A 113,019-nucleotide genomic window follows, 5' to 3' on the forward strand; every position below is an offset into this window, starting at 1 on the left:
GGCCGCCGAGCCGGTCCGCCAGGCGGCCCGCCTCGTCCGGGTCGCCGCAGACCACGGCGGTGAGCCGGCCCTGCGGCGCCAGCAGCCCGGTGACCGGGTCGTAGAGGTCGCCGGACGGGGCGGTGGTGACGGTGGCCGGCCGGGTGGTGCGGCTCAGCGCCAGCACCCGCACCGCGCGCTGCGCCGACGGGCGGGAGAAGGAGTACGCCATGGCGATCTCCTCGAAGTGGCGCAGTGGAAACAGCATCAGGGTGACCGCGCTGTACACCGTGACCAGTTGGCCGACCTCGACCTTGCCGTCGCGGGCGAGCGCGGCGCCGTGGACGACCAGGGCGAGCAGCAGCAGGCCCGGCAGCAGGACCTGCACGGCGGAGATCAGCGACCACATCCGGGCGCTGTGCACCGCCGCCACGCGGACCTCCTGCGAGGCCCGCCGGTACCGCCGCAGAAACAGCTCCTCGCCGCCGATGCCGCGCAGCACCCGCAGCCCGGCCACGGTGTCCGAGGCGAGTTCGGTGGCCCTGCCGCCCTTCTCGCGCTGCACGTCGGCCCGCCGGGTGGCGCGCGGGAGCAGCGGCAGCACGGACAGGGCGAGGAGCGGCATCGCGATCGCCACGAGGACACCCAGGGACGGCAGGTAGACGACGAGCCCCACGCTGATGACGACGAGTACGGTCGCGGCGGCCAGGAACCGGGAGAGGGACTCCACGAACCAGCCGATCTTCTCCACGTCCCCGGTCGACACCGCGACCACCTCGCCCGCCGCGACCCGGCGCGTCAGCAGCGCGCCCAGCTCCGCGGTCTTGCGGGACAGCAACTGCTGGACCCGCGCGGCAGCGGTGATCCAGTTGGTGACGGCGCTCCGGTGGAGCATGGCGTCGCTGACCGCCGTCGCCACGCCCAGCAGCGCGGTCAGCCCGCCGGCCAGCGCCAGCCGGCCCCCGGAGCGGTCGACGACCGCCTGCACGGCGATGCCCACCGCGAGCGGATACCCCGCGATCGAGCACTGGTGCAGCAGCCCCCACAGCAACGCCTTGAGCTGGCCGCCCAGCTGACTGCGGCCCAGCCAGAACAGGAAACGGGGACCGGAGCGGACGTCGGGATCACCGGGGTCCGGATACGGAAGGTCGCGAATGTGCATGACATCCCAAAGGATCGGAAGAAACCGGGCCCGCGAGGCGCCGCGCGAGCGCACCGGGGCAGCAGTGGGTCACCTGCGGGCTGCGCAGGCGGGGGAACCAAACCGTGCAAGCTTCGCCCGACACCGGGGCCGCGGCAAACGGTTTTATGCGGATGCGGGTGCATACGGCCTCCGGCCTCCGCACCGCCCCGGAGCGGGTAAAGATTCGGCACGCTTTCCGTCGGGCGGACCGGGAGCGGACGGGCGGGCCCCGTACCGGGTGCGAGCATGGACGCATGCGTATAGCCGGTGCGGTACGAGTGGTGGCCTCGGCGGCCGCCTGCGGTGTTCTGCTCATGACCCTGACGTCCTGCGGGGGCGACGGGCACGACGGCGCGAAGAAGCGCGGAACCGCGAAGCGGTCCGCCGCCGAGCAGGGCCGCACCGCGTCCCCGACCACCGGCCTCGCACGCATCCCGGATGTCGGCGACCGGCTCCAGTCACAGATCCCGGCCGACTCCCGCCAGGTCGTCGCCGTCTACGGGGCCGGGAAGAACTCCGCGGACTCCACCGTCGTGCTCTACACCAAGTCCGGCTCCACCTGGGACAAGGCCGCGGGCTGGAAGGGGCACAACGGCAAGAAGGGCTGGACGGCGGACCACCACGAGAACGACAAGCGCAGCCCTGTCGGCGTCTTCACCCTCAGCGACGCCGGCGGCGTGCTCGCCGACCCCGGAGCCCGCCTCCCGTACACGCGGACGGCCTCCCTCCAGGCACCGCACTCCTGGCCCGATACCCACTGGCACGACTTCGACTACGTCATCGCCATCGACTACAACCGCGTCAAGGGCACGCCCCCCAACGACCCGACGCGCCCCCAGGGCCAGACCAAGGGCGGCAGCATCTGGCTGCACATGGACCACGGCAGCGGTACCTCCGCCTGTGTCAGCGTCTCCAAGGAAGCCATGGAGAAGCTGCTGCGCACCCTGGACCCGAAGCAGCACCCGGTCGTGGTCATGGGCGACCGCGCCAGCCTCCGCGCCTGACGGTCCCCGACCGGTCTCAGGCCGGTCCGGGGCGCGTCGCCCACTCCAGCTCCATCAGCACCGAGTGGTACGAGCGGCCCGTCGCCCGGTCCATGCCGATCTCGCACATCCGGTTGGCCGAGAGATACGCGTCGTACGCGTGGGGCCGCACCTCGGCGGCCTCCTTCGCCGTCGCGGACGCGGTCAACTCCTTGTGCAGCATGCCCCGGTCGCCCGCGAAACCGCAGCACGCGGCGTCGTCCGGGATCACCGCCTCGTCCGTGCAGGCCGCCGCCACCGCCTGCAGCCGGTCCACATTGGCGAGATGCTCCATCGAACAGGTCGGATGCAGTACGGCCGCCTTCCTCGTCCGCAGCACCGTCAGCTCCGGAAGCAGTTCGTCCGCCGCCCAGACCAGGGAGTCGACGATCGTCAGCTCCCGGTGCAGTTCCCGGTTCGCCTCGGTGAGATACGGAACCACCTCCTGGGCGATGCCCAGCGTGCAGGACGAGGCGTCCACCACCAGCGGCAGCTTCCCGCCGGCCGTCCAGCCCCAGGCGGCCTCCACGATCCGGTTGGCCATGACGGCGTTGCCCGCGTCGTAGCCCTTGGAGTGCCAGATGGTGGCGCAGCAGGTGCCGTTGACATCGTCCGGAATCCACACGGGCTTTCCCGCCCGGGCCGACACGGCGACCACCGCCTGCGGCAGCGACGGCCCGCGATATCCCTCCGGGCTGCCGAAGATGCGGTTGACGCAGGCCGGGTAGTAGACGGCGCTCGCCCCCACCCTGCGGGTACGCGGCAGCTTCCGCGAGGCCGCCCCGGGGATCTCCGGCAGCCACTCCGGGACCAGATCCGGGTGCACCACCCGGCGGGCGAGCCGGGTGACGCCCTGGAGCAACCGGTCGTCGATCCTGCTCGCCGCGGCCACCGCCAGCCGGGCCGCCGTCTCCGCCGCGCCGAAGCGCCGGGCGGCGAGCGCGGCGATCCGCTCCTCGCGCGGCGAGTGCCGCTGATGGCGGAAATCCTTCATCATCGCGCCGGTGTCGATGCCGACCGGGCAGGCCAGCTTGCAGGTGGAGTCACCGGCGCAGGTGTCCACGGCGTCGTAGCCGTAGGAGTCGAGGAGGTTCGATTCCACCGCGGAGTCGGCGGGCTGGCGCATCATCTCCCGGCGCAGCACGATCCGCTGACGCGGCGAGGTCGTCAGATCGTGGCTGGGGCAGGTCGGTTCGCAGAAGCCGCACTCGATGCACGGGTCCGCGACGGGCTCGACCTTCGGGATGGTCTTCAGCCCGCGCAGATGGGCCTTCGGATCGCGGTCCAGGACGATCCTCGGGGCCAGCACCCCGTCCGGGTCGATGGCCTGCTTGGTGCGCCACATCAGCTCGGTGGCGCGCGGACCCCACTCCAGTTCCAGGAAGGGAGCGATGTTGCGGCCGGTGGCGTGTTCCGCCTTGAGCGATCCGTCGAACCGCTCCACCGTCAGCCGGCAGAAATCCGCCATGAAGGCGGCGTAGCGCTCGACGTCGGACGGGCGCGCCGCGTCGAACGCCAGCAGGAAGTGGAGGTTGCCGTGCGCGGCGTGACCGGCGACGGCGGCGTCGAAGCCGTGCTCCGCCTGGAGCGCCAGCAGCGCCTCGCAGGCGTCCGCCAGCCGGGACGGCGGTACGGCGAAGTCCTCCGTGATCAGCGTCGTGCCGGAGGGACGCGAGCCGCCGACCGCGGTGACGAACGCCTTGCGGGCCTTCCAGTAGCCGGAGATGGTGGCCGCGTCACGGGTGAACTCGTTGGTCACGGAGGTCACCGGCCGGACCAGCTCCAGCCGCCGCACCACATCGGCCGCCGCCCGCTCGTACGCCTCCTGGCCCGCCTCGTCGGGCGCCCGGAACTCCACCAGCAGCGCCGTGGTCTCCCTCGGCAGCCCGGCCCAGTCGGCGGGGACGCCCCGCACGCTGACCGAGGCACGCAGCGTGTTGCCGTCCATCAGCTCGACGGCCAGGGCCCCCGCCTCGTTGAACAGCGGCACGGCGGCGGCAGCGGCGGTCAGCGACGGGAAGAACAGCAGCGCGGTGGAGATCCGGCGGTCCAGCGGCAGGGTGTCGAAGACGACCTCCGAGATGAAGCCGAAGGTCCCCTCGGAGCCGACCATCAGACCGCGCAGGATCTCCACCGGCGTCGAGCCGTCCAGGAACGCGTCCAGCCGGTAGCCGTTGGTGTTCTTGATCTCGTACTTGGCGCGGATACGGGCGGTGAGCGCGGCGTCGGCCTCGATCTCCGCCTTGAGCGCCAGCAGCTCCGCGCACAGCCGCGGCTCCCCGCGGGCCAGCTCCTCGTCGGCCGCCGGATCGCCGGTGTCCACGACGGTGCCGCTGGGCAGCACGAAGGTCAGCGAGGAGACGGTGCGGTACGAATTGCGGGTGGTGCCCGCGGTCATCCCCGAGGCGTTGTTGGCGACGACTCCGCCGATCGTGCACGCGATCGCGCTGGCCGGGTCGGGGCCCAGCAGCCTGCCGTACCGCGCGAGGGCGGCGTTGGCCCGGACGACCGTCGTCCCCGGCCGGATACGGGCCCGGGCGCCGTCCTCCAGGACCTCGACGCCCGCCCAGTTCCGCCGGACGTCGACCAGGATGTCCTCGCCCTGCGCCTGCCCGTTGAGGCTGGTACCGGCGGCGCGGAAGACAACGCTGCGGCCCTGGCCGTGCGCGTACGACAGGATCGCCGAGATGTCGTCGAGGTCCTCCGGGACGACGACCACCTGCGGCACGAAGCGGTACGGGCTGGCGTCGGAGGCGTACTTCACCAGGTCCGAGACCTTCCAGAGCACCTTCTCGGTGCCGAGCAGGGCGGTCAGATCGGCGCGCAGCCGCTCCGGCGTACCCCCGGCCCGGTCCTCGGGGACGCGGTCGTGGGAGGGCGGGCGCACCGCGGCGGGGCGCAGCGTGTCGGGGTCCGGCTCCAGCAGCGGCATCGTGTCTCCTCCTCGGCGATGTGGCGGTCCCGCGGCCCGTCGCCGCGTCCCGTCCAGGTCAGCAGCGGCGTTCCGGCATCCCGTTGACCAGGGCGGTGAGCAGGCCGCCCAGCACCTCGCGCTGGTCGGCGGTCAGTGGAGCCAGGATCTCCTCCGCGGCCGCCCGGCGCGCGTCGCGCAGCGAGCGCAGCGTGGCGACGCCCTCGTCCGTGATCTCGATCCTGACCACTCTGCGGCTGGCCGGATCGGGGACGCGGCGGACCCGGCCGCCGGCCTCCAGCGCGTCCACCAGGGTGGTGACGGCGCGGGGGACCACGTCGAGGCGCTGGGCGAGATCCGCCATCCGGGGCGGGCCCTCGTAGTGCGCGACGGTGCGCAGCAGGCGGAACTGCGCGGGCGTGATGCCGATCGGCTCCAGCTGGCGGCTCTGGATGCGCTGGAGCCTGCGCGTCAGCCGCAGCAGTTGTTCGGCGAGCAGGCCGTCCGGGTCGGGGGAGTCCATGGCGCTCACCGTATCAGGACTCCGCTCATTGTGAATAGAGGTAACAATGAGCTATGCTCCCTTTCGGCTCGACCGTCGAGGGCGCGGTAACCGCCTCCGGACGGCCCTGCCCGCACCCGGCGCCCGGGCGCGCCGCTCCGTCGGCCGCGCCCCGGCGCCCCCGTTGCCGCATGTCCGACGAAGGAGCCCATGAAACCCGACGAACCCACGTGGACACCCCCGCCGCGGGACGGCAGCCAGCCGCCCGCGGACCTGCGCCGCATCCTGCGCCTCTTCCGCCCGTACCGCGGCCGCCTCGCGGTGGTCGGACTGCTCGTCGGCGCCTCGTCGCTGGTGTCGGTCGCCTCGCCGTTCCTGCTGCGCGAGATCCTGGACACCGCCATCCCGCAGGGGCGGACCGGGCTGCTCTCGCTGCTCGCCCTCGGCATGATCCTCACCGCCGTGATGAACAGCGTCTTCGGCGTCCTGCAGACCCTGATCTCCACCACGGTCGGCCAGCGCGTCATGCACGACCTGCGCACCGCGGTCTACGCCCAGTTGCAACGCATGCCGCTCGCCTTCTTCACCCGGACCCGGACGGGCGAGGTCCAGTCCCGGATCGCCAACGACATCGGCGGAATGCAGGCCACCGTCACCTCGACGGCGACCTCCCTCGTCTCCAACCTCACCGCCGTCGTCGCCACCGTCGTCGCCATGCTCGCGCTCGACTGGCGGCTGACGGTCGTCTCGCTGCTCCTGCTGCCGGTCTTCGTCTGGATCAGCCGCCGCGTCGGCCGTGAACGCAAGAAGATCACCACCCAGCGCCAGAAGCAGATGGCCGCCATGGCCGCCACCGTCACCGAGTCGCTCTCCGTCAGCGGCATCCTCCTCGGCCGCACGATGGGCCGTTCCGACTCACTGACCCGCGGCTTCGCCGAGGAGTCCGAGCGGCTGGTCGACCTCGAGATCCGCTCCAGCATGGCCGGACGGTGGCGGATGTCGACGATCGGCATCGTCATGGCCGCCATGCCCGCCGTCATCTACTGGGCGGCCGGCCTGGCCCTCCAGTCGGGCGGCCCCGCCGTCTCCATCGGCACCCTGGTCGCGTTCGTCTCGCTCCAGCAGGGCCTCTTCCGTCCGGCGGTCAGTCTGCTCTCGACCGGTGTGCAGATGCAGACGTCCCTCGCGCTCTTCCAGCGGATCTTCGAATACCTCGATCTCACCGTCGACATCACGGAGCCGGAGAATCCGGTGCGCCTGGACAAGATCCGGGGCGAGGTGCGGTTCGAGAACGTCGACTTCAGCTACGACGAGCAGAGCGGCCCCACCCTCAGCGGCGTCGACGTGACCGTGCCCGCAGGCGCCGGACTGGCCGTCGTCGGCCCCACCGGCTCCGGCAAGTCCACCCTCAGCTACCTCGTGCCCCGCCTGTACGACGTGACCGGCGGCCGGGTCACCCTCGACGGGGTCGATGTGCGCGATCTGGACTTCGACACCCTGGCCCGCGCGGTCGGCGTCGTCTCGCAGGAGACCTACCTCTTCCACGCCTCGGTCGCCGAGAACCTGCGCTTCGCCAAGCCCGACGCCACCGACGAGGAGATCGAGGCCGCAGCCCGCGCCGCGCAGATCCACGACCACATCGCCTCCCTCCCCGACGGCTACGACACCCTCGTGGGGGAGCGCGGATACCGCTTCTCGGGCGGCGAGAAACAGCGCCTGGCCATCGCCCGCACCATCCTGCGCGACCCGCCGGTGCTCATCCTGGACGAGGCCACCAGCGCCCTCGACACCCGCACCGAACACGCCGTCCAGGCGGCGATCGACGCCCTCTCCGCCGGCCGCACCACGATCACCATCGCCCACCGGCTCTCCACCGTCCGCGACGCCGACCAGATCGTCGTCCTCGACGGCGGCCGCACGGCGGAGCGCGGTACCCACGACGAACTCCTGCGACTGGACGGGCGCTATGCGGCACTGGTCCGCCGGGACACGGAGATGGCCCCGATGACGACCTGACCGGCCGCGCGGCGGCGTACCCGCCGCCCGCCCTTCAGACGAAGACGGGCTCCTCGGCGACCGGAGCGGCGGCGGACGCGCCCGCATCCCGCACGGCGCCCCCTCGCCCGCGCCCCAACAGTCCCAGGACCTCCCGCACGGCGGACCGTCCGGCGCGGTTGGCGCCGACGGTGCTGGCGGACGGCCCGTAACCGACCAGATGGACACGCGCATCGCGCACGGCCCGCGTGCCCTCGACGCGCACCCCGCCCCCGCGCTCACGCAGCCGGAGCGGGGCGAGATGGTCGATGGCGGCACGGAAGCCGGTGGCCCAGAGGATGACGTCGGCCTCGACAGCGCGGCCGTCGTCCCAGGCCACACCGGTCGGAGTGATCCGGTCGAACATCGGCAGCCGGTCGAGAACCCCGGACTCCCGGGCCCGCCGTATCGCGTCGTTGACGGGCAGCCCGGTCACACTCACCACGCTCTGCGGCGGCAGCCCCCGCCGGACCCGCTCCTCCACCATCGCCACGGCAGCCCGCCCCTGGTCCTCCCCGAACGGCCCCTCCCGGAAGACGGGCGGCCGGCGCGTCACCCAGTGCGTCTCCGCCGCCACCTCGGCGATCTCCATCAGATGCTGCGTACCGGACGCCCCGCCCCCGACCACCACCACGCGCTGCCCGGCGAACGCGGCCGGGCCCGGATAGCCGGACGTGTGCAGCTGCCGGCCCCGGAACGTCTCCTGTCCCGGATAGCGCGGCCAGAACGGCCGGTCCCAGGTCCCCGTCGCGTTGATCAGCGCACGAGCCGCGTACACCCCCTCGGACGTCTCGACGAGCAACCGGCCCCCCTCGCCCTCGCGCACGGCACGCACGTCCACCGGCCGGTGGACCCGCAGCCCGAAGGTCCGCTCGTACCGGTCGAAGTAGGCGCCGATCACCTCGGACGAGGGCCGCTCGTCGTCCGCGCCGGTCAGCTCCATGCCCGGCAGGGAGTGCATCCCGTGCACCTTGCCGTACGTCAGCGAAGGCCACCGGAACTGCCAGGCGCCGCCGGGCGCCGGAGCGTGGTCCAGGACGACGAAGTCGCGGTCCGGCTCCAGCCCGCCGCGCCGCAGGTGGTAGGCGGCGGACAACCCCGCCTGCCCGGCACCGATCACCACGACGTCCACCGACCGCACCCCAAAATCGTTCACGCTTCTACCAACTACGCAGCCCCCGAGGAACTTCCCCACGCCCACCCGCCCCCGACGCGCAACCCCGCGCGGTCAACGGCTTCGCCCGGCGATGACGGCAGGATGGACCCCATGTCTGCTGCCTTCACCACCACCGTCCTCCACCTCACGACCGGCTCCACGGAGACCGTCACCGACCTCACCCCGGACTGCGAGCGCTTCCTCGCCCGCGCGGCCGCCGACCGCGACGGCCTGCTCAACCTCTTCGTCCCGCACGCCACCGCCGGAATCGCCGTCCTGGAGACCGGCGCCGGCAGCGACGACGACCTCCTGTCGGCCCTCCACACCCTTCTCCCCGCCGACGACCGCTGGCAGCACCGCCACGGCACCCCCGGCCACGGCCGCGACCACGTGGTCCCGGCCCTGGTCCCCCCGCACGCCACCCTCCCGGTGATCGCGGGCCGCCTGGAACTGGGCACCTGGCAGTCGGTATGCCTCGTGGACACCAACGTTGCTAAAGACAACCGTCAGGTGCGTCTGAGCTTCCTCGGCTGACCAAGATCGTTCAGCTGGGGCGTGCCGCCGATTCTCCGTACCATGCGCGCTCGAACGGAGAGAAGAAATGCGCGGTACGGACCTCAATGCGATCGAACGACCCTACGACGGATGCGGCAAGTGCCTGCTCGGAGTGCGGCGGCTGTCGCGCGTGAAGCTGGCGACGTCTTCGCCTGAGCGCCAGCGCGAGAACGTGCTCGCCGCTGCCGCCTCCGTCGGTGCCCACATCATCGGCTGGGCGGACGACTGGGAGGTCTCCGGAGCCACCGATCCCGTGACCCGCCCCAGCCTGGGCCCGTGGCTCCGTGACGAGAGGGGCCCGTACGACGGCTTGGTCGCCGCAGCGGTGGACCGGCTCGGCCGCAACGTCGTCGACTGCCTGAACACCGGCTACAAGATGCGCGACGAGAAGAAGATGCTCGTCACGTACGGGCACGACGGAGCCTGGAACCTTGACGACCCCGCCGACGAGAACCGTTTCACCATGGAGGCGTGGGGCGCGCAGATGGAACTGCGCGCGATCCAGCGCAGGAACCGTGACGCCACCGTCAAGACCCGCGCCGCCGGCCGTCCCAAGGGCAAGCCGTCGTACGGCTTCCAGTACGTGCGGAAAGTGATGGGAGGGAAGATCGACCAGGTCGAACTGCATCCGCACGCCTCTGAAGTGCTGCGGGAGGTCGCCCGCCGCATCCTGGCTGATCCAGACAATGTCACGTGCAGCAGTGAGGCCGCGCGTCTCAACCGTGCCGGGGAACTGTCACCTGCGGATCACCTGGCGGTGATGTACGGCAAGCCGGCAGGAGGCCGGCCGTGGTCTCCACAGAGTCTGAAGAACATCCTTCTGTCGGAAGCTGCTCTCGGGTACCTGATGCACCGCAACAGGCCCGTCCTCGGCAGGGGGGACGGTAACCCCGTACGGCTCTGTGAAGGCCTGTGGGATCGGGCCACTCACGAGGCAGTCAGGAGCGCCATCCTCTCGCGGAAGGCCCCTTGGACCCGCCGTTCCAACCGTGAATACCTGCTGACCACCGTCGCCCTGTGCGGACAGTGCCATACGCGTCTCTATACCCAGACGTCGAAGGGCGCCCCTCCGCGCTACACGTGTACGGCGCGGAACAAGGGCTGGCTGCAGGCGCAGCACTGCCGACCTGCCCCGCTCATCAACGCCCATCTTCTTGACGCCTACGTCGAGGAGTGGTTCCTCCGGGAACTGGGTGACGGGATGATCTACGAGACGGTGTACGACCCGGGAAACGGCGTCGCCGAGCGCGTGGCCGAGACCCAGGCCAGCCGTAAACGACTGCGAGCCGACCGTGAAGCCGGGCTGTACGACGCCCCGGACGACGCCGCGTGGTACCGGGACCGGTATGCCGCGCTGGGACGGGAGTTGGCCGCTCTTGAGGTTGAGCCACAGCGGGCAGCCGGCATGGTGCGGCGACCGACCGGCGAGACGGTCGCAGATCGTTGGTTCCGCGCTGCGGATGTACAGGCGCGAAAGGAGATCCTGATCGACTTCGGTGTACGGGTGACGCTATTTCCGGCCAGTGCTCCCGTTCGCTGGGTGCCCGGCTTCATTCACGGCCCCGAACAGGACCGGACGGCCCTGCTTTAGGGAAGAGGCTCCCGGGTGGCGCTGAGCGCGCTGCCCGGGGGCGTCATCGTCGGGCTGCCGGGGCCGAGCGGTGATGCGCCCCCTTACAGGCTGATGTCGGCCGGGCCAAGCCGACCTTCTCCGGGATCCTCTGGGCGTGATGCACGGCGACGAGGTGAGTGATGTGACACAAGCTGCAGAGCGGTGGATGCGTGAGAAGGCAGTGGCGGAACTGTACGTCGAGGAGATGGATTCCGGTGCGCAGTGGTTGATCGGGTCGTGGGATCGGCGGATAGACCGAGCGATCGCCGAGGCATTTTCGGCGGAACGATATTTCGGTGCTGCCGAATCATGCGAGTTGGTACAGATTCTTTTGACCGATGAGGTGTTGGTGCGCATCGCAGACGCTGGTGCCGTGCACATCGGCTGCGTCGGAATCGGGGTGGCTGCGGGTGGGCAGTGTCCCTGTCGAGATGGCGCAAGCTCTGGATCGAGCGAGCCGTACGGGTGTCTCTGCGGCTGCCACTTTGGCGGTGTATGTCGGAAGCTGATGGCGCGGAACCACCGAGGGGGAGTGCCTCATGCGGCGTTCCTGTTCCACCTCCAAGCCGTGCCAGATCTCGGGCCAGTCTTCATGCGGTCGAGGTCCTGGGCGTTGAGTCTTTGGCTTCGAGATCTGGTCCGTAGCGCTGCTTTGGGGAGCGGAGCGTTGGAGGCGCGGATCCGGCTTCGTAAAACAGATGTCCGTACGCGGTCGGGCGTTGAGGTGGCTCTTTCTCAACCAGTAGGGCAACGCCTCCCTGGGGGGAACCCGGCAGTGCCATTCCGGTTGGCCGCATAATGCGAGCTTTGCAGCCCCGAGGGGTGGAGGAGGGTGCAGAGCTTCCTGTGCTCCAAGCGCAACGATCGTCTGATCAGACAGGATGGCAGACAGCTTGGCGTCACTTGGCTTCCCACTGACCACGCGGCCGGCTACCGGCTGCTGCTCGACCTGCCCGCCGAGTATCGGCTGCTCCTGAGTGCCGGGCTTCCCGAGGACGAAGAACAGGTTGACGAGCAGACCCACGAACTGCAGTCCCTTCTCAACAGCGTGCCAGAAGACAGCGACTTCGCGTTCGCCTCTTGGACCCGGATGCGGGCGCTGGCGCGAGTGCTCCGCCAGTATCTCGAACAGCACCACGAGCCCAAATCGAGCAAGAATCTGAAGCTGCCGGCCGATGTACGGGATGCCCCACTGACCGCTGATGGCTCGGCGTCCGCATACGGCGGACTCGCCACCCCTGGACCCGTCAGGGAAGGCCCCACCCAGTGACCAACGCCGCCCCCAGGGGTATCGACTACCTGCCCATGGAGCTGTGTTCAGCGCCTGGGGCGCTCAGCGGCGTTGCGCCAGTAGTCGGAGAGCATCTCCCCCGGCCACGCCGGCTGGCGTACGGGGCCGTGGGGCCCCATTTCCTGAAAAAACGGCGCCAGGTCCAGGATCGGTGTCCCGTCCACGGCGTCGAGGTCCGTCACCAGGAGGTCGCGGCCTTCCACACCGAGCAGCCTTGGGTAGCTGATGGCCAGTTGGTTGGGCCTGCGGTGATTCCGGTGCACGAAGGTGCCGGTCGCAGGCCACCGCGTGTCACCCCGTGGGCTGCGTGCATGGAGCTGAACATCGTCCGGCCGGGCAAGGTGGAAGCGCCACGTGACCGTCAGGTGGGAGAACTCCTCGATGCCTTGCAAGGTTTCGAGGGGATACGCCCCGTTGAGTCTGATGACCGCTTGGACTCCGCCCTGGTAGTCGTCCTGGACGCGAGTGTGGCCACCGACGACAGAAGCGACTGGTTCGACCTCGTAGGTTTCCATCGACGCTCTTCCCTCTCCTCCGGTGTGGCGTGTGCTGTGGTGGTCGGTTGTGGCCGTTGACCCGTCTCCCCGTCACCCTATGGCGCGCAGCATCTCCGCGGCACGGCGGTCGAGTTCGGCGACGCGGCGGCCTCCGCGTCGTCGTACGGGGGAAAGGTCGCTCTGCATGCGAACGATGACATCGCGGGCGCGTCCGGACTGGATGCCGGCCATGGCGGCGAGGGCTTGTTCCCAGGTGGCGCACGCCTCGTCGAGGTGCCCCTGGCGGACCTGGACCGCTCCGAGGTACCCGAGGGTCACACTGTGGGTGCGGGCGTACTGCTGCCTTCGGCGTGTGGCGACGCTGTGCTTGAAGTGGGCCTCGGCGTCCTTGGAGTCGCCCAGGTCTCGCAGGGCGCAGGCGGTTTCGTGGGCGAGCGAGGCTTCCTGGAAGAAGCCGACGCGGTCGGGGGCGGTCTCGGTATCGGCGCGTGCGAGGTCGCTTTCGGCGCGGCTGATGGCGGCGAGGGTGCCGCGGCGGTCGCCGTCGGCGGCCAGGGCGCGGGCGTGCACGATGGCGAGGAGGGCCTTCTCGCGGAAGCTGGCCTGGGCGTAGTGCGTGCGGGACATCGAGGCGTCGGTCAGGTCGAGGGCTCGGCGGGGGTGTCCGAGGTCGACTGCCTGGTGGGCGAGAGCGCGCAGGATGTGGCCGCCGAGAGGGCCGTCTGCGGCTTCGGCCGCGAGGCGTGCGGCGAGGGTGAGGTAGCGCTGGGCGGCGCGGTGTTCGGAGGCGTCGAAGGCCATCCACCCGGCGAGGTAGGTCATCTCCGCCACGGCCGAGTACGTATCCCGGCGGTGCTGTTCGGTTCGGAAGGTGCTGCCCAGCAGTGGGACGGCCTCGTCGCGGAGGTGCCCGGCCAGGGCCGAACGTCCCGAGGCTCCGCCGCGTTGCTGGTCCCGGGCGGAGTAGAAGGCGGTCAGCCCGCGTACGTCGTCGATGTCGCCTTGCGTTACGCGCCGGGGCGAGGTCGCTGGGCGGGAGGAGGCTTCGGCCGGCGCGGCGGCCCACCACGCGGCGGCGGGCAGGGCCAGGCCGGCGGCCGAGTAGGCGGTGGTCGCCAGCAGCTTGCGTCGATGCATGTCCAGGTCGTCGCTTCCCAGCTCGGCCAGCACGGTCAGAGAGTCGACGCTCCAGTCGCAACCGTTGTCGCCCGCGCCGGTCGGCCCGTCTTCCAGTCCGAGTTCGGCGAGGGTGAGGCGTCGGCCGAGCCTGCGGGACAGCGTCTCGGCCAGGATATGAGGTGTTCGCCCGGAGGGCTTCGTGCCCTGGACCCACATCGCGATGTGGGAGCGGGAGACGGCCTCCAGTTCGCGTGCGCCGCTCTCTGCGGCAACGCGGGCAACGGCGGCGGCAGCTTGAGGCTGGGACCAGCCTGCTTCGCGCAGGAGTGCGGCAAGGGCTTCGTTTCGCTCACGGGCCATGAGGCCCCCCTCGGTTCCGAAATGATCTTTGACGCCTTTGACGGGCTTGCCCGCCACGCAGACGTACCCCTCGACGGGGATTCGCGGTTCGCTCAACGTAGCGGCTGCATTACTCACGATGCTCTGGGGTCGGCTGCCGCAGGTATCACCATCGGGTCAATTTGGCTTGAATCGAACGGGAGTTGGGTCATGCATTCCTTACTGGCCACGCGACAGGCTTCCTCAAATAGCCGCTACCGCACACGGGGCAGATGCCTGGGGCCGGGGCGGGATCAGAGGGTCGCTGCTGCCGAGACGGTTCTGCTCGTGTTGGGCGAGGACTCGCCCGTTCCTGAGAGCGCCGCCGATGTGGAGGACCTCGTCCTGCGGCTGCGAGGGCACGTGCAGCACCTCGGCCCCCTGGCGTCACCGAGGGAGCCGGCCCTCCGGCAGGCGCAGCAGCTCTGCTCGGAAGGTCTTCCCGACGGCTACGTGCCCAGCCGAGTTCATCTCGTCAAACTTGCCAGGGCCACCCAGCAACTACTCGCCGTAGCGGGGAACGACCGCGCTCTCACGGTGAAGTCGCCGGGCCGATGGCGGTGGTGGAGGCCGTCGCTGAACGTATGGCGGGGGTCCGTTTTTGCTCTGGCGCTTGCCGTTTTGGTGCTTGCCGCATCGGTGCCGCGCAGGTGACTGGCACCGGGGCCGCCCTCATTGCGCTGATCCTCGGTCCGACGGCCTGGCTGGTCGTCCGTGATGGCCGTACGCGCAGCCACCACTCCCAGAAACGATCCCCTTCTCGGGGCCTACGGAGATTTCTACGATGACGCGTCATCCACGTATCGAGCGGTACGGCCTGATCGGCGACCTGCAGACCAGTGCGCACGTCTGCGACGACGGATCGGTCGACTGGCTGTGTCTGCCCCGCTTCGACTCGTCGGCGGCCTTCGCGCGACTGGTCGGTGAGGAAGAGCACGGCAGTTGGCGGATCGCACCGGCCGCGTCGTTCGACGACGGCCACCAGGTCGCCGCCGAGCGCAGCTACCGAGGGGACTCCCTCGTCCTGGAGTCGGTCTGGCGCACGCCGGATGGGGCGGTTCGTGTGACTGACTTCATGCCGCCGCGCAAGGGCGAGCCGCAGGTGATCCGGATCGTCGAGGGCCTGACCGGTGAGGTGGCGATGGTGTCGGCCATGCGTCCGCGCTTCGGTTACGGCCGTGTCCACCCGTGGATCCACGAGGTCGCAGGACGCATGGTCGCCGAGGCCGGCGCGGACGCGATATGGCTCGACACCGGTATCCAGCAGGTGGAGAAGGACGGCGTGATCGTCAGCGCCTTCACCATCGCCGCCGGGCGCAGCGCCGCGTTCGTGCTGAGCTGGTGTCCGTCACACGGGCCCGCGCCCGAAGTCCCGGAGCCGGAAGCGGCTCTCGCGGCGACGCTCGCCTTGTGGGCGGACTGGACGCGGCAGTGTGCCTACGCCGGTCCCTATCGGGACGCCGTGGTCCGGTCGCTGATCACGTTGAAGGCAATGACGTACGCGCCGAGCGGAGGGATCGTCGCGGCTCCGACCACGTCGCTGCCGGAGGAGATCGGCGGCAGCCGGAACTGGGACTACCGCTACACCTGGCTGCGGGATGCTTCGACGACCCTGGCCGCCCTCCTGGGGACCGGGTACCTGGAGGAGGCGCAGGCGTGGCGGCGGTGGCTGCTGCGTGCCGTGGCCGGAGACCCGGAGAACCTGCAGATCATGTACGGGATCACTGCGGAACGCGACCTGCACGAGAGGGAGCTGCTGTGGCTGCCCGGGTACGAGGGCTCCGCACCCGTACGAGTCGGAAACGGTGCCGCGGAACAGCTCCAGCTCGATGTGTACGGGGAAGTGATCGAGACCCTGTACCTCGCACACCTGAGCGGCGTCGCCCACTGCACCGACACCGCGCTGCTCCACCAGCGGCTCGTCGAAGCGCTGGCCCGGCGGTGGCAGGAGCCCGACGAAGGGATCTGGGAGATCCGCGGCACGCGCCGGCACTTCGTGCACTCGAAGGTGATGGCCTGGGTCGCGGTGGACCGCACCATCCGCCTGGTCGAGGCCGGCGCGCTCGACATGGACCTCGTCACCCTCATCGACCTGCGGGACACGATCCACCAGGAAGTGTGCGAGAAGGGATTCGACCCGGAGCGCAACACGTTCACCCAGTTCTACGGTTCCGAAGAACTGGACGCGGCCACCCTCCTCATCCCCGTCGTGGGCTTCCTGCCGGGCGACGATCCCCGTGTCATCGGCACCGTAGACGCGGTGCGCCGGGAACTGAGCACCGCCGACGGGCTCGTGTGCCGATACCCAACCGCAGGCGACACCGCCGGGGTCGACGGACTGCTCGGTGACGAGGGCGCGTTCGTCCTGTGCTCCTTCTGGCTGGTCGATGCCCTGGCGCTGACCGGTCGTGTCGACGAGGCGACCGACGTGTTCGAGCACCTGCTGACGCTGCGCAGTGACCTCGGGCTCCTGGCCGAGGAGTACGACCCGACGTGCCAACGCCAGCTCGGCAACTTTCCCCAGGCGTTCAGCCACATGGGGATGATCCAGAGCGCGGAGCTCCTGGAGCGGCTCGGTGCCTCGTCCGTACCGGCCACGGACACCTCCTCGCCTCCGAACCACGGTACGGGTCGGGCCCGCAGGGGTCTGACGGCACTGCGCGCGCAGCCGCCGACACCGTCTTGACGTGCGGCGGCGCCGACCGGCCGGCGCCGCCCACCCCCACTGGGACGCGGACGAGCGATCCGGCCCATCCGCAGCCCGAACGGCATCGCCCTGTGGTGCCGAAGCCGACGCCAACCCGTCTAAGCCCCCTTCCACCGGAGTGATCCGTTGAGCACCCACCCTGCGACCAACCCGCACGCATCGAGGACGACGGCCGACGAGGGCCGCGACGACATCGCCTGGCTCCTGAGCGAATTCGCCACCGACACGAACGGCGTCACGCACGTGGTCCTGCTGTCGCGGGACGGATTGCGGTTGCTGGACAGCGAGGCCGAGGAAGACTGGGCGGACTCGTTTGCCGCAGCGGTCAGTGGCGTCGTCTCCCTCGCGGCGGGGCTCACCGGCCCCGGTGGCGGGAAACGCCCGGCCAGGCAGGTCCTGATCGAACGGGACGACTGCCTCATCTTCGTGCAGAACGCCGGACGGAGCGCCATCCTCGGCAGCCGGCCTGGTGGCGTGGACACGGTCTTGGCAGTGGTCGCCGCCGCGGATTCCGACGCGCACACCATCGGGTTCAGCATGGGGCGCCTGGTCGGCCAGCTCGCTCCATACATGCTGACCCCCCTCTACGCCGACTCAGAAGAGGAGGCCACGACGAGTACATGCGGGCTTACGTCCTGACAGGTGTACGTACACGGCCTCGTCCCACGCTCGCCGGAACCGAGGAAGTCCAGAGCAGCCGCCTCGCCGGGGCTGAGCTGAACAAAGGCTTACAACCACCTCGCTCGCAGCTCCACGGAGAAGGAGATTCCGTGACTCAGCTCATCACCACCAGCGCACCGATCACACCGTTGAGCCCAACCCTGCGGCAAGTCGTCCATCACCTCATGGCGGGACTCACCACCGCCCAGATCGCCGTGGAGCAGGGCATAGCGCTCGAAACGGTGCGTGGGTACGTGCGCGACATCAGAGAGCGTCTCCACTGTCCGCGGCGCAGCAAGACCTGGGTGATCGTTCACTTCGCCCTGGTGTCGGCTCAGGCCGAACCGCCCACGACGGATCGGCCCGCGCCGACGCTCGACGCAAAGCAGACGTTGCTACTCCGGGCAGTAGCGGAGCACAGCACCACCCGCGACATCAGTCGTGCCGCCCGGATCGCCCCCGACGACCTGCGCAGCGCACTCGACGTGCTGCACGCCGCGACATCCACCACGGACGTTACCGAACTTGTCGTCCGCGCCCACGCCTGGGGCCTTCTGCCGAGTCGGCGAATCGATGTGAAAGGCAGGAGCGAACAGTGAAGACCTCCCCGCCGGCCGCCGGGGCTTCCCGATTGGACCGACCACGCAACCCTCTTCCACCGTACGAGATGCGACCCCTGCGCACCGACGCTGAGCGAGCCGAGGCCGCCGCCCTCGTTCAGGACAATCAACGCATCCTCGCAATACCCGCTGACATGAGCGCTTCCGCCTTCTACCAGGACCCGGCGACGCCAGCGGTCGGCCTGTTCGAGAATGGACTGCTGCTGGCCTGCATGACCGCGCGGCGCGTGCCCGATCTCGGCTGGGGCAGCGGCCCGTGTCTCTTCCTGGACCAAGTCCACATGCTGCCCGAGCAACTCGACGACACTGCCCGGTTGATCACGCTCTGGGCATCAGACGCCGCAGCCCGAGAGGATCTCCCGCTCGTACGAACGGAGATGCCGGCCCGCGGCGCCCTTGCCGCAGAGCCCCTCGCCAGTCGTTTGCGTCGGCTCATCGACCTTGGCTGGGACCTACGGGGACCGAGCCCCGGCCGGGACGGTCACCGAGTGGCCCGCCTCGAACTCGTTGCCGAGCAACGTTCCGGCCTCGGCGTCCTGATCGATGACGACGTCCGCATGACGTTCGCAAGCCCGCCTGACCGGAGTGACGCATGACATGACGACCGGCGAACTCCACCGTTTCCAACGAATCGAAAGCGCCGTTCCACACCGTCCTCCGCACCTGCTCCACCGACACTTCGGAGACACCACATGACCCAGCGGACGACTTCCATCATCACCCCCCTCACCCCTACCGAGCGCAAGGTGCTGGAGGAGATTTCCCTCGGCCGAGCGCCAGCGGCCGGCTCCGCGAACCTGAACATGACGCCAGGTACGTTCGGCCGACACTCCACGCTGATCGGCCACAAGCTGCAGGTCAAGAAGCCGTCGCTCAAAGTGCAGATGGGCTTCGTGACCGGCGAACTTCCCCGGCCCGCACCTCTGCCGCCGCCTGAGCCGTTCACTGAGAAGGAACGACTGCTGTGGCAGGCCCATGCCCTGCACCACACGGTGGCCGCGATCGCCCACCACACCGGGATCGACCAGTTCGACCTGCCGGGCTACACCGCCCACCTCATCGCAAAGGCAGAGGCGGACAACGAAGCGCACCTGATCCGCCTCGGCCACGCCTACGGAATCCTCACCACCGACGATGTACCCGCGCCGTCGCCGACGTGAGCCGGAACCCCGCTTTGACCCACCACCCACAGCACCTCTCCGAAAGGGAAGGCGACCGAGTGCCGGGCTTGGGCCCTGTCGGCGAACGCTTCCTCGACAGCAGCCACGAAGTCCTTTTGCACCATCCGGTCCACCACGACTGCGACTCGTCCAGCACCTCCTGGACGGCGACGCTCTCGGCGTCCGTGTACAGCCTCCCCTGGGCGGGTTCGTCGGGCTGACGCCGTGGGGCGAGGCTGCGGGGCATGGCGCTGATGTCGGTGGGCTCAGTGGGAGGCGGGGACTGCTTGTGCGCGGTGATGATCCTGCTGGCTTATTCCGTACCCAGCAGGATCGTCACCAGCTGCAAACGGCGGCATCCCTACGACGGGCGTGGCGGAACGTGTTCCCTCAGTGCAACGGACCCGGACGGTTCCCAGGGGGATGTTGGTGTGCCGTCCGGGTCCAGGCCGTACGGCCACAGCCTGTGGAAGATGCTCGACGGTTCCCCCGGGTGGGTCAGGGCGTAGATGTTGCCGTGGTCGGCGGCCTGTCGGTAGAGGGTTTCGGCACCGTCCCGGTCCCCGGCCTCTTCCCGCATCTTGGCCAGGTAGGTCAAAACTCCGGTGTCGCCGTGGTCGGCGGCCTGTCGGTAGAGGGTTTCGGCACTTTCCCGGTCCCCGGCCTCTTCCCGCATCTTGGCCAGGTGGGTCAGGGCGTAGGTGTCGCCGTGGTCGGCGGCCTGCTGGTAGAGGGTTTCGGCACGTTCCCGGTCCCCGGCCTCTTCCCGCATCTTGGCCAGGTGGGTCAGGGTGTAGGTGTCGCCGTGGTCGGCGGCCTGCCGGGCGAGGGTTTCGGCACCGTCCCGGTCCCCGGCCTCTTCCCGCATCGCGGCCAGGTAGGCCAGGGCGTGGGTGTTGCCGTGGTCGGCGGCCTGCCGGGCGAGGGTTTCGGCACCGTCCCGGTCCCCGGCCTCTTCCCGGATCTCGGCCAGGTCTGTCAGGGCGTAGATGTTGCCGCGGTCGGCGGCCTGCCGGGCGAGGGTTTCGGCACCGTCCCGGTCCCCGGCCTCTTCCCGCATCGCGGCCAGGTAGGCCAGGGCAAAGGTGTCACCGTGGTCGGCGGCCTGCCGGGCGAGGGTTTCGGCACTTTCCCGGTCCCCGGCCTCTTCCCGCATCTTGGCCAGGTTGGTCAAAACTCCGATGTCACCGTGGTCGGCGGCCTGCCGGTAGAGGGTTTCGGCACCGTCCCGGTCCCCGGCCTCTTCCCGCATCGCGGCCAGGTAGGTCAAAACTCCGATGTCACCGTGGTCGGCGGCCTGCCGGTAGAGGGTTTCGGCACTTTCCCGGTCCCCGGCCTCTTTCCGCATGGTGGCCAGGTAGGCCAGGGCAAAGGTGTCGCCGTGGTCGGCGGCCTGCCGGGCAAGGGTTTCGGCACCGTCCCGGTCCCCGGCCCTTTCCCGCATTGCGGCCAGGTCGGTCAGGGCTCTGGTGCTGCCGTGGTCGGCGGCCTGCCGGTAGAGGGTTTCAGCGCCGTCCCAGTCCCCACCCCCCTTTCGCGCCCTGGCCAACTCGGTCAGGGCCTCGGGGTCGCCGTGGTCGGCTGCGCGTCGGAAGAGGTGGTGGCTCCATTGCAGGCGATGTCGCTCTTTGGCTGCCTTGGCGAGGTTGTTCAGGTCGTCGGGGTGAGTGAGGTGGGTGTGTGCGGCATGCCAGAAGGATGCGGGTGGGCACAGGTGGCGGCGGATGGCGCGGCCGTGTTGTTCGAGGTAGTCGGCGAGCCGGAACACCGGGCCTGCGGGGGTGGGCGGTGTGGTGCCGGCGTCGGTGGTGGGGGTGGGCGGGCGCCGTGTGGGCCGGGGCGTGGTGCGGCGCAGGGGTGCTTGCTTGCCGTGAACTTTTTCGGCGAGTTCGGCGTAGGCCTGTTCGGCCCAGTCGTCGGCGAGCTGGTCGTAGTCGTGGTCGCTGAGGTAGTCGAGGGCGGCGTCGGTCAGGAAGGCCTGGGGGATGTGGAGTCCTGTGCCGAGCCGGCGGGCGTCCATCGCCGCTTCCAGGAGCGCGCGGGCGGCAGCCTGGCGGGGCTGTTCGTAGCGGCGCAGGAGCTCGGGGGCTCCGGCCAGGTCCTGGGTGATCCGGCCGCCGTTCTGGTTTCGGGTGAGAGCATCGGCCAGCAGGCTGTCGCCCTGCTCGGCAAGGGCTGTCGCGGTGGCCAGGGCCGCGGTATCGAACGTGTCGGGGACGCTCACGGTGTGTCCGGCCATCAGTTCCCGCACCAGACTGTACGGATCGTCCTGGCCCGGTGTGGGCGGGACAGTGTAGTCGTATGCGTACTCGGGCCACAGCGTGCCCAGGACCAGGACCGGACCGCGTTCCTCGTCGAGCAGCAGCTGGCGCACCGCCGCCGCGATCCGCTCGCCGAACTTCCGGTCGCCGAGGTAGTGCTGTGCCTCGTTCAGCCATACCACCGTCCGCGGACCGACCCGGTGCAGGTCCTCAAGGGCGGCTTTGGCGCGGGTCGGATCGAAGGGATGCCATAGCCGCCATCCCTTCTCGGCGAGCGGCTGCACGGCCTCCCAGCATGCCCGGGTCTTCCCCGTCGACGAGGTCCCCACCAGGACCACAATTCCACTGCGGCCTGCTGCCGCCGCCGTGACCGTGTTGGCCAGCACCTGGTCGTGCTCGCGCCGCGCATACCCCGGCAGCGCGCGCGCACCGTCGGTGCCCGTCGGGCTCTTGCCGGGTCCGGCTGGGTGGACTTCCAGTTCGTGCGGATCCCACTGCCCGATCGGCCGGCCCGGCCCGGACAAGTCGGCGGAGGCGGTGCCTGTCTCCCCGGCCGCGATCCGCCGCAACTGCAGCAGCTCCTCTTCCGACAACTTCAGCACGTTGGCCAGCACCCTCACCGTCTGCACCGACGGCACCCCCTGATTGGGGGAGAGTGCGTTCGACACCGTCGTACGCCCCAGTTCCGCTCTCCTGGAAAGTTGCGTCTTATCCAGGCGGGCGCGGGCCCGTTCCCTATCCAGCCTTGAGCACAGCTCGGACAACGCACGTCGACGGTTCGGATCATCGAGCATGTGACGGTCTCCAAGTGATGCGTGTGCCCGTGTTCATCTTCGTTCAGGTGAACCATGGCGCACAGCGGTTCTGCGAACTTCTCCCCTGTCAACGCCCCGCTGTGTCCAGGGAGTCTGTCGTGACCGTCGCTGTTGTCCTTCTCACCATCGCTGTCGTCCTCCTTGTCGCTCTGCTGTCCGCTCTCGGCGCAGGGACGCTTGCCCGGATCGACGGCGCTAGCTGGCCAACAGCCTGCACCCGGGCTGCCGGCACCTTCGCCGCCGTCCTCGCCCTCGCCGCCGCCATCACCGCAGCCCTCTCCCCCCTCTTCAGCTGACGGCCAGCACTCCCACGTATTCGAAGGCCGATCATTTGCGGCCGGTGGCGATCCTGCCGGCTTTACTTGGTCACGCGGCGAGGGAGAGGCCGAGGCGGGCAAGGCGGCTGGCACGGATACGGTCGAGCGAGTGGTCTTTCCACCAGGCATCGAGGCGGATGAGGGTGAGCGCAGCGGCGGAGAAGACGCGTTCCACGTGGGTCTTCTGGAGGACGAGGCACCGGGCACGTCTCATGCCGGTGACCGCGACGGCCTGGTGGATGTTTCCCTCGACGCCCGCGCGGGTTGCGTACTCGGCTCGCTACTGGTCGTCGGACTGCTGGAGGCGGGCATGGTCGAGGACTTCTTGCACCTCGCGTGGTTGCAGGGAGAGGGTCCGACCGCCGGTCTTCGAGCGGAGGCACTTGTCTCGCACCGGGCAGGGGCGGCATCGCGCCGAGACCGATCTGGATCAGGGAGCCGACGCGCGGGTGGTCCGCAACGGGGCCGGTCAGGTTGTAGGCGTAGGGAGTGCCGGCCCGTTCGCCAGCGACGACGACGCTCCGGTCCTCGGGGCTTTCCGGGCATGGGGAGTCTCCTGGAAGGCGTGCAGGAAGACGCCGGGGGCTCGGTGCCCCTGCGGCGGTCTTCACGATGGACGAGGGCGTCGGTCGGCCGCAAGGCAGTGGAACGGTGCTCCCCGTACGTTGTGCGCCCGCCAGTCAGGCCCACAGCTCCCGGACGGCGTGAATGACGCGTTCGACGTCGTGGTCGGTCATCGCCGGGAAGCACGGCAAGGACAGCTGGCGGGCAGCGGCGCGCTCGGTAACCGGCAGCGGCCGGTGGACCATGCCCCGGTAGGGGGCCAGAAGGTGGACGGGCTTGAAGTGGACGCTGGTGGAGATGTGGTGGCGCTCCTGCAGCGCTGCCGCTACCTCGTCGCGGTGCAGGGGTGCGGTGTCAGGGTCGATGAGGACGGCGTAGAGGAACCAGCCGTGCTCGACGCCGGGCAGGACGACGGGTGTTGTCAGGCCGGGTAGGCCGGCGAGGGCGCTGGTGTAGGCGGCGGCGATGTCGGCGCGGCGCCGGGTGAACTCGGGCAGCCGGTCGTACTGGACGACGGCGAGGGCGGCGGTGAGGTCGGACATGATGTATTTCAGGCCGGGAACGGTGACCTCGTAGTCGGCGGTGTTGCGCTTGCCGTGCCGCTGCCAGGCGGAGGAGTCGATGCCGTGCCGTCCCAGCAGACGGGCCTGCTGGACCAGTTCGCCGCGGCCGACGAGGAGGCCGCCTTCCCCGGCGGCGGCGACCTTGTTGGCGTAGAAGCTGAACGTCGACAGGTCGGCGGTGCTGCCGGCGGGCAGCCCGTCGCGGCTGGCGTGCAGGGCGTGAGCGGCGTCCTCGATCAGCAGCAGGCCGTACCGGTCGGCGAGCTGGCGGAAGGCACGCATGTCGCACATCTGGCCGCCGTAGTGCATGACGATGATGGCCCGGGTGAGCGGGGTGATCGCGGCTTCAACCGTCTCGGGAGTGACGCACAGGGTGGCGGGGTCGACATCGACCACCTTGGGGCGGGCACGAACCTGGCGCAGCGCGTTCAGGGCGGCGCAGAAGGTCAGGCTCGGCGTGATGACCTCGTCGCCGGCGCCGATGCCGGCGGCGAGGAAGGCGAGGTGGAGGGCGGCGGTGCAGGAAGTGACGGCGAAGGCGTCCTCGACGCCCAGGCGCTCGCGCGCAGCGTGCTCCAGGCGGGTGGCCTTGGGGCCGTGGGTCAGCCAGCCGGAGCGGAGCGTATCGACGACGCTGGCGATCTCCTCGTCGCCGATCATCGGCCGGTTCCACGGCAGGGGGGCAGCCGCCGGGTCGAGGTTCTGGCTCATCGCAGGCTCCAGGTGGCGTTGGTGTAGTCGGCGTGCAGGCGGGTGCATTCGGCGCTGCGCAGCGCGCGGATGCGGCCCTGGGCCAGGGAGTTCTGCAGGCCGGCGAGGTTGTCGTACTCGGGCAGGTCGGGGTCCTCAAGCTCCTTGGACGCCACGGCGGCGGCGACCTCGCGCACCCCGTGATCCAGGGGGGTGGGGCAGGCGCCGGGGAAGGCGGCGGCCAGCCGGGCGAAGCTGGTGCGGTAGTCGCGGGCGTCCGCCTCGTCGCGCTCGGGCCCGGCGTCGACGCACGTTCCGGGAACGGCGTGCTCCACGGCGGCGGCGATCTGGGCAATGGTGTAGTTCTCCGCCTCGGCGCCCACGTTGAAAATCCGGTGCCCGGCCGGGGTGGCGAGGACCTGGGCGAGGACGTCGGCGACGTCCTCGACGTGGACGAGGGGGCGGCGCTGGCCGCCGCCGTTGAGGGGGATGCGCCCGGTGGCGACGGCCTGGGCAGTCATGCGGTTGGCGACGGAGTCCAAGCGCTGGCGCGGGGAGCGGCCGTGCACCGTGGCCAGTCGCAGAACGGTCAGTGCCCGGTCGGCCAGCAGCCCGCCCAGGGTGCGCTCGGCCAGGACCTTGGTGCGGGCGTAGATCCCCAGGGGGTTGGGCACGGTTTCCTCGTCGACGGTGCCCTCGCGGCGACCGTAGACGCTGCAGGAGGAGAAGAGGACGAAGTGCTCCACGCCAGCCGCGCGGGCCGCCTCGGCGGCCAGGACGGCCGAGGCGTAGTTGAGCTCGACGGCCAGGACCTCGTCGAGGGCGCAGGCGGGCTCGCCGACCAGGCCGCCGAGGTGGACAACGGCGTCGGCGCCGGTGGCCGCCCGGTGTAGCGCGTCGCCGTCACGCAGATCGGCGTGGACGAAGGTGCTCGCGGACGGAAGGAGGCGGGCGGGGTCGTCGCCGCGGCTGTAGATCAGGCCGTCGACGACGGTGACGCGGTGGCCCAGTTCGGTCAGGTGATGGGCGGCGACAGTGCCCAGGTAGCCGGCGCCGCCGAGCAGGACGATACGCATGTGGTGCTCCTCGGAAAGATGGGGACGATCAGGCTGCGGAGGTCTCGCCGACCAGGACAGGGCTCGCGGTCGGACCGGTCGACGGGCCGGGGTACGCCGCTCGGCCCAGGGCAGTGCCGCGCAGGTCGGCCAGGCGCGGAACGGGCAGGAGGTTGAGTTCCTCGGTGGGGTGCAGCAGCCCGCGCTCGCAGGTCTCGGCCACCCACGCGGCGCACGAGGCTCGGGGAAAGGCGAGGTTGAGACCGATCTCGCCCTTGGGCAGCACCCCGTTGAAAGGAACGGAGATGTCCTGGCTGTTCCAGTACGCGTACACGGACGTCGCCTTGGCCTGCTCGAACACCGGAAAGAGCGCCGGGTAGCGGGGCAGTGTGCGCATCTCGCGGAAGACGAGCTGCCCGGCCAGGTACGGCGCCATGACGGTCAGGGTGTCGAAGTCGGCGCCCGCGTACCGGAAGGACACCGCGCCCGCGTCCCGGCCCGGGCCGAGCGCGGCGCAGGCGAACAGGTGCGGTAGGCGACGACGTACGTAGGCGTCGGCGCCCAGGGCGAGCGCGGGGTCGACACGGTCGATCAGCTCGGTGAGCTGCGCGCGGTCGGGATTGAACAGGGCCAGGTCGAACAGGCGCCCCATCGTCTTGACGGCGGCGAATGCGAGTTCCTTGTAGAGGCGGTTGTTCATCTCCCCTGCCAGTGCATACCCCTTGGTCTCGGGGCTGGTGGAGTACAGCAGGAGGTACTCGGACAGGACCTCGAAGTACAGGTAGCCCAGGAACGGCATGTGCGGGACGGCCTGGACCAGCTGGTGGAAGAACGCGGTCGTGGAGGTGGTGTGCTGACCGCGGGCGTCGGCGAGCAGCAGGTCCAGGAAGCCGGCCGTCTCGCACACCCTTGCCACGGCGCTCTGCCGGAGGTGCTCGTCTTCGCCCTCGGCGAGGAATCCGCGGTGGGCCAGGTAGGTGTCCATGTGAATGCCGCCGAGGCGCAGGTAGTCCAAGCCCTTGGCCGGCGCGGGTGCCTCGGGGCGGACCTCGAACACGAGGGTCTTGGTGTCGGGTTTGGTCCGCAGCAGGTAGGAGCCGAGGTTGTGCGGGCGCAGCCCGTCGGCGGTGACGGTCAGCGGGGCGCAGTACAGGGCGCCAACCAGGCAGCCGGCGGAGCCGTGGAGTTCGCCGGTGGCGCGGATGGCGTCCAGGTACGGGGTGGTGTGCATCAGGTGGATGGGCCGGCTGCTGGTGAGGGAGGCGAGCATCTGGTTGCCGGTGGGGGCCAGCAGGTGTCCGTTCGGGGCCTCGCGGTGGAGGGTGAGCCAGTCGTCGGTGCTCTCGGCGAGCCCGGTCGGCCCCGGCAGGGCGGTGTGGGTGGCGTAGTCGGTGTGGACGGCGTCCCAGGCGGTGTGCACGAGGGTCGTCCCCCTTCTCTTCTAGCGGGTCAGGATGGTCACGGCGCGGGTGAGGGCGTCGCGGTGTCCAGCGCCGTGAAGGCGGGCGCGCTCGGAGTGGACGACCAGGCTGTGCGCGAAGGGCAGCAGCCCGTCGGGGACCGTCACGCGCAGGTAGGTGAGGTCGGGCCACCACCGCGTGAGCGGCAGGCGGTAGCGGTCCAGGCAGTCGGCGGCCTTGAGTAGGTCAGTCAGTTGCGGGGTCTGTTGGTAGGCGGTGTGCTGAGCGGGGCTGAAGGCGTCGTAGGGCAGGTTGTGCACGGCGATTGCCGCAGCCGCCTCCTCGCGCAGGGCTGCAGGGACGTCCTGGCCGAGGACGGCGAGGACCTCCTCGGCGTGCTCGGTGAACCAGTCGGCGCCCCGGCGGCCGTGCTCGGGGTCGGTCCGGTCGTCGTGGCGGCGGCAGTCGTGGAGGGCAGCCGCAGTGCACAGCGCGGCGGTGTGCGGCCCATCGAGATCGTGGACGCGGGCGAGGAGGAAGGCGAGGATGCCGGTGCGGGCGCAGTGGCTGATGCCGTGCAGACCCTCGGCCTGCACGGGGCGGGTGAACCAGGCCGGGTCGGGGACCAGCACCTGGATGTCGTCCGCCGCGAGCTGCGGGAGGTCGGCGGCCGGGGGTGGGTTGCCCGCGATCCAGTCGAGGGTGGTGGCGTCCATCCTCTGGTGCTCCGGCAGCATCCGGCCGACGGCCAACTCATGCAAGCTGAATTCGGGTTGAGCGGGCACAGCAACTCTCCCCTCCGGAGTGGACGGTCAGGCGAGGGCGAGTTCGCAGGCGGTGACCGCGGTGGCACGGCCGATGGCAGCCGCCGTCAGCAGCGCCTCGGTCACGGTCACGGCGTGCGCGCCCTCGGCCAGGGTCACCAGGCCGCGAGGGCCGGCGCCGAGGAGGGCGTCGCGCATCAGCTTGTGCTCGACGGTGAACGGGGGCTCCTGCTCGGGCAGCGTGATCAGGCGGGCTTCGCCACCTTGGACGCCCGGGAAAGAGTCGGTCGGGGCCAGGGAGGCGGTGTTGGGGTGGTGGGTGAGGGTGCCCGCGACGGTGTCGGCGGTCAGGACTTCGGCCACGGTGTGGACCTGGACCTGGCGGTGCTTGAACGGGGTGATCCAGTCGGCGTGGTGGTGGGCGAGGACCCCGCCGCGCAGAACCGTGGTGGCGGTGGCGGTGTCCTCGTGCGGGCCGGCCAGGGTGCGGGTGGCGGCGGTGACCGACTCGATCGGCGTCCCGGCGAGCCAGGAGACCAGGTCGATGTCGTGGACCAGCAGGTCCAGGGCGACGCCTACGTCAAGGACCCTGCCGGAGTAGGGGCCCTGGCGTCGGGTCTCCAGCTGCCACAGCTCTCCGAAGTCCCCGCCGTGAAGGAGCCGGGCCAGCTCCGCGAGCGGGGCTTGGTGTCGTTCGGTGTGCCCGACGGCGGCGAAGGTCCCGGTGCTCGCGAAGGCGTCGTGGATCCGGCGGGCGGCCGTGCCGGTGGGTGCCAGCGGCTTCTCGATGAGGGCGGGCACGCCGGCCGCCGCGAGGAGGAGGGCGTAGTGCTCGTGTGTCGCGCTCGGGGTGGCGATGACGCAGTAGTCCAGTTCCAGGCGCAGCATCTCCTGAACGTCGCGGTACAGGGGGATGTCGGGGAAGGCGGTGTGCCTGGCGGGGTCGAGGTCGCTGACGGCGACCAGGTCGATGCCGGGCAGGGCGGCCATGGTGCGGGCGTGGACGGTGCCCGCCCAGCCCAGGCCCACCACGCCGGTACGCAGCTTCGTCACGGACTCTCTCCTTCAGATCCGGGGGTGGGTCACCGGGGGGCGGGGGCGCTCCAGGCGGCGATGCGGCTGGTGCTGGTCTCGGCGCGCATCCAGTCGGGGATGGCGTTGGGGGTGGTGCGCACCCAGTCGACGTAGCTGTCGATGCCGTCCGCGGCGCCGATGGCCGGCTGCCACTCCAGGACGGTCCGCATGCGGGTGGTGTCGGCGCAGGCGCCGAGCGGGTCCTGGGCGACGCGGGGGGCGTCGACGATCCGGGCGCCGGGGAAGTGCCTGGCCACGTGCTCGGCGACCTCGCGAACTGCGGTCTGGGCGCCCGTGCCGAGGTTGAGGGTCTGCCCGGATGCCGCGGGCGCGGTGAGGCAGATGCGCAGGGCGTCGGCGACGTCGTCGCGGTGGATGAAGTCGCGAACCTGGCGGCCGCCGTTGTTGAGCAGCAGCTGCTGGCCCAGCGCGGCGTACATGGTGAACTGCGCCACCACCCACGAGGCGGCGCCCGGCTTGGGAACCTGCCCGGGCCCGTAGACGGAGAACGGCCGCAGGATCGTGTAGTCCCGTTCGGCCAGGTCCAACAGCTGCCGGGTGTGTCCCTCGGCCCACAGCTTCGAGTTCGCGTAGATGTTCAGAGGGTTGAGCGGCTGGTCCTCGGCGAAGTAGCCGGCCTGCTGGCCGGAGGGCTCGTGCGGGGCACCGTGGCCGTAGACCTGGGCGGTGGAGAGCAGGACGAAGCGGCGCACGTTGCGGGCGGCGGCTACGGCGCGGAGCAGGGTGTCGGTGCCCGTCAGGTTGGAGCGGACGGCCTTGTGCGGGTCGGTGGTGCAGCCGTGGACGGAGGAGTGGGCGGCGGCGTGGACGACGTAGTCGGCTTTGGCAACCATGCGGCGCACCAGCGGCTCATCGTTGATATCGCCGACGGTCAGTGCCGCGTCGGTGGGGCCGGTGCCCAGCAGGGCCAGGGTCGTGGGCCCGTAGGCGCTGAGATCGTCCAGGAGGGCCGGGTGCGCGCCGGCGCGGGTCAGGGTGGCGCGCAGCGCGGTGCCGATGAACCCGGCGCCGCCGGTGATCAGGACGCGGGCACCGGTCAGGTCGTTCGTCTGAGCAGGCACGGGGGTCTCCTCGTGGAGGTGGAGAGGGTCAGGAGCAGATGAAGTGGCCGGTGTACTTGGTCAGGGCGAAGTAGCCGGCGGTCTCGATGGCGGCTTGGACGTGGGCGTGCACGCGGTGTTCGAGTTCGGTGAAGAACGCCGGTGGTAGCCCTTCGCCCGGTTTGGAGCCGGCGCAGCAGTGGTTGCAGCTGCGGTAGAAGGCCATGAACTGCTCGGCCTTGCCGAACTGGAGCTGGTCCTGCCAGTCCACGCGCTCGACGGACGTGAAGTGCCCGGCAAGTTGGTCGGCGCCGTTGCTCAGGGAGATGCGGGCCTTCGGCGTGGCGCGGATCAGCTGCTGGGGAGCGTTCATCTCACGCAGCGCAGCGAAGTGGACGTTCCACATCTCGACCATGGAGTCGTTGCGGTCGGTGGCGAGCACGAACCGACCCCCAGGGCGCAGGACCCGGCGTACCTCGGCGAAGCAGGCGCCCAGATCGGTGACGTAGTGCGCCATGTAGACGGCCATGACCCGGTCGAAGCTGTCGGTGGCGAAGGCACCCAGGTCGTCCGCACTGCCCTCGACGAACTCGCACGGAGTGGCCACGCCGTCCAGTCGCTGCCGGGCGGCCTCCAAGGCGGCGGGGGCGATGTCGAAGGCGGTGAGATGGCCAGCGGCCAGGTAGGGGCGGATCCGGGCCAGAATTTCGCCGTTTCCGCAGCCCAGGTCCAGCAGTTCCTCGGTACCGCGCAGGTCCAGGGCCCTGATCAAGTGGTCGTGCAGAGCCAGCGGGTTGGTGCGGAACCGATCGTGGGCCAACTGCTTCGCGTCGAGCTTGCTGGTGTTGGTGAAGTAGCTGTCGCGGGCGTCCTCGGCCCGCAGTTCGAAGTGCTTCTCGGGGATGACCTTCAGAGCCAGAGCCTCCAGCTCCGGGGTACTGAAGTCCAGGGAGGTCTCGGTGAACGACAAGGCGGTGCTCCGATCGTGGCCGTGCCCGGTGGCAGATCCCCTGCCGCGACCTCAGGCTGACCTCACCCTGACTTCCGCCCAGCCACGCGTGGAAGCCACTTCGGCGGTGCCGTTGGGGTGCGGTGAGGAGCACTGTCGGAGCACCGTTTGACGCTCTTCCGCGCCGGGTTCCGAGCCGCTAGCGTCGCCCGGATATCCACCCGCGCGGGGCTTTTGCAGGAGGAACAGTGGGGAAGATCCACCGGTTAGTCATCGCACGTCAGGCCCGGAACATGAACCGGCCTGATCTCGCCCGCGCACTGCGCAGACTGAGCGTCGAGCGCAAACGCCCTCTGGGAACCGCCCCGTCCGGCGTCCTACGCTGGGAGGACGGCCGCGAACCGGAGGTGGAGACGCAGAGACTGCTGGCCGAGCTGTTCGACATCGACCCGCACCTCGTCGACACCCACCCCTGGCCCCGGTGGCTCGAGTGCGACCCGCTTCAGCAGTACAGCGACTTCCCCTGGACCCCGCAAGGCGCGTTGGACGCGCTCAGAGACTCAGTCGGGAGCGACATGCATCGCCGGTCCTTCATCTTCGGCTCGTCGGCCCTGACCGCCGGCCTGTTCTCCTGGCTCACCGCCGACCCGGCAGCCGCGGGCGAGATCACCAGCGGCAAGCGCATCGGCGAGGCCGCCGTCACCCACATCGAGCGTAAGGTCCGCGCGCTGCGCCGCACCGACGACGAGGACGGCGGCGGCACCCTGATCCATGAGACCGCGGCGGCCAACGACATGGTCGCCGACCTGCTGACCCACCGCAGCTACTCCTTGGACCACGGCCGGCGCCTCTACGCCGCAGCGGCCGACCTGGAACGCATGCGCGCCTGGGCCATCTTCGACATCCACGGCACCTGCGACGACCGGATCTTCAAGTCCGCCCTGCACTCCGCGCACAGCGCCGACGACCAGGCCCTGGGAGCCCACATCCTCACCTTCTGGGCCGCCGCCGCCTACAACTGCGATCGCCCCGTCGAGGCCGAGTCGATCGCCAGCGCGGCCCTGAGCACCGTGCGTGGCAAGGCCTGCCCTCGGGTGCAGGCCCTCGTCCACGCCCGCCGCGCCCGCGCCCGTTCGCACCTCGGGGACGACCGCTGCTGGTCCGACCTCGACCAGGCCGAGCGCTATCTCCACCGCGCGGAGCAGGACCCCGACGAGCACGAGCCCGAGTGGGCGTACTGGATGGACCTCGCCGAGTTCCAGGGCTCGCGGGCCTCCACCCAGCTGGCCATGGGGCGCCCGGGCGACGCGGAGGCCACCTTCGCGGCCGCCGCGCGCGCCTTCGACGGCGGAGCGGTGCGAACGCACGCTCTCTACCTCACCCGCATGGCCGGCGCGCAGTGGCTCCAGGGACATCACGAGCAGGCGTGCGGCACTGCGCACCAAGCCCTGGATCTCACCGGCCAGATCAGTTCGCAGCGCACCGTCGGCCCTCTCCAGGACCTCGTCGCCATCATGGCCTCGCACAAGGCTGCCCTGCCGGCCGTACGGGAACTTCATGAACGGATCGCCGCCGGCGGCTGACACCGCACACCCCCAGGGCGCGCCGGGCAGGTCAGACGATCGGTGGGCGGCCGGCGCGCGTCAGCCGCCAGACCGTGCGCCACGACATCGCCCGCCGCTCCCCGGCACCCCCGCGCAGTCCCTCGGCGAACCCCCGGAACCAGACTCCGAGGCTTCCTGATGACCGGAACCGCCATACGCTGATCAGGATCCAGGTGGCCAGGTAGACGGGGATGAGCGGAGCGGGCAGGCGGCGGCGCGCGACCCAGACCCGGTTGCGGGCCACCATCCGGTAGAACGGCTTGTGCCGGGCGGGGTTCGTCGCCGGGTGGTGCACCTCGACGTCCCCGGCGTACCAGCCGATCCGACCGAGGTCCCACAGGCGCCACGAGAGGTCGATACCCTCGTGGAAGAGGAAGAAGCGTCCGGGCCAGCCGCCCACCTCCTCGTAGTCCGCGCGGCGCACGAGGACGATGCCCTCGGCCATGACGGTGACGACCCCCGAGCGCCGGGCGTCGCCAGATCGGAGCCGTGGAACCCATCGTCCCAGCGTCTGGCCGGTGGCAGGATCAGCGATGCGAGGCTGGACGTAGGCGGCCCGCGGGTGCTGGTCGAACTCGGCGATCAGCCGAGAGATGGTGTCGGGGGTCGGCAGGACCGCGTCGTTGTCGAAGAACAGCACGAACTCGGCGGCACCGTGCGCAGCCAGGGCATCCGCTCCGACGTTGCGGCCTTCCGGAATGCCGGTGTTCTCGGCAAGTGTGACGCTTTGCACCCCGTCGGGGACGTAGTCGGGTTCCACGCCGTTCCCGACGATCACGACGCGGAGGTCCACGTCCTTCTGGGCCAGGACCGAGGACATCGCCGTTCGGAACTCTTCGTCGCGATCGTTCATGGTGAGCACGACGACGTCGACCGTGCGCTTGGGTACTTCCCTGCTCACCTGGACCTGTCCTTCGTTCACTGGGCCTGCATCGCCGTGTCCGCGAGGGTGCTCGCTGCTGTCGGGGGGGCACGAGATGGTCTCGGAGCTTGTCCTGATTGCACGGCCCAGCGCAGCGTAGCGCCCAGAGCACCTGCGGAAGAACTTGGCAGGTTGGCTACGTGGCGCGATTTCGAACTTCAGCTGAACGTGTCACTCGACGGCGACTCTCGCGGGGAAGGCCGGGCTCGTGGGTGCTTCGCGGCCAGTCTCTTGGAAACGACGGCCAGCCGCGGCTCCGGTCCGCCGCGAGGACGGCACGGCAAGACGGCGGCTGCCCTGTCCGGCGATCGCGCCGCAGCCTGCGGAGTCAAGACCTCGGCCAGGGTGTCGCTGTGCAGGTGTCGTACGCGTCAGGTGCTCCGGGGTTGATGACGTCGCTCACGCGTGGCAGCTGATCTGGGTGCTGTCCCCGGCAGGTGTCAAGGGGCGCTGTGCTCACCGAAGCCTCCTTCCCGTCCGGTTCGGACGCCGTTGGCAAGGGCGCGCTCACCTACTTGCCCGGCGTCTGCTGGACGAGAAGAGGACAGAGGGCGGCAGATTCTGAGAGTTCGACGTCGTTGACCTCGGCCTCGGCAGCGAGGAACTGGTGGCCGAGGCCGCCGAGACCCTCCGCTCCTGGGAGTGGCTTGCGTAGGCGTGCGCCACGTGGACAAGCCACTGCGCGTCGGCATCCAGGTCTCTGCGCGAGGTGGTCTGCGCCGGCGGGGCGATATCGGAGGCCAGTTGGTTGGCAGCGAGGTTGGCGAGCGCTTCTTTAACGACGGCCGCCTCGATTTGTGCCGAGCCTTGCTCGGTTCTGGCGTCGAATATATTCCGAGCTGCGTCTTGGGACTCTAGGGAACGGTACGGTCGCAGTGCCAGGATCCCGTCGCTGATTTCAACAACGCGTCGCTGTAGGTGAAAGGCAGTATCTGCTTCGGATGGATTCTCGGTGAGTGGCCGAGCGGGCGACAGGACGATATGCGGCATCGCTTTTGCAAGATCATGCCACAGGGGTGCGAGAGCTTCGAAGGAATCCCTTTCCCAGCGCCGGCGGCGCATGTGTCGAATCGGGTACACCACTGCGGGCAGGGTCAGACCGAGGCAGATCAGCGCGACGGCGAGTGCTGGAGACGTCACGCCGACCGCGCAGCGTACGGCACTGAGTGAGGTGCACCTCTCGCCATTGCCATTGAGTTCGGCCCCGGCCCCCAGCCCCAGATGGACCAGTTGAAGGGTCTTGTAAGTGAGGTGGATCAGCGCGAACCCGGAGCCCACCGCCGCAGTACGCAGGCCCACACGCACAGCGGTCCGTCGCGTTGTCGTTGCCTGACGAAGTGCCTGGACCACAAAATTGATGTCCGTTGCTCCGACGATGGAGGTGTAAAGGAGTGAGTAGAGAGCGTACGCGTGTGCCGAATGGTCGGTTGCCTGCTCGTACGCGAACAGGCAACCGATGCCGGCGAGGGCGATAGCCAGCCATTTGAGACGTGATCCGATGAGCTGTCTTGCTCTGGTCGGGCCCTGGTTGAGCTGGAGCGAAACAGCCAAGACTGCTGTGGTGGCTGCCAGCGATGAGCCGTCGCTGAGAATACGGGTTCCGTGAGGCACGGCTGCCTCGACGGTACGTTCCACCAGCGGCGCATACGTGGACAGGAATACGGCGAAGGAGCTGAGGAGCGCGCCCATGGCCCACGTGCCGGCGGGTCGCGGCTTTCTCCTGCCGAGTACCCAGAAGCAGCTAGCACCTGCGAGCAGGGTGGCCGCGCCGAGGAAGAAGATGCTCACGGGCCGCTCTTACGTCTTCTGAAGGGCTGGGCGAAGAGAGCGTCCCAGCGCTCCGGGGCCAGGCTGGGATGAGGGGGCGGGGCCTCTCGGTCCCGGTAGATGCGCCAGCGGATCACCGACGCCATCATCTCGGCCTCGCGCTCTTCGTCGGTCGAGTACCTGGTACGGCCCGCCATGCGCATCATCAGTGCTGGGTTGAGCCCGATGAAGCGGGCTGTCTTCGCATCGACTTCCAGGTTCCCCGGATGATCGCAGTACACGTGGCACAGCTCATGCGTGAGGATGTGGCGCTGGTGGTGCACGGAAGTCCCCTCCTCGTAGAAGAGGAGATCGGCATCCGGGGTCTCGATTCGCATGCCGCACGGTGCGTCGACTGCGCCGAGTGTGGACAGCGGCCTGATGGATATCGGCTTGCCCCGGCGTTCCGCTATTGCATCGCGCAATGCCCGAGTGGTCGCCGGGTAGGGGAGACGGAGGCGTTCGACTTGTTCCTCGCACCACTGGCGCAGCCGCAACTCCGTCATGTGCGACGAGGGCATGGCACTCACTTCCCAACCCCTAGATCCTGACTTCGGGCTAGAGCCCGGCTCCGGTTCGTGAGTGGGCGTGACGAGAATGCCAAAGGGGAGCAGGAAGCCGCACTTCCGGGAACTCACAGTTCCGATTACGGTGTGTGATATAAGGTAGGGCTTGTCGCGCGATTGACGCATCGCCCCGGCCTCTCTGATCCCGCGTGTGCGCCCTGGAATCTCACGTGCGGCCGACTGGTCTCAGGCTGATCACCTCTCTCCTTCCTGGTTACGCTGAATGACTGATTCATGATCCGCTGCCAGCCTTGCGGTGCAGGGTATGGCGTAAGTCACAGGGCCTCGGAGGCTATTTTCGGACTAGGGATCTCGTCGGGCCGGGTGAGGGTGAGGGTATGGGCGGTGATCGTGATTCACTTCCGATGCTGTTGCGCACGTGGCGGAACCGCACGAAGGCCAGTGATATCCCGGGTCTGATGGTCGCCGGCCGGAGAGGCGAGTTTTTGACGCAGCGCGACGTGGCCCGTTTGGCGGGAGTGAGTGAGCGTTGGTACGGCGCCTTCGAGCGCGGCGTCGAAGCCGAGTATTCACCGGACTTCCTCGACCGGATCTCGTCCGTGCTCGGATTAAGCCCTGCGGAACGCCAGACTCTCTACCTCAGAGTGCTGGGTCATCCGCCGGCCCTTTCCGGATCGGTAGTAGCGGGGGCGGACCCGGAGAATGCGGGGATTCTGCAGCAGTTCCTGGACAACCAAGGGCTGGCGCCTGCCTTCGCGACCGACCTCGCGTGGAATGTGATCGCTTACAATGAACCATTGCTGCAATGGTTTCCACGGGTCTCGACCGGGGCGAATCAGATGCGGTGGATTTTTCTGGCGCCGGAGGCTCGCGAGCAGCTCGTTGCCTGGCGGCGGGACTGGGCGCGTCCGCTTCTCGGGCGGATTCGCTACGAGCGGGCTCATCATCCGGAAAACGAAGCGCTGGCCGGGCTCGAGCGTGACATTCTCGCGGGGTCGCCGGATGCGCAGGAGATGTGGGATCTGCACGAAGTGGCGGATCATTCACACGGCCGTCTGCGGCGGCTCAGGCTGCCGTGCCATGACGGACGTGAGGTCGCCGTGCGTATTGCCGCGATGCGGCCGATGTCCGGAGAGTCCCTCTACGTGAACGTTCTGCTGCCGGCCCCTGGAGGCGCCGGCAGCGTCTGATCTACTGCTCGCCGGGCGGGTGAGGCGCCGCAACGGGGCTTTTGTTCTCACTCGTCGTCGAGCAGGTCCGAGATATCCGCCGCCTCCGGTACGCCTTCCAGCTTGCGGGCCTGTTCGATCACTGTGCTCACCATGTCCAGGCTCGACGTGCTCAGTCCGTCGGCGCGCAGGGCAACCCGGAGCACGTTCTGGTCGTGCATGGCGGCCACCAGCCGGATCTCCGCGCGTTGCCGCTCGGCCTCCTCCTCGTCGAAGAAGTAGCCGGAGGGTACTCCGAAGAACGCGGCCAGTGCCCGGATCGTCTGCATCTTCGGATTCCGGTTGTTTCCGCGGCGCAGCTGCTGGATGGCGCTCGCGGAGATGCTCACGCCGGTAGCCTCCCGGATGCCCTGGGACACCTCGGCGTACGTGTACGGGCCGCGGCCTGCCGGGTGTACTTCCCGAAACAGGTGGTCGAGCAGCTCCGCGAAGCTGCGCTCTTTCTTCTCCGTCATCTCCCCTCCTCCGTCGCCGACCAGCCTAACCACTCCAGTGGAGAACGCGTCTCGGATACCGGTACTGCGGTTGACGCGACTCCGCCACCAGGGTGTACGTTTTCCGGCATCTTAATTCAGTTCAGTGTTGCATGCCTGGTCAGGGGCGGTTCGAAGGTGGTGGACTTGAAAGAGCAGTCGCCATATGGTTCTGGTCCGATCGGGCTGCCAGACGCAGCACGGGCCAGGAGAGGAGGAAGCGCCATGCACGCGCACGGGCCGTGAGATCCGCCGGGGTGAAGTGAACCGGCGCCCAGGAGCTACCAACTCCCGAGCGCCGGGTCGGCACCCCGAAGGGGCCATTCACATCTCGCGGGCGGCGGGGCTTTTGCACGAGAACCGCCGCTCGCGCTCCTACGAACAACGGAGTATCGCATGCTCGCCACGCCGAGCGGTATCCCCGCATGCCCGGACACCGACCGCCTCCGCCGCCTTGCGGATCAGCTCACCGGCATGATCCCGGGCGCGTCCACGATCCGCGTCAGCCTCACCAGCCCGCAGCACGCCTGGCCCCACCCGCACGCGATCGTCAAGGACGCGGCGGGCCGGACCATGGAGGTGAGCAGGACGACCGCCCGCATCGCGGCGCGGTGGATTCTGCGGGTCTGGCCGGAGTCGGACTGGACCCACCCGCACACCCTCGACCTCGCCGACGCGGTCCTTACCCGCAGCGACCGGGTTCCCGCCGCCGACCGGGGCCGCTGACATGGCGCGGATACGAACGATCAAGCCGGAGGCGTTCGTCTCCGAGTCGCTCGCCGAAGTGACCGTGGCGGCCGAGCGGACCTTCTTCGGCCTCCTCACCCAGGCTGACGACCACGGCCGCCACCGCGACAACGCGGCCATCATCGCCGGGCTGCTCTGGCCCCTGCGGGCTGAGCACACCTCGGTCCACGTCGAGGACGACCTCCACCAGCTCGCCACCGCCGGTCTGATCTGCCGGTACACCGGCTGCGACGGCCGCCGCTACCTGCACATCGTCACCTGGTCCGAGCACCAGAAGATCGACAGGCCCAGCCAGTCGCGCCTTCCGTCCTGCCCGCATCACCAGGCTGCCGACCGGTGCGCACCCTGCAAGGGCACCTGTGCCAAGGCCGCCGAGAAGTCGCCGAAGCCTCCGCGAGGGCTCGCCGGGGATTCCCCGAACCTTTCCGCCACCCTCGATGCAGCCGGGCAGCACGACGCGACACCTCGCGATGACACAGACAAGGCTTCCGCTGCCCCGCAGGGCGCCCTCGCCAGCCCGGACAACACAGTCGGCCGGAGACAGGAAGAAACGGCAGGTCAGGGCACCTTCCCCGAGTCCTCCCCGAGCCTTCCCCGAAGCCTCGACGAGGGCTCGGCGCCTGGATCTAGGATCTTGGATCCTGGATCTCTTGTCCCTACGGGGCGCGCCGCGCCCGCAGCTGGCATCTCGGCGCAGCAGCTCGTCGGCGAGTACGTCGCGGCGTGCGGTGAGCGTCCGCCCCGCGACGTGATCGGCCACCTCGGAAGGATCACCAAGCGGCTGCTCGACGAGGGCATCAGCCCGGAGCACGTACGGGCGGGGCTGGCGAAGTTCGCTGCCAATCCGAAGCACCCGAGCGTGCTGACCAGCATGGTCAACGAGGCCATGAACGCGCCCTCGGCCGGTTTGGCACGGCCGGGTATCCGGCCTAACGTGCCTGCCCACCAGGCGTGGACCAACCCGTCTGACGCTGCCGCCGCCTACGCCGAGGAGCTCTGATGGCCACCAGCCGCCGAGAACCGCAGCTCCTTGGCGCGAGCGCCCTGGAGCGGATGACCAGGATCCTTGCCGCCCGGAACATCGACCCGGCCGCCCTCGCCGGAGCGCGGTCCGACGAACCCGAGCAGCCCCACCCGCTGGACGCACTGTCGGCCGGCATGCCCCCGCGCTACCGGGCCGCAGTCGCCGACCACCCCCAGGTCCTGGACTGGACCCGGCAAGTCGCAGACGCAGCGGTCGCCCCCACCCTCCGGGCCCGGCGCCAGGTCACCACCGGGCCCAGCCTCCTGATGGCCGGGGTCGTCGGCGCGGGCAAGACCCACCAGGCGTACGGCGCTGTCCGGGAACTGGTCAGGAACGGGGTCGGCGTGCGCTGGCGCGCGACCACGGCGGCCGACCTCTACGCCGAACTGCGCCCCCGGCAGGGCGTCGACAGCGAGCGGGAGCTGGCGATCGTCAGCAGGTGTCCGCTGCTGATCCTCGACGACCTCGGCGCCGCCCGAGCGACGGAGTGGGTCGAGGAGATCACGTACCGGCTGATCAACCGCCGCTACAACCTCATGCTTCCGACGCTGATCACCACCAACCTGGCGATCAGGGACCTCCGCAGCTACCTCGGCGACCGCGTCGCCTCGCGCCTCGCGCAGATGACCACTCGCGTGGAGTTCGAGCCCGTCGACCGCAGACGCGACCGCGCCGCCGCCTGACCCACCCCAGGCCGCACCGCCGGGCAGAGCGCCCCACCGCGCCGCCCCTATGCCTTCCCGACCCAGCGCACCTCTCCGCCGACGCCCCTGCGCGCGGAGAGCGATCGGAGCCACCACCGTGACCACCACGACGAACCGCCCTGCCCGCCACCGGTCGCTCGGCGACCACTCCTGGCAGGACGATGCCGTCTGCCAGAGCACCCCCTACAACCCGGTCGACCCTGACCAGTTCTTCCCGGAGCCCGACGAGACCCACAAGATCGCCGCCGCGAAGGCGCTGTGCGGCCAGTGCCCGGTCCGCCGCATCTGCCTGGACGCCGCCCTCGAAGGCGGCGACACCGACGGCATCCGGGGCGGACTCACCGAGGAGGAACGCGCGAGGCTGCACTCCAGGATCGCCGACCGCCTCGACGACAGCCGCGTCAACGACACCATCGCCGGACGCGACATCCACCTCACCAAGGCCGAACGCCGCGCCGTCGTCCTCGCCGCCTACCGGCACGGGCTGAGCGAACAACGCCTCGCCTGGCTCCTGAAAATCACCGAGGAACACGCACAGAAGCTCTACCGCGAGACCCGCCGCGCCCTGCGCAACCGCGCGCTGAACCAGCCGACCGGCACCCCACCGCCCGACCACCAGGCCGAGCCGCTGGGCCGCGACGACTTCGGGACGGCGGCATGACCACCCCCAACACACCGACCGCCGCCCGCCTCACCGGCTGGGACCGCACAGCGATCATCGCCCTGGGCGGCGCCGGATGCGCCCTGTCGTACGACGCACTGCAGCAGATGGCAGTCGCCATCCACGTCAGGGGCGTGCTGACCTACCTCTTCCCGCTGGTGATCGACGGCTTCATCGCCTATGGCGTCCGCGCCCTCCTGGTCCTGCGCAACGCCCCGTTGCGCGCCCGGCTCTACGTCTGGATGCTCTTCGGTACGGCCACCGCCGCCAGCATCTGGGCCAACGCCCTGCACGCCGTCCGCCTCAACGGACAGGTCGCGCCCGGCACGGGCCTGCGGCTCGGGGACACGGTGGTCGCGGTGCTCTCGACCCTGGCCCCGCTCGCGCTGGCCGGAGCCGTCCACCTCTACATCCTCATCGCACGGGGACCGGTCAAGACCGGTGACCGCGAGGGCACGGGTCACCCCGGCCACCCCGGTCAGGCCAACGGGTCTGACCGGGTCGCGCTCACCCGAGATGACCGGCTCGGTCAGCAGCGCCCGGAGAACGGTCAGGTCGGTCCGGGGCAGCCGGTCACCGCCCTGACCGGCTGGCCGGCCGTCTCCCCGGACACGCGGACGGCGAGTCCCCGGTCAGTGACCGGGGAGAGCGCTTCGACGGACAGCCTCCTCCCGGTCACCGGTGACCGCGAGGAGCAGAGAAGGGCCTCTGACCTGCGCGGTCAGTCCGACACCGCGCCGCCGGTCAGCGATTGCACGGCGGATTCCAGGTCGGTCGGCAGCGCCCTGGACAGCGGGAGCATGGCCACCGGCCGGTCGGTGACTCCGGCCCAGGTCAGTGACCGCGAGCCTCGGACAGGCGGTGACCGGCGGGGTGACCCGGACACCGAGGAACTGCTCCGGATCGCCCGGTCGGCAGTCAGGGCGGAGGACAAGCTGACCCGGAAGGTGGTCGCCCAGGCCATCCGGGGACAGCGAATACCGCTGTCCAGCGACACCCTGACCGGCCTGATGGCCCAGCTCCGAGCCCAGCACGGACAGCAGGTCACCCCCACCCGCAACTGACCGGTCCGAACTCTGGCGGGTGACCGCGCCGGACACCATGGCCGGTCACCCGCCTCACCGAGACCGCACCCCAGCCGTTCCGAACGAGTCGGAGAGCATCAGATGCGCACCACACCGGCCACACCCGCCGAGGTCGAGTCCTGGCTGACCGTCCTGCACCAACACGGCCACGTGCATGACGCCCGCCGTGGACCCGACGCCACGTGGATCGTTCGCCGGTCGCCGGACAGCCGGCCGTGGACGCTGCACCATCCGGTCCTGGCCATGGACTGGATCGAGAACACCGTCCGCGAAATCCGGCAGACGCGTTCGGAGAAGCACCGGTGACCACCGACGAATCGGGGCCTGCCCCCTCCGGACAGCAGCGTGACCCTACGACGGCTCCCGGCGGAGCAAGTTGTCGCGTACGACGGTCCTACGGCCCGTCGTACGCACTTGCCCCCGCCCCGGAGGGCGGGGGCAGCCCTGCTGGTTCCCGGGCGAGGGCGCACGGGAACCAGCAGGGCAACCGGCACCAGGGGGCGCCGATCACCGGGGGAGAAGCCAACAGCGAAGCCCGCCGCGAGCAGCCGAGCCCGAGCACGCCCGCCTTCCCCGACCGCATGCCGCGCCGCCGCAGCCGCAACCCGAGCCAGCGCACCCGCAAGACGACCACGCGTCTCTCCGATATCGAGCACGCCGAGATCGCGACCGCCGCCCAGCAGCGCAACGTCACCGTCGCACGCTTCATCGCCGCGGCCGGCCTGGCCGCCGCCCGCGGTTCGACCGTTCTGCACACCAACGAACGGCTCGACGCCGCGATCGACGAGCTGGCGGCCCTGCGGGCGGCGCTGGCCCGGATCGGCAACAACATCAACCAGATCGCCTACGTCCTCAACAGCGGCGGCCACCCGCGCTCCGGAGAACTCGAACACGCCCTGGGCGCCCTGGCCCGGCTTCTCGTCCATGTCGACAACGCCGCGAACGACCTGGTGAGGGCGCGAAGCTGATGGTCCCCAAGATCCGGCGCGGCTCACGCACCCACGGCCTCCTCGTTTACCTGTACGGCCCTGGCAAACGGGACGAGCACGTCGACCCCCACCTCGTCGGCTCCTGGGACGGCTTCGCCCCCGACCCCGGCCGCGACACCAGCCCGGACCCCGACCCGAAGGCCACCCTCGCCCGGCTTGCCGCAGCGCTGGATCTACGCGTCAAACAGGCAGGCGCCGACGCCCCGCGTGAGCACGTCTGGCATTGCTCGGTGCGTACCGACCCTGGCGACCGGACCCTGACCGACGCGGAATGGAACACGGTCGCCAGCCGCTTGGTCCGCGCCGTCAACCTCGCCCCGGAAGGCGACCCGGATGGCTGCCGCTGGATCGCCGTACGACATGCCGACGACCACATCCACATCCTGGCCACCATGGTCCGAGGCGACCTGCGCCGACCCCGGATGAACTACGACTTCAAGAAGGCCCAAGCCGAGTGCCGACGCATCGAGAAGGAGATGGGCCTGCGCCGGCTGAAGCCCGGCGACGGAACCGCAGCCAGGACCCCCACCAGCGCCGAACGCTTCAAGGCCGAACGCGCCGGACGCTCCGATACCGCCCGCGAGACGCTCCGTGACACCGTCCGCCGAGCACTCGCCGGAGTGGATGACGAGCAGGAGTTCTTCGCCCGGCTTCGCGAAGCGGGCCTGCGGGTTAAGGTGCGGATCGCGCCGTCCGGCGACCTCCTCGGCTACAACGTCGCCCTCGCCGGTGACCGCAACCGGCACGGCGAACCGATCTGGTACCCCGGCTTCAAACTTGCCCCGGACCTCTCCCTCCCCAAGATCCGCCTCCGCCTCGCCGACGGCCTCAGCGAGCGGACAACACCTGCGCCGGACAACGGCCGACCGGACTGGTCCGCGCCGGCCCGAGCACGACGCAGCGCCACTGGCACCGCCGAACACGCCGCTGCCCTCCTCGGCAGCGAGAACGACCAAGAGGCCGCCGCACAGCTCGTCGGTGCCGGAGAACTCCTGGATGCACTCGCCCAGACCTCCCCTGCCGCCACCCGCGCCGAACTCGCCGCCGCAGCCCGAGCCTTCGAACGAGCCACCCGCAGCCACATTCGAGCAGAACTCGCCGACCACCGGGCACTCCGCTCAGCCGCCCGCGGCATCGTCCAGGCCGGCGGCGCACTCGGCCGGGGCGAAGACGGCGGCACCACCGCCATGCTCCTGTCCGCCCTCATCCTTCTTACCCTCGCCGCCGCCCACTGGCACTCCGCCCGCAACCACGCCCAGCAAGCCCACGCCGCACGCCAAGCCGCCCACCACCTGCGCACCGCCTACCACCACGCCGCCACCACACCGCTGCGCGCACTCAACGCACAGGGCCGCTCCCTCCCACAGGCAGAACGCCGCACCCACCAGGCCACCATCCGCACAGCGCTGAGCGAGTCGGGACTCCGGGCCGACCGCTCAGCAGAGAACGCCCACGCCCTCGCTGCCACGCTCGCCCAGGCCGAAGACGCTGGCCACGACCCGAAGACCCTGCTCCAGCAGGCCATCGACATGCGCGAACTCGACACCGCAGACAACATCAACGACGTCCTGGTCTGGCGCCTGCGCCACCTCGCGCACCTCCCAGCCCAGCCGGCCGAACCGTCCCGCGCCCGGCGGGCGGGTACCACGGGCCGCCCCGGCACGCCCGCCCGCACCACTGTCGAGCCACGCCACCGTTCACCACACCGCTGAGGACAGGCACCCTGGGGTCGGTAATCCCCTGGACAGCCCCCTCACCTGCTGTTACGGATGAGAACCGAGACCTCGACCGGGAGACGACACCGTGGACAGAAGAACCAACCCCGCCGCTGGCACCGACCCGCTCCTCCAGCTCACGGACGCACCGATCCTGCCCACCGGACCCAGCGCGACGCGCCACCTCACTCACCCCCAGGACCTCGCCCTTCGCGGAATCCCGGTGATGTGCTCGGCATGCTGCGCCCGACGCGACTGGCTGCTCATCAACCACGGCCGCAACGTCTGGGTCATCTGCCGCTGCGGCAACCAGTGGCTGGAGCCCGAGATCACCCGTGCCGACTTCGACGCACTGATCTTCTTCCCCGACGGCACCGTCTACCCCAGCATCGACCAGGCCCTTGCCGCACTCGGATTCGACGGGACCTTCGCCGGCACCTACCTGGACTGAGGGGTTCCTGGGCAACCGCAGAAACGCCATCCTCATATAATCGAACGGGTGAGCGAAGATGGGGTGTCGAGGATCGAGCTGCTCCGCTTCCTGGAGCGGGTGCAAGTCCGAGATCTCGCACGTACCCGAGAGTGGATCTTTCAGGAGGAACGGCGTTTGACGGAGATCGCGTCTCGTCGGCCGCTTCCTCCGCCTCCGGACTGGGTGGTCGAGATGAGCATCGGCCAGGGCCACCGGCTCGTCGCCGTGCACCACGGCTCGTGCCGGATGACCGGCTCCAGGGTCAAACCGGTGCAGGCGGAGGAAGCACGGCGCCTCATCGGCGAGGACGGCTCGCTCGCCTGCCAGCTCTGCCGTCCGGACACCGAACTGGGCATGCTGTGACGACCGTGCTGTCGGACGATGGAGGCATGAAGCCTGCGCCGATAGTCGTCCACCGCCCTTCGCCCACCGGCGGTCGGAGGGTGACCGCAAACGGGGAGATCCTCGGACTGGCCCACGATGATCGAGATCTGATCGAACTTCTGCGCCGCGCCGGTCTGGAGGCAGAGACGCTGATCGATGATCCCACCTGGGTCGAGTGGCGAGGGGGCCGTGCCCACGACTGGGACGCGGCCTGACGAGGTCAGCCCCGTAGGTCCTGGGACGTCGGACACACGAAGGCTGCCCGTACCACGCTCGTCGAGCGTGGTACGGGCAGCCGCGGATGGCGTAGGCGGTTCAGGTAGGGGCGTGGCTGTTCGAGAGGTCGAGGGCGGCGGTCGCAAGAGCGAGGGCGGCGGAGAGGCCCGTCACCTCGTAGAGGGTCGGGCGGACCAGTCTGGGCCAGTCGTCGGGAGCGGCCGGCCAGGACGCCAGGTGCACCTCGGTTGTGGCGAGGCTGAGGTGGGCGGTGACGTCCCAGCCGGCGAGGGAGGCGGGTTCCCAGTGGAGCCGGATACGGCCGAGCGGGAGGGGCGCGGAATCGGGTGCGAGCCAGGTGACGTCGAGCGGGCCGTCGGCCCGTGCGCTCACCCGCTGGACCACCGCCCCGCGTACACCGATCGGCATGGGACGTATGGCGAGTCCGTGCAAGGGGAGGGAGCGTGAAGAGGGGATGCGGACCTCCGGGGTGGTGCAGATGTGTTTGGTCAGGACCAGCCGATCGCGTCCGCGACGGCTAGTGGGAGGTAGTCCTCCTGGCCGTCCTCGCTGATGAAGGCGTAACCGTCGTGGACGACGATCTCGGCGCCCACGTAGTGGGTGAACGGGAAGTCGGGGGCGAGGGCAATCCTCACCGGCAGGTGGGGATCAAGCTGCTGCAGCTGACGCAGCAGATCACCGACGGTCAGGTGGCGGGGCAAGAGGACCTCCAAGGGTCGTACGCGAGCGGAGGACGCCGATGGGTTCGGATGCCCTATTCGCTGGAGGCGTCCGCGATGTCGGCGAGCCATTGGCGTTCTTCGGCGCGCCGCGCGGCCCGGCGTCGAAGGGTCTTGGCACGGCGGCCGTAGTTTCCGGGCATGTAGTAGCAGGTGCAGCCTCGGCGGGCGTGGGCGCACCTGCGTCGGTATCCGGGGCGGGTGGCCAGGAGCATGGGCATGGAGAGTGACCTCCTGTCTTGTTGGTCGGGGGAGAGCCGCTGGTTCGAGGACCGGTCGGGTTCAGGCGGCTATGCACGGTGGGGCCGACGGCGGCGAAGGAGGGCGGCAGACGTGTTCAAGGTTGGAAGACCCCTTCGGCGACCTGCGGTTTTTCCGACCCCCGTACGTTGACATGGGGTGTCCCGGCGGTCGTAGTCGTTTCCCGCATGGTGGCGTCTGCCGTGGGCGAACTCGCGACGACCCGCAAGCGTGCGTCGGCCGAAGGAATGGATCGGCGGCGGCCGGTGTCGTACCTGGGTTGCGGTGACGGGCCGCACTGGAACGAGAGGCGGACCGGAATGACGAAGTTGAGCAGAGGGTGGGACGGTGCAGGGTTGGAGCGCAAGATCCTCGCCGCGGGCCGGCCCTGGACCGTGGGCGACACCGTGATGGTCGCGGACGGGCAGTGGGGGGTGGACGCGCAGCCCGGCCGATGGACGGAGCGGGAGGCCGTGGTGGAGCACCGCATAGCGGATGGCGGAGGCGTCGAGATGACGGTGGAGGAGCTGGCCCGCGTCGTGGGCGCTCGCCTTTCGGGTGCCGACCAGGCGGAGCCTCCCGCCTGAGCACGTCATGGGGGAGCCGCGTGGTGGGCGGTGTTCTGTCGCGGGCGCCGGGCCCGAAGGGGCGCGGTCTGCCCGGAGCGGGCGACAGCGGCGGGGGGCCGCAGGGCTGCCGGCGCGGCGGCTTTACGGTCCTTGATGACGCAGCCGATGGCCTGCAGGGCGATCCGGGATTCAGCCTGGCTGACGTGCACGCTGGTCGCAGAATTGGCGATGCGCTCCAGGTCGAAGAAGCCTGGTGTGTAGTTGTCACGGGTCAGAGCATGCAGACGGCCCTGGTGTACCGCGGTCGAGTTGTCGGTGATGACCAGGGCCGATCGCATGTTCTCGGCAGCGGGATCAGCGGGGGTGCCGGGCCGTTGGTGGACTTGCCGGTGGTGCGGCTGCGGTTGGGACGGGGGTATGCGGACGGGTCCGCGGTGTACCTGCCGTGCGGCTTCGGGCTGCTGTTGCCCGTAGGTCAGCGGCGGAGCGTGGGGTGCGTGCGGCGCGCTTGACGGCCTCGGTGACGGCGGTGCGCCGTACGTCGAGCGGAGTCGGAGCAGCGTGTGGCCGGGGCGTGCGCGGAGTGACGGGTGTGATGGTGACCAGATGCTTCAGGTCGTCGTTCAGCATGTGCCGTTCACGTACGACGGGCGCGGTGATCGTCATGGCGGCGGCTGTTGCGGCGATCAGGTGGGACGGGGTGCCGGCAGTGAAGACCGCCTCGGCGCGCGTGCCCCATCCGGGCGGACCGGACCACAAGGTCACAGTCTTTTCGTTCCCGCTGATGTACCGCCGGTCGAGTCGGGCACCGGCCTGTCCGTCGGGTGCGATGATCTTGACTACGCCCGGTTCCGCGCCCCCCTGGCGCCAGCCGGCGTCGAGCAGGGGCTGGAGTGCGCTGCGCCAGTACATCGACGGCCGCTCCAGGAAGCGCGCATCGTCCTCGTGGGTGTCGGATTCGGCGTAGTCGCGGGCCAGGGCGGCGGTGAGACCCGCCACGATCTCGGGTGCGGTGAGGTGGTTGAAGGATGCCGCCCACCGCGGTGCGCCGATGCTCTCGGGGGAGGCGGTGAACCTCCAGATGTCCCAGTCGTCGCCGAACCAGCCGATACGAATGCGGTGGTCGGGACTGGTGACGAGCAGTTGGCAGGGGCTGTCGCCCAGGTCGTGGCGCGGCCAGTGGGCAACGGGCGCGAAACTCGCTTCCCCCGACACCCCCAGACCGGCCAGGTACCGGGGGCTGACCAGCACCTCCTCGTAGGGGTCAGGTTCGTGGGGCTGCAGGGTGCTCATAGCCGGTACTCCGGGAGGCATAGAAGGAGGGTGGTGGTGCCCGCGCGGGCGGAGCGGAGGCCGGCTCGGTCGTACGGGGGCGCCGCGCTGATGGCGAGAGGAGCTTGGTTCTCGGCATCGGGATCACCGGCTTCGGGCGGAGGAGGACTGGGCGGCGACGGCTGCCGGGACCTGCGGCTGAGGCTGGGGCGCGTGACTGAACAGGGAGGTCGGAGCGGCGGGGCTTCGCCGCAATGCTGCAGCGGTTCGTACACTGCTCGCCTCCAGCGGAAGGCCGACTCGGGCCTGAGCCGAGGGCGCGGGTGAAGGGGGCGTCATCGGTGTGGAGGGAGCGGCCCAGTGCTTTACGGCTGCGTAGACGGGGCTGAGCGCCTGCCCGGCGTCGGTGAGGACGTACGGGTCGCCCCAGCGTGGCCCGGTGCGGGTCACCAGTCCGTCCTTCTGGAGTCGCTTAAGGCGCTGCAGGGTGTTGTTGTTCTCCAGGTCGGTGGCTTCGGCGATGTCGAGGAACCGCATGGGTCCATGCGTGCTGAGGGTCTGGATCACGGTGGTGGTATGGCGCAGGTGCAGACGCCGGACCGCGTCCTCGATGCGTTCGGCGCCCGCGGTCTCGTCGAGCGGGAGGTGTTCCCGGGACCAACTGGAGAGGGCGTGGTAGACCGGTGGCAGCGACTCGCCCAGAGCGCTGAGCTTGTAGGGGGCGCCATGGCGGGAGCCGGCACGGGTGACCAGATCGGTGGTGTGCATCTCGCGCAGTCGTGTGCTGATGGTCGACAAGGCGATGAAGGGCAACCGTTCGGCTATGTCGCCCACACGGAGTGGGTGCTCGTGCTGGGCCAGGGTCTGAGCCAGCCAGACGGTCCACTTCGGCGCGAGGAGCGACAGCGCGTCCTCGATCCGCTGCGCTTGGGCCAGGGCGAGGGGTGTGGTGGTGAACATGGTGCACTCCGGTGAGAAGGGGGCTTGCCTCTAGGCCGAGGGGGTGCGGCGAGGGCGTGAGGGAGCGGGAGCCGTACGGGGGGCGGGAGTCTCTGCGTCGGGGCGCGGCTCCGGGACGGAGGAGCTGCGACTGAGGGCGGCAGAAACGCGCGACGTGGCCAGCCCCGGGTCTGTTTCGCGCACAGGCTGTTGGCTTCGCTCCGGGTCGCACGCTGCCGCCTTCGTGGGGTTGTTTGGCCCGCGGCCGGGGTTGAGCTGGCGGAAGGCGGCAATGGCCTTTTTGAGCTGGTCGTAGGCAACGGCCCGATGGGCTGCGAGCACGTCGATGCGTGGGGCCACACCCGACAGAACGCCGTACCGCTGCTCGTGGGCGATCTCGCCATGAAGGATCGGTGCGAGGAGATCGGCGGCGGTTTGGGCAGCCCGCTCAAGCTCCGTGTGCAGGGCATCGACGTTGCGAGCCGACTCGGCGATCAGCTGGCCGACGATGTCGCGGGGGTCACCAGGACCATAGTTCTCGGTCAGGTCCCAGGGATTGTCGACGGAGAGCCCCTCGGCGACCAGGTGTGCGCCGGGCCGCTCGACAGCATCGTAGGGGTTCACTTCGCCGGCTCCATCCGGGTGAGGAGCGAGCGGACCAGGGTGGGCAGGCTGCCCGGTCCGTCGTCGGTCCGGACGTGGTCGTTCGCTTCGTCCAAGACGTAGGCGGCGTCGTCGCGCAGGCCGCTGGAGATTTCCATGCAGGCGTCGGTGATCCGGGAGCCGGCGAGCAGCGCCTGGGAGAGGACTTCGACATAGTCGACCGGGGTGAGGCCGGCAGCTTCGGCCGCGGTCCGGATCGCCGCCAGTTCCAGCGCGCTGAACGTGAAGTCGAAGGTGTCGTTCTCTTCGTCCGGGCCGGTACCGGCGGTTCCGTCGGTATCCGGGGTGCGGGGCGTGGTGGGGATGCCCACACGGGTGCAGATCCGATCGACCGCAACGGTTAGCTCGGTGACGGACTCGGTGAGCCAGCCCAGGGCGGAGGCGTAGGAGGCCAGGGTGAACAGGCCGGCCGGGGTGACCAGGCTGGGCTCGGCGGTCACGAGTTCTTCGAACCGGTCGTTCAGTTCACCGATGACACGAGGGCCGGCGGCCAGCTGGCCCAGCACGGGGTGCAGGTAGGACCGGTTCGCGGCGGTCGGGAATTCGGTGGTCAGGATGCTGGAGACGCTGTGGGCCGCTGCAGTGAGACGTTCGGCCAGCTCGTAGCGGGTCAGGGAGTTCTCGGTGGTGCTCATCGCTGGGGAACCTTTCGAAGGGGTGCGGCGGCAGGCCGGCCCTCGGGCGTGGGAGATACCGAAGCGGGCAGGCGCTGAGCGGTGGCGTGGAGGGAGCGGGAGCGGGCCGCACGCACGCGCGCTTCGGCGGCGGTCTTCGGCGGGTGCTCCTGGATGGCGCCCGTGCGCAATTGCGCGGTGCGGTAGACGGCGTAGTCCCTGCGGCTGCCGGCGGCGACGAGGTAAACCTCGCGCCTGTGGGCCGAGGTAGGCGGGGCCGGGCGGAACTGGATGACCATCCTGTACGAGACGGCGGGGTCGACGTACACCTTGTGGTAGCCGGCGAGACGACCCTTCAGCGGCAGGCAGTCGTGGCTGCCATGGACGAGGTTCTGGAGCTCAAGTACAGCCAAGTCCCTTATGTGGTCCGGGAGGTCACGAAGGTCTGTGATGGCGTCCGGGTGTGCGGCGAAAGCGAAGCTGGCGTGGCTCACGAGGTCCCCCTGGCACGGGTGCGGAGGTCGGGGGCGATGATCACGCTGCCTCCTCGGGCGGTTCGGGGGCGGGGGTGGTGAGCACGCGGTGGCTGGGCCGGGACGGGCTCGTCGTGCAGGCGGCGAAGGGGCCGTCGGGAGCCCGCAGGTGGGCCAGGGTCTGGTCGAGGTGGTCGCGGTGCCAGGTCGAGGGCCCGGACAGGCCGGCTTCGATGTCGGTGAGCTGCTGCCATGCGAGCCACAGCGCGTGCAGCCGCGCGACGGCTTCGGGGTGCTCGTGCCACTGCGCGCACCATGGCCGGGTCGTGCTGATCTCCCGCCCGTAGACCGGGAGGAGAAGGTAGTTCACCCAGTCGCTGAGGGCCGCAAGCTCGGTCTCGTACGCCTCGCCCGCCAGGGCGACGACGAACAGCGAGGTCGGCTCCTCGCTCCGGGCAGGAGCGGCCTGGCCGGGGATGGCAGAGGGCGGGGGTTCGGAACCGAGGCGGTCGAGGATGACGCCGTGCTGCCTGACCTCGGACACGGTCCTGGCGAGGGTGCTCGCGAGGTCGTCGAGATCGGCGTCGGCAACGCGGAACGGTTCGGGGGTGGGCGTGCTGGTGTCGGGCATACGTTCCTGCTCCATCTGTGAGACGGCGACATGTGCAAAAGGATTGGGACGAACGGCGATTTGGCCCGGCCGGAAGGGCCGGGTAGAGGAGCACTACGTCGCCGCGCAGCGCGGACAGCGGGGGAAGGGTGGGGCCAGCAGCCGCAGGGCTTCGTGGGCCTGCTGGGGGACGACTCCGTTGCCGAGGGCGGTGAGCTGCGCGGGGCGTCCGAGACCGGGGGTGGCGGTGACCCATCCGGCCGGCAGCCCCTGCATCCACTCCACGAAGTCGGGCCGGAGCCGGCCTGCCGGATCAGTGGGTGCCGGGGCGGGGCGGGTGAGCGTCTCCCATCGGGTGATGGCGGCTTCGTACGGTCCCCACCGTCCGTAGGGCCGGCTGCCGGGGGTGGGGTCGTTGGGTCCGTCCAGAGCGGTGGTGTCGTCTCGGGCGGAAGAGGGCGTCGGCTCTTCGGGGTGCGCGGGCGCGGGGTGCCGGGGGAGAGGGAGGCCGCCGCACTGGGCAGGGTCATGTCCCCGTTGCCGTGGCGCTGGTTGGGTGAGCCCTTGGTCCCGTCCGACGCCTTCGGGGTCGGCAGGAGCCACTCGATCTTGTCGGCCAGGTTCGGATCGTGGCCCCCGTACTTCGGATTCGTGGGGTGCTGCGACCCGCCGTTCCCGCCCAGGCTGCTGGCCGGGGTCTTGAGCAGGGTGGTCGGCGGCCCAGGCGGTGAGGAAGGTTCGCTCGCGCCGGTGTGGGGCCCCGACGTCGGAGGCACGAAGCACGAGCCACTGCGCGTCGTACCCGAGGTCGGCCAGGGAGCCGAGTACGGCACCGAGTGCCCGCAAAGGAGGCTGGCCTGGGGTGTCTCCCAGACACCACGGGCAGGGTTCCACGTCGCCAGGGGAACTGGCGGGGGAAGTGAGGAGTCCGCGGACATTCTCGATCACCACAAGGCAGGGTCGGAGGGCCGCGAGAGCACTGGCGACGTGCAGCCACAGCCCGGAACGGGTGGAGGGGTTGAGTCCGGCGCGGCGGCCGGCGACCGAGACGTCTTTGACAGGGGAAGCCCGCCGTCAGGACGCACACACGGGGAACGGTCGACCAGTCGACGACAGCGATGTCGCCGAAGTTGGGGACGGTCGGCCAGTGACGGGCCAGGATGCGTGAGGCGCCCGGATCGATCTCCGCGTGCCAGGCCAGGGTGCCGCCGAGGGCGGACTGGACCCCGAGGTCGAGACCGCCGTAGCCGGAGCAGAGCGAGCCGATCAGCGGGCCTTCGGCGTCGGCGGGCATGTCACCGCCCCCGCCGGGCCGGGCTCGCGGGACCTGCCGGCATCCGGGGTGGGGCGGGGTCCGGGGCTGTGACGGAGGGTACGGCCGTGGACCGGCTGAGAGCGGCCCGAAGCCGGACGGACGGCGGAGAGACGGTCATCGCCGCTGCGCGAAGTGAGTCGGCGGCAGCGCGGAGAGTTGTCTGAGCGGTGCCGAGTGCCTCGTCGATCACGCCTACCGCAGCCTCCCGTGCGTCGTCGGCGTCGGGCTGATCGCGCAGGTGTTCAGTCCGGTCGAGAAAGGCGAGCTGCTCGGCAACCCGCCCGAGGGCGGAGGCGGCCTCGCTGGTGGGCCTCACGGCTGCGGAGTAGCCGGCGATCACCCTCGGGGCGTGAGCTTCCTGGTCCCGGGCATCGGCGAAGAGGGTCTCGTGACCCATGTCGGCGATCAGCTGGCCCACAGCGGTGATCTGCCGGGCGACGTCGCCCAGGGCCGGTGAGCGAAGGGGGTCCGCGAGGTCGGGAAGGTTACCGCGCTGCGCGTCGAGGGCCACCGCGATGGCACGCATGGAGCGGATGTCGGAGCTGGGGGTGTTGTTCATCATCGGTCCAGACGGGAGATGCGAGGCGTGTGTCAGTGGTGGCCGCGTGCGGACGGTCGCGTCGCGGCAGGGGCGGCAACCGGGCCGGGCGGTGTTCCGGCACGTGGGAGAGGCTTCGGCGTGCTGCGGGCGAGAGCGGCGTGCGTCCGCTCCGCCGGAGGCCCGGCCGGGGCCGGCGTACTGCCGGATGCCACGGCCGGCGAGCGGCCGGTGGCGCTCTGCCAGCGAGCACGTACCTCGTCGAGCGGGCCGAGGGCATGCAGGGCGTGGTTGATGAGCCGGCCCGGCGACAGAGCCTCGTTCTCGGCGAGAACCCGTACCTCCTCGGCGGATGCCGCTGCGGTACGGGTGACGGAGGAACGCAGGACTCGCTCGCCGAGCCAGGCGGCGTCGCCGGCACCGACGTCGTCGCAGATCGCGGCGAGATCTTCCGTCGTGAGCGTGCCGTCGGCCAGGAGCCCGCGCCGCTGGGCCTCCCAGAGCAGGGTGAGGCGGTCGACGGGTTCACCGCGGTGGTGCAGGGCACCGAGGCAGCGGTAGAGCTGCCCGTGGGCCGGGCCCGTGAAGTCGTCCGGCCGCAGCCAGCTCATCACTTCATCCATGGCCTTCGGCCGGTCCGCCAGGACGGCCAGCAGGAACCTCTCGTCCTCGGCGGCCTCCGAGCGGACGGGGGACTTGCGGGCCGGGGACGGTGGGGAGACGGCCGGGACCGGCCGGGGCTCGGTGCCCCATCGCTGCGCCAGGTCGCCGAGCACCCCGGCCAGGATGTCCGCCCGGTGCAGGGCACCTTCGACCTGGCCTTGGAGCGCATCGGCACGGGCCGCCTGGTGCAGGCGCACCGCGTGCTGGGCGACCGTGCGGTGGATGGCGCCCTCCAGCACCATCCGCCCGTACACGGGTGCGTTCTCGGGGCGCGGACAGGCCGATGCCAGGATGTGGGCGTACGGTGCGGTCAGGCCCCGGACGTGGCGGCTGGCCTCGGTGACCGCGTCGGTGACCCACGACAGCGGAACAGGACCCTGTGTGGTCAGCGCGCGGTGACCGCCCGTGTGCAGCTTGCGCAGCGCGGTGAACAGGGCACGATGAACAGGCCGGTCGAAGTGCTCCGGGGCGAGCCAGCCGAGGTGGGCGAGCTGGCCCGGGTCCAGGAGCACCGCGCCGAGGACCGCCTGCTCGGCCCTCTGCAGCGGTGTCATCGCCGACTGCTCAGCGCCGGAGGTATGGCGGTGCGGGTGCGGAGATCAGCGACCGTCAGGTCGGCGGCGGCTGCGGCCGTGGCCAATGCGTCCAGGGCGCTGACGAAGTCCGGGTCGTCGGCCCGTACGGCCCCGGCCGTGCCGGCGAGCCACCACTGGCCGCCGATCTGCACAGCCGGTGATCGCATCAGCCTTCCGGAACGAGCCGAAGGGGAAGGGCGGCGGTGCGAGTACACATGCAACTCCCAGGCAGTGATGAGGTGTTAGGAAGCGAGGCCGTGATCGGTCTGAACGGGGGTGACGGATCGGCAGGACCAGGGGGAGCAGCCGTCCGGCTCGCCGTTCTCCAGCTCGGCGTCGGCGACCGCGTCGAAGATGTCGGTCTGCCGCCCGGACCACTCGTGGGCGGTGACCCGGTCGATTGGCGCCTGGTCAAGGGGGCGGCGGCTTCGGTGCAGGTATGCCTGTCCGAGCAGGGGCTTGCCCTCGGCGGTTGCGCGGGCGTTGCCCGAGCGGATCGCCGCATCGAAGGCCACAACGTCCTTCCACTCCTCGGGGGACTCGTCGCGAAGGGCCCGCCACTGCGAGTTGCCGTGGTAGGGACACCCCAGACAGGCGGATTTGGGGGTCTGGCCGAAGCCCCTGGAGCGCAGCAGCCGCAGGCAGTCCGACCGTGAGAAGCCGAGTTCGATCAGCGGGTGGCGGTTCTTCATGTAGGCAACGTCGGCGTCCTTGGCCCGGTGGAACTCATCCACAGAGATGCCGATCCACTGCTCGACGTGCATTCCGGCGGGGATACGCTGCGGGTGCGGGTAGCCGAGCAGCTCGCGGACCTTCTCCTTGATCGGGCGGACCTTGTACTGCCCCGTGCACTGTCGCCGCGACATACCTTCACCGCCATCGGCATTGAGGATGTGCAGGGGCATGGAAGCGAAATGCTTGGCGGGGTCGAGCGCGTCGGAGCGGATGTTTCCGGACGACACCCGCAGGATCGGAATTCCGGCGGGCTTCGCGACCTCGGACTCGATCCGGTCGAGGTGGTCGTAGACGCCACGCGGCTCCCAGCCCGTGTCCGCGAAGATCGCCGCGTCCAGCTTCGGGAGGTGGCCCTCGGCCGCCAGCAGCAGCAGGCAGGTCGACTGCACGCCGGCGCCGAGCGAAAGCACCTTGAGTGCCGGGGCGCTCATGCCGTCAGCCCGAAGTCGTCGCCGGCCTCGGCCTTGGCCAGGGCGCGTTCGGTGATGGCCTTCGTCGCCCGCGCGGAGGCCGGGCCAATGACCTTGGCGGAAGGCTCCTTGTACCAGGGCCGGATGCTGAGCGTGGCGATGCGCAGTCCGGTGGCCAGCAGCAGCACCTTGCCCTTGGGCAGGGCACGGATCGCGTCCGGAGGCAGAATTCGCTCCGTGCGCATGCTCACCGAGGTGGACTTGCCGCCCTCGCTCGTGGACACCGAGACGGTCTGGACGTCGTGGTCACCGACCTGGCGGCTGAGACGGTCGGCAAAATCCGCGTCATCGATGCCGGACCCGACGATCTTGATGGTGGCGGCGGACCAGAGGGCGTCCATCCCAGCCTCGCCCCAGCACCGCTGACCCTGCCGGTAGGACTGCAGGATCGTGATCGGGATGACGCCTCGGCTGCCCAAGTGGCTGTACAGATCGGGCAGGTCGCTGATCTTGCACACGTTGGCGGCTTCGTCGAGCACGCACAGCGCGGGCGGGTCGAGCCGGCCACCGGAGCGCTCGGCGACGACGACGGCCGCGCGCATCACCGCGTCTGCGGCGGCAGCGATGATCGCGGACGCGCTGCCCCCGCCGTCCTTGCTCAGCAGGTACAGAGTGTCGCGGGAGGTGGCGAAGGCGTATGGCTTGAACTGGGGAAGGTCTGCGGTGGGCGTGACCCAGGCGGCGACGTCCGGGTCGAGGAGACAGCTCGCGTACTGCCTCGCCGTCTCGTAGATGCCGTCGCGGGTTTCGGTGGCGCCGGAGACGGTGCCCTGGAGCTGGGCGGCGACGGCGTCGTGGCCGGCGTCGGTGAGCAGGTCCACCGGGGTGCGGTCGTTGGGTGAGGCGAGCCAGGCCAGCACGTCGGTGACCGGGCGTCGGTGGCTGGCGGCGGCGAGGAAGAGGGCGCCGAGCGTGTTGGCGGCGGCGGTGGACCAGAAGTCGGACCCGTTGGACTCGTCCACGCTCGCGGCCACGAAGTGCCCGGCCAGGCGCTTAGCCCCGGCCAGGTCGCGGGCGTCGGCGAGGATGTCCCACCACATCCGACGCGGGTGGTGGGCGATCTGCTGCGGGTCGAGGGTCCAAACCGTGCCGACTTCGGCGCGGGCGTCGACGGTCGCGGTGAAGGCGTCGTTCGCGGCCTTGTTGCTGGTGAGCAGAACCGGGCCGGGGGCCGAAAGGATCGCCGGAATGGCGAGTCCGGACGTCTTCCCGCTGCGCGGCGCCATGATCGCGACGAGCACGTCCTCCCAGGACGCCCGGACCTCGGCCCGGCCCGGCTCCAAGGTGCCGAGCAGGATGCCGCGATCAGCAGCCGCGACCTCTTTTACTCTCCCGCTCGTTCAGGGACGGGCGCAGGTCACGGGCCTTCGCGGTGATCTCATTGCCCAGCAGCGGAGCGAGGTCGGCCTTGCGCGCGAGCCCGGTCGTCGAACCGGCACGTTTGCGCATCCAGAGGACGACGCCGGTAGTGACCAGGGACAGGGCCAGCAGGCCGGGAATGATGCGGACACTGACGAGCAGGGTGGCGGTGTCCAGATCGGGCCACAGCGCCTCGGGGTGCAGCAGAGCCGCAGTGGCGTCGTAGTGGGCCCACGGTCCCTCGCCCACAAGGGAGTTGGTGAGGTTACCGGTCAGCCAGGCCAGGGAGCCGAAGGCTATGGCGGTGCCGAGGGCTGCGAACAGGGTATAGAGGAGCGCGTCCGACCCGGTGGTGGTCGAGGGCGCGCTGGTACGCGGTAGGGGCATGGAGGGTCCAGGAGGTGCGCGGGCGAAAGGGGCGGCAAGGGCGCGGGACGCTCTTCTGCTGGTCATCACGGAACTCCGTTTGATTGGTGCGGGCTATCGGCTGCGGGACGCGCGAAGTGGCGCAGGGACCGCATGCGGTGAGGTGGAACTCGGGGGCGTAGCCGCAGGGATCGGGCCGGCGTGAGGTGAGGTGGTGCGCGCTGCCTGTTGGCGCAAGGTTTCCCGGGAAGCACCTTCGAGGACCGGGTCCGCTTGCTGCGGGCCGGGCCCCATGACATCCGCGAGGAGTTCCCTGCTCCGCAGTTCGTTGACCATCCGGTGGTGCTTCGGGTCGGTGCGCTCGGCCGGACTTGCCGCGATGCCGTCTTCGGCGAACTCCAGCTGCTCCCTTACGTCTTCGAGCATGGCGTGTGCCGCCGCCAGCCGTGTCCACGTATCGAATACCGGGCTGCGGTCGGGATCATCGAGCGTGAGACGGGCCCGGGTCCAGTCGGCGGCAGCGGCGACCAGCTCGGTCAGCTGTGGCAGTGCCCCGATCAGCGATCCGTTGACTTCTTCGATAATCGCCGCCATCTCGGCGGGCTCCGCGGTCGCGGTGAGACGGGAGAGCATCCCGGGCACGGAGTACGGGGCCGTCGGCGGGGGAGGCAGGTGTCGGACCTGGAGAGGTGCTTCGCCCGCCGGCGCGCGGAGGCCGTAGGTGAGGCGGATGTTGTGCTGCATCGCGGCGGCGACGGCCTCGCCGATGCTGGAGTAGTACTCAGGCACGGTGGTCCCCGGGACTGGACCCGACCGTCAGGGTCAGGGCGTCGGTGAGGGCGGCGAGCCGCTGGCGGGCTGCGCTGGGGGTGTCGGCGGTGACGACGAACCATCCGATCCGGCTGGTGTCGAGGTCGCCCGCCGGCGGAAGGACAACGCGCTCCCCGCAGTCACGCAGCCACGTCACCTGATGAAGCCACGGACGCACAGGACCGGGCGCGATAGGCAGGTGCCGTGCCGTGAGGGTGCCGCTCGCGGGCGGATAGACGATCTTGATCGCGGCGGTCGCGTGCTTCGTGCGGGTCAGATCGGGCACCTTGCCGCACGCGACATCGGCGGCGATGCGAGGCAGGTCGAGACCGGTGGCGAGACCCACCAGCTTCCCGATCAGGTCACCGCCGATACGGGAATTGACCTCGATGATCCGGGGACCGGTCGGAGTCAGGCGCATCTCGACGTGCTGGATACCCTCCGTGATCCCGAGGGCCTGGACCGCCCGCACGGCTACGGGCGCGACCTCCGGCAGCAACGGGTCACCGGCATCGAGGGTGTGGCCGACCTCCTCGAAGTACGGTTCGAAGGCGACCTCCTTGCGGGTGACGGCCAGCGCGGTGGTGACACCGTGCCGCGTGACGCACTCCACCGATATCTCGGGCCCGCTCAGGTACTCCTCGACCAGCACCCCGCTGCCCTCCGGACCCTGCTCGTCCGCACCAGTGGCAGCGAACTCCCACGCAGCGGGCAGCTGTTCGACGGTGTCGACGCGCACGACGCCGATGCTGGCCGCGTGCGAGGCGGGCTTCAGGACGACCGGGAACCCGGTCCGCAGCGCGGCAGCCGTGGCTTCGACCAGGGTGTCGACCCGGGTGGAGGCGGCCGAGGGCACCTGGTGCTCGGCGAACAGACGACGACTGGTCGCCTTGTCCCGGCATGCGTTCATGGCCTCCGGGGTGTTGCCGGGTACGCCGAGCCGGTCGGCGAGTTCCGCGGTGGGCACGAGCGCGTACTCATCCCACGTGACCACGCCTGCGATGGGATGGCGCGCGGCCAGGGCGAGGCCGGCGGCGACCACGGACTGCGGGTCGTGGGTGTCGGCGACCTCGTAGTCGAGCACCAGTCCCGGCCGCAGGGACGGGGCCTTGGTGTCGATCAACGCGACCGGGTAAGCGGCAGCGGCCTGCTCGACGCAGTAGCCGCGATACACCGGGTCGGAACCTCCGACGACGATGAGCAGCGGAACGGTGGAGCGGTACATGGAGAACCTCCAGGAAGGGACAACGAACGGACAACAGGCAGACAGGGAGAGGAGGAAGAGGGGAACGGGTCGCTCAGTGGGCCGTCACGGCGTGCCGACCGGCTGGGCACGCTCGGGGCGCAGATGCGCGTCCCGCTGCCGGTGCGGCTCGCAGGCGACCCGTTGCCGCCGCAGCCCCGTGAAACAGGCGCCGAGGACCAGACCCTGGAGCACGGCACAGGCCAGCAGCAGGTGAGGAAGCCCGGCGGGCGGAACGAGGGCGACCAAGGCGCCGGCCAGCGGAAGCGGCACCAGTACCAGGAGGATCGTCACCGCCAGCGTGGAACCGAACGCCGCCGCAGGGATCAGTCGGGACCGCAACGTGCGCAGCACCACCGTCAGCGCGCCCTCACCGGCCATGACCACCGCCACCGCAACGGTGTACGTGACGAAGTTCGGCGCTAGCGCGGTGACCAGGCACGCACTGGTGGCCAGCGCGGCGGCCACGGCACCCACCGCCCACGTCCCGAACCGGTCAATCGCACGCCGGCTCACCCAGACCGCGAGCAGGGACGCCACCGCTGCAGCGCTCCACACCGAACCCACCAACGCGGTGGACGAGTGGAACTGGTGAAGGACCGTGATCGGGGCGGCGGCCTGCAGGACGCCGGTGGCCAGATTCGATGCCGCCAGGCCCACGACCAGCCAGACCAGCGCTGGCGTACGACGAAGAACCTTCCACCCGGCAGCCAGACTGCTCGGCTCCGTCGCGTGGCGAGCCGGTTGCGTGACACCGGACGCGGTAACGGTCGCGACCAGGGACAGGAGCGCGACCACGGCCATCATCACCGAAGGGCCGGCCAGCAGGAGCAACCCGCCGAGAAGCGGGCCGACGAGCACAGCTCCTTGATCAATGCCGGTCTGCGTCGCCTGCACACGGTGCGCCTCAGCCCCCAGACCGCGGCCGATAGCGACACCGAGGGTCTCCACCGCGACGAACGAGACCTCGGCCAGCAGTCCGGAGACCGCGCTGAAGGCCAGCACCACCCCGGTCGTCACCGTGCCCGCGGTCGGGAGGACCAGCAGCGCCGCCCCGGTCAGGAGGACGAGACAAGCTCGTACCGAGTTCGACGCACGGAAGACGGAGTCGGCACTCCACCGGTCCACGAGGGCCCCGGCGAAGGTGAAGGCGGCCAGCCTCGGCGCCCATTCCAGAAGGAAGGCGAGCCCGGTCAGGGCGGTGGAGCCGGTGGTGACCAGCACCAGTAGCGGGATGGCGTAGGTCGCCGTCGAACTGGCCAGAGCATCCGCCGCCCGCATCAGGTACGTACGCCCCAGACCGGGAGACGACACGAAGGAAGAGATCACCCCGGTCACCGCCGCGGACCGGAAGCACGCGACGGACGGACATTCACACGAGCCTCTGCCACCTCGACCGTTGCAGTCGAGGCGACTTCCGTCTTGACCACCGCAGGCGAAACGGCCAGCGCTGCCCTCTGGACCAAGGAGCGCTCCTCCGTCCAGACCGATGAGCCGGTCTGCGCCCCGACGCCCTCCACTTCGGTTTCCGAGCCGCGAAGTTCTGCCTGCGCCGTGCTGACGAAGTCGGCGGCGACACCGAACCGGTCGGCCAGCTCGTACGCCTCGTCATCGAGGTCCGTGATGTGCTGGCCGACAGCTTCCAGTGCTTCCCGGACCCGTTCGAGCGCTCCGTGCTCGGGGTGCAGGAGCTGCTCGGCCACGTCCCGGAGACCCGTTCCGTCTTCGGCGGCCCTGATGGCATCGGTGATCTGGAGAAGCGCAGCCCCGGCGGCGTAGTGCTCAAGGGGGCGCACTGGGGTGCTCGCCTGAGCCGCATCAAGGATCGGTGCGAGTTCGACGTCGTAGCGGGCGGCGCGGAGCATCTCGGCCGCATGGCTGGAGACGGCTATCCGTTGGGCGGCCGGCGTGGTGGTGGGGAGACGGTGCCGCCGGCCGTGCCAGTCGTCGATCTGCTGGAAGCCGGCGTGCTTGAGCAACATGGCGGCGACATCGTCGTTGGCCCCCTTCACTACGACGCTGCCGCTGGGCTCGGAGGAGATGGTGATCGGAGCGGGCACGAGGGCCTCCTGGGAACGGGGGGTGGTACTGGGGGAGGCGGTGGAAAGATGCCCCAGCTCGGCCGCGATCCGGTGGCACTCGGACTGGAGCCGGAAGACATCGCGGTAGCCGTGGTGCAGCCCGCCGTCCTCGCGGGCGACGGTCGCCACAACATGCACCTGCCGGGGTTGAAGACGAAGGGCGATCCACCGGCAGGCGTCAGGGTCGCCGTACGGAGCGATACCGGTCGCCGCGACCAGCCGACGGGCGACCGCGGCCCACTGCTCGTCAGAAAGATCAGGCCGACAAGGGTCCGACCGAACCGAGCAGAGCCACGTTGGCCGCTGAGGCGCACGGCCCGCGAGAAGTGCGACCGGAGCGTCGAGCGCCTGCCCCAGGGCAAGAGGACCGACCTCGGCGAGGAGGTCGACCGGGGCACCGTGCCCGTCGCCTCCGATCAACCTCGGACGGATGCGACGGCTCCGCTCATCCGTCCCGTACAGGTCGGCGAGCACGTCAGCGGTACTGCTGGCGTGCTTCAGGTGAGCGATCACGGCATCTACCTCGTCGGGGAACGGCGAACGAGAGCCCGCGGTCCGGGCTGTCAGGTAGGAGAATCCGCAGGATTCGGGATTTGGTACGGCCGGAGATCGCTGATAGCCGTGCACGAACTCGATACTCGACAGCTGGACCGGAAACTCGCGATTCGCTGTGCGCGTGACGGCACCAACCGTCTGGTGGACAAGAAGGTGGTGCTGCCCGGGGTAACTGTGCTGAAGCAACTGGTCGTCGTCCTCGCCCGGAAGCGGATCTCGGAGCTGGACCGGATGGGCCGCTCCCCGCGGGACATCTCCGCGCGTGGGGTGGGCAAGGCCCTTGAGCGGTACGAGTCGCTGAACGCGCTCGGCAGCGGATGGGACCTGACGTTCTTCTGCGCTCTGTCAGCGTGTCCTGCGGATGGCGTCTGTGGCTGCTGCGGCGATGGCGGCGGGAGCGCTGAAGGGATGGGGGAGGTGCAGCAGGGTGGTTCCCGGCAGGTGGCGGGACTTCGGGGTGAGGGTGAGCTGGAGTACGGCGCAGCCGGCGGTGGTGAGCTGCTTGACACGGGTGACGGCGTGAGCCGTTTCGTCGCTGCGGTACTGGGCGTCGGTGACGATGACGAGGAGGCGGCCGGTGCCGGGGCGGCTGAGTTCGAGGCCGTGGTCGAGTGCGTCGATGGCGTCGCCGAGGTTGTGGCTGGCGCCGTTGGCATCGAAGGTTGTCACGTGCTCCGGTGCTCGGTGGGTGGGACGGGTGAGTGCGGTGAGGTGATGGTCGTAGGCGATGGTGGCGGTACGGGAGTCGGGGTCGGTCAGGGTTGCTGCGCGTGCCACGATCCAGGCAGCGGACGCGACGGGTGCGCAGGCGGCACGCATGGAGCCGGAGACGTCGACGGCGATCCCCACGCGCAGCGGAGGGGTGGGGGAGGTGCGTCGGCGGGTGTGGGTGAACGGCTCGGCGGTGGGTAGCGATCCGGCGGCGCGCTGGGCGTCGCGGGCGAGGGCGCGACCCATGTTGAGGCGGCCGGGCGGGGTGGGGCTGGTGGTCCGTTCCTCGACACGCTCGCGGTAGGCGGCGGCGCGCAGGGCGCGGCTCAGGCGCGCGGCGGCACTCTGCTCTGCGGCGGTCGGCCTGCGAGTGCCGGTGACCGGCGAACCGTAGGGCGCCGGCGTGCCGTCGGGGTTGACGGTGGTGCCGCGGGTGTTGAAGACGCTCTTGGCGGTGGCGGCGGCTGCGCGTCGCCGGCCGGCCCGCTGGGCGCGGTCCTCAGCCTGCGCCTTGGACTTCGCCTCCATGGCGCTGTCCGCCGCAGACTGTGCCGCGAGGTCGGCGGCGTCGGTGGCCGCCGTGCTGTCCATGACGACCTTGACGGCGCCGGACAGCAGATCGGTGAGGTTCGCGGGCACGGGTCGGGCGGGGGCCGCGGCGTCCAGAGCATCGCACCACTCTTGCCCGCGCGTGAGCATGGCCGTGGCGTCGTGGTCGGCGCACCGGTGAGCCGCGGTCCAGATGCGGGTGAGGGTGGTCAGCAGATCGAGGCCCAGCACCGATTCGCACAGATCGGCGACGGCGCGGGTCTCGCCGGCGTCCAGGATGCCGACGTCACGGCGGCCGAGGATCAGGGCCGCCACGGCGGCGGCCTGCTCGACGCCCTGGAAGGTCGGGTTGGCGATGTCAGGCATCACCAGGGTCCGGGCACTGGTGCGCAAGTACGGGCGGTCCGTGGGCCGCGTGACCAGGTGGGCGCCCTCGACCCGGCTCTCCTCCAGCAGGAGCGCGGCCTCCACGACACGGGGGTCCGCTCCGGCAGGCGCCACCCAGACGGAGTGTGCCGCGTGCGCGGCCTCGTGGACGAACACACCCCAGGCGGCGGGATACCGCTCCTCGTCGCCCACGATCCGCGGATGGATCTCGTGGGGCTTCAGCGGGGCGAACAGGCCGGCGTCGAACTCGACCTCGCCCAGAGTGGGGAAATAGGCGGCCGGTGCGCCGCTGCGCGTGCCGGGGCGGCAGGTGACGAGGAGGTCCTGGCGGCCGGAGAGGGCGACCAGCCGGTCGCCGAGTTCGGCTCCGACGCGCAGCCACGCGGCCGGGGAGGTGCGGGGGTGTGCGGGCGGGGCGCCGTCGTCGTCCCATCGCGCGAGGTCGGCGTCGTCGTCCGGCGTGGTGGCGGCCTGCACGTGCTGGTGAACGCTCATCGCGAGCGGCCCCGGTGCGCGGAGCCGGCGCTGCCCGAGGGCTGCCGGGCAACTGAGGCGGTTGAGGTGGGAAGCTGCTTGCCGAGGGTGAGGGGCGCGATCTTCTTCACGCCGACGGTCTTGGTGACGGCGTCGGCGACGGCATCGCGATCCTCCGGAGGAGCGATGCCGACCAGGTTCGCGAGCGCGGCCCTGGTGCCGAGGACGGCCTCGGTCTTCTGATAGCTCAGCAGCTCCCGCAGCTGGGGGGCCCAGCCCAGCTCGCCGAGTTCGACCTGGTGGGCGAGGTGCCGGGCGACCCGGACCACCCGGGCATCGATCTTCAAGGCCAGAGCGAGGTCATAGTCCGTGCCGATCTGGATCTGCACGCTGAACCGGGACGACAGCGCCTCCGTCAGCACCGCCCCGTGGACGCCCGGATTGTGGCCCGCCACCACGTAGAAGCCGGGCTCGGCCCTGATGGTCTCGCCCTTGTGGGCCTTGACCTGGATCTGCCTGCGCCCGTCCATCGCCGGATACAGCGCCGCCAGGACCATCGGTGAGATCAGGGTGGCATCGTCGATCAGCAGGGCGCGGCCCTCGGTCATCGCCGTGACCAGCGGACCGTACTGGAAGACGTAGCCTCCGCTGTCGGCCTGTGTGTACTCGCCGATCAAGTCGCCGACCGTGGTGTCGCCGTCACCGGCGACGGTGAGCAGGTCCGGGAACGCCGCCTCGACCAGACTCGTCTTGCCGGTGCCCGGGGGGCCGTAGAGCAGTACCGGCACGTCAGCGTTCCGCAGACGGTTCAGCGCTTCGACGTCGGGCAGATCGGCCAGCTCCCGGGGGTGGTAGACCTGGCCCCCCGCCCGGCGGAGCGGCCCCGTCTGCCGGGGCTTGGTGGCTGCGGGCATGGTCGTGCGGGCGGTGGCGGCCTGGGCGCGGGGAGAGTGGGTGCCCGGTGGGCTGATCACAGCGGTCTGCGCGGCTGCGGCGGTCTTCGCGTTCGCACGGAACTTCGGCTGCCCGGTGCCGGCGCCTTGGTCGGCTTCGCCGCGTGTGACCAGGGTGAGGGCGGCGTTGCGGACGGCGCCGTGGGAGTGGCCAAGCTGCCTGGCCATGTCGCCGATGGTGAGCGTGTCCGCCGGCCGGTCGGCCAGCAGTCGGGCCACCTTGGCCCGCAGTTCGCCGCCCTTGGTGCGCGCCGGACTGGTAGGCGTTCCGGGTGTGGTCAAAACGAGGCCCCTTCAACAGGTATGGCTTGGAACGGGGTTGGTGATGTCCTGGAGAGGCTGGCCGCTCCGGAGCGGGTCAGGGGCTGTGCCGGCATCGGAGGCCGGGCCAACCGGGGCGTACCGGCGTCGCTCACCGGTCGGCCGAGGTCGCGGTCCAGGTGCACGGGGTGGCCGGCGATGAGCAGTTCGCCGGCTGCCTGGGCGGCCGGGTTGGCTCCGTACCGGGGTCCGTCGCTCGACAGACGCAGGTCGGCGCCTCTTCGAAGCCGTCCTGGAGCAGGATCTGCCGGGCGGCGTTGTTGTAGCTGGTGGTGGTGATTTCGCCGGTGATGGCGTGCCGGATCGGCATGAACGGCTCTGCTGCTTGGGGCAAGGCGGAACTCCTATCGGTGATGGCGGGAAGCGGTGGCGGACTGGCTGTTGGCGGGGAGAGGCACGGTGGTGCTGCGGCTTGCGGTGGATGGCTCGTGGAGGCTGCGGTGTCGCGCTGTCACATCGCGGGCGAGGCCGGGTTCGACTGCGGCTTGGAGACCGGATCGGGACACGGCCACGGTGGCGGCGGCGACCCTGGCCAGGGCCTCGCTGCGTTCTGTCGCCGCAGGCAGGGAGTAGACGCCGAGCCGGGAGTCGAGGCTCCACCCGTGCTCCTCCAGGAGTCGGCGGCTTTCGCGTTCGGAGAAGGGCGGCCCGGTGGCCGCGATGATGCCGAGCCCGTCATGCTCGACGAACGCGATGTCCGGACCGGTGTCGGCGGGGGTGGGGTCGAAGCCGGCGTCCACGTCGATGAGGTAGCCGGCGGCGCGGAGTGCCGAGATGGCGCGGAGGGTGCGGCCGTGCCCGTCACGCTGCTGGTCGGCCAGAGCGAAAAGAGTCGGCTGGCCGGGGACGTGGTGGAAGCCGTGATGCTGCAACGCCTGCTCGATGTCGGGACCTTGCGTGGGGTTCGCGGCGACGATGCCGTGGAGCGGGTGGTGGCCGACGGCGATGTCGGGGAGCGTGTCGTAGTGGGTGGGCATGGCATGGACCATCCGATCCGGGCTGAGGGACGAGGAAGGGCTGCGCGCGGTGCGGCCGAGGGTTGATGGCCTATCGGTGTCGTGTGGTGCCGTCCGGGGTTGCCGGGGGTGGGGTACGGCTGTTCGGGGATGCGGCCGTGGCTGCTGTGGGGTGGTGCTGAGCGGTGGCTGGTGAGGATGCGCGTGCCGCCCGGGTCCGGGGCGTGGATGCGGTCCGAGCGGCTGAAGCCTGTGGTGTGCTGGGGCGTTCGGCGGCGCTGTCGGCCATGTCTGACCCGAGCCCGAGCAGCTTGATCATCTGGAGCTGGAGATGTTCGGCGGTGTCGCGGAGACGGATGGCGTGTGCGGCGGGCCGGCCGAGGTTCTCCCAGGTGGCGGCGGTTGCGTTGAGGATCTCGACGACGTGCCGGAGCACGCCGTCGGCCGGATCGGTGACCTCGCTCAGGGAGGCGAGCACCTGCCGCGTATGCGTCGCCGCCTCAACGGTCCCGGCCAGTTCACCGAGCCGGTCGCCGAGGCTGGGCTCGTCCGTCCACGCCGTCTCGGGTGACCGGAGCAGCGAGTCGTCGTACGACGTCGGGACGTCCACCTCGTCCAGCCGGTCCAGGGCCCAGGTCACTGCCCGCTGTTCCTCGGCCGGGTCGAGGGTGGAGGGCAGTCGGTAGTGCTGTTCGCCATCGTGGACTTCACCAGGGAGGAACCCTGCCTGCTGGAGAAACGTGTGGGCGGCGCGCTGCTTGGACAGCTGCTCCTGTTCGGGGCTCGGTGGTGCTCCGGTGAGGTCCAGGCGCTCGTTGAGGAAGGCGAGGAGCTTGGGAATGGACGCGCCGTTTCGAGCGTGCGCGCCGTCGGGGGCGGAGTCGTAGATCACTTCCTCGCGGGAGTCCACGTCGCGGTGCAGCACGGTCCAGCTGTCCGGCCGGCCCGGTGGGTGTTCGGTGGAGGGTTCCTGGGGCGGCGAGATGATCAGTTCGCTGCCGTCGGGGAGGCCGGCGTGGACGTAGTAGTCGCTGAGGCCGAACTCGGCGGTGCACTCGACCCAGCGCCGCCGCAAGGGGGCGGTGATCGGCGAGAGGCCGTGTTCCAGCCGCGGGGCGGGAGAGGCGACAGGCTTCGGCTCGGACCAGTTGAGGCGTGCCTTCACCCGCAAGCCTTCACGGTAGAGGGTCACCAAGGGGTTATCGATGTGCATGGACGGCTCCTGTGGGCTGGTTCAGGCACCGGGCCTGGGCGGAGTGCGGGGCTCGCCGGACCGTCGGCGTGCCAGGAGGATTCCGGTGTGAGGCCGGTTTGGGAGTGCCGCCGGTCGGTGATACGGGCCGGGGTCAGCGCGAACGGCGCGGTGCCGGAGGCAGTACCGGCGGTGCCGGCGAAGAGGGGGCCGGACCGGTGTGCGACGGGGACGCTGATCGTGTCAGGGCGGCGTCGCGGCGCAGGTCCCCGGCCCGGCGCTCGGTGTCTGCCCGGCTGAGCAGGTGGTCGGCGGCTCGGACCAGCGCAGGACCCTGACGGATCAGCTCGTCGGCGTAGTGCCAGCCCTCCGAATTGCGGATCTCGCGGGCCTGATCCTCGTACAGCTCGCGTGAGCCGGGTTGGGAGCCGTCCATGAGCGCCACGACCTGCTCCCACTCGGTCTGGAGCGCCTGCGCCCGCTCCAGGGTGGTGTCGATTCCTCGCATCCTGCGCAGGTCTGTGCTGGCGGGGCCGTGGTCGTAGTCGCGGCTGGTGGCGGCTTCGCGGGTGTGGGCCAGGACGCGGGGGCCGTGGGCGAGGAAGGTCTCGACGTGTGTCCAGGCGCAGGCGTCGCGGGCGACCTTTCCGTCGGCGTAGACCTTGTCGTCGATGGGCCAGCCCTCGGCGTCGCAGAGGGTGCCGGAGATATCGTCCCAGTCGGCCGAAGCCTGAACGATGCCAGCCGCCGCTGCCCGCAGCGCCTGGATCTGCACGCGCAGTAGTGCCCTCCCATAGTCGGGGAGGAAGGCATCTTTCACCTCGGCCACGGCCCGCTCGGGATCGAGGTCGAGGGCCGCGAAGGCCGGTGCGGTGTTGCGGGTGAGGTCGAGGGTGCCCGTCGGGTCCGGTGGCCGAAGGGCTCCGAGGACCAAGCCGGGGTCGTCCGAGCGGTGCGTGGGAACGGCGATGAGCCGGTCGTGGTCGGGCCCGGTGAGAACGACCACCTCGGTGACGGCACCTCCCTGGAAAATGCTGTCCAGCACGAGCTGGTCCCAGAGCTGAGAGCGGAAGCCGTCCGGGTCGGGAAGCATCCGGACGTGGGCGCCCCATCCGGGCATCTGGTCGGGCACGGCCTTGGCGAACTCGGTCAGGCAGTCCGAGTGGCGGTCCGGCGGCATCGTCTACGCCCCCATTCGGGCGTCGGTGTCGAACAGGTCGCGTTCGGCAGGGTGGAGGAGGTGCTGGGTGATGAAGCTGCGGCCCGCGACCTTCCACAGCCCTCGCCCCTTGGTGAGGGCGGAGACGGCCTGGGTCTCGACGCCGGTGAGGCCGAGCAGGGAGGAGGCGGCGGCGAGCTGGTCGGGTTCCTGGCGGTAGATGATGCGGGTGGAGCAGTCGGCGAGGAGGCCCTCGGCCAGGACCCGGCCGCGCGAGCCGGCGTCTCCGGCGCTGAGCAGGTCGCTGAGGCGGTGAATGATCATGAGGTTGGCGATGCCGAGCCCGCGCGAGAGCTTCCACTGCGACTGCATCCGCTCCAGCAGGCCAACGTGCCGCATGACCCGCCACGCCTCGTCGTAGATGACCCAGCGCCGACCGCCGTCGGGGTCGGCGAGCGCGGACTCCATCCACGCGCTCGCACAGGTCATGGCGAGGACCAGGGCGACATCCTCGCCCGTGCTGCCCAGGCGCGAGAGGTCGATGGACAGCATCGGCGTGGCCGGGTCGAAGGCGACGGTCGTGGGCGCGTCGAACATGCCGCTGAGGTCGCCGTGCACGAGCCGACGCAGGGCGTGGGCGAGGTCCTGCGCGGCCGACCCCACGCGTCCGCTCTCGTCGCCGAGGGCCCGGTCGAGGCGCTCCGGGGAGCCGAGGGTGTGCGCGATGCCGCCGAGCAGCGGCACCGTTCCGGCGGCGTCGGCTTCGGCGACGACCAGGTCGAGGGCCACGTCCAGGGCTGTGTGCTCCATCGGCAAGAGGTCGCGCTTGAGGACTGTGCGAGCGAGGGCGGCCAGGAGCAGGAGCCGGCGCTTGCGTACCTCGCCCGCCCAGTCCTCCCCGCTCACCGAAGCCGGGCGGGCCGGCGCGTCGAGCGGATTCAACCGTCCGGCCAGCCCCGGTCCGAGCGCGATGGTGTTGCCGCCGAGGGCCTCGGCGACGGCGGTCCACTCGCCCTTGGGGTCGCTGGGAACGTAGATGCGGTAGCCGTGGGCGATGGCGCGGGTGGCGATCGACTTGGCCAGCGCCGATTTACCCATGCCGATGATCCCGGCCAGGACCGCGTTCGGGTTGGTGAAGCCCTCGACCCGGCCGCTGCTGTACAGGGAGAACGGGTCGTAGCAGAACGCAGCCTCGGCGTGGACGTCCCGACCGATGAAGATGCCCTCGGCGCCGAGCCCGCCCTCGGCGAGGAAGGGGTAGGCGCCGGAAACGGTGGCCGTGGTCATGCGGTGAGCGGGCAGTCGGAGCCTGCCACCGCGGGCGGAAGCGCCGCCGGGGCGGCCGGCGGGCGGGTATGCCGGCCGCAGCAGCGGGTTGAGAGCTTCCTCGGTGCGGGGCCGGGTCGCGGCCTGCGCGTGGCGGGCCTTGCGGCGTGCTTCGGCGAACCCGGACCGGGCAGAACGCTGCTGGGCGCGGGAGATCTTGCGGGGGACGAACAGGTGGGAGGCGCTGGCGCGCGTACGCATGAACGTTTCTCCAGAGGGGGGCGGGTCAGTGGCGGGTGAGGCCGGTGAACGGGGCGTGCAGATCCGCCGGGGTGGTACGCCGGCGGACGAGGTGCGCGGCGCGTTGGTGGCGCTGGCAGACGGTCAGCGCCGGAGCGCCCTCGGGCAGCCCTGCCCGGCACGCTTCCGGCTCCGGTACTTCGCCCGTGTCGGGGCGCGGGGCTGAGTGGTAGGCGTGATGAAGGTGCTCGGCGGCCTGCCAGATACGAGTCCGGGCGGCATGCAGGTGGTCGCCCTCGGCGGCAAGGAGGGGACCGGTGCGGTGGGCATGGGCGTCGAGGAGGCCGTGCAGGGAGACGAGGTGTTCGTGCAGGGTGTCCAGCTCGGCCCGGCCGGCGACGAGCGGGCCTGCGGGGATGTTGATCGAGCGGTGGAAGTCGAGCGCGGCGGTGGCGAAGGGCACGAAGTCCTGCGCGGTGCGGCTGGGGATGCGGGACATGGCGGTGCTCTTTCGGACAAGGAGGGGTGCCGGGTCAGACGGCGAGGGCGAGCGGTATCGAGGCTGCGGTGAACGCCTCGGCCTGCTGCCAGGTCAGCAGACGCAAATCGAGCTGCGCGCCGACGGCCGCGGTCTCCACGACCGCGCACGCCGAACGCAGCTCCTCCTCGGAGTCGGCCGAGACGGTCAGCAGCCCGGTCAGGGCGACATCCGCGTGCCCGGCGATGAGCTGACGCTCACGGGCCTTGATGTCCTGGTACTCGATCGAGTCGGCCTCGGACTCGACCCGGCCCCGCCGGGAACGCTCGGCGGCATCCGCGATCACGCTGGCCTTCTTGCGCTGCACGTCCCGCAGCGCCGCATCCAGCCCCTTCGGCTCGTACGACAGCGAGAGCGTCCGCCGTACCCCGGCGGTGAACAGGAGCTGGTGCAGGAAGCCGGCCGATGTCTCCGTTCGCGGCCAGTTCTCCACCCAGTACGTGGCGTGGACGGCCGAGTCCGTCGCGATGTGGTCCGCCTTCTCCACCACCACGACCGGCCCGGCGGCAGACGGATCGGCCTCCGGCCGAGAACCGGCGGACCAGCGGTCCAGCGCGGTCAGGGCCTTGGGGTCGTAGGCGGTGCGTACGACGGCGGCGATCTCCCGGGCGGTGAGCCAGCCGCTCGGATTGAGTCCTGCGGTACGGGCTGCCTGGTCGAACGTCGAAACGAGCTGAGACAGGACACTGAAGGAGCCGGCCAGCCCGCCGCCGGCCTGGTTGGCCAGGCGCCGTGTGGCCTTCGCGTCCAGCGACAGGGCGACGTACGCCTCGTGCGGCGCGGCAGCAGGACCCGCGCTCTCGATCAGCTCGGTGTAGATCGCTCCGGCGACGGGGGCGTCGGGGTTGCCGTGCTGCTCCCAGTAGCGGCGAAGGGCGTCCCCGGAGTCGGGGACGGTGCGCTCGATGACCTGGATGCGGGCGATGTGCCCGGTACGGGCGAGGGCGGCGAGGGCGCGTCCCCAGCCGTTGACGTTGGCGTTCTGAGTGCCGGGGTCGAGCAGGGCGTATGCGCGGGAGGACACCTTGACGACGGCGGTCAGGCTACCGGTGTGGGGGTTGTGGATGGCGGCGTACCGGCCGTCGGGGGCGGTGACCACCCGCAGGCTGGCGGCGGTTCCGGGCAGGTGGAGGAGCCCTTCGTGCACGGGGCGCTGGGAGGGGCGGGTGAGCCAGACCAGTTGACCCCGCATCCGCCGGTGAAGATACCGGGTGAGGACGGGGGCCCAGTCGGCCAGGGCGCGGCCTCGGTGGCGAACGAAGACCAGGAGGGCGATGACGGCCCACACGGGGATGAGTTCGAGGGCGCCGAGCACGCCGCGGGTGAGGATCACGGCGAGCAGGGACAGGCCGGTGAGGCCCGCGCCGATCAGTTGCGGGGCGGTCAGACCGAGAAGGATGCCGCGCCTGCTGCGGTGCGGGAACTTCACGGTGGCCGTGGCCGGCGGGGTGTGGGACATGCTGGTTCCAGACGGTGGGAGTGGGCGGGGAGCGGGAAGGCCGGGGATCTTCCGAACGTCACGACAGGTCTCCAATCGGATGAAGGGGGGCGGGCCGCTGGGGCGGCCCGCCCCTGGGCAGTGGGCGGTCAGGAGCCCGAGGGCGGCCGGTCGGATGATCCCGCCCAGTTCGATGGCGTCGGGGAACCGGTTGCCGAAGGACCGGTCGAAGCCGGCGGGCCCGTGGCGTCGGGCGCTGTCCGGCCGGCACCCGACGTGCTGCCCGGCACCGAGGCGGTGAACGGGCCGCCGGGAGTTTCGTCCGGGCTGTCTTCCGGTTCGCCCCCGTCGGGGCGGTTGAGAAGCGGCGGGATTCCGGGGTGCTGGATCAGAGCCCGGCCCTTGTCGCCGGGGGCATCCGGGTCCTCGCCGTAGCGGAAGGTGGTCTGCGCCTTGGGCGGACCGGCGTCGATGCCTTCCTTGCTGAGGTTGCCGCCGGCGGGGTTGATGGTGGAGACGACACCATCGCTGCCCGCGCCGGAGACCTGGCCGGGGCCCTGCGGAGCCGCGGTGCCGGTGCCGGCCCGCATCGCGAGGCTGCCCGCGGTCTTCACGGCCCCGGCGGCGACCGCCATACCGGCCACACCGGTGCGGTGCAGGTCATCGTGACCACCGCCGTCGCTGGCCCAGTGAACGAACTTGTAGGTGGCGTACGGGCACAGCAGCACCAGGATCATCACGACGATGCCGGCCATCGCGTCCGACAGCGCGCTCATGCCGTCCTGCGCGTCCGACTTCCCGATCGCCGAGACACCGATCAGGAAGACGACCGTCATCAGCAGTTTGGACACGATGAGGGTGGCGGTCGCCTCGACCCAGCCGCGCCGCCACCGCTTCGCGACCTCCCACCCCCCACCGGCCCCGGCGAACACGGCGAGCGTGACCAGGACCAGGACGCCGATCTTGCGGGCGACCATCACACCCCAGTACATGAACGCGCCGATCGCGCATCCCAGAGCGACCAGGGAGGGGACACCCCAGCCCAGGCCGTACATGGCTCCCAGTTCACTGACCTTGATCACGCGGCGCACGGCGTCGTCGACGATGGAGTTGGCGGCTTGGAACAGCCCGTCCGACAGGGCGTCGACGAGGGTGATGGCGACGGAGGTGAAGGCGATGGCGCAGAAGCTGAACAGGACGCCGGTCATGGTCCCGATGGCGGCCTGTGCCAGGGCGCGCTCGTCGCGGCGCCAGGCTGCGGTCATCAACTGGAGGCAGAACGTTCCCACGGTCAGGGCCAGGCCGATGGGGAGCAGGAGTTCGTAGTTGTCGCGGAACCATCCGGCGTTGAGGTCGATGGCCGTGGTGGTGTTGACGGCGCGGGCGGCGAGATCCGCGGCGCTGGCAGCCAGTTCACCCATCGATTTCGCGATCCACGCGCCGAGGCCGTCGGTGACGGCCCCGCCGGGGTTGGTCGCGAACTCGACGGTGCCGCAGATCTTGTCCATCAGGGGGATGTCGCAGACTCCCATGGAAGTACCTCCTTTCCGAGGTGAGGTGTCAGGGGGCGACGGACGGCATGACGCCGGCCAGAGCGCAGGGCTGTGAGGGCCGGCACTGCACGGCCAGGGTGGTGACGCGGCTCTCGGCGCCGCCGGCCGGAGAGCCCTTCCACGTGATCGTCTGCTTGCCGGAGACGGTCACGGCGTAGACGTACGCCTGCGTGAGCGTTCCCGGATCAGCCTGGAGCGCCTGGGCGAAGGCGTTCGGGAAGTGGCCCTCGTTGACCTTGGCGGTGGCGAACTGGCCGTTGGCGGCCATCTCCTTCCACAGCGCCGGCGGGGGAACGACCGCTTCGACCGACGCAAAATCGGCGTACTTCCTCTCCCTGGTCAGCCACCCGCGCAGCGCGGTGACCAACTCCGGCTGGGAGTAGGCACGGGTGTCGTACGACCACAGCGCCACGGCGGCGGCCTTCCCGAACGCGATGGGATCGCGCGTGTCCGGCGCAACCGGGAGACCGTGCGCGTGCCCGCTCGGCGACGGTACGCCCGACGGAGAACCCGCAACCGGAGAACGGAAGCCGGTCACCGGACCGGAGCGGGGAGCCGCCGGCACGGCGGGTCCGGCAGATGCGCGGCTGTCGCGGGTGAGGTAGGCGACCAGGCCCGCCAGGACGACGAGGACCACCAGGACGGCAGCGCCCAGCAGGGCCCGGCGGCGCACACCGGATGCACCGCCGGGGGTCGGGGAACGGTCGGACATCAGTGAACCTGCGATCCGAGCGTGCTGAAGAAGGCGATCACACCGTTCGCCGCGCCGAGCAGGAGAGCCGCGCCCGCGCTCACCAGCACGCCCTTCTTGCCGTTGGCCTCGGCCTGGTGACCTCCCGAGTGGTGCCCCCAGGCCCACACGCCCGCGCTGACGGCGAGCGCGCCGACCACGGCCACGAGGCCGAAGAGGTTGAGCGAACCCATCACCTGCTTGAGGACGGACAGGCCCGGCAGCCCGCCCTCGGCAGGCGTAATGCCGGGGTCGTAGGCGAGCCGGACGACCGTGTCGGAGAGAAGCATGGAGAACTCCAGTTCGAGTCTTTGCACGCCGAAGCCCGCGAGGATGCGACGGCGATGCGAGAAATGGGGGGAGGGGCGGCCGGTCAGACGAGGCGGCGGATCGCGAGGATCTGCGACTTCCACGCCGCGACGGTGGTGATACGGACCACGTCACCGGTATGCGGGGCGTGGACGATCAGGCCCTGGCCGATGGCCATACCGACGTGCTCGGGAGCCGTGGCCGTCCCCTCGGTGAAGATGAGGTCACCGGGCCGCAGCGCACCGACCGATACCGCTTTGCCGGCCTTGACCTGCCCGTACGTCGTGCGCGCCAGAGTGACGCCGCCCGCCTTGTACGCCTGTTGCATCAGCGACGAGCAGTCGCACCGGCCCATCAGGTCCAGGCCGTGGGCGGCGGTACAGCTGCCGCCCCACTGGTACGGGGTACCGAGCTGGGCGAGCGCCCAGCGGATCGCCTTCCCCACCTCGACCGGAGCATCGGCCGGGACCGAGTAGCCGTCGGGGACCAGTCCGGGCGGGATGACCCCGAAGTCGTACCCGTCCCCGCCGTCCGGGCAGCCGCCCACCGTACCGGCGGACACATCCGGGTCGGAGCCCTCGGGGTCCTCCCCAGAGGTGGCCAGCAGGGGCTCGATCGCCTGCTGCAGCGCCGTGGCCAGCGGCTCCCACTTCGCGTAGGCGTCCGGGAAGGCGGAGCGCTGCACTGCCTGGGCGGCCTGGGCGATCGACAGGGACTGCCAGCCCGAGACCTTCTTGAGCGCCTCGTAGAACTTCGTCGCGGCGTGCACCGGATCTAGGATCTGCTCGGCGGTGCCCCAGCCCTGGGACGGACGCTGCTGGAAGAGGCCGAGCGAATCGCGGTCACCGTAGCGGAGGTTGCGCAGGCCGCTCTCCTGCAGAGCCGTTGCCAGCGCCACGACCTGGCCGCGGGCCGGGATGTTCATTGCGACGCCGGTCGCCTGAATCGTCCTGGCGTTGGGCACTTGCTCGGCCGGATCGGGCAGCCCCGGAACGGAGACCGCCTTCTCGCCGTCGTCACCGTCCAGGATCGACTTCACCTGAGAGGCGACAGCGGCGGTATCCACACCCTGTGAGTCGCTGACGGTGCAGGGGGAAGCCGGTGAAGCCATTCCCGCCCCGATGGCGAGGACCGGAACGGCCAGGAGCAGCGGCCCGGACGCGGCCAGGCCAACGAGCACTTTGGTCGTCGTCTTCATCGCAGCTCTGGAACGCCGATGTGACGCCGCCGGTGGATCGGCCGAGATGAAGTCTGGTACGGAAGGGGCGGTGTGCCTGACATAGAAGAGGCTCCTCACGGAGGTTCGTAGGAGGCGCGGTGCCGATTCCCGTGCAAAGCCATCGGCACCGCGCCGATGTGAACTGGCCCCTTGGGGGCGGGCCGGCGCGGGGGAGTTGGTAGCACCCGGGCGCCGGCCTCGAAGCACGCGGCAGCCAGCCGCGCTCGTAATCTCAGGAAGTGCACGCGGGTCTCCTTCGGCTGTCCGCGACAGGTGGTCAACGGGCCGATCGGCGCGTGCCTTGGGACCAGGCAGCACGAAAGGCACAGGTCAACCCAGGTGAAGAGGGACCACACCGGTGCTGACGAGGCGAGACAGTAGGTCGCGATTCCGGCCGCACCAAACGGCCCTCAGCCCGGGTTCACAGGGATCGCGCAACTCGTTGGGCACGGCCGAAGTTCACGGCTAACGTCCGGCGCACCCCGCTCACGAGACCGGTCGGAGGGCCCAGCACCGTCCGGCCGGAGCGGGCTCCCTTCCGCCCGGCCACCGAATGAGGCCCCTGCACATGAACTACACGCTGCACCGAGGCGACGCCCTCACCGTGCTCAAGACCCTCCCGGACGAGAGCATCAACGCCGTCATCACCGACCCCCCGTACAACTCCGGCGGCCGTACCAGCTCGGAACGCACCGGACGCACCGCCCGCGCCAAGTACGTCACGAGTAACAGCGCGCACGATCTCGCCAACTTCCCCGGCGAGAACCGCGACCAGCGCTCCTACCGTTCCTGGCTCACCGAACTGCTCACCGAGGCATACCGGGCCGCCACCGAGCACTCCGTCGCCATGATCTTTTCCGACTGGCGCCAGGAACCGACCACCACCGACGCCCTGCAGATGGCCGGCTGGACCTGGAGCGGCACCATCCCCTGGATCAAGCCCGCCAGCCGCCCCCGCAAGGGCGGCCCGAAACAGGACTCCGAGTTCATCATCTGGGGCGTCAAGGGATCACTCGACAGCAGCCGCGAGCTGTACCTGCCGGGCCACTACATCGCCTCCCAGCCGAGGAAGGGCCGCATGCACATCACCCAGAAGCCGGTCGAGGTCATGCAGCAGCTCGTCCAGGTCTGCCCCACTGGCGGAACCGTCCTCGACCCGTTCACCGGTAGCGGCACGACGGGCGTCGCGGCCCTGCGCCAGGGCCGCAGCTTCGTGGGCGTCGAGCTGTCCAACCATTACGCAGATATCGCTGAACAGCGGCTTCGCGCCGAGTTGACACAGGACGACGTCGAACTGGCCGGGCCGGAGGCGTGAGCGTGAGAGCAGAGCGAACCAGGGAGGAGGCTCGCAGATGCCACGGGCGGCCGGTACATCAAGCAGCCGATGCACCGGTCGCCCTCCCCCGCTCCTGTCAGACCGCCTCGAAGGCCCGCCGGTTAAGGGGAACCGCCGTGAGCGCCTCGTCCAGCTCCGCGCACAGGCCCCGCAAGCACTCCGGCACAAGGTTGGCGCCCGTCGCCGAGACATTAGTCCCCGCCACCGGCCGGTGGCCGTTCCTCTCGCCGTCTTGAGCATGGTCGCGCTTAAGGACCGCGCGGAGCGGGGGGGCTGGCCCGTGTCCGACCCGGTGTTCGCGTGCACCTCGTCGTTACGTACGATCACCAGGTCAAAGCCGCGGCAGGAGCCAGGAAGCCGGTGCGAATCCGGCGCGGTCCCGCCACTGTGACCGCGTACGTCCCACGGGGTGTCCGCGGAAGTCAGGTCACTGACCTGCCGCGGGCCCGATCCGAGGAGCGCGGACTCCGCAGGAGGCTTCCTATGCACGACGGTCACAGCCGTCCCGTTTTCCCTTTCTCGTCGCCCGTGGCGGACGCGGTCTCGCACCGGCGCGTCCCGGCTCGCCTCGCTGCGGCCGTCACCGCCCTGTCGGCAGTCCTGCTGACAGCCGGTTGCGGCTCGTCCGACGCCACCGCGGACTCACCGCGGGAGAGCGCCTCCACGGCGAAGGGATTCCCCGTCACCATCGACAACTGCGGTGTCAGGACGACGTACGCCAAAGCGCCGTCCCGCGCGGTGACCATCCACCAGCACCCGGCCGAACTGATGCTGTCGCTGGGGCTGAAGGACCGTATGGCCGGTACGTCGTACCCCGACTCGGCGGTACTGCCCGCTCTGCGCAAGGACTTCGCCTCGATCCCTCAGTTGTCGAAGGCGGCGCCGTCCTTCGAGAAGGTCCTCGATACCGATACCGATTTCGTCTACGGCGGGTACGCCAGCGCGTTCGCGGAGAAGGAGGGCCGCTCGCGCAAGGCATTCCGGGACGCGGGCATCGACACCTACCTCAACCGGGAGAACTGCGCCGGGAAGAAGGGCGTGACGATGGAGGACACGTACGCCGAGATACGCACGATCGGCAAGATCTTCGGCGTCCCCGACCGCGCGTCCGCGCTCGTCTCCGAGCTCCGCACCCGCGTCGACAAGGCGAGCGCGGCCGTGAAGGACGCGCGTGATGTCTCCGTCTTCGTCTACGACAGCGGCGACAAGTCCGCCTTCACCGCCGGTGGCAAGGGTTTGGGCAATGAACTGATCAACCTGGCGGGCGGCAGGAATGTCTTCTCCGACCTGGACGACGTATTCGGCGACGCCTCGTGGGAACAGGTCGTCGACCGCAAGCCGGAAGTCATCGCCATCTACGACTACACCGGCAGTACCGTGGCGCAGAAGAAGAAGTTCCTGCTCTCCCAGCCCGCTCTCGCCAACGTGCCGGCAATCAAGAACAGGCGTTTCGTGGTGCTGCCGCTGACCGACACCCTCGTCGGGGTCCGTTCGGCGGACGCCGTGGGCGATCTGGCGCGCGGGCTGCACCCGGACAGCTTCAAGTGACGGCGCTCGCCACGGATGCCGGACACCGGACCGCGGTGAAGCCGCGCCGTCGGGCCGCATTCGCCGCCACCCTGGTCGCGCTCACCGCGCTCCTGGCCGCCTGCATGACCGCGGGGCTCGCGTTCGGCTCGGTGCACGTGCCGCCCGCCCAGGTATGGGGCATCGTGACGCACGCGCTCGGCGCCGACTGGATGGAGCCCACCTGGACCAGGGCGCGGGAGACGATCGTGCTCGACGTGCGCGGCCCCCGCGTCCTGCTCGGCGCTGTCACCGGCGCGGGCCTCGCCGTCGTCGGTACGGCGCTGCAGGCTCTGGTACGCAACCCGCTCGCCGAGCCGTACCTCCTCGGCGCGTCCTCCGGCGCCTCACTCGGCGCGGTCTCCGTGATCGTGTTCGGGTCGAGCTTCTTCGGGACGGTATCCCTGTCGGCGGCCGCGTTCGCGGGGGCGCTGGGCGCGCTCGTACTCGTCTACGCCACCGCCCGCACCGGTGGCCGCATCACCTCCATGCGACTCGTCCTGGCCGGGGTCGCGGTGGCGTCGGTGCTCAACGCGCTGCTGAACATGCTGCTCCTGACGACGGACAACGGCAACGAGGCGCGCACCGTCCTCGCCTGGACCATGGGCGGTCTCGGCGGGGTGTCCTGGGCGTCGCTCTGGCTGCCGGGCCTGGCGCTGCTGCTGGGCATCGCGGTCCTCATGGTGCAGGCCCCGAACCTCAACCTGCTGCTGGCCGGGGAGGAGGCCGCCGCCACCATGGGCCTGGACGTCGCACGGTTCCGGGCCCGGATGTTCGTGCTCGTGTCGCTGGTGACCGGTGTACTGGTCGCCGCGGCCGGACCGATCGGCTTCGTGGGCCTGATGCTGCCGCACATCGTGCGGCTGCTCGTCGGCGGCGACCACCGGCGCGTGCTGCCGGCCGCCGCGCTGGGCGGTGCCTCCTTCCTGGTCCTGTCGGACATCGTGGCGCGGACCGTCACGGCACCGGAGGAGATCCCGGTCGGCGTCCTCACCGCCCTGTGCGGCGGCCCGTTCTTCCTGTGGCTGATGCGGCGCGACGCGCGCAAGAAGGCGGGAGGTACGGCATGACGGCGGCCGAACTGCATATCGAGGCAGTCACCCTCACCGCAGGCACACGGCAACTGGTTCACGACGTCACGCTCATGGCCCGCCCCGGTGAGACGATCGGCCTCGTCGGACCGAACGGCAGCGGCAAGTCCAGCCTGCTGCGCGCTGTCTACCGTGTCCTGCGCCCGGAAGCCGGAACCGTCCGCGTCGACGGTGCCGACGCCTGGTCCCTGCCTCCACGACAACTCGCGCGCACCCTGGCCGCGGTCGTGCAGGACGCCCCGGCCGGCCTCGATCTGAGTGTGCGGGAAGTCGTCGCGATGGGCCGGACCCCGCACAAGCGGCTCCTGTCGGGCGACACGACCGAAGACTCCCTCGCGGTCGAGGCCGCACTCGCCTCGGTCGACGCCGTACCCCAGGCCGACCGTCCCTTCGACTGCCTCTCCGGCGGCGAGCGCCAGCGGGTGCTGGTCGCCCGCGCCCTGGCCCAGGAGCCGTCGCTGCTCGTCCTGGACGAGCCGACCAACCACCTGGACATCCGGCATCAGCTGGAGGTCCTGACCGTGCTGCGCCGACTGCCCGCAACGGTTCTCGTCGCCCTGCACGACCTCAACCTGGCAGCGCACTACTGCGATCGCCTCTACGTGCTGCGCGACGGCGGTGTCGTCGCGTCTGGAACACCGCGCCAGGTGCTCACTCCGCGCCTGCTGGCGGAGGTCTACGAGGTGACCGCCGAGGTGGCGGTGCACCCCCGCACCGGCCGTCCCCAGGTGACGTTCCTGCCGGAGGACGAGCCGTTGCCCGGCGCGGAGGCGTGACCGGCACCGGGTCCGGCACCGGCACCGGACCCGGTCACCGGGCCAGGCAGCAGTCCCCGCACTTCGAGCCGTTCGGTGCCCGGTAGTACAGGCAGCAGCTGCGGCGGCGGAACGTGAGCCCGGGGCCGGTGATCCGGCCGGTACCGGGCAGCCTTCCCGTCTCCAGGAGTTCGCGCGTCAGCTCGGTGACCGGCGCCCGCAGGCCGGGCCGGTACCTCAGCAACTGCGCAGCGGAGCCGACCAGCGCGGATGCGGAGTTCCCCGCGAGCAGCCGGGGTGCCATCCTGCCGGGCAGGTGGCTCTCCAGGCGCTGAAGGACGCCGTCGGCCTGCGCGGCCACCGCATGCGCCAGTGCCGGCACCGGACGCGGGGCGCGGTTGCCCCGGGGGCCGGCCAGCCGGAGGGCCGAGCCCTCGCCGGCCCATTCCACGGTGGTCATCAGGGGCACGATGCCGTGGACGAGAGCGCAGGCCAGGACGGGCGACCACAGTCGTGCCGCGAGTCCGAGATGGGCGATGGAGACGCCGATGCGGGCTTCGGCCGTACCGTAGCGTTCGTTGACGGCCCGAGCCCGCACCTCGAATGCTTCCGGTGTCAGACGCACCTCGCCGCGCGCGGGGCCCGAGTCCGCGTCAAGAGCGAAGAATCCTCCCAGCCGTGCCACGTCGCGCAGCGCCTCGACCATCTCGTCCATCGGTACGTCGCCCGCCGTGCCCTGCGCACCAGTCATGTGGCCGATACCCCGAAGCCGCGGCGCGGGAGCCGCCCGGTCCACGGCCGGCGCGTTCTCGTCGGCGGACTGTTCAGGCATGCCGCATCCTCCCTCTCACCGGGGAAACCCGGACCGGAATGCGTCCAGGAGGCGCCGGCGCAAGTCTCCGGCTCTCGGGGAAGCCCTTCGTTCCCGGCCGCCCACTCGCGCGCGGCAGTGGCACGCCCGGCCGACCGACGCGCCGCGCCGGTTCGGGAAGCTGATCACCGCCGTCCGGCGTGATGGTCCGATCCGGTACGCAAAGGCGGGCCTGCTGCGGAATGAAGGGCACTCGTCTTCCGGGAGCTTTGGTCGTGCACGCCGCCGGTGCTGCCACCCGCATCAGGCGGCCCGGGTCGACAACGGCGTGAGGGAGGCATATGTCAGGGACGCGGACGGGTCGATCGAGACATCGAGCGGGGCCGGCCCGGCGCCGGAGCGCACAAGCAGGTCGCCGACGGCCGCGATCATGGCCCCGTTGTCCGTGCACAGTGTCATCGGCGGCACCCGCAGCTCGATCCCGGCCACCGCGCAGCGCTGCTCCGCCATCGCCCGTACCCGGGAGTTCGCGGCCACGCCGCCGACCACGATCAGCGTGCGCACGCCGTGGTCGCGGCACGCACGGACCGCCTTGCGGGTGAGGACGTCGGCGACGGCCTCCTGGAGCGCGGCGGCGCCGTCGGCGACCGAGGGCTCCTCACCGCGCAGGCGGTGCTGTTCCACCCAGCGGGCCGCGGCTGTCTTGAGGCCAGAGAAGGAGAACGCATACGGATCGTCACCGCTCTTGGTCAGCGGCCGTGGAAAGGCGACGCTCTCCGGGTTCCCCGTCCGGGCCGCGCGGTCGATGGCGGGGCCGCCGGGGTAGGGCAGGCCCAGGATGCGGGCGACCTTGTCGAAGCACTCGCCGGCCGCGTCGTCCAGGGTGTCGCTCAGGTGCACGATCGGCTCGCGCACCAAGTCCCGGACCAGCAGCAGGCTGGTGTGGCCGCCCGAGACGATCAGGACCACGCACGGTTCGGGAAGCGGACCGTGCTCCAGGGTGTCGGCGGCGACGTGCCCGGCCAGGTGATGCACGCCGTACAGCGGGACGCCCGCGGCGTAGGCGAGGGACTTGGCGCCGGCCAGACCGACCTGCAGGGCGCCGGACAGGCCCGGCCCGGTGGTCACAGCCACGGCGTCGATCTGCCCGAGCCGCAGTCCGGCTTCATCGAGAGCCTGGCGTACCACGGGTGTGAACGCCTGGAGGTGGGCCCGGGAGGCGATTTCGGGCACGACGCCGCCGAACCGTGCGTGCTCATCCATGCTCGACGCCACCACATGGGCCAGCAGCCTGCCGTCCGAGACGATGCCCGCGCCGGTCTCGTCGCACGACGACTCGATCCCCAACACCACCGGTGCGCTCACTACGACCTCTCCGCCCTTCTGCGCTCAATCAGTAGGTGCAATATATGTGCAATAAGGGCTGGCTGCTCCCGGTCGCGGAACGAGCCGATCACCCTGTCGGCCCGATACCGCAAGAGCCCACCCGGTAGGCCGACGAGGTGGAACGACATGCTGTGAAGGCTGGTCCGCCGCGCGGCGGACCAGCCGGATGTTCACAGTCAGGCGCCCCACCGCAGGGCGATCGTGTCGCCGACGCCGATGGAGCGGTTGCGGGCGGCGGTGGTGAAGGCCGATCCGTCGACGCTCGCCTTCCAGGTGTCCGAGCCGCTGTTGGCCTTGCCGTTGAGCGAGGTGAGCTGCCCGGTCCCGGAGGAGGGGGTGACGCCGCTGACGCAGCCGGACGGGGCGGCCGCACTCGTGGCCGCGTCCAGGACCGCTCCGAGCGTGGTCGTGGACCCGGTCGGCGTGAGTGTCACGGAGCACACCTTCAGGCTGCCCGTACCGTCGTCCACAGTCAGCGCGAAGGACGTCGCGGTGCCCGAGGTCAGCGAGGTCTGCCCCACCCACTGGGGCGCACCCGATGTGACCGGCACCGGCGGGGTGGCCGTGAAGCCACCGCCCGCCACCGCGCGCAGTCCGTCGATCGACGCGTACGCCTGCGGCGTGGTGTCGGACGGGAGGTACTTGAACCCGCCACCGGGGTTGAACTGCTGGCCGATCAGGAAGTCGACCGGGGTCTTGCCCTTGCTGGTGAGGAAGTCACCGGTCTGGGGGTTGATCCCGCACGCGTTGAGACCGGAGACGGCCCAGCCGTTGGAATCGGTATTGACGCCGAACATGGCGTCGAACGCGCCGGTGTTGGCGATCAGCTTGCCCTTGAGGAACGTCTTCGCCTGGACGATGTCCGGGTCGGTGTTCGCGACCCCCGACACACACAGCGCGGCCATGGCGGCGCCGGTCATGTCGATGTCGCTGTCGGTGGCGAGTTCGCTCGGACTCCCCTCCGCCTTGCCGTAGTTCCAGCCACCGTCGTCATGCTGATTGGCCCGGATACGACTGATGACCGCGTCGCGAAGCGATTGCGGGACACGTATTCCGCCGGCCGTGGTCCTGGCACCGTTCAGCGCCAGTGCGGCGAACACCGTGCCGTTGAAGTTGGCGGAGGAGCCGAAGTATCCGGGCTCGGCGGTCTGCCAATAGCGGTAGACGTCGGCGACGAGGTTGCGTGCCGCCGAGACACGTGCGGGGTCGATCCCGGCGGCGTAGGCGTTGAGTGCGGCCCGCTCGTAATCGGTGACGACCGGGGAGGCGGACGGCCAGCCGCTGCCGGAGAGGAGGTTTCTGTACACCGTCCGCGCGTTCTTGGTCGTGTCGCCGCCGGGGGTGACGTCCACCGCGGCGGTGCCCGCCGCCGCGAGCGCGCTGAAGGCCCACTCGTTGGACAGGCCCGTGCCCGCGTACGAACCATCGGGCTGCTGAAGGGACTTGAGGTATGTCACACCGTTCGTCTTGGACGTGGCGATCTGCGCGGGGGTGGCGGTGGCGGCCGCCGGCAGTGTGGTGAGCGCGAAGGCGCCCAGCGCGGCGACCGCGGTGAGCGCGGCGCGGTGGAGAAGGGCGGAACGGGACATGGCGTGCTCCAGGGTGAAGGGACGCCGACCCGCCCGTTCGTCGGCCCTGGTGAAGCGCACGCGACGGACTTGGCCGCCGTCCGTGAACGCGTGGACCGACTTCCGGATAGCCATCGCCGCTTGGGCATTCGGGCTCGGAGGCGGTTGATGCCCCCACACCGCTGCGCGTCAGCCCCGGATTCCCACCGGGTTCCCCCACTCGGCAGTGCGGGACAGTACCGGATGCCGGGGGACTGCGCCAAGGTGCCTCGGCCCGCCTCGGCATCGCGCACGGGGCGCCCTTGACGGACGGCGCGAACACATGCTCCACTCGCCTCGATACGCAAGCTGTTCCAGGGGAAGCCGGTCGAAGTCCGGCGCTGACCCGCAACCGTAGACCCGACTGGATCGGGTGAGCCGGAGTACCTGGGGCTTGTTCCACAGCAACAGACGCCGTCGCGGACTACGGCGTGGTGCGACCCGTAACGACGCGCGCGGTTCCCCGGGAACTCGTGCGGCGTGCTGCTGCCACGTCTTCGTACCCCCGCATCGGCCACACCCGGAGGGGGTCCGGTGGGGACCATGCAGTGCCCGGACACAGGCGCACGAAGACGGCAGAGCATGTGCACGGCCGCGCTCTGCGCGCTCGGCCTCCTGGCCGCGGTCTGCTTCGCCTTCCTGCCCGGCGCCCAGCGCGCCGCCGCGGCCCCGGTCGGCGATTGCACGGCCACCGATGGCGCGGTCGTCGCGGTCGACTTCGGGCCCTTCGGCGGCACCGTCGAGCGGGGCTGCGACACGACCCCCACCACCGGTTACGAGCTGTTGCACGAAGCGGGTTTCACCACCGCCGGCACCCAGCACGACGGACCGGCCTTCATCTGCCGTATCGGGTACGGCGCCTTCAACTCCGGTACCCAGTACCCGACTCCGGGCCAGGAAGCCTGCGTCCTCACCCCGCAGGCCACCGCCTACTGGTCCTACTGGGTCGCCTCGCCCGAGGATGACGACTGGTCCTACAGCCAGTACGGAGCCATGGGGCGCAAGCTCAAGGACGGTGACGTCGACGCGTGGGTCTACGGCGGCACCGACATCGGAGGCACAGGGGGCAGGCCCTCCTTCAGCCCCGATGACGTACGCGCCGGAGGCGGATCGCTCCCCGGCCCCGGCGGTGAGCCGACCGGGGCACCCGGCAAGGTGGACATCGCCGCCGCCGCGACCTGGCTGAGGCAGAGTCTCACCGAGGGCGAGCGGATCGTGGACGAGGGCGCCGAGACACCGAACTACCTGCTGACGACGGAGACCGCGTACGCGCTGGCCGCCGCCGACGGCAGAAGCGACACCCTGGACAAGATCACCTCGTTCCTCGCCGCCCACGTCGACGCCTACGTCGCGCCCGACGGCCAGGGCCGGCCCCCCGCCACCGGCGCCGCCTCCCGGCTCGCCCTCCTCGCGGAGTCCACCGAGGGCGACGCGCACTCCTTCGGAGGCCGCGACCTGATCGCCGACCTCACCGGCAACGTGTGCACGGAGCGGGCCCCCGGCGACGGCTGTACCGCTCCCGGCGACATCCGCGGCATCACCTACGCCGACGAGCAGGCCCGCGCCGTCCTCGCCCTCCTGCGGGCAGGCGAGAAGCCGGACACCGCATCGGTCGAGCGGCTGGTCCAGGTCCAGTGCAAGGACGGCGGCATCACCAGCATCCTCATCCAGCCGGGCGAGCGCTGCGAGGGCGACGCCGGCACCACCGGGCTGATCGCTCTCGTCCTGCACACGGCGGGCGGCTACGACGACGCCGTCACCAAGGCCCGTGACTACCTCGCGAAGGAACAGCTCGACACCGGGGCCTTCCCCGGCTGGACCGGGTCCACCACCGGTGACGTGATCGCCACCGCCTACGCCGCCCAGACGCTGCGCGCGGCCGGCGACACGAAGCGCGCCGACGCCGCCGAGGGCTGGCTCTCGCGCGTCCAGCTCAAGGGCGGCGGCTTCGGGTTCGACCAGGACGCCACCGACCCCACCCTGTACGCGACCCCCGTCGCCGTGCTCGCGGGTGCCCGCACCGACCTGGCGACGCTCACCACCGAGAAGGCCGAACCGACCGACCCGCCGACCACCGAACCGACCCCGACCCCGACTGAGGCGCCGACCCCCGGGAACGGCCCCGACCTGAAGAAGGGCGTCGCCTACCTCACCGGCGCGACGCAGCTCAAGCAGGGCCGGTACTACCCGGTCGGCCCCGGGTCCGGGCGTGCCGACTTCGGCCTGACCATCGACGGCGCCTACGCGCTCGCCGCCACCGGCCTCGACGACGCGAAGCTGCGCGGCATCGTGGACTTCCTGGACGACGAGGGCAAGGACGGCGAAGGGCGGACGGTCAACGACTGGACGGGCGCCGGCACCGAGCACGCGGCCGGCGGCTCGCTCGGCAAGACCGCGCTGCTCGCCGAGGCCGTCGGACGCGACCCGCGCGACTTCGCCGGGCACGACCTGATCGCCGCCCTGGACAAGGCGGTGTGCCCGGCCGCGAGTACCGCACCGGACCGCTCCTGCGCCGCCGAGGGCGCCTACACCTACGCCCCCTCCGTCTTCTCGCAGTCTCTCGCCGTCATGGCCCAGCTGCGCGCGGGGGACAAGGACAACGCGCAGGCGCCGCTCGCCTACCTGGCGAGCCTGCAGAACGACGACAACGGCGCCTGGCCGAGCCTGATTCCGCCCACCGGCGACTCCGACGTCGACTCCACCGCCATCGCCGCGATGGCACTCGACCTCGCCGGCGGCGAGAAGGCGGACGCCGCGATCGCCAGGGCCCTGAAATGGATCGCCTCCCAGCAGCTTCCGGACGGGGGCTTTCCGGGAGCCGCGGGCAACTCCGTCAACTCGGCGGCGCTCGCGGTGCAGGGGCTGTCCCTCGACAGAGCCACGTACACGGAGGAGATCGACTCGGCGCTGGAGTTCCTCGCCGGGCAGCAGAACACGGACGGCGGATTCAAGGTCGCCGGGGAAGGCCAGAAGGGCTCCGACCTGCGGGCATCCACCCAGGCTGTCAGCGGCGCCACCGGCATCTCGTTCGGTGAACTGGAACGAAGCCTCGACGGGACGTCCGCCCAGCCCACCCCGAGCGACGACCCCGACGCCACCCCGCAGATCGTCACGCCCGGCGGCGACACCTCCGGGCCGGGCGGCGGCATCGTGAACGCGGACGGCTCCGGTGGCGGCGCCCTCGCCTCCACGGGCATCCGGATCACCGCCCTCGCGGCCTTCGCCGTGCTGCTCAGCGCCCTCGGCTGGTGGGCCGTCGTCGCCGCCCGGCGCCGCGTCGCGGCAGGGGCAGGGCGATGAGGCGGGCGGTCCTGCCCACCCTCGCGCGCCTGGCGGCCGCGCTCGGCCTCGCGCTCGCCGGCCTGGGTGCGACCGCAGCCCCCGCCGCGGCCGACCCGCAGCCCATGGGCCGGTGCACGACCACGTCGGGCGCGGTCCTCGCCGTCGACTTCAGCCACTGGGGCGGGCCCATCTACCGGGCCTGCGGGACGACTCCGACGACCGGCTACGAGCTGCTGAACCAGGGCGGCTGGCGCACGGTGGGGACCGGGCACGACGGACCCGCGTTCATCTGCCGGATCGGCTTCAGCGGCTACAGGAGCGGCAAGCAGTTCCCGCCCACGTCCGAGGAGGACTGCGTCCTCACGCCACCGGCGTCCGCCTACTGGTCGTACTGGCACGCCGACCCCGGTGCGAACGACTGGGAGTACAGCCAACTCGGTGCCATGCTCTACCGGCCGAAGCCGGGCAGCGTCGACCTGTGGATCTTCGGCGGGACCGACATCGGGGGGACCGAGGGCCGCCCCAAGGTCACCCCCGACCAGCTGCGCGCCCACAACACCAGGCCCACCGGGGCCGGTTCACCCGCGTCCACCGAGAAGGCGCCCGACCTGCCGCCCGACGCCGACACGGGCCCCGCCCCGGAGCGGGGCGCCACCCAGGAGAACACCCCGTCCCGGACGCACTCGAAGACGCCGAAGGCGTCCAGGCCGCCCGAGTCCATGAAGCCCGAACCCGAACTCGAACCCGAGACGAGTGAGTCACCGTCGCCGTCCCCCTCGGACACCCCGAGCGCGGACGCGCCGGCCGCCCAGGCCAAGACCCCCGTGCTCGACGCCGAACCGACCGCCGACGCCCCCCACGACTCCGGCTCGGTGCTGCCGGTCGTCGCCGGCGCGGCCCTCGTGATGCTCATCGGAGGTGCCGCGTTCTACGCCGCCCGCCGCAGGCGGCACGAGTGACCTCGGTGGCCCGCACCGCCGCGCAGCCGCCCGCCGCCCCGCCCGGTCCCGCACCGGACCGGAGCGGCCGACGGCTGCCCCGCGGCCTGCACCCGCTCGCCTGGTGGATCTGGGCGCTCGCCCTCGCCACCGCCGTCAGCCGTACCGCCAACCCGCTGCTGCTCCTCCTGGTGTTCGCCGTCCTCGGCTACGTCGTCACGGCACGCCGTACGACAGCGCCCTGGGCCCGCGGCTTCAAGTACTACCTGTACCTGGCACTGACCGTGGTGGCGATCCGAGTCACCTTCCGCGCGGTCTTCTCCACCGGCATCACCCCGCACGACCACTTCCTGTTCGCCCTGCCCCACGTCCCCACCCCCGACTGGTACGCCGGCATCCAGCTCGGCGGCCCGGTTTCCCTGGAGGCGGTCCTGTCCTCGGCCACGGACGGACTTCGCCTGGCGTGCATGCTGTGCTGCATCGGCGCCGCCAACACCCTCGCCAACCCGAAGCGGGCCCTGCGCGTCCTGCCCGGTGCGCTGTACGAACTCGGCGTCGCCGTGACCGTCGCGATCAGCGTCGCCCCGCAACTGGTGCAAAGCGTCCAACGCGTCTCCCGAGCACGGAAGCTGAGGGCCGGCCCGGCCCGGGGGCCGCGCGCCCTGCGCGGCACCGTCGTGCCCGTCCTGGAGGACGCCCTGGAGCGGTCGCTGCGCCTGGCCGCCGCCATGGACTCACGGGGTTACGGCCGTGCCGGCACCGCGACCCGCACCTCCCGGCGCATCACCGGCGCCCTCATGCTCCTCGGCATGTGCGGACTGTGCGCGGGGGCGTACGGACTCCTCGACGCCACCGCCCCCGCCTTCCTCGGCCTGCCCGCGATGAGCGTCGGCGCGGCGCTGTGTGTCGCCGGGCTCCGTCTCGGCGGCCGCCGCGTCACCCGTACGACCTACCGGCCCGACCCCTGGCGGGCCGCCGAGTGGCTGGTCGCCGGCTGCGGTGTGCTCTCGGCGGTCCTGCTGTTCGCCAACCTCGGCTACGACCCCGCCCAGCTCAACCCCACGTTCTACCCGCTCACCTGGCCGGATCTGCCACTGGTGCCGACCTCGGCGATCCTGCTGGCCGGCGCGGCCGGATTCCTCGCCCCACCGCCGGCCGCGACCCACCGCACCGACCCGAAAGCCGGAACCGCGTGATCACCTTCGACCAGGTCACCATCGAGTACGACGACGCGGCGGGACCGGCGCTCCGGGACGTCGACCTGACGGTGGAGGAGGGCGAGTTGTGCCTCGTCGTCGGCCACACCGGGGTCGGCAAGTCCACCCTCCTCGGCGCGGTCAACGGCCTCGTCCCGCACTTCACCGGCGGCACCCTGTACGGCAGGGTCACGGTCGACGGCCGGGACACCGCCCACCATCCGCCGCGCGAACTCGCGGACGTCGTCGGCGTGGTGGGACAGGACCCCCTCGACGGATTCGTCACGGACACCGTCGAGGAGGAACTCGCGTACGCCATGGAACAGCTGGCCGTCCCGCCGGCCACCATGCGCAAACGCGTCGAGGAGACCCTGGACCTGCTGGGGCTCGCCGACCTGCGCCACCGTGCCCTGCACGAGCTCTCCGGCGGCCAGCAGCAACGCGTCGCCATCGGCTCCGTCCTCACGAGCCACCCCCGCGTCCTGGTCCTGGACGAGCCGACGTCCGCCCTCGCCCCCACCGCGGCCGAGGAGGTCCTGGCCGCCGTCACCCGCCTCGTCCACGACCTCGGCGTCACCGTCCTCATGGCGGAGCACCGCCTGGAACGCGTCGTCCAGTACGCCGACCGCGTACTCCACCTCCCCGGCGACGGCCACGTCCGCATCGGCGCCCCCGCCGACATCCTGCGCACCTCCGCCATCGCACCCCCCATCGTGGAGCTCGGCCGCGCCGCCGGATGGGATCCCCTCCCGCTGTCCATCCGCGACGCCAGACGCACCGCCCGCGAGCTGCGCACCCGGCTGACCGGCCACGCCCCGGCCCCCGTCCGCCGGGCGCCCGCCCCCCGCCGGCCCGGCCTGCTCACCGCCCGCAAGGTGACCGTCGTCTACAAGGCCGTCCCCGCCGTCCGCGAAGTCGACCTCGCCCTGCACGCGGGCGAGGTCACCGCGCTGATGGGACGCAACGGGTCCGGCAAGTCCTCACTGCTGTGGGCCCTCCAGGGCACCGGGGCCCGGCACTCGGGCACCGTATCCGTGGCCGACGGCACGCCACGTGGCGCCGACCCCCAGACCCTGACCGCCGCCCGGGCCCGGCAACTGGTCGGCCTCGTCCCGCAGACCCCTGCCGACCTCCTCTACCTGGAAAGCGTCGAGCAGGAACTCGCCCAGGCGGACACCGAGTCCGCGAACGGCCGGAACGCGCGCGAGATCCTGGACCGGCTCGCCCCCGGAATCCCCGACCGCACCCACCCTCGGGACCTGTCCGAAGGGCAGAGACTCGCACTCGTCCTCGCCATCCAGCTCACCGCGGCCCCGGACGTCCTGCTCCTGGACGAACCGACCCGGGGCCTCGACTACCGGGCCAAGAGCAGGCTCGTGGAGACGGTCGACGCACTGGCCGCCGAAGGGCGCGCGATCGTCGTATCCACCCACGACGTCGAGTTCGCCGCCCGCGCCGCCGACCGGGTGGTCGTCATGGCCGAGGGCGAGATCGTCGCCGACGGCCCCACCGCGGACGTCATCGTCGCCTCCCCGGTCTTCGCACCCCAGACGGCGAAGATCCTGGCCCCGCTGCCCTACCTCACCGTCCACCAGGTCACCGCCGCACTGGCCGCACCCGGCGGCGGCGAGGCCGGCCACCAACCGGAGGGCGATCAGCCGTGACGACCCCGAGCACACCGACCGCGTCCGCGATCCGGCTCAACCTGCGCGTCTCCCTCGTCATCGCCATGGCGGCGCTCCTGGGAATCGTCGCCTTCTTCTGGCCGTTCGTCGTGGCGCCGGGCACCTTCGGCTCGAACTACGCGCCGCCGCTGATCTTCGGCGTGCTGCTCGTCCTGATCCTGTGCGTCGTGCTCTCCGAGATCGCCGAGGGCGGCATCGACTCCAAGGCCCTGGCCATGCTGGGCGTGCTGTCCGCCGTCAACGCCGCGCTGCGCCCCCTCGGCGCGGGCACGGCGGGCATCGAGACCGTCTTCTTCGTCCTCGTCCTCGCGGGCCGCGTCTTCGGCCCGGGCTTCGGCTTCACCCTCGGCTGCACCTCGCTGTTCGCCTCCGCGCTCATCACCGGTGGCGTCGGCCCCTGGATGCCGTACCAGATGTTCGGCTGCGCCTTCGTCGGCATGCTCGCCGGATTCCTCCCGCGCGCCACCGGCCGCCGCGAAGTGCTGCTGCTCGCCGGCTACGGCTCCCTGTCGGGCTACCTCTTCGGATTCCTCCTCAACCTCTCCTTCTGGCCTTTCTCCCTGGACCCGAACAGCTCCATCGCCTACCTGCCCGGCCTGCCCTTCACCGAGCAGTGGCACCGCTACGTCGCTTTCGACCTGGCCACCTCCCTCGGCTGGGACACCGGCCGGGCCGTGACGAACTTCGTGTGCGTCCTGCTCGCGGGCCCTGCCGTGCTCACGACGTTCCGCCGCGCCTCCCGCCGGGCCCGCTTCCGTGCCCCGGCCCGCTTCACCGCACCTCAGCCGGTGGACCGCCCCGGGGGTCATGAGACGATGAGCGCCGAATCGGGCGACGGAAGCTGAGGAAGCCGGTGTGAATCCGGCGCGGTCCCGCCACTGTGACCGGGCACGACCCGCGAGCCAGACACTCACACCGTCGCCACCTCCACAACGCCCGGGGCGGACCTCCCCGGTGAGAGGCGGACGGCGCCATGCCGCGAACAACTGGCCTTACCGCAACGGCCTCCGCGCCCAGCAGGGTGACGGTATGCCGGGACTGCTGCTGCGGCACGGTCAAGGTGCCGGGCGACCACACGGCCCAGACCGGGCGCCTGCGCTCGACCGTCCCGATACGTGTCTCCGAGTGCCTGGACGTGTGCGAGCAGGCCAACGTCATCGTCGTCCAGCCTTCGGCCGAAGCGCGCCGCGCAGGGGCCCGGCCGGTGTGGCTCGGGCTGGTCAACGACCCCGAGGCGACGGAGGACGTCATCGCCTGGGTGCGTGCGGGTGGTCCGGGCGTGGCACCGATGCCCGAGATCCTCGACCTGTACGTGTTCGACCCGGGCGCGGCCGGCCGGGGGCCGGGACGCGGGTGACGTCCCGGCCCCCGGCAACCCCGTTCAGGAGGCAGGCAGTTCCGCCCGGACGGTACGGGCGGCGGCGACCAGGTTCTCCAGGGAGGCCCGGGTCTCGGGCCAGCCACGGGTCTTGAGGCCGCAGTCGGGGTTCACCCAGAGCCGTTCGGCGGGGATCGCCTCCAGCCCCGTACGCAGCAGCTCGGCGGCCTCCTCGGCGCTCGGGACGCGGGGCGAGTGGATGTCGTAGACCCCTGGCCCCGCCTCACGCGGATAGCCGTGGGCGGCCAGCTCGCGGGCGACCTGCATGTGGGAGCGGGCGGCCTCCAGGCTGATGACGTCGGCGTCCAGGTCATCGATGGCCTGGACGATGTCACCGAACTCGGCGTAGCACATGTGGGTGTGGATCTGGGTGTCCGGCCGTACCCCGCTCGTGGTGAGCCGGAACGCCTCGGTCGCCCACGCCAGATAGGCCGCACGGTCGGCGGCGCGCAGCGGCAGCGTCTCGCGCAGCGCGGGCTCGTCCACCTGGATCACCGAAGTTCCGCTCGCCTCCAGGTCGTTCACCTCGTCGCGCAGGGCGAGGGCGACCTGCCGGGCGGTCTCGGCAAGAGGCTGGTCGTCGCGGACGAACGACCAGGCGAGCATGGTGACCGGACCGGTGAGCATGCCCTTGACCGGGCGGCCGCTCAGCGACTGGGCGTACGAGGTCCAGCGGACCGTCATCGGTTCGGGGCGCGAGATGTCCCCGGCGAGGACCGGCGGACGCACGTACCGGGTGCCGTACGACTGCACCCAGCCGTGCTGCGTGGCGAGGTAGCCGGTCAGCTGCTCCGCGAAGTACTGCACCATGTCGTTGCGTTCGGGCTCGCCGTGCACCAGGACGTCGAGGCCGGTCTTCTCCTGGAAGGCGATGACCTCCCGGATCTCGGCCCGGATGCGCTCCTCGTAACCCGCCGTGTCGATGCGTCCGGCGCGCAGGTCGGCGCGGGCCGTGCGCAGCTCGCCGGTCTGCGGGAACGAGCCGATGGTCGTCGTCGGCAGCAACGGAAGCCCCAGGTGGGCCCGCTGGGCTGCGGTCCGCTCGCTGTACGGCTGGGAGCGGCGGCCGTCCGCGTCCGTCACCGCCTCCGAACGGGCTCGCACGGCCGGGTCGCGGGTGAGCGGGGAGTCCGCCCGGGAGGCCAGCGCGGCCTTGTTGGCGGAGAGTTCGCCGATGATGGCGCCGGTGCCCTGCGCGAGGGCCTTCGCCAGGGTGACGATCTCCGCGGTCTTCTGCCGGGCGAAGGCCAGCCAGCCGACGATCTGCGGCTCGATGTCCCGTTCGACGGCGGCGTCGAGCGGGACGTGCAGCAGCGAGCAGGAGGCAGCGACGTCGACGCGGTCGGCCAGCCCGAGCAGGGTGCCGAGTGTGGACAGCGACTTCTGGAGGTCGTTGATCCAGATGTTGCGGCCGTTGACGACACCGGCGACCAGGCGCTTGCCCGGCAGCCCCCCGACCGCCGCCAGCGCGTCCAGATTGGCGGCGGCGGCCTCGGTGAAGTCCAGCGCCAAGCCCTCCACGGGGGCCTTGGCCAGGACCGGCAGCGCCTCGCCCAGCCGGTCGAAGTAGGAGGCGACGAGCAGCTTCGGCCGGTCGGTGAGCGCGCCGAGGCCGCGGTAGACGCGCGCGGCGGCGTCGAGCTCGGCCGGGGTACGGTCCTGGACGAGGGCCGGCTCGTCCAGCTGCACCCACTCGGCACCCGCCGCACGCAGATCCGCCAGGACCTCCGCGTACACCGGCAGCAGCCGGTCCAGCAGGGTCAGCGGCTCGAAGCCGGCGGGCACGCCGGGAGCCGGCTTGGCCAGCAGGAGATAGGTGACGGGGCCGACCAGCACCGGCCGCGCGGCAAGACCCTGGGCCAGGGCCTCCTTGAGCTCCGCGACCTGCTTGGTGGAGTCCGCGGTGAAGACGGTGTCGGGGCCGAGCTCGGGGACCAGGTAGTGGTAGTTCGTGTCGAACCACTTGGTCATCTCCAGCGGCGCCACCGCCTGCGTGCCCCGCGCCATGGCGAAGTAGCCGTCCAGCGCGTCGGCCGCGACGGCTTCGCGGTGGCGCTCGGGGACGGCGCCGACCATGACGGTGGTGTCCAGGACGTGGTCATAGAGCGAGAAGTCACCGGTAGGGACTTCCTGGATGCCGGCGTCGGCGAGCTGCTGCCGGTTGTCGTGCCGGAGCTGTGCGGCGGTCTGCCGGAGGGCGTCCGCGCTGACGCGGCCCTTCCAGTAGCCCTCGACGGCCTTCTTGAGTTCCCGGCTCTGTCCCTGGCGGGGGTAGCCGTACACGGTGGCGCGTGGTGCCGCGGCTGCGGACTTCGCTGTCACGGAGATCTCCTTCGCGAGACGAATCCCTGAAATCCCGGAGACAGGACGAGAACGCGAAGGTGACGACGACCCGACGGGCACGGTCGTCCGCCGGATGTCTACGCCGACCCGCCCACGAGGTCACCGGAATGTCCACGTACGGAGCGGTCCGTACGCGGGCAGTTGGCAGGTCTTCGGACTCGCGGGCACACCCTCCGTACCGGAGGGCACCTACTGGCCGTCGCTTCCCAGACCCGTCTCGGGTCCAGTGCGTATGACGGCGGTCGTTCCCACTCACCGCTGCGGGGCAGTCCCGGATTCCCACCGGGTTCCCTCTTACGACGCATCCCGCCTGGCGGACGGGGCGAACCAGCTGCGTGCCCAGCCTACGACATGCCGGGACGCACCTCTGGATTTACTAGGACGTCCAACTATATAGTCGCGAGTACAAGGCCCGCGGTGCAGGGAAGCCGGTGTGAATCCGGCACGGTCCCGCCACTGTGACCGGGGAGTACGCCGTCGAGCGTTACGCCACTGACGAGTTGGACGTCGGGAAGGCGGATGGCGAGCGCTGATCCGGGAGTCAGGATACCGGCCGCGGGATGTTCTGTGTTGTCCACGAGGATGGAGCTGACACGCATGGCACCGGTATGTATCCACGACCCAGGTGAGCCCGCCGTCTGACGGGGCCTCCGGCCATTCGCGATCTCGCGCCCACCGCATCCTTACGCCTCCGGCGCGGGTGCGCGCCCCGGCGCGCCGTCCCCGGATCCCTCCTGACGAGAGCAGGCAGTCATGGTCCGCGAGCACGAACGCGCCTCCGCGCGCGAGTTGACCCACTTTGTCGGCGGCAAGAGTGTCCCGGGAACCTCCGGGGCGTACGGTGAGGTGTACGACCCCAACACCGGCCAGGTGCAAGCCCTGGTGCCCCTCGCGAACCGCGCCGAGACGGAGGCGGTCATCGCCGACGCCGTCGAGGCGCAGCGCGCATGGGGCGAGTGGAACCCGCAGCGGCGTGCGAGGGTCTTCATGAAGTTCCTCCAGCTTGTGGAGGGGGAGAAGGACGTGCTCGCCCGGCTGCTGTCGGCCGAGCATGGCAAAACGGTCGCCGACGCGCACGGCGACATCCAACGGGGCCTGGAGGTAGTGGAGTTCGCGGCCGGCATCCCGCACCTGCTCAAGGGGGAGTTCACCGACAACGCCGGTACCGGCATCGACGTCCACTCCCTGCGCTCCCCGCTCGGCGTCGTCGCCGGCATCACCCCGTTCAACTTCCCCGCGATGATTCCGCTGTGGAAGGCCGCACCCGCCCTCGCCTGCGGCAACGCCTTCATCCTCAAGCCCTCGGAGCGCGACCCCTCCGTCCCACTGCGGCTCGCCGAACTGTTCGTGGAGGCGGGGCTGCCGCCCGGCGTCCTGAACGTCGTCAACGGCGGCCGCGAGACCGTCGACACCCTCCTCGAAGACCCCCGGGTCGCCGCCCTCGGCTTCGTCGGCTCCACACCGGTCGCCGCCCACGTCTATGCCACGGCCGCCGCCTACGGCAAGCGCGCCCAGTGCTTCGGCGGTGCCAAGAACCACATGATCGTGATGCCGGATGCCGATCTCGACCAGGCCGTCGACGCCCTGATCGGCGCGGGCTACGGCTCGGCGGGGGAGCGCTGCATGGCGATCTCCGTCGCCGTCCCGGTCGGCGAGAAGACCGCCGACGCGCTGGTGACCCGGCTGAAGGAGCGCATCGGCACGCTCCGGATCGGCCGCAGCGACGACCCCGACGCCGACTTCGGCCCGCTGGTCGGTCCGGAGGCAGTCGAACGGGTCCGCTCCTACGTCGACCTCGGCGTCGAGGAAGGGGCCGAACTTGTCGTGGACGGGCGGGACTTCGTCTTGGACGGGCATGCGGGCGGTTTCTTCGCGGGGGCCTCGTTGTTCGACCGGGTGACGCCGGCCATGCGTATCTACCAGGAGGAGATCTTCGGCCCGGTGCTGTGCGTCGTACGCGCCCTCGACTACGAGGAGGCCCTGCGCCTGCCCAGTGAGCACCTGTACGGCAACGGGGTGTCGATCTTCACCCGTGACGGGGGCACCGCCCGTGACTTCACCCGACGCGTCGACACCGGCATGGTCGGCGTCAACGTGCCCATCCCGGTGCCGGTCGCCTACCACACCTTCGGAGGGTGGAAGCGCTCCGGCTTCGGTGACCTCAACCAGCACGGTCCCGATGCCATCCGCTTCTACACCCGTACGAAGACGGTCACCTCGCGCTGGCCCGCCGGCCTGCGCGAGGGTGTCGGCTTCACGATCCCCACGATGGGCTGAGCGGCCATGACCAGCACCCTGCTCACCGAGGACCAGCAGGCCCTCACGGAGACCACCCTCGACTTCGCCCAGGACCACCTGGCCCCGCACGCCCTCGACTGGGACCGCGACAAGCACTTCCCCGTCGACGTCCTGCGCAAGGCCGCGGCGCTCGGACTCGGCGGCGTCTACGTCCGGGAGGAGTCCGGCGGCTCGGGGCTCGGCCGCGCCGACGGCGTCCTCGTCTTCGAGACCCTCGCCTCCGGCTGCCCGTCCATCGCCGGCTACCTCTCCATCCACAACATGGTTGCCTGGATGATCGACCGGTACGGCGACCAGGCCCAGCGCGAACGCCATCTGCCCCGGCTGTGCGCCATGGAGGACCTTGCCAGCTACTGCCTGACCGAACCGGGCGCCGGCTCGGACGCCGCCGCCCTCACCACCCGCGCGCAGCGGGACGGGGACGGCTGGCTGCTCACCGGCGTCAAGCAGTTCATCTCCGGCGCCGGCGCCACCCAGCTGTACCTCGTCATGGCCCGAACCGGCGGCCGGGGAGCGGACGGCGTCTCCGCCTTCCTCGTGGACAAGGACGACCCGGGCCTCTCCTTCGGGCCCAACGAGCGGAAGATGGGCTGGAACGCCCAGCCCACCCGCCAGGTGATCCTGGACGGCGTACACGTCCCCGCCGACCGGCTCATCGGCCGCGAGGGAGAGGGCTTCCGCATCGCCATGAACGGCCTGAACGGCGGCCGCCTCGGCATCGCCGCCTGCTCGCTCGGCGGCGCCCGCAGCGCCCTCGACCGCAGCCTGGCCCACCTCGCCGGCCGCGAGGCGTTCGGGCAGCGGCTCCTCGACGCCCAGGCACTGCGCTTCCGCCTCGCCGACATGGCCACCGAGCTCGCCGCCGCCCGCGCCCTGGTGCAGCAGGCCGCCCAGGCCCTGGACCGGGGCGATCCGCAGGCCCCGTACCTCTGCGCAATGGCCAAGCGCTTCGCCACCGACACTGGATACGCCGTCGCGGACCGCGCGCTCCAACTGCACGGCGGCTACGGCTACCTCAACGAGTACGGCATCGAGAAGATCGTCCGCGACCTGCGCGTCCACCAGATCCTGGAAGGCACCAACGAGATCATGCGCGTCATCGTCGCCCGGGGACTGACGGAGGCGTTCGGATGAACGACGTCCTCTTCCGTACCACCGGCCACGCCGCCCACATCACCCTCAACCGCCCCAAGGCCCTGAACGCACTCACCCACGAGATGGTGCTCCGCATCGACCACGCGCTCACCGAGTGGGAACACGACCCGGCCGTCGAGACCGTCGTCCTCACCGGCGCGGGAGAACGCGGCCTGTGCGCCGGCGGGGACATCCGGGCCATCCACGACGACGCCCGGCACGGCGACGGCACGGCCGCTGCCGCCTTCTGGCGCGACGAATACCGCCTCAACGCCCGGATCGCCCGCTACCCCAAGCCGTACGTCGCCGTCATGGACGGCATCGTCATGGGCGGAGGCGTGGGCGTCTCCGCGCACGGAAGCGTGCGGATCGTCACCGAACGGTCCAGGGTCGCCATGCCGGAGACCGGCATCGGCTTCGTCCCCGATGTCGGCGGCACCTTTCTGCTCGCGCTCGCCCCCGGCGAGCTGGGCACCTTCCTGGCCCTGACCGGCGCACCGATCGGCGCGGCGGACGCCCTGCTGTGCGGGCTCGCCGACCACTTCCTGCCTTCGGCCGCCGCCCCGTCCTTCGTGGCCGATCTGGCCGGGCTGCCCGTACGCGACGCCCTCGCGCGCCATGTGCAGGAACCGCCACCAGGGCAGCTGGCGGCCGGGCGGACGTGGATCGATGACTGCTTCGCGGCCGGCACCGTCGAGGAGATCGCCAAGCGGCTGCTCGCCCAGGACGCGCCGGCCGCCGACGAGACGGGTGTCACCCTGCTCGCCAAGTCCCCGACCGCGCTCAAGGTCACCCTGGCCTCGCTGCGCCGGGCCCGTCGGCTCGGCGCCCTGGAGCGGGTGCTCGACCAGGAGTACCGCGTATCCCGCGCCTGCCTGCGCAGCCCGGACCTGGTGGAGGGCATCCGGGCCCGGGTCATCGACAAGGACCGCCGGCCGCACTGGTCGCCCCCGGCGCTCGCCGACGTCACCGAGGCGGACGTCGAACGGTTCTTCGCCCCGCTGGGCGAGCACGAACTCGGGCTCGCCGCCCCAGCCGACACGACCGGGGAGGTGGTCTGGTGAGCAGGACCGTCGCGTTCATCGGGCTCGGACACATGGGCGGCCCGATGGCCGCCAACCTGGCCGGGGCCGGCCACCGGGTGCTTGGCCACGACCTGGTCCCCGCGCTCCTGGAGGCCGCCGCCGGCACCGGCGTGGAGCCGGCCGCCTCCGCCGCCGACGCGGTCGCCACCGCCGACGTGGTCATCAGCATGCTCCCCGCCGGTCGCCAGGTGCTCGGCCTGTACGACGACGTCCTCACCGCGGCCCGGCCCGGCACCCTGTTCGTGGACTGCTCCACGATCGACGTCACCGACGCGCGGACCGCCCGGGAACGCGCGGCGGCCGCCGGGATGCGGGCCCTGGACGCGCCGGTCTCCGGCGGGGTCGTCGGCGCCGAGGCGGGCACCCTCACCTTCATGGCGGGCGGGGGAGAGACGGAGTTCGCCGAGGCGCTCCCTCTGCTGGAGGTCATGGGCAAGAAGGCCGTGCACTGCGGCGGCGCGGGCGCCGGCCAGGCGGCGAAGGTCTGCAACAACATGATCCTCGGCATCTCCATGATCGCGGTCAGCGAGGCGTTCGTCCTCGGCGAGAGCCTCGGCCTGACCCACCAGGCGCTGTACGACGTCGCCTCCACGGCTTCCGGGCAGTGCTGGGCGCTCAGCGTCAACTGCCCCGTGCCCGGACCGGTGCCGGCCAGCCCGGCCAACCGTGACTACCGGCCCGGGTTCGCCGCCGCACTGATGGCGAAGGACCTCGGCCTGGCGGCGAACGCGCTGCGCGAGGGAGGTATCCACGCGGAACTGGGATTGCGCGCGGCCGAGTTGTACGCGGCCTACGCCGAGCAGGTCGGTGACACGGAGGACTTCTCCGGCATCGTACGTACCATCAGGGACCGGACCGGAGAAGCCGCATGACCATCGAGTACGAGACCGTCCTGGTCGAACGCAAGGGCCGCATCGCGCTGCTCACCCTCAACCGGCCGAAGGCCCTCAACGCCCTGAACCTCCAGGTCATGAACGACGTCGTGGCCGCGACCGAGGCCCTGGACCGGGACCCCGGCTGCGGCTGCATCGTGATCACCGGTTCGGCGAAGGCGTTCGCGGCCGGTGCGGACATCAAGGAGATGCAGCCGCAGGGGTACCTGGACATGTACCTCGCGGACTGGTTCGCGGCCTGGGACCGGCTCGGGCAACTGCGTACCCCGACCGTCGCGGCCGTCGCGGGATACGCCCTGGGCGGCGGTTGCGAGCTGGCCATGCTGTGCGACATCCTGCTCGCCGCCGACACCGCGGTCTTCGGCCAGCCGGAGATCAAGCTCGGGGTGATCCCCGGCATCGGCGGCTCCCAGCGGCTGACCCGCGCGGTGGGCAAGGCCAAGGCCATGGAGCTGTGCCTGACCGGGCGCACGATGGGCGCGGAGGAGGCCGAACGGGCCGGGCTGGTCTCGCGGGTCGTGCCCGCCGACGAACTGCTCGGGGAGGCCCTGGCGGTCGCGGAGACCGTCGCGGGCATGTCGCTGCCGGTGGCGATGATGGCCAAGGAGGCCGTCGGCAGGGCCTTCGAGACCACGCTCGCCGAAGGCGTACGTTTCGAACGCCGCCTGTTCCACTCGGCGTTCGCGACCGCCGACCAGAAGGAGGGCATGGCAGCTTTCTCCGAGAAGCGACCACCCGTCTTCCGGCACCGCTGAGCCGGTCGCACGGTGAGTGGCCCCGGAACCCTTCCGGGGCCACTCACGTTCTGACCACAGTCCACGAGAACGGGGAACCCGCATGACCAGACGCCCACAGCCCTTACGCATCGTCCTGGGAGGAGTGGAGTCGGTCGCCCTCTCGGTGGAGGAGTATGAACAGCTCCTCGCGAGCCGGAGACAGGTGGGCGGCCAGAGTGCCCGCCTCCGGGCCCTGGGCGAGAAGATACGGAGAACCGACCAACTGCTGGGCGACCTCCGGAGACTGGTCGAGGAGCCGGGTCCGAAGACCGCCAACGCGGAAGCCCTCCGAAAGGCCGTGACCGAACTGCTGGACCGTCGCCGGAACCCGTCTGTCTGAGAGCCGCGCCGTCACTGCACCGTGCTCTTCACCGGATACCGCACATAGGCGCACCGGTCCGGATCGATGGCGAGCCGCCCAATTCCCCGGCCTGTCAAGCAAGTTCACGTGCGTATGGATCGTTCGCGCCCGCCACTGTTTCCCCCAGCTCAGCGCATGATCGTCGGATCGGAACCTTCCGTAGTATCTCCCACCGTATCGGTGGCGTCAGCAGGTACTTGAGAAAAGGTCTCGGTTGGCCGCCGACCTTTGTCACCGGCTGAGGCGGAGCTCGGCGCGGTTGGGACCGAGCACGGGGTTGGCTACTCACGTGGGTGGCGGTGGTGACGGGGCCTGACCGCCCCGCCGGGTAGTGGCCCTCGCTCCGGGCAGGGATTCGCACAAGCTGAGGGTTGTCGCAACCGAGGTTGGCGGCACGAACATTGAGAACGACAGCCCTCAAGTTCGTTTCAGCTTCCTCGGCTGACCAGGATGGTCATCGGAGGCGTGCCGCCAAAGCCCCGCCCTGTCTTCCTTCGCAGTTGCGCGCCCCGGCACCTCCACGCCTGGAACCAGCTATCCGCACAGGGACTCCAACCGCGTAGGGAGCATGTTGCCTGGCTTTCTCTCGCCACGGGCAACATTTTCACGAATTGCTACACCGCCAGGGTGCTGCGTCGAGCCCGGGTCAGCGCGACGTAGAGCGCGCGATGTGCCTCGTCGGAAGAGTCGAGGCCCTTGCGTAGCGCAGCCGCGTCGGACTGCTCCAGCCGCACACCAACCCTGTCCCATTCCCTGCCCTTCGCCTGGTGACAGGTCATGCCGAGAACCTGTTGCTCTTGTTCTACGTTCAAGCGCGTGCGCAAGTGGCCGAGAGCCGTGCGGGGCGTCCGCGCGTGTCCCCCCGACGGTTCGACGCGTGTTTTGGCGAGCACGGTACGCACCAAGGAGGTCCAGATCGCGGTGATGTCGTCATGGCCTGCCAGACGTTGCAGTGTGCTCTGCAAGTCGGGGCGGAGCTCCTCGAACGTGTCGGTCTCCTTGATGCCCAGGGTGGTCCATGCTTCCGGGAGAAACAGGCTTAGCAAGTCAGGTCAAGGTGTCACCTGATCATGCAACAGTCGCTTCTCCTGTTCAGAGCGTCGGCGGTCGCGGGCGCGGGTGGTTTCGAAGTGGCCCGGGAAGCGGGTTGGCTCCCCGATGGCTCCCAGAGATCGAACCGCCCGCACCTGCCATTGACGCCTCTCCGTACGTGGCGCGGCGATCGGGTGTAGGTCCACGAGGCTGAGGCTGATCGACACGGAGGCCGTCAGCGTCCTGGCGGAGGTGCCGGCCAAGCGACTTCCTCGACCGCCGCACCGAGGAGGTCGCCCAGCCGATGCCAGGCGCCCGGGCCGGCGTGCGACATGGGACTTGCCGCGAACCGTTGCCAAGCAGCATCGCTGTCTCCGAGCACCTCGCACACGTAGGCCGCGACTGCGGGATGAGTGGTGTCATAGCGTGGACCACGGACTTTGAGAGCTGACCAGGCAGGCAGCAGCCGGAGCAGCTCCGGAGGGCACTCGGGCCGGGCCAGCATGATCTCGGCCCAGCTTCCTCGCAGTTCGGGCCCACCGCCCAGGCGCCTTCGCAGGTGCAGTGTGAGGTCGAGCAGAGTCTGCTGCGGAGCGGAGTGACGGGCCAGTACGTCGTCGAAGGTGAGGGACTTTCGGTAGGAGCGGGCGGCGAAGGAGAGCAGGGCCTCCTCGACGAGCGCATCGTTCTCCGTGTGCCGGTCCAGGTACGCGACGAGAACGGCCTCGTCGGCGTCGGCAAGCTGTCTGAACCGGATGCCTTGTGGGTCGCCGAGGGAGGCCGTGCGTCGGCCCGGCAGAGCAGGGACGGGATCCGTGACGAGCGGCATGATGGTGGCCATCAGTTTCTCGGCCCGTTGGTTCTCTTCCGACGCGGAATGGTTGGAGGGGTGGCCGTATTCGCTGGACCGGGTAGCCAGGGACCGCCTGGTGTCCTCAATTACAAGACGCGCCCTCTGCCGCGTTTCCTCCGTGACTTCGGGGAGATGGACGAGGAGTGCGTGCAACCAGCCGAGGTCGCGCACGACCCGATAGCGCGAGGCGGGTTCCGGTTCCCAGAGGTTCAGAGCAGAAAGGCAGATGGTTGCGAACCGCGTGGCGAGGGCGGCGACGAGCTCCTGGGACGCCAGCCATTCTCGGGGCCGGCCGTAACGCCGGGCCTCTCCGGGGTTGAGGAGGAACCGCCAGGTTTGGCTTCCTGCCCGCTCCACCCAGTCGATGGCGAGGCGGCAAAGAACGGTCTGGATGGATTCGGACTGCATCTCCTCGTCGAGGAATCGTTCCACGTAGTCGCGCTCGTCCTGGGACGCGGCCGCCAACGCGTCGGCGTAGCGCTCCCGGGCCTGCGTGGGCGTCAGCCCGTCCCGGCAGGACCGGGAAATCCGGGTGACGAGAACCGCGCGCTCGAAGGACTCCAGGTTGTGTGCCGCGACTTCCTCCAACAAGGCTGGTTCTACGTGCCACGGTATGGATCCGAGCAGGTGCTCACGCACCACGCGATCGGCGGCGGGGTGCGTTGCGGACCATTCCAGCAGGCGGCGGTGATGCTCGGTTTGGGCCCGGAGGACGCCGTCCCACATGCTTTCCCATGCGTCGGTTGCGGCACGGTGGCGATCCATCCACGTATCGACGTCTTCTTCGCGATCATGCCTGTCGGGCCCGAGCGGGAGGCAGTCGAGGGCTGCGACGAACACGTCCTCGTGCAGGCCGTTTTCACCAAGAACGACCTGGGCGGGCGTTGGATCCTTTAGCAGCTCGGGGGCGATGGGCAGGCGCGATGTCGACCGCCGGCGGAGCTCAGCGACGACGGCGTGGATGAGTGCTGCGCCACCCTCTCTCCGGCCAAGGGCACCGAGTCGCGCTTCAGGGCACTTCTGCAGGACCTGCGCCCTGTATGCCTCCGGGCAGGCTTGGTGCGACAGAGCGACGCGGGTCAGGTCCATGCGCTCGGACGTCGTGTGCGGGCGCGGTTCGCGACTGAGATCGCTCTCCACTGCCATGGCCAACAGCCACTCGGGCGCGGACTTTGCGAGCGGTCCTGTAAGCAGTGACATGGCCAGGCCGTCCCGATCCGTGCCCGGGGGCGCCGCGCGAATCGCCTCGACAGCCATGCGGGTAGGCGGGGAATCGTCGGACGCCCGCGCGATGACCGTACGCAGGAAGTCGTGAGGAAGAGACAGGCGTGGTTCCGCCGCGGCCATCGGACTCCAATCGTCGGCACCGCCCCGCGACGTGATCATCTGGTCAGCGCCACCCGGGCACGGTGTCGTATCAGGTGTGAGTGTCAATGATGCCGAAAGGAACTGACAATCCGGGTGAGTTCGGCATGATGCTGACGTCGCACTACACCTGGCATGACAGGTCTGCCACCAACAGATCGAGGGTGGCCTCCTCGTGGAGCGCCACGCCGAGGGCGGTCATGGCGGGGGCGAGGCCCGGGTCGGAGGGACGGTTCGTAGAGGGCCCCGTACCGCCCTGCTCCGCCGCGCGAGCAAGCGTCGACCGGCCACTTGGAGAGCGCGCAGCACCGCCATTTCGGCCATGGCCGACGCCACGGTCTCACGACGGCTCTGGATCATGATTCTCCTGCTGAATCTCGGAGGCGTGCCGCGGCTGGAGGAACGGGACCAGTGGGGTCGGCAGCACGGCGGGGGATTCGAGAAGCTCCCATTGGCAGTCCGGTACTTTGCCGTCGAGGTCGCGCAACGACCGCCGCATCATCAACAGGATCAGGGCGTCCGACGCCCGGTCTGTGGGGGACCAGTGGCGGTCTCCGACCTGGGCCGTCAGCACCAGCCCCGACACGAAGGCTCTGCCCATCAGCCAGGCGAGGGCCGCGTTGCCCAGTTCGCCGGCCTCGAGCTCCGCCTCGACCCGTGCGCACAGGTCCAGCGCCCACTCGCGGGTCGCCCCGCTCACCTCCCAGGCGTCCCGCAGGTCCTCCAGGGAGGCGGTCTCCGCCAGACTCAGCAGGGCGCCGCGGACGTCACCATCGGGAACGGTGCTCATCCCGCCGTCCGGGAGGAACACCTCCTGGGCGGCATCAGGGACGTCCTCGACCGTGTACTCGGCCAGTGACGCCCCCGGGTTGCCCCACCCCGTCGGCTGCACGGCCCGCAGCACGTCACCGATCCCCTGCGGCGTGACGGCGGCACCTCCACGCAGCACCGTGGTCACCGCGGCAGCCGTGACCTCCCCGCCGGACAGGCTCGGAGGCTCCGGGTTCGCGTCCAGGCCGGCCAGCTCGGGAGGAGGCCACACCACCCCCCGGTCACGCATGTACCGGGTGATGCCCTCATCGATCCGACGCACCCGCGAGGGAATGAGTCGCACCCGCTGCCCCGAGGCGACCACTTCGTCGGCGACGAGCTCCGCCCACTCCTCCTTGTTCTCACCCTCCTCCGGACCTTCCTCGCCGAGCCCGGCGCCCAGGCCCCGGACCGCCTTGCCGAAGGCGTCCCGCACGGTCTCCTCCGGCACCGGGTGCCCTTCGCCGAACAGCGCCAGCGCCAGATGAGAGGGCCGAGCGCCCCTCCGCGCCAGCCGGGCGAGCGCCACGACCAGACCGAATGCCTCGGCGTCCGGAACCGACGCGCTCCCGCGCCCGCGGCCCAGCGCCCGCTTCGTGTTTTCCGGCAACAGCCCCGCCCGCCGCCACGACGCAAGCTGCTTCACTGACACCACGAAACCGTGGCGACGCCCGTGCTCGACGAGCTGCTGATCAGCGGAGACCGGACCACCAGGAGAAGACATGCCGCGAACCTACCCACTTCCGTCGGAAGAGGCCGCGCCTTCGGGAATTAGAGACCCCCCACCTTGACCCGGGCCGGGCGCACCGAGCCTGGTGACCTGGGGGAACCGCCGCAGCGCACGGCCCGGCGCCACTTTAGGAGGAACCATGCTCACTGCACTGACCGTCCTGCTCCCGGCCACCGGGCCCTTGCTCTGTGTCCTGATCACCGTCCTGCTCATCTGGATCACCGTGTACGTCGTCATCGTCGGAGTTGCCCTGCTGCACCCCCGCCGCTCCCGCCGGAGGGAAGCCCGCCAGATCCTCGACTGCCACCTCCTCGTCCTCAGGCTTCTGTGACCCTGCTGTAGAAGTGACCGCGGGGTTGTGGCAAGGGCCGGCGCCCCGGCCCTTGCCATCCGGATCGGCTGGTGTTGCCTTAACGGAGGTTGGTGGACACGAACGTGGACAACGAGGACCGGCAGGTGCGGTTGAGCTTCCTGGGCTGACCTGGATCGTCCTGCTGGGGTGTTCCGCCGATCCGCCCCCGGCGCCACGGATCTCGTAACCCGCCCCGGACTGGGCCCGTGGCTCCATGACGAGCGGGCCCGTGCGACGGCGTGGTCGCGGCAGCGGTGGACCGGCTCGGCTGCTCCAGGTCGTCGAACGTCCAGGACTGTTCCGTCCTCCTGGTGCCGTGGACGCTCGGACATCTTGCTGAGACTGGAGGATATTCAGCGGCTCGTTCGATCTTCCTAATGTGGAGGCAGATGAAGGGCGATCGCCCCGAGACCACCTCTGCAACAAGGAGTCCACCATGCGTGCTGTCATCCAGACGTCCTTCGGCGGCCCGGAAGTCCTGGAGCTCGCCGAGAGGGACAAGCCCGCCCCGCTCGGCGGCGAAGTCCTGGTCCGCGTTCATGCGAGCGGCGTCAACCCGGTCGACGTGGCGGTGCGTTCCGGCGCCTATCCGCTCCTGGGCGAGCCTCCGTTCGGTGTCGGCTGGGACGTGTCCGGCGTCGTCGAGGAGGCCGGCCCCGGTGCCCGCTTCAAGCCCGGGGACGAGGTCTTCGGCATGCCGTTCTTCCCGCGGGCTGCCACCGGCTACGCCGACTACATAGCGGTGCCTTCCCGCCAGGTGGCCCGCAAGCCCCTCACGCTCGATCATGTGCAGGCTGCCTCTGTGCCGCTCGCCGCCCTCACCGCCTGGCAGGGGCTGGTCGACGCGGCCCGGCTCTCCGAAGGGCAGCGGGTGCTGATCCACCGGGCGGCCGGTGGCGTCGGCCACTTCGCGGTGCAGATCGCCAAGGCGCACGGCGCCCACGTCACCGCCCTGACAAGCGCCGCCCATCACGATTTCGTACGCGAACTCGGGGCGGACGACATCATCGACTACCGCACCACGGACTACACCGAAGCGGCCGAAGACATGGACATCGTCTTCGACTCCAGCTCCGAGGGCGAGCGTGCGCTGAGCGTCCTGAAGCCCGGCGGCACCTTGGTCAGCATCATGGAGCACTGGAACACCGAACTCGCCGCCCGTATCGAGAACGAAGGCCGCCGCTTTGCCGGGATCTCGGTCGAACCGGACTACGCCTCCCTGGAGAAGATCGCGGTCCTGATCGACGCCGGCCGCATCCGCCCACACGTCTCCGCCTCGCTTCCGCTCGAGCAGGCGGCGAAGGCCCATGAACTGGTCGGTTCCGGCCGCACCCGCGGCAAGGTTGTCCTGACCGTGGTCTGAGCAGGGCAAGCTACAGTGCGGAGCAAGGCGGGGAAAAGCTGCGGAGGGGGCGGAGTTGGACATCCTCACCGAGGTCCTGGCCTCGATGCGTACCGGCCGGCCGGTCTCCGTCCGGACCACCGGACGCGCGCCCTTCGGACTGAAGCTGCCCCCCGTGGCGGGCGCGGGATTCCACGTGGTGCTCTCGGGTACGTGCTGGCTCGTTCCGCTCGAAGACGCGGCCCCTCAGACAGCCCTCGCACTCGGCCCCGGTGACGTGGTCTTTCTGCGGGACGGGCGCGGCCACATCCTGGCCGACCACCCCAGCACCCCCGCCGAGACCGAGCGAGCCTCTCAGTTCAGCCCCGGCTCACCCCTGGGCACGGTCAACGTCGGCGGCGAGGGCGCTCTGACCGACCTGCTGTGCGGCAACTACCACCTCGACCAGACCCGCCCCCACCCCCTCGTAAAACAGCTGCCGGAAATCATTCACCTGCGCGCAGAGCCTTTCCGGCACCCCGAACTGGCCTCGGCCGTCCAGCTGTTGCGGGCAGAACTGGAACAACCACGGCCAGGCGCCGCCGGTATCGTGCCCGCGCTGATCGACTCGCTGCTCCTGTACATCCTTCGTGCCTGGCTGGAAAGACATCCGGCCGAGCAGGCCAGAGGCTGGGCCGCTGCCCTCGCCGACACATCGATCGCACCAGCCCTGGCAGCGATCCATGACAAGCCCGGCTCCCCGTGGACAGTGGAATCGCTGGCCGTCCGAGCGGGCCTGTCCCGCGCCGCCTTCGCCCGCCGGTTCAACGATCTGGTCGGTGAACCCCCCATGGCGTATCTGACCCGCTGGCGTATGACCACGGCCGCACGGCTCCTGCGGGAGTCCGAGAGCCCACTGTCCGCCGTGGCCGCCCGCACCGGATACGGCTCCGAGTATGCCTTCGCCAAGGCGTTCAAGCGCGCGCACGGGCAGCCCCCCGGCGGATACCGGCGCCAGATGCGCCCAGCCGGGCCGGAGGGCGCCGGCAGCGACACCGCAGCGGACGCGCAGCTGATCGTTCCGGGATGAGTCGGGTCGACGTCTTGTGCTCGGTGATCTTGCGGCACGGAAGACGTCCCGCAGCCGAAGGGGAAGCCGGCCACCGGTTCCTCAAGGGCAGCCGGCTGCTTCGGAACGGGGACCTGAGGTGCGGCCCCTGCGAAGGAGGTCTCAGCCGCCGAAGGAAACTCGGTCGCCGCGCCAATCGGTCGCCCGAAGGAACCTCTCCCAGCTCAGCGGGCCAGGGGCGGCGCTTCGATTCCAGTGCATGTCACGGTCGTCCCGAAAGTAGCCGAACTCCACCGCATACTCGGCCATGCCGAGGATCTCGTCGACCAGGAGAGGGTTCTCTCCCAGCTCGGGGAAGTATTTGAGCAGTCCTTCTCGGGAGTGAGCATTCCGGTACTCGGCCTTGAGTCCGGTGACGCGGGAGAATGTATCGACCATTTCAGCGGGGGAGATGACTTCGCCCACTACCGGCAGGGAGGCGCCGAGGTAGGCGCCGGGGTTGGAAAGCACCTCAAGCACGGCCGGTCCGGTCGCGGTGAGCGGATCGACGAACGGGGCACGAAAGTCCTCGGGCAGGTAGAAGGGCATGTGGACTGTGTCGCCAACAATTCGAGGTGCGTAGTACTCCAGCGCGTTCGTATAGAAGAACGAGAGCATGACGAAGGTGTGGGCGACGGGCAGGGTGCGAATGTGATCGGCGATGCGTGCCTTGTCAGTGAAGTGTGGAGCGTACTTGGCGCCCATCGACCGTTCCTGCACATTTTCAAGTGTGCTGAAGACGATGTGCCCCACGCCGGCCTCGGCCGCCGCATCGGCGAGCTGGCAGCCGAGAGGGAACTCGTCGGTCGACGGCGGTGCGACGGGCGGCGTCATGAGGAAGGCTCCGTCGGCCGATTGGAAAGCCCGCACGAACTCATGCTGGTGCCCCGGCTCCAGCGGAACCGTGAAGATCTCCGCGCCCATCCTCGCCAAGCTCTGAGCCTGGAACGAGTGGGCGTTTCGGGTCAGGGCGCGCACCCGAAACCTCCCGCTCTCGAGCAAGGAGGCCGCAACGCTCCTGCCCTGCTTGCTGGTTGCACCCGAGACGGCGATCAACGGCTTATCGATGGTGGACATCACGGACTCTTCTCTGTGGGCCGATGCTCATGAGGGAAGACCAGCAGGAGTACTGGCCACACCGGCATCGGGCGGTGACTGCGGTCAATCGTATCGATAAATCGCGATGCGTCAATGTGTGGCTGGGTGGCGGTGGGATCGGCTCCAGCCTCCGCGTTCACCTCGGGAGCGGTGAGGGACCGCACGGTGTGTCACATCGGGATATAGTGGTACGTGAATGCGAGGGAGGTGTTGCCATGGCGAAGTGGCGCGCGGCGGACTCCGGGCAGGATGACTTCGAGGGCGCGGTGGAGGCCCTCAAGGCCCTGGCGAACCCGACGAGGCTGCAGATCATGAACTGGCTTCAGGACCCTCACGGAGAGTTCGCGCAGTGGGAGCCGATCGCCGATCGGGACGAGTTCGGGGTCTGCGTCAGCCATCTGCAGGCCAAGTCGGGCCTGGCGCAGTCGACGGTGTCGTCGTACATGGCAACCCTGGAGCGCGCCGGGCTCGTACGGTCCACTCGCATCGGCAAGTGGACCCACTACAAGCGCGACGACGACGCGGTCTCCCGACTCACGGAGATGCTCCGCAGTCCGCGATGAGCCTGTTCGCGCGGAGCCGAGCACGGCGTTCCGCCGCGTGGTGCAGCAGCGGTCACGGCGCAGCGTAACCCCCGTCTCCGCACGGGCGGCGCGCATGTTGTCACCCTTGAGATCTCCTCCGCGCCCGGGAGCCCGCCGGTTCGGCCGGTGTCTGTGCCACCGTTGAACCCGTCGATGGCCGGCGGCGCGAAGGGGGAGGGCGTGAGACTGTCACGCGAGGTCACCGGATGGGCGTTCCTTGCCGAGGTGGAGGGTGTGCGGCATGCCGGCCTGGCCGTCGGCCTGGCCGGTATCAGCCCGTTCTTGACCGGTGGCGGGTCAGGAGGCAGCCTGTTCACCCGTGCGTACGCGCGGGGCCTCCCCGTGCTCCTCTCAGTGGACGAGTTGCCGTTCAGCCATCCCTTCATTCCCGGGTGGTGTGTGACGCAGGACGAACAAGGTGTGCTGTCCGTCCGGGATTCCGACGGCGCGCTCCTCGTGCACGACCTCGACGTGGAACGGCCGGCGGGGTGGCGGGAGGCGGCGGACGCCTCGGGCTCCGTCATGTTGATCGTGTCCCACGTGCTGCCTGCCGCAGACGATCCACTCGGCGCGCTGATCTCCGAAACACAGCGAGGGGAGGTGTGTGCCGGCCGTGTGCGCTTCGGTGAGCACGTCCGCGAGGCGGACGGCACGCCGACGGTCACCTTCGTGATGGACCCGGTCGGCGTGCTCATGGAGCTGGCTCAGTACGTGTGCGACCGGATCATGTCGCTGGACGAGGCGAAACGCCGGGCGCGCGAACTGGAGGAGATACGGCAAACCCTGGCGGAGCACGGCGTGATGTCCATCGAGGCGATGGTGGATCTGCTGTACCGGGACGAGTTCCTCGATCACCGCGGCCTGGTGGATTTCATGTACGTCTACTGGCGACTGGTCGCCGAGGTCGCCGACGCCTGCGCGATGGAGGCTGCCTGGCGGGTCGCGGCGTTCCAGACCGTCGAGGTAGGCGTCCAGCTGGTGGCGGACCGGTGCGACCGCGTCGTGTTCGAGGAGTCAGAAGCCCTGGCGGCCCGGCTGGTCGACGAACTGAGCGACACCGCCGACCTGGAAGCCGCCCTGCTGGCTGCCGCTCGGTTACGGATGGCCGTCAGGGGACAGGAGGATTCGGCGGCAGACGACTACGCTCGTGAGCCGCTGCTGACCACATGGTCCGCTCAGCTGACCGCGGACCTGTACCGCACGTGGTTCACCGAAGAGGAACCCTTCCAGGAGGAGTCCCCCCGGCTGGTGGTAGAGGCGGGACATCTGGTGGTGCGTGCGCTGGAGCTGGACGGCGGGGTGAGGAGGGGCCGGCTGCTGGCGCTACTGGCGCAGATCCTCGCGGACGGGGAGGGAGTCCACCGTGATGCTGTTCGTGCCGCGCTCTCGGCATGGCACGACTCTTCCGCCGGCGAGGAGCCGGACCTCGGGCTGTTCCTCATCAGAACGGCGGACGGGGTGCCCCCGGAGACGGCCCACAGGCTGCTCATAGGGGTGTTCGGGACGCCACCGGCCGATTTCGTCGTCGCCCACGGGAGTGCGGTGACCGCGAAGGCGATCAGC

The 113,019-nt window shown here is 70.5% G+C and carries 106 protein-coding genes, 3 pseudogenes and 6 riboswitches (1 of these 115 only partly in view); of the genes and pseudogenes, 47 read left to right on the top strand and 62 right to left on the bottom strand.

Going from position 1 to position 113,019, the window contains the following annotated elements:
* On the bottom strand, positions 1-1,141 hold a 1,141-nt coding region (locus MHW47_RS00670), incomplete at its 3' end, for an ABC transporter transmembrane domain-containing protein (RefSeq protein WP_275448701.1).
* Positions 1,142-1,416: 275 nt separating this feature from the next.
* Between MHW47_RS00670 and MHW47_RS00675 the strand changes: the two genes are divergently transcribed.
* A complete protein-coding gene (locus MHW47_RS00675) occupies positions 1,417-2,166 on the top strand; it encodes a L,D-transpeptidase family protein (RefSeq protein WP_239220582.1) in 750 nt (249 codons plus the stop codon).
* A gap of 16 nt (positions 2,167-2,182) precedes the next feature.
* Here the strand turns inward: MHW47_RS00675 and MHW47_RS00680 are convergent, their stop codons facing one another.
* Together MHW47_RS00680 and MHW47_RS00685 are read right to left on the bottom strand one after the other, a co-directional pair.
* Entirely contained in the window at positions 2,183-5,116 is a 2,934-nt protein-coding gene (locus MHW47_RS00680; protein ID WP_239220583.1) for an FAD-binding and (Fe-S)-binding domain-containing protein, read from the bottom strand.
* Positions 5,117-5,174: 58 nt separating this feature from the next.
* Entirely contained in the window at positions 5,175-5,618 is a 444-nt protein-coding gene (locus MHW47_RS00685) for a MarR family winged helix-turn-helix transcriptional regulator (protein ID WP_239220584.1), read from the bottom strand.
* Positions 5,619-5,807: 189 nt separating this feature from the next.
* Between MHW47_RS00685 and MHW47_RS00690 the strand changes: the two genes are divergently transcribed.
* On the top strand, positions 5,808-7,613 hold the full coding sequence (locus MHW47_RS00690) for an ABC transporter ATP-binding protein (protein WP_239220585.1): 1,806 nt from the start codon (positions 5,808-5,810) through the stop codon (positions 7,611-7,613).
* Between the two features lie 34 nt (positions 7,614-7,647).
* On the opposite strand, the gene MHW47_RS00695 is transcribed toward MHW47_RS00690, so the two are convergent.
* Positions 7,648-8,772, bottom strand: a complete 1,125-nt coding sequence (locus MHW47_RS00695; RefSeq protein ID WP_239220586.1) for an NAD(P)-binding domain-containing protein — start codon at positions 8,770-8,772, stop codon at positions 7,648-7,650.
* Positions 8,773-8,898: 126 nt separating this feature from the next.
* On the opposite strand from MHW47_RS00695, the gene MHW47_RS00700 reads away from it, so the two are divergent.
* From MHW47_RS00700 to MHW47_RS00710, 3 genes are all read left to right on the top strand, one after another.
* Complete coding sequence (locus tag MHW47_RS00700; RefSeq protein WP_239220587.1) at positions 8,899-9,321, top strand: YjbQ family protein; 423 nt, start codon at positions 8,899-8,901, stop codon at positions 9,319-9,321.
* Between the two features lie 67 nt (positions 9,322-9,388).
* A complete protein-coding gene (locus MHW47_RS00705) occupies positions 9,389-10,933 on the top strand; it encodes a recombinase family protein (RefSeq protein ID WP_239220588.1) in 1,545 nt (514 codons plus the stop codon).
* 853 nt (positions 10,934-11,786) lie between these two features.
* A complete protein-coding gene (locus MHW47_RS00710; protein ID WP_239220589.1) occupies positions 11,787-12,224 on the top strand; it encodes a hypothetical protein in 438 nt (145 codons plus the stop codon).
* 47 nt (positions 12,225-12,271) lie between these two features.
* Here the strand turns inward: MHW47_RS00710 and MHW47_RS00715 are convergent, their stop codons facing one another.
* Both MHW47_RS00715 and MHW47_RS00720 read right to left on the bottom strand, forming a co-directional pair.
* Entirely contained in the window at positions 12,272-12,760 is a 489-nt protein-coding gene (locus MHW47_RS00715; RefSeq protein WP_239220590.1) for an SAM-dependent methyltransferase, read from the bottom strand.
* Between the two features lie 72 nt (positions 12,761-12,832).
* A complete protein-coding gene (locus MHW47_RS00720; RefSeq protein ID WP_239220591.1) occupies positions 12,833-14,221 on the bottom strand; it encodes a Tat pathway signal protein in 1,389 nt (462 codons plus the stop codon).
* A gap of 189 nt (positions 14,222-14,410) precedes the next feature.
* On the opposite strand from MHW47_RS00720, the gene MHW47_RS00725 reads away from it, so the two are divergent.
* From MHW47_RS00725 to MHW47_RS00750, 6 genes are all read left to right on the top strand, one after another.
* Positions 14,411-14,893, top strand: a complete 483-nt coding sequence (locus MHW47_RS00725; RefSeq protein ID WP_239220683.1) for a DUF6415 family natural product biosynthesis protein — start codon at positions 14,411-14,413, stop codon at positions 14,891-14,893.
* 130 nt (positions 14,894-15,023) lie between these two features.
* Positions 15,024-16,925 (top strand): glycoside hydrolase family 15 protein, encoded by a 1,902-nt coding sequence (locus MHW47_RS00730; protein WP_239220592.1) that lies wholly within the window; start codon positions 15,024-15,026, stop codon positions 16,923-16,925.
* Between the two features lie 147 nt (positions 16,926-17,072).
* The gene (locus MHW47_RS00735) at positions 17,073-17,585 is read left to right on the top strand and encodes a roadblock/LC7 domain-containing protein (RefSeq protein ID WP_239220593.1); all 513 of its coding nucleotides are present in this window, start codon (positions 17,073-17,075) and stop codon (positions 17,583-17,585) included.
* A gap of 131 nt (positions 17,586-17,716) precedes the next feature.
* Positions 17,717-18,205, top strand: a complete 489-nt coding sequence (locus MHW47_RS00740; protein WP_239220594.1) for a LuxR C-terminal-related transcriptional regulator — start codon at positions 17,717-17,719, stop codon at positions 18,203-18,205.
* Positions 18,206-18,360: 155 nt separating this feature from the next.
* Positions 18,361-18,822: a hypothetical protein gene (locus tag MHW47_RS00745; RefSeq protein ID WP_239220595.1), complete on the top strand. Its 462-nt coding sequence runs from the start codon at positions 18,361-18,363 to the stop codon at positions 18,820-18,822.
* A 96-nt stretch (positions 18,823-18,918) separates the two neighbouring features.
* Positions 18,919-19,386, top strand: a complete 468-nt coding sequence (locus MHW47_RS00750) for a hypothetical protein (RefSeq protein ID WP_239220596.1) — start codon at positions 18,919-18,921, stop codon at positions 19,384-19,386.
* A gap of 361 nt (positions 19,387-19,747) precedes the next feature.
* Here the strand turns inward: MHW47_RS00750 and MHW47_RS00755 are convergent, their stop codons facing one another.
* Positions 19,748-22,276, bottom strand: coding sequence for a sel1 repeat family protein (locus tag MHW47_RS00755; RefSeq protein WP_239220597.1), 2,529 nt, complete (start codon positions 22,274-22,276; stop codon positions 19,748-19,750).
* A 284-nt stretch (positions 22,277-22,560) separates the two neighbouring features.
* On the opposite strand from MHW47_RS00755, the gene MHW47_RS00760 reads away from it, so the two are divergent.
* Positions 22,561-22,758 carry a hypothetical protein gene (locus tag MHW47_RS00760; protein WP_239220598.1) on the top strand — a complete coding sequence of 66 codons (198 nt, stop codon included), beginning with the start codon at positions 22,561-22,563 and terminating at the stop codon, positions 22,756-22,758.
* A gap of 70 nt (positions 22,759-22,828) precedes the next feature.
* On the opposite strand, the gene MHW47_RS00765 is transcribed toward MHW47_RS00760, so the two are convergent.
* The 9 genes from MHW47_RS00765 to MHW47_RS00805 all read right to left on the bottom strand — a co-directional run bounded on the left by MHW47_RS00765 (position 22,829) and on the right by MHW47_RS00805 (position 30,920).
* Positions 22,829-22,993: a hypothetical protein gene (locus tag MHW47_RS00765; protein ID WP_239220599.1), complete on the bottom strand. Its 165-nt coding sequence runs from the start codon at positions 22,991-22,993 to the stop codon at positions 22,829-22,831.
* 66 nt (positions 22,994-23,059) lie between these two features.
* On the bottom strand, positions 23,060-23,173 hold the full coding sequence (locus MHW47_RS00770; RefSeq protein ID WP_239220600.1) for a hypothetical protein: 114 nt from the start codon (positions 23,171-23,173) through the stop codon (positions 23,060-23,062).
* Between the two features lie 286 nt (positions 23,174-23,459).
* On the bottom strand, positions 23,460-24,617 hold the full coding sequence (locus MHW47_RS00775; RefSeq protein ID WP_239220601.1) for a DegT/DnrJ/EryC1/StrS aminotransferase family protein: 1,158 nt from the start codon (positions 24,615-24,617) through the stop codon (positions 23,460-23,462).
* Positions 24,614-25,672: an NAD(P)-dependent oxidoreductase gene (locus tag MHW47_RS00780; protein WP_239220602.1), complete on the bottom strand. Its 1,059-nt coding sequence runs from the start codon at positions 25,670-25,672 to the stop codon at positions 24,614-24,616. Before MHW47_RS00780 ends, MHW47_RS00775 begins: the two co-directional genes overlap by 4 nt.
* Positions 25,673-25,700: 28 nt before the next feature.
* A complete protein-coding gene (locus MHW47_RS00785) occupies positions 25,701-27,071 on the bottom strand; it encodes a hypothetical protein (RefSeq protein WP_239220603.1) in 1,371 nt (456 codons plus the stop codon).
* A gap of 21 nt (positions 27,072-27,092) precedes the next feature.
* A complete protein-coding gene (locus MHW47_RS00790) occupies positions 27,093-27,767 on the bottom strand; it encodes a hypothetical protein (RefSeq protein WP_239220604.1) in 675 nt (224 codons plus the stop codon).
* A gap of 96 nt (positions 27,768-27,863) precedes the next feature.
* Positions 27,864-28,868, bottom strand: a complete 1,005-nt coding sequence (locus MHW47_RS00795; RefSeq protein ID WP_239220605.1) for a Gfo/Idh/MocA family protein — start codon at positions 28,866-28,868, stop codon at positions 27,864-27,866.
* Positions 28,869-28,897: 29 nt separating this feature from the next.
* Entirely contained in the window at positions 28,898-29,971 is a 1,074-nt protein-coding gene (locus MHW47_RS00800; protein ID WP_239220606.1) for an NAD(P)-dependent oxidoreductase, read from the bottom strand.
* A 28-nt stretch (positions 29,972-29,999) separates the two neighbouring features.
* Positions 30,000-30,920 (bottom strand): class I SAM-dependent methyltransferase, encoded by a 921-nt coding sequence (locus MHW47_RS00805; protein ID WP_239220607.1) that lies wholly within the window; start codon positions 30,918-30,920, stop codon positions 30,000-30,002.
* Positions 30,921-31,192: 272 nt separating this feature from the next.
* On the opposite strand from MHW47_RS00805, the gene MHW47_RS00810 reads away from it, so the two are divergent.
* Positions 31,193-32,482: an XRE family transcriptional regulator gene (locus MHW47_RS00810; protein ID WP_239220608.1), complete on the top strand. Its 1,290-nt coding sequence runs from the start codon at positions 31,193-31,195 to the stop codon at positions 32,480-32,482.
* Between the two features lie 31 nt (positions 32,483-32,513).
* Here MHW47_RS00810 and MHW47_RS00815 read toward each other — a convergent pair whose 3' ends face one another.
* The 3 genes from MHW47_RS00815 to MHW47_RS00825 all read right to left on the bottom strand — a co-directional run bounded on the left by MHW47_RS00815 (position 32,514) and on the right by MHW47_RS00825 (position 35,737).
* Positions 32,514-33,404 carry a glycosyltransferase gene (locus MHW47_RS00815; RefSeq protein ID WP_308381180.1) on the bottom strand — a complete coding sequence of 297 codons (891 nt, stop codon included), beginning with the start codon at positions 33,402-33,404 and terminating at the stop codon, positions 32,514-32,516.
* A 528-nt stretch (positions 33,405-33,932) separates the two neighbouring features.
* Positions 33,933-35,213, bottom strand: coding sequence for an MAB_1171c family putative transporter (locus MHW47_RS00820; protein WP_239220609.1), 1,281 nt, complete (start codon positions 35,211-35,213; stop codon positions 33,933-33,935).
* Entirely contained in the window at positions 35,210-35,737 is a 528-nt protein-coding gene (locus MHW47_RS00825; protein WP_239220610.1) for a regulator component, read from the bottom strand. Before MHW47_RS00825 ends, MHW47_RS00820 begins: the two co-directional genes overlap by 4 nt.
* Before the next feature lie 425 nt (positions 35,738-36,162).
* Here MHW47_RS00825 and MHW47_RS00830 point away from each other — a divergent pair, with 425 nt between their 5' ends.
* The gene (locus MHW47_RS00830) at positions 36,163-36,948 is read left to right on the top strand and encodes a helix-turn-helix domain-containing protein (protein WP_239220611.1); all 786 of its coding nucleotides are present in this window, start codon (positions 36,163-36,165) and stop codon (positions 36,946-36,948) included.
* Positions 36,949-36,995: 47 nt separating this feature from the next.
* Here MHW47_RS00830 and MHW47_RS00835 read toward each other — a convergent pair whose 3' ends face one another.
* Positions 36,996-37,442, bottom strand: a complete 447-nt coding sequence (locus tag MHW47_RS00835) for a helix-turn-helix domain-containing protein (protein ID WP_239220612.1) — start codon at positions 37,440-37,442, stop codon at positions 36,996-36,998.
* Between the two features lie 414 nt (positions 37,443-37,856).
* Here MHW47_RS00835 and MHW47_RS00840 point away from each other — a divergent pair, with 414 nt between their 5' ends.
* The 11 genes from MHW47_RS00840 (at position 37,857) to MHW47_RS00890 (ending at position 45,456) form a co-directional block, all read left to right on the top strand.
* Positions 37,857-38,186: a transcriptional regulator gene (locus MHW47_RS00840; RefSeq protein WP_239220613.1), complete on the top strand. Its 330-nt coding sequence runs from the start codon at positions 37,857-37,859 to the stop codon at positions 38,184-38,186.
* Position 38,187: 1 nt separating this feature from the next.
* Positions 38,188-39,207, top strand: a complete 1,020-nt coding sequence (locus tag MHW47_RS00845) for a hypothetical protein (protein WP_239220614.1) — start codon at positions 38,188-38,190, stop codon at positions 39,205-39,207.
* On the top strand, positions 39,207-39,914 hold the full coding sequence (locus tag MHW47_RS00850) for an ATP-binding protein (RefSeq protein WP_239220615.1): 708 nt from the start codon (positions 39,207-39,209) through the stop codon (positions 39,912-39,914). Before MHW47_RS00845 ends, MHW47_RS00850 begins: the two co-directional genes overlap by 1 nt.
* 118 nt (positions 39,915-40,032) lie before the next feature.
* A complete protein-coding gene (locus MHW47_RS00855; RefSeq protein WP_239220616.1) occupies positions 40,033-40,596 on the top strand; it encodes a WhiB family transcriptional regulator in 564 nt (187 codons plus the stop codon).
* Complete coding sequence (locus tag MHW47_RS00860; RefSeq protein ID WP_239220617.1) at positions 40,593-41,660, top strand: DUF2637 domain-containing protein; 1,068 nt, start codon at positions 40,593-40,595, stop codon at positions 41,658-41,660. The genes MHW47_RS00855 and MHW47_RS00860 overlap by 4 nt, the downstream gene beginning before the upstream one ends.
* A 102-nt stretch (positions 41,661-41,762) precedes the next feature.
* A complete protein-coding gene (locus MHW47_RS00865) occupies positions 41,763-41,987 on the top strand; it encodes a hypothetical protein (RefSeq protein ID WP_239220618.1) in 225 nt (74 codons plus the stop codon).
* Positions 41,988-42,262: 275 nt separating this feature from the next.
* Positions 42,263-42,649: a plasmid mobilization relaxosome protein MobC gene (mobC, locus tag MHW47_RS00870; protein ID WP_239220619.1), complete on the top strand. Its 387-nt coding sequence runs from the start codon at positions 42,263-42,265 to the stop codon at positions 42,647-42,649.
* A complete protein-coding gene (locus tag MHW47_RS00875; RefSeq protein WP_239220620.1) occupies positions 42,649-44,382 on the top strand; it encodes a relaxase/mobilization nuclease domain-containing protein in 1,734 nt (577 codons plus the stop codon). Before mobC ends, MHW47_RS00875 begins: the two co-directional genes overlap by 1 nt.
* A 91-nt stretch (positions 44,383-44,473) precedes the next feature.
* A complete protein-coding gene (locus MHW47_RS00880) occupies positions 44,474-44,836 on the top strand; it encodes a hypothetical protein (protein WP_239220621.1) in 363 nt (120 codons plus the stop codon).
* 213 nt (positions 44,837-45,049) lie between these two features.
* A complete protein-coding gene (locus tag MHW47_RS00885; protein ID WP_239220622.1) occupies positions 45,050-45,220 on the top strand; it encodes a DUF6233 domain-containing protein in 171 nt (56 codons plus the stop codon).
* Positions 45,221-45,246: 26 nt separating this feature from the next.
* On the top strand, positions 45,247-45,456 hold the full coding sequence (locus MHW47_RS00890; RefSeq protein WP_239220623.1) for a hypothetical protein: 210 nt from the start codon (positions 45,247-45,249) through the stop codon (positions 45,454-45,456).
* Positions 45,457-45,556: 100 nt separating this feature from the next.
* Here the strand turns inward: MHW47_RS00890 and MHW47_RS00895 are convergent, their stop codons facing one another.
* The 3 genes from MHW47_RS00895 to MHW47_RS00905 all read right to left on the bottom strand — a co-directional run bounded on the left by MHW47_RS00895 (position 45,557) and on the right by MHW47_RS00905 (position 46,418).
* Complete coding sequence (locus MHW47_RS00895; protein ID WP_239220624.1) at positions 45,557-45,886, bottom strand: esterase; 330 nt, start codon at positions 45,884-45,886, stop codon at positions 45,557-45,559.
* A gap of 80 nt (positions 45,887-45,966) precedes the next feature.
* Positions 45,967-46,179: a hypothetical protein gene (locus MHW47_RS00900; protein WP_239220625.1), complete on the bottom strand. Its 213-nt coding sequence runs from the start codon at positions 46,177-46,179 to the stop codon at positions 45,967-45,969.
* Positions 46,180-46,232: 53 nt separating this feature from the next.
* Entirely contained in the window at positions 46,233-46,418 is a 186-nt protein-coding gene (locus tag MHW47_RS00905; RefSeq protein ID WP_239220626.1) for a hypothetical protein, read from the bottom strand.
* Positions 46,419-46,793: 375 nt separating this feature from the next.
* On the opposite strand from MHW47_RS00905, the gene MHW47_RS00910 reads away from it, so the two are divergent.
* Complete coding sequence (locus MHW47_RS00910) at positions 46,794-47,024, top strand: hypothetical protein (protein ID WP_308381186.1); 231 nt, start codon at positions 46,794-46,796, stop codon at positions 47,022-47,024.
* 5 nt (positions 47,025-47,029) lie between these two features.
* Here MHW47_RS00910 and MHW47_RS00915 read toward each other — a convergent pair whose 3' ends face one another.
* The 31 genes and pseudogenes from MHW47_RS00915 to MHW47_RS01065 form a co-directional block, all read right to left on the bottom strand.
* A complete protein-coding gene (locus MHW47_RS00915; RefSeq protein ID WP_239220628.1) occupies positions 47,030-47,344 on the bottom strand; it encodes a hypothetical protein in 315 nt (104 codons plus the stop codon).
* A 16-nt stretch (positions 47,345-47,360) separates the two neighbouring features.
* On the bottom strand, positions 47,361-48,257 hold the full coding sequence (locus MHW47_RS00920; RefSeq protein ID WP_308381188.1) for a DUF317 domain-containing protein: 897 nt from the start codon (positions 48,255-48,257) through the stop codon (positions 47,361-47,363).
* Positions 48,258-48,422: 165 nt separating this feature from the next.
* Positions 48,423-49,238 carry a helix-turn-helix domain-containing protein gene (locus MHW47_RS00925; RefSeq protein ID WP_239220630.1) on the bottom strand — a complete coding sequence of 272 codons (816 nt, stop codon included), beginning with the start codon at positions 49,236-49,238 and terminating at the stop codon, positions 48,423-48,425.
* 30 nt (positions 49,239-49,268) lie between these two features.
* Entirely contained in the window at positions 49,269-49,841 is a 573-nt protein-coding gene (locus tag MHW47_RS00930; protein WP_239220631.1) for a hypothetical protein, read from the bottom strand.
* The gene (locus MHW47_RS00935; protein WP_239220632.1) at positions 49,838-50,515 is read right to left on the bottom strand and encodes a hypothetical protein; all 678 of its coding nucleotides are present in this window, start codon (positions 50,513-50,515) and stop codon (positions 49,838-49,840) included. The genes MHW47_RS00930 and MHW47_RS00935 overlap by 4 nt, the downstream gene beginning before the upstream one ends.
* Positions 50,512-50,907: a hypothetical protein gene (locus MHW47_RS00940; protein ID WP_275448703.1), complete on the bottom strand. Its 396-nt coding sequence runs from the start codon at positions 50,905-50,907 to the stop codon at positions 50,512-50,514. The genes MHW47_RS00935 and MHW47_RS00940 overlap by 4 nt, the downstream gene beginning before the upstream one ends.
* A 121-nt stretch (positions 50,908-51,028) precedes the next feature.
* Positions 51,029-51,598 carry a DUF4913 domain-containing protein gene (locus tag MHW47_RS00945; protein WP_239220634.1) on the bottom strand — a complete coding sequence of 190 codons (570 nt, stop codon included), beginning with the start codon at positions 51,596-51,598 and terminating at the stop codon, positions 51,029-51,031.
* Between the two features lie 93 nt (positions 51,599-51,691).
* A complete protein-coding gene (locus MHW47_RS00950; RefSeq protein ID WP_239220635.1) occupies positions 51,692-51,853 on the bottom strand; it encodes a hypothetical protein in 162 nt (53 codons plus the stop codon).
* A 471-nt stretch (positions 51,854-52,324) separates the two neighbouring features.
* A pseudogene (locus MHW47_RS00955) lies at positions 52,325-52,576 on the bottom strand (DNA cytosine methyltransferase); the annotation flags it as partial.
* 115 nt (positions 52,577-52,691) lie between these two features.
* A pseudogene (locus tag MHW47_RS00960) lies at positions 52,692-52,871 on the bottom strand (DNA methyltransferase); the annotation flags it as partial.
* Positions 52,872-53,483: 612 nt separating this feature from the next.
* Positions 53,484-54,647 carry a DnaB-like helicase N-terminal domain-containing protein gene (locus MHW47_RS00965; RefSeq protein ID WP_239220636.1) on the bottom strand — a complete coding sequence of 388 codons (1,164 nt, stop codon included), beginning with the start codon at positions 54,645-54,647 and terminating at the stop codon, positions 53,484-53,486.
* Positions 54,644-54,835, bottom strand: coding sequence for a hypothetical protein (locus MHW47_RS00970; protein ID WP_239220637.1), 192 nt, complete (start codon positions 54,833-54,835; stop codon positions 54,644-54,646). The genes MHW47_RS00965 and MHW47_RS00970 overlap by 4 nt, the downstream gene beginning before the upstream one ends.
* Positions 54,836-54,910: 75 nt before the next feature.
* Positions 54,911-55,834: a hypothetical protein gene (locus MHW47_RS00975; protein ID WP_239220638.1), complete on the bottom strand. Its 924-nt coding sequence runs from the start codon at positions 55,832-55,834 to the stop codon at positions 54,911-54,913.
* Positions 55,831-57,619 (bottom strand): annotated as a pseudogene (locus MHW47_RS00980) (type IV secretory system conjugative DNA transfer family protein). Before MHW47_RS00980 ends, MHW47_RS00975 begins: the two are co-directional and overlap by 4 nt.
* A gap of 93 nt (positions 57,620-57,712) precedes the next feature.
* Positions 57,713-58,387, bottom strand: a complete 675-nt coding sequence (locus tag MHW47_RS00985; RefSeq protein WP_239220639.1) for a hypothetical protein — start codon at positions 58,385-58,387, stop codon at positions 57,713-57,715.
* Entirely contained in the window at positions 58,380-59,633 is a 1,254-nt protein-coding gene (locus tag MHW47_RS00990; RefSeq protein ID WP_239220640.1) for an acetyl-CoA carboxylase biotin carboxylase subunit family protein, read from the bottom strand. The genes MHW47_RS00985 and MHW47_RS00990 overlap by 8 nt, the downstream gene beginning before the upstream one ends.
* 84 nt (positions 59,634-59,717) lie before the next feature.
* Positions 59,718-60,989 (bottom strand): MFS transporter, encoded by a 1,272-nt coding sequence (locus tag MHW47_RS00995; protein WP_239220641.1) that lies wholly within the window; start codon positions 60,987-60,989, stop codon positions 59,718-59,720.
* Positions 60,986-62,245 carry a hypothetical protein gene (locus MHW47_RS01000; RefSeq protein WP_239220642.1) on the bottom strand — a complete coding sequence of 420 codons (1,260 nt, stop codon included), beginning with the start codon at positions 62,243-62,245 and terminating at the stop codon, positions 60,986-60,988. The genes MHW47_RS00995 and MHW47_RS01000 overlap by 4 nt, the downstream gene beginning before the upstream one ends.
* A gap of 387 nt (positions 62,246-62,632) precedes the next feature.
* The gene (locus MHW47_RS01005; RefSeq protein ID WP_239220643.1) at positions 62,633-64,429 is read right to left on the bottom strand and encodes a VWA domain-containing protein; all 1,797 of its coding nucleotides are present in this window, start codon (positions 64,427-64,429) and stop codon (positions 62,633-62,635) included.
* Positions 64,426-65,580, bottom strand: a complete 1,155-nt coding sequence (locus tag MHW47_RS01010) for an AAA family ATPase (protein ID WP_239220685.1) — start codon at positions 65,578-65,580, stop codon at positions 64,426-64,428. Before MHW47_RS01010 ends, MHW47_RS01005 begins: the two co-directional genes overlap by 4 nt.
* A gap of 193 nt (positions 65,581-65,773) precedes the next feature.
* A complete protein-coding gene (locus MHW47_RS01015; RefSeq protein ID WP_239220686.1) occupies positions 65,774-65,992 on the bottom strand; it encodes a hypothetical protein in 219 nt (72 codons plus the stop codon).
* Between the two features lie 34 nt (positions 65,993-66,026).
* A complete protein-coding gene (locus MHW47_RS01020) occupies positions 66,027-66,659 on the bottom strand; it encodes a hypothetical protein (protein ID WP_239220644.1) in 633 nt (210 codons plus the stop codon).
* A gap of 70 nt (positions 66,660-66,729) precedes the next feature.
* Positions 66,730-67,851, bottom strand: coding sequence for a hypothetical protein (locus MHW47_RS01025; RefSeq protein WP_239220645.1), 1,122 nt, complete (start codon positions 67,849-67,851; stop codon positions 66,730-66,732).
* A 133-nt stretch (positions 67,852-67,984) separates the two neighbouring features.
* Positions 67,985-69,010, bottom strand: a complete 1,026-nt coding sequence (locus tag MHW47_RS01030) for a hypothetical protein (protein ID WP_239220646.1) — start codon at positions 69,008-69,010, stop codon at positions 67,985-67,987.
* 3 nt (positions 69,011-69,013) lie between these two features.
* On the bottom strand, positions 69,014-70,516 hold the full coding sequence (locus MHW47_RS01035) for an ATP-binding protein (protein WP_239220647.1): 1,503 nt from the start codon (positions 70,514-70,516) through the stop codon (positions 69,014-69,016).
* A gap of 25 nt (positions 70,517-70,541) precedes the next feature.
* Complete coding sequence (locus tag MHW47_RS01040) at positions 70,542-70,994, bottom strand: DUF6238 family protein (protein ID WP_239220648.1); 453 nt, start codon at positions 70,992-70,994, stop codon at positions 70,542-70,544.
* Between the two features lie 34 nt (positions 70,995-71,028).
* Complete coding sequence (locus MHW47_RS01045; protein WP_239220649.1) at positions 71,029-72,492, bottom strand: SCO6880 family protein; 1,464 nt, start codon at positions 72,490-72,492, stop codon at positions 71,029-71,031.
* 128 nt (positions 72,493-72,620) lie between these two features.
* Complete coding sequence (locus tag MHW47_RS01050) at positions 72,621-74,003, bottom strand: ATP-binding protein (RefSeq protein ID WP_239220650.1); 1,383 nt, start codon at positions 74,001-74,003, stop codon at positions 72,621-72,623.
* A 28-nt stretch (positions 74,004-74,031) separates the two neighbouring features.
* On the bottom strand, positions 74,032-74,736 hold the full coding sequence (locus MHW47_RS01055) for a hypothetical protein (protein ID WP_239220651.1): 705 nt from the start codon (positions 74,734-74,736) through the stop codon (positions 74,032-74,034).
* Entirely contained in the window at positions 74,736-75,044 is a 309-nt protein-coding gene (locus tag MHW47_RS01060) for a DUF6112 family protein (RefSeq protein ID WP_111338340.1), read from the bottom strand. The genes MHW47_RS01055 and MHW47_RS01060 overlap by 1 nt, the downstream gene beginning before the upstream one ends.
* Positions 75,045-75,127: 83 nt before the next feature.
* Positions 75,128-76,261, bottom strand: a complete 1,134-nt coding sequence (locus MHW47_RS01065; protein WP_239220652.1) for a C40 family peptidase — start codon at positions 76,259-76,261, stop codon at positions 75,128-75,130.
* 589 nt (positions 76,262-76,850) lie between these two features.
* On the opposite strand from MHW47_RS01065, the gene MHW47_RS01070 reads away from it, so the two are divergent.
* From MHW47_RS01070 to MHW47_RS01085, 4 genes are all read left to right on the top strand, one after another.
* On the top strand, positions 76,851-77,597 hold the full coding sequence (locus tag MHW47_RS01070) for a site-specific DNA-methyltransferase (protein WP_239220653.1): 747 nt from the start codon (positions 76,851-76,853) through the stop codon (positions 77,595-77,597).
* 332 nt (positions 77,598-77,929) lie between these two features.
* Positions 77,930-78,072, top strand: a riboswitch (cobalamin riboswitch).
* 29 nt (positions 78,073-78,101) lie between these two features.
* Positions 78,102-79,166 (top strand): ABC transporter substrate-binding protein, encoded by a 1,065-nt coding sequence (locus MHW47_RS01075; RefSeq protein ID WP_239220654.1) that lies wholly within the window; start codon positions 78,102-78,104, stop codon positions 79,164-79,166.
* Positions 79,163-80,254 (top strand): FecCD family ABC transporter permease, encoded by a 1,092-nt coding sequence (locus tag MHW47_RS01080; protein WP_374230035.1) that lies wholly within the window; start codon positions 79,163-79,165, stop codon positions 80,252-80,254. Before MHW47_RS01075 ends, MHW47_RS01080 begins: the two co-directional genes overlap by 4 nt.
* A complete protein-coding gene (locus MHW47_RS01085) occupies positions 80,251-81,051 on the top strand; it encodes an ABC transporter ATP-binding protein (RefSeq protein ID WP_239220656.1) in 801 nt (266 codons plus the stop codon). Before MHW47_RS01080 ends, MHW47_RS01085 begins: the two co-directional genes overlap by 4 nt.
* A gap of 34 nt (positions 81,052-81,085) precedes the next feature.
* Here MHW47_RS01085 and MHW47_RS01090 read toward each other — a convergent pair whose 3' ends face one another.
* From MHW47_RS01090 to MHW47_RS01100, 3 genes are all read right to left on the bottom strand, one after another.
* A complete protein-coding gene (locus MHW47_RS01090; protein ID WP_239220687.1) occupies positions 81,086-81,781 on the bottom strand; it encodes a (2Fe-2S)-binding protein in 696 nt (231 codons plus the stop codon).
* 363 nt (positions 81,782-82,144) lie between these two features.
* Positions 82,145-83,194, bottom strand: coding sequence for a tRNA (adenosine(37)-N6)-threonylcarbamoyltransferase complex transferase subunit TsaD (gene tsaD, locus MHW47_RS01095; protein WP_239220688.1), 1,050 nt, complete (start codon positions 83,192-83,194; stop codon positions 82,145-82,147).
* A gap of 209 nt (positions 83,195-83,403) precedes the next feature.
* Positions 83,404-84,816, bottom strand: a complete 1,413-nt coding sequence (locus MHW47_RS01100) for a hypothetical protein (RefSeq protein WP_239220657.1) — start codon at positions 84,814-84,816, stop codon at positions 83,404-83,406.
* 122 nt (positions 84,817-84,938) lie between these two features.
* Positions 84,939-85,012, bottom strand: a riboswitch (cobalamin riboswitch).
* Between the two features lie 100 nt (positions 85,013-85,112).
* Positions 85,113-85,244: riboswitch (cobalamin riboswitch) on the top strand.
* A gap of 172 nt (positions 85,245-85,416) precedes the next feature.
* Between MHW47_RS01100 and MHW47_RS01105 the strand changes: the two genes are divergently transcribed.
* From MHW47_RS01105 to MHW47_RS01130, 6 genes are all read left to right on the top strand, one after another.
* Positions 85,417-88,134 carry a prenyltransferase/squalene oxidase repeat-containing protein gene (locus tag MHW47_RS01105; protein WP_374230036.1) on the top strand — a complete coding sequence of 906 codons (2,718 nt, stop codon included), beginning with the start codon at positions 85,417-85,419 and terminating at the stop codon, positions 88,132-88,134.
* On the top strand, positions 88,131-89,075 hold the full coding sequence (locus MHW47_RS01110; protein WP_239220659.1) for a hypothetical protein: 945 nt from the start codon (positions 88,131-88,133) through the stop codon (positions 89,073-89,075). Before MHW47_RS01105 ends, MHW47_RS01110 begins: the two co-directional genes overlap by 4 nt.
* Positions 89,072-90,250 (top strand): energy-coupling factor transporter transmembrane component T, encoded by a 1,179-nt coding sequence (locus MHW47_RS01115; RefSeq protein ID WP_374230037.1) that lies wholly within the window; start codon positions 89,072-89,074, stop codon positions 90,248-90,250. Before MHW47_RS01110 ends, MHW47_RS01115 begins: the two co-directional genes overlap by 4 nt.
* A complete protein-coding gene (locus tag MHW47_RS01120; RefSeq protein ID WP_239220660.1) occupies positions 90,247-91,914 on the top strand; it encodes an ABC transporter ATP-binding protein in 1,668 nt (555 codons plus the stop codon). The genes MHW47_RS01115 and MHW47_RS01120 overlap by 4 nt, the downstream gene beginning before the upstream one ends.
* A gap of 65 nt (positions 91,915-91,979) precedes the next feature.
* Positions 91,980-92,780, top strand: coding sequence for an ECF transporter S component (locus MHW47_RS01125; RefSeq protein WP_239220690.1), 801 nt, complete (start codon positions 91,980-91,982; stop codon positions 92,778-92,780).
* Positions 92,779-92,847: riboswitch (cobalamin riboswitch) on the top strand. It overlaps the preceding gene by 2 nt.
* Before the next feature lie 61 nt (positions 92,848-92,908).
* Positions 92,909-93,292: a hypothetical protein gene (locus MHW47_RS01130; RefSeq protein WP_239220661.1), complete on the top strand. Its 384-nt coding sequence runs from the start codon at positions 92,909-92,911 to the stop codon at positions 93,290-93,292.
* Positions 93,293-93,316: 24 nt separating this feature from the next.
* Here MHW47_RS01130 and metE read toward each other — a convergent pair whose 3' ends face one another.
* Positions 93,317-95,635 (bottom strand): 5-methyltetrahydropteroyltriglutamate--homocysteine S-methyltransferase, encoded by a 2,319-nt coding sequence (metE, locus tag MHW47_RS01135; RefSeq protein ID WP_239220662.1) that lies wholly within the window; start codon positions 95,633-95,635, stop codon positions 93,317-93,319.
* Between the two features lie 146 nt (positions 95,636-95,781).
* A riboswitch (cobalamin riboswitch) is annotated at positions 95,782-96,003 on the bottom strand.
* A 44-nt stretch (positions 96,004-96,047) separates the two neighbouring features.
* A riboswitch (cobalamin riboswitch) is annotated at positions 96,048-96,229 on the top strand.
* Positions 96,230-96,409: 180 nt separating this feature from the next.
* On the opposite strand from metE, the gene MHW47_RS01140 reads away from it, so the two are divergent.
* From MHW47_RS01140 to MHW47_RS01165, 6 genes are all read left to right on the top strand, one after another.
* Positions 96,410-97,933, top strand: coding sequence for a CoA-acylating methylmalonate-semialdehyde dehydrogenase (locus tag MHW47_RS01140; protein WP_239220663.1), 1,524 nt, complete (start codon positions 96,410-96,412; stop codon positions 97,931-97,933).
* A 6-nt stretch (positions 97,934-97,939) separates the two neighbouring features.
* Complete coding sequence (locus MHW47_RS01145; RefSeq protein ID WP_239220664.1) at positions 97,940-99,088, top strand: acyl-CoA dehydrogenase family protein; 1,149 nt, start codon at positions 97,940-97,942, stop codon at positions 99,086-99,088.
* Positions 99,085-100,152 carry an enoyl-CoA hydratase/isomerase family protein gene (locus tag MHW47_RS01150; protein WP_239220665.1) on the top strand — a complete coding sequence of 356 codons (1,068 nt, stop codon included), beginning with the start codon at positions 99,085-99,087 and terminating at the stop codon, positions 100,150-100,152. Before MHW47_RS01145 ends, MHW47_RS01150 begins: the two co-directional genes overlap by 4 nt.
* Positions 100,149-101,045 (top strand): 3-hydroxyisobutyrate dehydrogenase, encoded by an 897-nt coding sequence (gene mmsB, locus MHW47_RS01155; RefSeq protein ID WP_239220666.1) that lies wholly within the window; start codon positions 100,149-100,151, stop codon positions 101,043-101,045. Before MHW47_RS01150 ends, mmsB begins: the two co-directional genes overlap by 4 nt.
* Entirely contained in the window at positions 101,042-101,821 is a 780-nt protein-coding gene (locus MHW47_RS01160) for an enoyl-CoA hydratase (RefSeq protein ID WP_275448705.1), read from the top strand. The genes mmsB and MHW47_RS01160 overlap by 4 nt, the downstream gene beginning before the upstream one ends.
* Before the next feature lie 82 nt (positions 101,822-101,903).
* Positions 101,904-102,182, top strand: a complete 279-nt coding sequence (locus MHW47_RS01165) for a hypothetical protein (RefSeq protein WP_239220667.1) — start codon at positions 101,904-101,906, stop codon at positions 102,180-102,182.
* Between the two features lie 635 nt (positions 102,183-102,817).
* Here the strand turns inward: MHW47_RS01165 and MHW47_RS01170 are convergent.
* From MHW47_RS01170 to MHW47_RS01180, 3 genes are all read right to left on the bottom strand, one after another.
* A complete protein-coding gene (locus MHW47_RS01170) occupies positions 102,818-103,249 on the bottom strand; it encodes a 3'-5' exonuclease (protein ID WP_239220668.1) in 432 nt (143 codons plus the stop codon).
* A gap of 221 nt (positions 103,250-103,470) precedes the next feature.
* Positions 103,471-105,345: a hypothetical protein gene (locus MHW47_RS01175; protein WP_239220669.1), complete on the bottom strand. Its 1,875-nt coding sequence runs from the start codon at positions 105,343-105,345 to the stop codon at positions 103,471-103,473.
* Between the two features lie 448 nt (positions 105,346-105,793).
* Positions 105,794-106,873 carry a hypothetical protein gene (locus MHW47_RS01180; protein WP_239220670.1) on the bottom strand — a complete coding sequence of 360 codons (1,080 nt, stop codon included), beginning with the start codon at positions 106,871-106,873 and terminating at the stop codon, positions 105,794-105,796.
* A gap of 259 nt (positions 106,874-107,132) precedes the next feature.
* Here MHW47_RS01180 and MHW47_RS01185 point away from each other — a divergent pair, with 259 nt between their 5' ends.
* From MHW47_RS01185 to MHW47_RS01195, 3 genes are all read left to right on the top strand, one after another.
* Positions 107,133-107,324 (top strand): hypothetical protein, encoded by a 192-nt coding sequence (locus MHW47_RS01185; protein WP_239220671.1) that lies wholly within the window; start codon positions 107,133-107,135, stop codon positions 107,322-107,324.
* 457 nt (positions 107,325-107,781) lie between these two features.
* The gene (locus tag MHW47_RS01190) at positions 107,782-108,708 is read left to right on the top strand and encodes an NADP-dependent oxidoreductase (protein WP_239220672.1); all 927 of its coding nucleotides are present in this window, start codon (positions 107,782-107,784) and stop codon (positions 108,706-108,708) included.
* Positions 108,709-108,763: 55 nt separating this feature from the next.
* Complete coding sequence (locus tag MHW47_RS01195) at positions 108,764-109,756, top strand: AraC family transcriptional regulator (RefSeq protein ID WP_239220673.1); 993 nt, start codon at positions 108,764-108,766, stop codon at positions 109,754-109,756.
* 141 nt (positions 109,757-109,897) lie between these two features.
* Here MHW47_RS01195 and MHW47_RS01200 read toward each other — a convergent pair whose 3' ends face one another.
* On the bottom strand, positions 109,898-110,851 hold the full coding sequence (locus MHW47_RS01200) for an NmrA/HSCARG family protein (protein WP_239220674.1): 954 nt from the start codon (positions 110,849-110,851) through the stop codon (positions 109,898-109,900).
* Between the two features lie 236 nt (positions 110,852-111,087).
* Between MHW47_RS01200 and MHW47_RS01205 the strand changes: the two genes are divergently transcribed.
* Together MHW47_RS01205 and MHW47_RS01210 are read left to right on the top strand one after the other, a co-directional pair.
* Positions 111,088-111,435 carry a helix-turn-helix transcriptional regulator gene (locus MHW47_RS01205; protein WP_239220675.1) on the top strand — a complete coding sequence of 116 codons (348 nt, stop codon included), beginning with the start codon at positions 111,088-111,090 and terminating at the stop codon, positions 111,433-111,435.
* A gap of 201 nt (positions 111,436-111,636) precedes the next feature.
* On the top strand, positions 111,637-113,019 hold the start of the coding sequence (locus MHW47_RS01210) for a CHAT domain-containing protein (protein ID WP_239220676.1). Its footprint extends 2,031 nt past the window's final position; only the first 1,383 of its 3,414 coding nucleotides appear in the window; it begins with the start codon at positions 111,637-111,639; its stop codon lies beyond the right edge, outside the window.

The organism is Streptomyces sp. OfavH-34-F, assembly GCF_022347745.1.
Lineage (GTDB): Bacteria > Actinomycetota > Actinomycetes > Streptomycetales > Streptomycetaceae > Streptomyces.

Excerpts from the sequence above, each read along its gene's own strand:
- MHW47_RS00675 (WP_239220582.1), top strand. The coding sequence starts at position 1,417 with ATGCGTATAGCCGGTGCGGTACGAGTGGTGGCCTCGGCGGCCGCCTGC.
- MHW47_RS00680 (WP_239220583.1), bottom strand. The coding sequence starts at position 5,116 with ATGCCGCTGCTGGAGCCGGACCCCGACACGCTGCGCCCCGCCGCGGTG.
- MHW47_RS00685 (WP_239220584.1), bottom strand. The coding sequence starts at position 5,618 with ATGGACTCCCCCGACCCGGACGGCCTGCTCGCCGAACAACTGCTGCGG.
- MHW47_RS00690 (WP_239220585.1), top strand. The coding sequence starts at position 5,808 with ATGAAACCCGACGAACCCACGTGGACACCCCCGCCGCGGGACGGCAGC.
- MHW47_RS00700 (WP_239220587.1), top strand. The coding sequence starts at position 8,899 with ATGTCTGCTGCCTTCACCACCACCGTCCTCCACCTCACGACCGGCTCC.
- MHW47_RS00705 (WP_239220588.1), top strand. The coding sequence starts at position 9,389 with ATGCGCGGTACGGACCTCAATGCGATCGAACGACCCTACGACGGATGC.
- MHW47_RS00715 (WP_239220590.1), bottom strand. The coding sequence starts at position 12,760 with ATGGAAACCTACGAGGTCGAACCAGTCGCTTCTGTCGTCGGTGGCCAC.
- MHW47_RS00720 (WP_239220591.1), bottom strand. The coding sequence starts at position 14,221 with ATGGCCCGTGAGCGAAACGAAGCCCTTGCCGCACTCCTGCGCGAAGCA.
- MHW47_RS00725 (WP_239220683.1), top strand. The coding sequence starts at position 14,411 with ATGCATTCCTTACTGGCCACGCGACAGGCTTCCTCAAATAGCCGCTAC.
- MHW47_RS00730 (WP_239220592.1), top strand. The coding sequence starts at position 15,024 with ATGACGCGTCATCCACGTATCGAGCGGTACGGCCTGATCGGCGACCTG.
- MHW47_RS00745 (WP_239220595.1), top strand. The coding sequence starts at position 18,361 with ATGAGCGCTTCCGCCTTCTACCAGGACCCGGCGACGCCAGCGGTCGGC.
- MHW47_RS00750 (WP_239220596.1), top strand. The coding sequence starts at position 18,919 with ATGACCCAGCGGACGACTTCCATCATCACCCCCCTCACCCCTACCGAG.
- MHW47_RS00765 (WP_239220599.1), bottom strand. The coding sequence starts at position 22,993 with ATGAGACGTGCCCGGTGCCTCGTCCTCCAGAAGACCCACGTGGAACGC.
- MHW47_RS00775 (WP_239220601.1), bottom strand. The coding sequence starts at position 24,617 with ATGAGCCAGAACCTCGACCCGGCGGCTGCCCCCCTGCCGTGGAACCGG.
- MHW47_RS00780 (WP_239220602.1), bottom strand. The coding sequence starts at position 25,672 with ATGCGTATCGTCCTGCTCGGCGGCGCCGGCTACCTGGGCACTGTCGCC.
- MHW47_RS00790 (WP_239220604.1), bottom strand. The coding sequence starts at position 27,767 with ATGGACGCCACCACCCTCGACTGGATCGCGGGCAACCCACCCCCGGCC.
- MHW47_RS00810 (WP_239220608.1), top strand. The coding sequence starts at position 31,193 with ATGAACCGGCCTGATCTCGCCCGCGCACTGCGCAGACTGAGCGTCGAG.
- MHW47_RS00825 (WP_239220610.1), bottom strand. The coding sequence starts at position 35,737 with ATGACGGAGTTGCGGCTGCGCCAGTGGTGCGAGGAACAAGTCGAACGC.
- MHW47_RS00830 (WP_239220611.1), top strand. The coding sequence starts at position 36,163 with ATGCTGTTGCGCACGTGGCGGAACCGCACGAAGGCCAGTGATATCCCG.
- MHW47_RS00835 (WP_239220612.1), bottom strand. The coding sequence starts at position 37,442 with ATGACGGAGAAGAAAGAGCGCAGCTTCGCGGAGCTGCTCGACCACCTG.
- MHW47_RS00840 (WP_239220613.1), top strand. The coding sequence starts at position 37,857 with ATGCTCGCCACGCCGAGCGGTATCCCCGCATGCCCGGACACCGACCGC.
- MHW47_RS00845 (WP_239220614.1), top strand. The coding sequence starts at position 38,188 with ATGGCGCGGATACGAACGATCAAGCCGGAGGCGTTCGTCTCCGAGTCG.
- MHW47_RS00850 (WP_239220615.1), top strand. The coding sequence starts at position 39,207 with ATGGCCACCAGCCGCCGAGAACCGCAGCTCCTTGGCGCGAGCGCCCTG.
- MHW47_RS00860 (WP_239220617.1), top strand. The coding sequence starts at position 40,593 with ATGACCACCCCCAACACACCGACCGCCGCCCGCCTCACCGGCTGGGAC.
- MHW47_RS00865 (WP_239220618.1), top strand. The coding sequence starts at position 41,763 with ATGCGCACCACACCGGCCACACCCGCCGAGGTCGAGTCCTGGCTGACC.
- mobC (WP_239220619.1), top strand. The coding sequence starts at position 42,263 with ATGCCGCGCCGCCGCAGCCGCAACCCGAGCCAGCGCACCCGCAAGACG.
- MHW47_RS00875 (WP_239220620.1), top strand. The coding sequence starts at position 42,649 with ATGGTCCCCAAGATCCGGCGCGGCTCACGCACCCACGGCCTCCTCGTT.
- MHW47_RS00885 (WP_239220622.1), top strand. The coding sequence starts at position 45,050 with ATGAGCATCGGCCAGGGCCACCGGCTCGTCGCCGTGCACCACGGCTCG.
- MHW47_RS00890 (WP_239220623.1), top strand. The coding sequence starts at position 45,247 with ATGAAGCCTGCGCCGATAGTCGTCCACCGCCCTTCGCCCACCGGCGGT.
- MHW47_RS00895 (WP_239220624.1), bottom strand. The coding sequence starts at position 45,886 with ATGCCGATCGGTGTACGCGGGGCGGTGGTCCAGCGGGTGAGCGCACGG.
- MHW47_RS00905 (WP_239220626.1), bottom strand. The coding sequence starts at position 46,418 with ATGCCCATGCTCCTGGCCACCCGCCCCGGATACCGACGCAGGTGCGCC.
- MHW47_RS00915 (WP_239220628.1), bottom strand. The coding sequence starts at position 47,344 with ATGCGATCGGCCCTGGTCATCACCGACAACTCGACCGCGGTACACCAG.
- MHW47_RS00925 (WP_239220630.1), bottom strand. The coding sequence starts at position 49,238 with ATGTTCACCACCACACCCCTCGCCCTGGCCCAAGCGCAGCGGATCGAG.
- MHW47_RS00935 (WP_239220632.1), bottom strand. The coding sequence starts at position 50,515 with ATGAGCACCACCGAGAACTCCCTGACCCGCTACGAGCTGGCCGAACGT.
- MHW47_RS00945 (WP_239220634.1), bottom strand. The coding sequence starts at position 51,598 with ATGCCCGACACCAGCACGCCCACCCCCGAACCGTTCCGCGTTGCCGAC.
- MHW47_RS00950 (WP_239220635.1), bottom strand. The coding sequence starts at position 51,853 with ATGCAGGGGCTGCCGGCCGGATGGGTCACCGCCACCCCCGGTCTCGGA.
- MHW47_RS00965 (WP_239220636.1), bottom strand. The coding sequence starts at position 54,647 with ATGACACCGCTGCAGAGGGCCGAGCAGGCGGTCCTCGGCGCGGTGCTC.
- MHW47_RS00970 (WP_239220637.1), bottom strand. The coding sequence starts at position 54,835 with ATGCGATCACCGGCTGTGCAGATCGGCGGCCAGTGGTGGCTCGCCGGC.
- MHW47_RS00975 (WP_239220638.1), bottom strand. The coding sequence starts at position 55,834 with ATGAGCGCCCCGGCACTCAAGGTGCTTTCGCTCGGCGCCGGCGTGCAG.
- MHW47_RS00990 (WP_239220640.1), bottom strand. The coding sequence starts at position 59,633 with ATGTACCGCTCCACCGTTCCGCTGCTCATCGTCGTCGGAGGTTCCGAC.
- MHW47_RS01005 (WP_239220643.1), bottom strand. The coding sequence starts at position 64,429 with ATGAGCGTTCACCAGCACGTGCAGGCCGCCACCACGCCGGACGACGAC.
- MHW47_RS01015 (WP_239220686.1), bottom strand. The coding sequence starts at position 65,992 with ATGCCGATCCGGCACGCCATCACCGGCGAAATCACCACCACCAGCTAC.
- MHW47_RS01020 (WP_239220644.1), bottom strand. The coding sequence starts at position 66,659 with ATGCCCACCCACTACGACACGCTCCCCGACATCGCCGTCGGCCACCAC.
- MHW47_RS01025 (WP_239220645.1), bottom strand. The coding sequence starts at position 67,851 with ATGCACATCGATAACCCCTTGGTGACCCTCTACCGTGAAGGCTTGCGG.
- MHW47_RS01030 (WP_239220646.1), bottom strand. The coding sequence starts at position 69,010 with ATGCCGCCGGACCGCCACTCGGACTGCCTGACCGAGTTCGCCAAGGCC.
- MHW47_RS01035 (WP_239220647.1), bottom strand. The coding sequence starts at position 70,516 with ATGCGTACGCGCGCCAGCGCCTCCCACCTGTTCGTCCCCCGCAAGATC.
- MHW47_RS01040 (WP_239220648.1), bottom strand. The coding sequence starts at position 70,994 with ATGTCCCGCATCCCCAGCCGCACCGCGCAGGACTTCGTGCCCTTCGCC.
- MHW47_RS01045 (WP_239220649.1), bottom strand. The coding sequence starts at position 72,492 with ATGTCCCACACCCCGCCGGCCACGGCCACCGTGAAGTTCCCGCACCGC.
- MHW47_RS01050 (WP_239220650.1), bottom strand. The coding sequence starts at position 74,003 with ATGGGAGTCTGCGACATCCCCCTGATGGACAAGATCTGCGGCACCGTC.
- MHW47_RS01055 (WP_239220651.1), bottom strand. The coding sequence starts at position 74,736 with ATGTCCGACCGTTCCCCGACCCCCGGCGGTGCATCCGGTGTGCGCCGC.
- MHW47_RS01060 (WP_111338340.1), bottom strand. The coding sequence starts at position 75,044 with ATGCTTCTCTCCGACACGGTCGTCCGGCTCGCCTACGACCCCGGCATT.
- MHW47_RS01065 (WP_239220652.1), bottom strand. The coding sequence starts at position 76,261 with ATGAAGACGACGACCAAAGTGCTCGTTGGCCTGGCCGCGTCCGGGCCG.
- MHW47_RS01070 (WP_239220653.1), top strand. The coding sequence starts at position 76,851 with ATGAACTACACGCTGCACCGAGGCGACGCCCTCACCGTGCTCAAGACC.
- MHW47_RS01075 (WP_239220654.1), top strand. The coding sequence starts at position 78,102 with ATGCACGACGGTCACAGCCGTCCCGTTTTCCCTTTCTCGTCGCCCGTG.
- MHW47_RS01085 (WP_239220656.1), top strand. The coding sequence starts at position 80,251 with ATGACGGCGGCCGAACTGCATATCGAGGCAGTCACCCTCACCGCAGGC.
- MHW47_RS01090 (WP_239220687.1), bottom strand. The coding sequence starts at position 81,781 with ATGACTGGTGCGCAGGGCACGGCGGGCGACGTACCGATGGACGAGATG.
- MHW47_RS01100 (WP_239220657.1), bottom strand. The coding sequence starts at position 84,816 with ATGTCCCGTTCCGCCCTTCTCCACCGCGCCGCGCTCACCGCGGTCGCC.
- MHW47_RS01105 (WP_374230036.1), top strand. The coding sequence starts at position 85,417 with ATGTGCACGGCCGCGCTCTGCGCGCTCGGCCTCCTGGCCGCGGTCTGC.
- MHW47_RS01110 (WP_239220659.1), top strand. The coding sequence starts at position 88,131 with ATGAGGCGGGCGGTCCTGCCCACCCTCGCGCGCCTGGCGGCCGCGCTC.
- MHW47_RS01125 (WP_239220690.1), top strand. The coding sequence starts at position 91,980 with ATGGCGGCGCTCCTGGGAATCGTCGCCTTCTTCTGGCCGTTCGTCGTG.
- MHW47_RS01130 (WP_239220661.1), top strand. The coding sequence starts at position 92,909 with ATGCCGCGAACAACTGGCCTTACCGCAACGGCCTCCGCGCCCAGCAGG.
- MHW47_RS01140 (WP_239220663.1), top strand. The coding sequence starts at position 96,410 with ATGGTCCGCGAGCACGAACGCGCCTCCGCGCGCGAGTTGACCCACTTT.
- MHW47_RS01145 (WP_239220664.1), top strand. The coding sequence starts at position 97,940 with ATGACCAGCACCCTGCTCACCGAGGACCAGCAGGCCCTCACGGAGACC.
- MHW47_RS01150 (WP_239220665.1), top strand. The coding sequence starts at position 99,085 with ATGAACGACGTCCTCTTCCGTACCACCGGCCACGCCGCCCACATCACC.
- MHW47_RS01160 (WP_275448705.1), top strand. The coding sequence starts at position 101,042 with ATGACCATCGAGTACGAGACCGTCCTGGTCGAACGCAAGGGCCGCATC.
- MHW47_RS01165 (WP_239220667.1), top strand. The coding sequence starts at position 101,904 with ATGACCAGACGCCCACAGCCCTTACGCATCGTCCTGGGAGGAGTGGAG.
- MHW47_RS01175 (WP_239220669.1), bottom strand. The coding sequence starts at position 105,345 with ATGGCTGTCGAGGCGATTCGCGCGGCGCCCCCGGGCACGGATCGGGAC.
- MHW47_RS01185 (WP_239220671.1), top strand. The coding sequence starts at position 107,133 with ATGCTCACTGCACTGACCGTCCTGCTCCCGGCCACCGGGCCCTTGCTC.
- MHW47_RS01190 (WP_239220672.1), top strand. The coding sequence starts at position 107,782 with ATGCGTGCTGTCATCCAGACGTCCTTCGGCGGCCCGGAAGTCCTGGAG.
- MHW47_RS01200 (WP_239220674.1), bottom strand. The coding sequence starts at position 110,851 with ATGTCCACCATCGATAAGCCGTTGATCGCCGTCTCGGGTGCAACCAGC.
- MHW47_RS01205 (WP_239220675.1), top strand. The coding sequence starts at position 111,088 with ATGGCGAAGTGGCGCGCGGCGGACTCCGGGCAGGATGACTTCGAGGGC.